This is a genomic window from Pseudomonas sp. Sample_14 (genome assembly GCF_004307515.1).
Lineage (GTDB): Bacteria > Pseudomonadota > Gammaproteobacteria > Pseudomonadales > Pseudomonadaceae > Aquipseudomonas > Aquipseudomonas atacamensis.
In genome coordinates, this window is record NZ_RCOC01000084.1 from 1 (window position 1) to 115343 (window position 115343).

Sequence of the window (115343 nt, forward strand, 5' to 3'; positions counted from 1 at the left end):
CCAAGGAAATCGGCGAAAGCGCCCTGCCGGAAGCCATGCCGTGGGACACCATCCGCGCGGCGATCAAACCAGCGGCCGATCCGTTCAAGCCGTTCCTCGCCCAGCTGAAGTCCGAACATGACGCGCGCACCAACAAGGATGCCGAGTTCGTGTTCATCCGCGACAAGCTGGCCCTGGCGCAGAAACTGATGGAAGAAAAAACCGTCAGCCTCAACGAAGCTGATCGTCGCGCCCAGCACGCCGACATCGACGCCAAGCAACTGGCGATGGAGAACATCCGTCGCAAGGCCAAAGGCGAAGAACCGCTCAAAGAGCTGAAGAAAGAAGACGAAGACGCACTGGCCGCTGCCGAGCCGGACAAGGTCAAACCGGAAGACGATGCCTACCTGAGCGAAACCGGGCGCGTGCTGCTGGATTACCTGAAACTGAGCAATCAGGTGGCCAAGAAGTAAGTGATGGCAATTTAGTGCTGACGATCCCCGGATCGTCATCAAACAGTCATCATTCTGTCGTGCAATAAAGGACCGGGAGCAAGCGCTCCCGGTCCTTTTTTTATCGCCAGAGACTGCCATGACCACGACCGAACAGCTGAGCGCGTTGAGCTCGATCCTGACTCAAAGCGGTTTACACAGCCTGTTCCAGCCGATCATCTGTCTTTCCGAACGCCGCATTCTCGGTTACGAAGCCCTGACCCGTGGCCCGTCCAACAGCCCTCTTCACTCGCCGATTGCACTGTTCGCCGTGGCGCGACAGGCTGGCCGATTGAGCGAACTGGAGATCGCCTGCCGACAAAGCGCCTGTCGCCGCTTCAATGAGCAGCAACTGCCGGGCAAGCTGTTCCTCAACGTCTCGCCGGAATCCTTGCTCGAAGCCGCGCACCAACCCGGACGAACGTTGCAACTGCTGCAGGACTTGGGCATTGCGCCGAGCCAAGTGGTCATCGAGCTCACCGAGCAGACGCCAATCGATGACTTTCAGTTGCTGCAAACCGCTCTGCATCACTATCGGGCGATGGGTTTTTCCATTGCGCTGGACGACTTGGGCGCAGGCTATTCGAGCCTGCGCCTGTGGTCGGAATTGCGTCCGGATTACGTGAAGATCGACCGGCACTTCATCGACGGTATTCATCAGGATGCATTGAAAAGAGAGTTTGTCGGTTCGATTCTGCAAATCGCCAAAGCGTCCCGCGCGCAGGTGATTGCCGAGGGCATCGAGTTGCCGGAAGAACTCGCGGTGCTGACTGAAATGGGCGTCGACCTGGTGCAGGGCTACCTGCTCGGCCGCCCTCAGGAACATCCATCCCGCGACGCTCGCGCGATGATGCCCAAACACGACAGCAGCGCCGTCGCGCTGAATGACGAAGGCAGCGACCTCAGCGCCCTGCTCAACGACCAGCCCGCCGTGCAACGCGATACGCCCACCGCGACGGTACTGGAAGCCTTCCGCCGCCAGGCCAATCTCAATTCACTCGCTGTGCTCGACGAACAAGGCCAGCCCTGCGGCATCGTCCATCGCCACTCGCTGTCGGACGCACTGCTCAAACCGTTTGCCACCGATCTGTTCGCGCGCAAACCGATCAGCCGCCTGATGAACGATGATTTCCTCGCCGTGGAAATCAGCCAGTCGCTGCAGCAAGTCAGCCGCCTGATCACCAGCCGCGCCCGCCAGCGCATCGAAGAAGACTTCATCATCACCCTCAACGGCAGTTACCTCGGCCTCGGCCGGGTGATCGACGTGCTCAAACTGATCACCGAACTGAAAATCCAGCAGGCGCGCTACGCCAATCCCCTCACCCTGCTACCCGGCAACGTACCGATCCAGCAATGCCTCACGCGCCTGCTGCAACAGGCCCGCGAGTCGATCATCTGCTACGTCGACATCGACAGCTTCAAACCCTTCAACGACATCTACGGCTACGGCCGTGGCGACGAAGTCCTGCTCTGCCTGGCCCAATGCCTCAACGAACGCATCGACCCCACCCGCGACTTCGTCGGCCACATCGGCGGCGACGACTTCCTCCTCGTCCTCGGCCCCGAAGACTGGCGCAAACGCCTCAACCTACTGCTCGACGATTTCCAGAACCAATGCCGCCGCTTCTATCGCCCCGAGCATCTCGAAGCCGGTTGTTTTGTAGCGCCAAACCGACAGGGTGTGCGGCAGGAATTTGCCTTGTTGTCGTTATCGATTGGGGTGGTGCATCTGCGGCCTGAGGCTTGTGCAGCGCTTGATGCCAGCCAGCTTGCGGAGATGGCTTCGCAGGCTAAGCATCATGCGAAGGGGGTGGTGGGGTTTAGTGTGTATTTGTTGGACGTTGTAGAGTCCCCGGTCTACATGCACAGCAGCTAATCGGCCGTCGTTTACTTCTTACCAAACCAAAATCTCTATCAGAGCGAGCCTGTTCGCGAAAAATCACAGACGAAAAATTATCGCTTCAGCTTTTTCCTGTATGTCCTTGAGGGTCTTCAAAAAGTGTCAAATCGACTCGTGCTCTACAGTCAAGATAAAACTCACTCACCAGACTAGTTTTGTCATGTCGAAAATCCATGATCTGATTGTATAACGATTTTATGGCAGGATCAGGTGAACTACTCATAGAGTTAATCACTTCGCACTTTTCATACCTTCGCTTCGCCGCACTAATTACTGCCGAAAAATATGTTTCACGACTTTCAATTCCAAGAAACCTCGAAAACCGAAACGGCAAATCTCCCCCCGATCGAAAAATATTACAGAGACTCAGAACCAATAGATCAGCAAAATACCGACGTTCCCTGCAGCTTGGATTGGAGATCAATTCCAGAATGCCAAAATCTCCGCACGCGCTTAAAATGTTTAAATCCACTGCATCGGGATCCTCGTAGTACTGGTCACCAAAAAGTTCAGCATTTGATTCCCCACGTGTCCACCGCTTAAAATCGTTAAATGACCATCTACCTTCAATAACCTCAGTCATCAACTTTTAAATCCTTTGAAACTTCCAGTTGGTATTTCACCAAGCATTCAAGCAAAGCCTGCATGAATTGACGCTGATCCGCTACATCCTCATCGAAGTATGTTGTAATTTTTGTGAACACCGCATCAAAATCATCACCAACCTCCAAATAATATTTCAACGTATCGATACACCACTGACGCTCAGGCTCCGTATAGGAAATGAACTCCGGCCTCATAAGAACTTCAAAAAGCTCAGTAAGCTCTTCTTTATTATTAACGTTTTTCGAGACAATGGTTTTTTCACGTTCATCGTCGCGAGTGTTTTCTATATCAAATATAAACAATAGACCACGTAGAACAAAATATTCGGGTTTACGTTTCATTCCATAAATTCCGTGTAAGACGTTATTGGTTTGCCCGCGCTATTAAGAATTACTATTGCATGAGTCTGCTGCCCATAAACTACTCCGCCTCTCCTGTACCCCTCCCCCACGATTTTTCCCATATTCATTGGTTCAGTCGACGCGATTTGCCCATTTCGCCTAAAAATGAGCTGAGCGCGATGTATGGCGTTAAGTTGGTCTCGATAGCTAAAAAAATGGGTCGCTGCACTCGGTATTTTGGGCTGGCCAGCCCGCCTTCCGTAGGTATAAACCTCAATGACTCCCGTGGTTGGGTTTCGTCCCGTTAATGAACGCTCCTGCTGAGAGGCTAGTGTCGTCTGTTTGCCATGCTTCTCTACAAAGTGCGCGCCTCGTGTGGACTTCTCCATTTCATCCAAACGCCGATAAGCATTTTCCTCCGCCAACTCATCAATCCTCGCCCTACGCTCCTGCGCCGTCATCTTCGGTAACGCAGGCTCGCCCTCCTCAACTTTAACCCCATCACTCGCCCCCGGCACCTCACACCCAGGCTTATTCGGCGGCGGGCAGTTGGACGTCAACCCCAACGGATCCACCCACCCCGTCGGATTCGGCACGTACTGGTACTGATTCAATCCACCCGCGAGCTTCACCGGATCCGGTGTCAGATACCGCCCCAATCTCGGGTCGTAATACCGATGCCGGTTGTAATGCAGCCCACTTTCAACATCGAAGTACTGCCCCTGAAAACGCAGCGGTTGGTCGAGGTAGTCCTCGCCAGCGAGGGTGACGGCGGCGACTTTGCCGTAGGCGTCGTATTGCGCGGACCAGACGATTTCGCCGCTGTAGTCGGTGAGTTCCTGCGGGGTGCCGAGGTGGTCGAGTTGGTAGTAGAACGGGCAGGCTTTTTTCGGGCCTTTGCCATCCAGCATCGCGAGTGGGCGGAAGGTGCCGGGTTCGTAGAGGAAGCTGCGGTATTGCGTGGCGCTGCTTTCGGCGACGAGGTGTTCGCCTTGCCAGAAGAATTCGGTGACGGCGCTGTCGACGGTTTTGCGGATGCGCCGGCCGAAGGCGTCGTAGTGATAAGTGGCGGTCTGGCCGTCAGGGCGGGTCAGGCCGATCAGGCGGTGCTGGCAGTCGTAGCGGTATTCGGTGACCAGGGTCTGGCCGTGGCCACGGCGTTCGCGGATCAGGTTGCCGAAGGCGTCGTAGTCGTAATGGCGGTCGCCCTGCATCAGCAGGCGGTTGCCTTTGATCTGCGCGGGACCGGGGCGGTCCTGCATCAGCAGGTTGCCGGCCGGGTCGTGGGCGAAGGATTCGGGCAGTTCGTCGCGTGAGTGACGTACGCGGATCAACCGGTCGAGGGCGTCGTAGCCGTAGGTGCGCTGGCCGTGGCGGCTGTCAGCAATGTGCTCAAGATTGCCGTTGGCGCTGTAGGCATAATCGCGGCGGTACAGCGAGGCGTGGCGATGACCTACAGCGTGGGCGAGCAAGCGGCCCTGATCGTCGTAGGAATATTCGCTGAGCAGCAGACCTTGCTGGCGTTGCTGTTCGCGACCGCAGTGGTAGACGTGGCGCGTGAGCGGCGTGCCGTTGAGGTCGATGGCCGACAGCGCACCGCCCTTGGCGTAGTGATAGTCGAGCTTGCTGTTGTCCGGTAGGCGCAGGCGTTTGAGCTCGCCGCAGGCGTCATAGGCGTAGCGCAGAGTGCCCCAGCCCTGATGCTCGGTGATCAGCCGATCCTGACGGTCATACTCGAAGGCCAGCGGATGGTTCTGGCCGTCGTCAACGGCAACTAACCGGCCAAGGCGATCATAGTCATAACGTACCTTGATCCCATCGGGCAGGGTCTTGACCAGCAAACGCCCGGCCTTGTCGCGCTCATAGTGGGTGACCAGACTGGGGCCGAAATCACCAAACTCGGTCTTCTCCAGCAGGTGCCCGTTGAGGTCGTAGACGTAAGCCGTACGCCGCCCATCAAACCCGGTTTCCTGTCGGATCAATCCGGTCGGCGTGTAATCCAGTCGGTATTTTTCGCCCGATTCGTTTTCAATCTCGGTCAGCAACAGCCGCGCATGGTCATAGCGATACTGCACGCGGGTGCCGTCAGGATTGATCCGCCGCGAGACCAGGTGCAAATCATCGTCATATTCATAGCGGGTGATGCGCCCGAGTTCATCGCGCTCAGCGGTGATCTGCCCGTAGGCGCCATAGCTGTAGGCGCGCGTGCTGCCCGTAGGAGAAGTCGTCAGGATCAGTCGGCCGGCCGCGTCCCACTGCTGACGACTGACGACACCAAATTCGTCCTGGGTGGTAATCCGCCGGCCCAGCGCATCGTAGGAAAAGCGCCGCACGCCGCCATCGGGCAGGGTTTCTTCGATGAGCTGGCCGAGCTCGTTCCACACCCAGCGGTGGCGGCTGCTGTCCGGATAACGCAGCGACAGCAATTGCCCGCGCAGGTTGTAGTAGTAATGGGTGACCTGGCCGTCGGGATCGACCGCTTCGGTGACGGCGCCTTCAGCGTTGCGCCGGTAGATCCACACCGCCTCACCACGGCAACGCTTGTAGAGAAAACCGTTGCGGTACTCGTAGGACGTTGGTGCATCGTCCGGCGGAATCAGCGCGATCAGCCGTCCAAGTTCGTCGTAGCGGTATTCGGTAACCGCGCCCAACGCATCCTGCTCGGCGATCAAGCGCCCCTGCTGGTCATAGGCCTTGAGCTGCTCGCCGCCATCGGCCGCAACCTGGCGCACCAGCCGCGCCCGCTCGTCGTGGACGTAGACTTCTTCGGTGCCGTCGACGTAATGCACGGTCACGCTGGCGTCGTCATCGTTCCAGACGTAACGGGTGTTCATCTGCGAGAACGACGCCCAGTGGCGCACGCAGCGCGCCGCTTTGCCCTCGCGCTGCCACTCCCAGAAGAAGCTCGCGCCGCCGGTCAACTGGCGCTGGAGGATGACGTGGTGGTCGTCGTAGTCGTAGCGCTCGCTGTCGCCGACCGCGTTGGTCGCGACCAGCAGGCGTTGCCGGGCATCGAAGCTGTAGGTGGCGAGGTTTTGCTCGGTGGTCCACTCGCCTTGGACGAACACCTGATAATCGACCGCCACCAGTTGCGCGCGGTCATAGCGCAACAGCAGCGCGCGCCCGGCGCCGTTGTCCAGACGCTGAATGCGGTCGGAGCGATCGCGTTGCAGGGTCAGACGATTACCGTAGACATCGCTGATTGCGGTCAGCCGGCCGGCGCGAAAGTGATAGAACCGCGCGCTGTCACCGGCCAACGCCAGAATCAGTTCTTCCGGCTCATCGCCAAGAAAGATCGCCGCCCGCGACAGGCTGTTGTGAATCGCCGGGCGCGCGACGTTGGGCAGGGGAAAGCGGGTGCGGCGGTTTTCGTGGTCGATCCAGATCACGCCATCGCCGTCGAAGGACAGGCGATGGGCCAGCGTATGGCTCCAGCCGAACCCCAGGCCGATGTCGATCTCGACCGCGCTGCTGCGGTACAAGCGGGTGAATTCGAACGGCAGCACGCCGTCGAGCACGGCGTCGGTCAGGGTCAGCAGTTCTTCGCCGGTGACCATCGACACCGGGCAGCCATTGGTACAGGTTTTGGGCACGCAATCGGCGGCGTCGCCGTTGGGGTTTTTTGCCTGGTCGGGGACGTCGTCGTGGGGCTCGTCTTTCTTCAACATGGCGTTGCGCTTGGCATCCCAGCGCAATTGCATCCGGCCCTTTTTCACCCCGGCGGCGATGCCCCGCGCGGCAACGGCTTTGTAGCGGTCGACGTATTCAATAAAGGCGTTGACGATGCTGAACAGCGCCTTGACCAGACGCTTGGCGACGTTGAACAGCTGCGTTGCGCGGTCAGCCAGACGCAGCGTCAGATAAGCGATCCCCGCCCCCGCTCCGACAAACGTCAGCACCACGCTGATCAAGACATCGATGATCAGTTGCACGATCATCATCGACGCCACTTCAGCAGACTTGCCGGCAACCTCGCTGGGCGGCAGCATGTCCAGCCACAGACTCGCCGACCGTAGCAGCAAGCACATCGCCGCTTCGTCACTGACCAGCAACTGCAGCTTTTCCATGAGATCCGGAGCGGTCTGTGCCAGCTCGATCAGATCAGCCGCGCCGCTGCCTAGACGCTCGGCAAACTTGCCGGGGTCCTGGAGGATTTCCGAGAGCAGACCGAGGCTGTCCCATACCCCTTCGATGGCCGCCCAACTGCCGGCGAGCATGCCGTTGCTGGCTGCGGTCGCCACCGACTGTGACCACTGCGGCTTGAAACCTTGCCACTCGCTACGCAGCCAGCGCTCAAGTTCGCCGGTCAAACCGTCGTAGGATTTGAACAGCTCGTCGACTTGACTGGAGGTGACAGCGCTGTGGACCAGAACGCGGTAGAACTTGCCCTCGTCGCCTCTGAACTCGCCCTTGCCCTGCTGATCAAGGGTGACCGGCGCGGTTTTGCCGCTATCCACGTCGACCACATCGACGGAAATGTTGCCCAGCGGGATGTCGTAGACCGATTCGAACTTGCTCTCGATTTGCATCAGCCCGCCGTGCGGGCACTGGACGACGCTGGAGGAAAATTCGTCGTCGCTGCTGCTGACCGACGTACTGCTATCGCCGAAGCGGATGATCCGCTCCATACCCACCAGCGATGGCAGGTCTGCTGCCTCGCTGATCTGGTCCGCCCTGCGACTGAGCCAGTGATCAAGCTGTTTGCGGTAGAGGCTGAGCGTTTGCGGAAAGCTGTCGAGTTCCTGCTCGATGCGCGCGATGGCTTCCATCAACACACGCGAGCAAACAAGGTGGACTGAAAAACGGGCTGAAGCATGAGCGGTCCCTCGCGCAAGAAATTAGTCGCGGGAACTGTGCGGGGGATCAAAGAGGAAAGAAGTCAGGCGAGTAGGCAAAGGATGTAGGACTAATCTGCAATCCAGCATCAAGCGAAAAACGTGCAGGCAGAAACGTAAACGCGGCGTGAGGAAAACCTCACGCCGCGTTTACTTAGAAGACATACATGGAATTACTGCGTTGAATCACCAGCCTTCAGCTGTTGCAGCTTCAGCTCGGCCAACGGATGCCCGGCCTTGGCGGCCATGCTCCACCAACGAGCGGCCTCAACGTGATCCGGCGCCTTGCTCGGGGTACCGGCGAGGCTGATCACGCCAACTTGATAAGCGGCTTTACCGTCGCCGGCCAACGCCGCCAGACGCAGCAGACGCACGCCTTCTTCACGCGCGCCCAACCCGACGCCGCGAAAAGTCAGAATGTGCCCATAAAAGCTTTGAGCATCGACATCGCCGAGGTTGGCCATGCGCGCGAACTGGCCTTCAAGCCAGCGCCAGCCACGCGGCTGGCGAACGAACCACGACCAATGAAACAGCCGGCGGGCCAGCCAGTAACCGGCCCGCGCCTTGAGCCGCAGAAACACTCAGGCCTCCGCCGATTCCGGGTATTCGTATTCGAAGACCCGCACCACTTCCGACGCATGCCAGGACGCCGCCGCGACGCCATCCGACGGCCCGGAAAAACGCCCCAGACGCTCGACACATTCAAAGAACCCGGTACGTGGCAAACGACTCGCGCCCTGACTGATGACCAGCGAACTGCGCAACGGCTGCTCGGCTTTGGCGTCCAGTGCGGCCAGATGCTCCAGTGCAGCCGTCAACGTCTGCATCGCCGGAGTCGGCAGCTGCAAACGCTCAAGCAAGGCTCGATAGGTCAGAAGATGGCGCTGACGACGCGCCTGGTCCAGTTCCCCCAGCAATCCGTCCCAATGTTGACGGCTGATGCGTACGCTCACGATTCATCCCTCCAACCTGGCACCGTCAGTTCCCAGGCCAGGCTGCGGCGAATCGCGGCGTCGGGCTGACGCTCACCACTTTCGATCATGGCCAGGTAAGACGGGCTGATGCCTACCGTGCGGGCCAGCGCCTCGATGGCGATGCCCTTCCCTTCGCGCAAACTGCGTAATTGATCCAGACCCGGAAGAATCGGCTCCGGCGAGGTGGCGAGCGGCGCTGCTGGCTGCGGCGCCGGTGTTGCGTTGATCCCTGCTGCTTTCAGTAAAGCCTGATATTGAGCCCACGGCAGAACCGCGTATTCGGGTTCGCCATCGCGTGCAATTATCTGAATATCCATGACTACCCCGTAGGACAACACCACTTAGCGAGTCGGCACTTTTCCCTAGAAGTGTAATCCTAACAGCGGCTAAGGTCGCGAGTGGTATCTATCTGTAGGCAGTCTTGGTCAGTCAGGGCTTTTTCGGGCCTTGCAACTGCAATTGTTCAGGGGTATCAGGGAGGCGTTCAACCACGGCCAGCTTTTCGGGCTGCTGGCGTTTGCGCCACAGGCGGAAGGCGTTGAGTTCGTCATCGAGGGTTTTCATCAACCAGGCGAGGACAGCGATGTCATCGAGCATGCCGAACATGGGAATGAAATCCGGAATGGCATCGACCGGGCTGAGGAAATACATCAGACCCGCCACTACCGAAATCAGCGACTTGGCACTGATCGCGCGATACTCGCCACGCCAGTAGGCCAGGCATAACGACTGCAGCAAGCGCAGATCATCCTTGAGTTTGCCCAAGCGATTGCCTTGCGCGGCGCCTTTGCTGGCCACGGCAAACAATAGGGTCGGCAGGCGTCCACGGGCCAGCAGGCGACCGGCCAACGGCAGGAATCGAGCGAAATTCCACGGAGCTTTCATCTATTCTTCCCGTTGAAATGTTATCCACACAAATTGTGGATAACCTTGTGAACAGAGCTGCATTTCAGCGCTGAGAGCCCCGTTTCATAAGGGCTGCGCTCAGATCGGGCGTTTTTTACTCACATAAAAAAGCCCAATATTTCATTGACTTGGCAGCTCAGGGCGTCTAGCGCGGGCAGCCTCAAAGCTATGACTGTGCTGATCGCCGTCAGTTCGCTCTGTTTACCTTCCCTGACCTGCAGATGCAACAACGCCCCGCATAAGCGAGGCGTTGTTTTCGAGCCGTTGCGTGTTACTTGGCAGCGGCGTCTTCTTTGGCCGGATCCTTGATGGCCAACAGTTCCAGGTCGAAAACCAGAACCGAGTTGGCCGGGATTGCCGGGCTTGGCGACTGAGCGCCGTAAGCCAGATCGCTAGGGATGTACAGTTTGTACTTCTCGCCAACGTGCATCAGTTGCAGACCTTCAACCCAACCCGGGATCACGCCACTGACTGGCAGATCGATCGGGCTGCCGCGCTCGACGGAGCTGTCGAACACGGTGCCGTTGGTCAGCTTGCCGGTGTAGTGAACAGTGACGACGTCGGTCGGCTTAGGCTGTGGGCCATCGGCTTTCTTCACTACTTCGTACTGCAGGCCGGAGGCGGTGGTGGTGACACCGGCTTTCTTGCCGTTTTCTTCGAGGAATTTCTTGCCGGCGGCTGCCGACTCTTCGCTCATCTTGGCCATACGCTCTTCAGCACGCTTTTGCAGCGAGGCGAAGGCTTCGACCAGTTCTTCATCTTTCAGCTTCTGTTCTTTCTTGCCAACGGCATCTTCGATGCCCTGGGCTACCGCTTTGGAGTCCAGATCATCCATGCCTTCCTGGGCAAGGCTTTTGCCCATGTTCAGGCCGATGCCGTAGGAAGCTTTTTGCGCCGGGGTTTTCAGCTCTACGCTGGTCTGCGAGTCACAACCCGCGAGTACCAGGCTAACCAGGGCTACCGCCGCCGCCAACCGATGCTGTTTCATGCTATTTCCTTGTTCATGCGCCGAATGGGCAATCGAGTAAAGCCGCGAGCTTATCAGGCCGCCACGACCAATGGCTACCGGCATGAGAGCAGGAATCTTCCGATAAGTTCAGGGATTAAAACGCATTTGGGCAACGGCTGGATGAAGCTTCTGTCATTCACGGACGACAAGGCTCGTCGGCTCCTGACTCAGTATCTGGCGTAATGGCCACTTGCCCAGCCAGCGGCGCTCAGGCATAACAGCGCAACAATTCGACAAGGATGTTCAACTTGCGCCTCTTATCCCGCATTCTCGCTCTGCTGATCATGCTGGCGGTAATCGCCCTCGCGGTGATCGTCTATTACGTCGCCAATCCGAAATTGCCCTTCTACACCCCGCCGCAACAGGTACGTTACCTGGATCAATGGAGCGAAGAGCAACGGCAGACCTACTACTTCACGCCCCAAGGTACGCAAGTCAAAGGCCTGCGTTACGAGTGGTTCCAGGCATTGGAATTGCCCTTCTCCGAGCAGCGCTTCGCCTCCCCTGAATATCTCGCCCGTTTCGGCTTCCTGGTCGACCCGCAGCAGAAAGCTAGCGCGAACAACCCCGGCAACCTCCCCGTCGGTTTTGCCCGGCACCAGAATCCCGGCAACGCCTCCGAGCATTATCTGGACATCACCTGCGCCGCTTGCCACACCGGCGAGTTGCGCTTCAAAGACCAGGCCGTGCGCATCGATGGAGGCACCGCACAGCACGTGTTGCCTTCCAGCGTTCCTACTTTGCGCGGCGGCAGTTTCGGACAGGCCTTGGTCGCCAGTCTCGCCTCGACTTACTACAACCCATGGAAGTTTGAGCGCTTCGCCCGCCAGGTGCTCGGAGATGATTACGAAGCGCGCCGCGAACAATTGCGCAGCGAGTTCAAGACCTCACTGAACACCTTCGTCAAAGTGGCCTGGAACGACACCCATCGCGGCCTCTATCCGACCGAGGAAGGCCCGGGGCGTACCGACGCGTTTGGACGAATTGCCAACGCGACGTTTGGCGATGCGATTTCCCCTGCCAACTACCGCGTGGCCGATGCCCCGGTGGATTACCCGCAGCTGTGGGACATGTGGACGTTTGACTGGGTGCAGTGGAATGGCTCGGCCCAGCAGCCGATGGCGCGCAATATCGGCGAAGCGCTCGGCGTCGGTGCCACGCTGAATTTCTTCGACGCCAACGGTCAGCCGCTGCAAGGCGCTGAGCGCTATCCCTCCAGCGTGCGCGTGCGCGATCTGCACGCCATCGAAGAAACCTTGCAGCAGCTGAAGCCGCCAACCTGGCCGGAAGATCTGTTCGGTGCGATCGACAAGCCGCTGGCCGCCAGAGGCCGCGCGCTGTTCGCGGAAAACTGCGCCGGCTGCCATGTCCCGCGCCAATCGCAGGAAGGCGAACGCTGGGTGCAGCACTTGCATATGATTCCCGTGGAGGTGATCGGCACCGATCCGAATGCGGCCAACAACATTGCCAGTCACCGTTTCGACCTGAGCGCACTGCAATGGGATGTCAATGAGCTGAAAAAGATGGACGTCAAACTGCACCCCGAACCCAAGGAGCCGCTTGATCTGAGCCAATTGTCGGTGGCCAAGGGCCTGGCTTACGTCACCGCGTTCGTGGAAAACCGTGCCTATCGCGACGCGCAGATCACGCCGGAAGAAAAACCGCGCATGGATGGTTTCGGCCTGCCGATCGGCGTGCGCGAGAAAGTGGCTTACAAGGCCCGACCGCTGGCTGGCGTGTGGGCGACTGCGCCGTTTCTGCACAACGGTTCGGTGCCGAGCATCTATCAGTTGCTGTCACCGCAGGATGAGCGCGCCACTACTTTCTATAAAGGCACGCTCGAATACGATCCGCGCCACCTCGGCTATCGCACCGAGCCTTTCACCAACGGTTTTCTGTTCGACACGCGCATCAGCGGCAACCGCAACAGCGGCCACGAATTCCGCGCCGGCGCTCGCGGCAACGGGGTGATCGGCCGACTCTTGCAACCCGAGGAGCGCTGGGCGCTGCTCGAATACCTGAAAGTATTGGGCGGTCCACTGGAGGCGCAGTTGCCATGATCATGCCGACATTCAAAAAAGAACTGCCGCCACTCGCGCGTTTCTGGCTGTGGTTGGGGCGTTTGCTTGGCAAGACGCTGCTGATCCTGCTGGTCATCGCCCTGCTCGGCTGGGCCATCGCCACCGCGTGGTTTGCCTGGCAGCATCGCGGGCCGGTGTCGGCGCAGGAACAGATTCCAGCAGGCGAAGCGGCGATGACCCAGGACATCATTCAAACCGCAGTGCGCATCGTCGACCAGCACCGCGAACCCACGCGTTATCTGCGCGATGCTCACGCCAAGGCGCATGGCTGCGTGAAGGCGCAAGTGCAGGTGTTACCAAAACTGGAGCAGTCGCTGCGACAGGGGGTGTTCAGCGAGCCGGGCAAGACTTGGCAGGCGCTGATCCGGTTGTCCAACGGCAATGCCTATCCGCAATTCGACAGCATTCGCGACGCGCGCGGGATGGCAATCAAGCTGTTCGAGGTTCCTGGCAAGCAACTGTTCGGCAATCGCCAGGACCAGCATGAACAGGATTTCGTGATGTTCAGCCATCCGAATTTCTTTGTCAGCAATGTCGCCGAGTATCGTCAGAATGTGGCGGCGCAGGCTGACGGCAAGAAGGTCATGGCGTTTTTTCCGACATGGGATCCGCGCACCTGGCAGGTCCGTCATCTATTCATCGCGCTGGCTACGCTGTCAGCGCCGCCGGACAGTCCGACCGAGACCACATATTTCTCGGTATCGCCCTACAAGTTCGGTGAGGCCAATGCGAAATTCCGCGTCGTGCCGGATCCCGAGCGTTGCCCGGCGTATACGCTGCCCAAACAGAATCACGCCCTGCCGAATTTTCTGCGCAGTGCATTGAATCAACAGTTGTCGACGGATCGGGTGCCGGCGTGTTTTGCCCTGCAGATCCAGCGCCAGGACGCGAACAAATACATGCCGATCGAGGACACGAGCATTGAGTGGCGTGAGCAGGATGCACCGTTTGAAACCGTGGCGCGGATCACCCTGCCCGCGCAGGACTTCGACACGCCGGCGCTGAATCTGCAATGCGACAACCTGTCGTTCAACCCGTGGTTCGGCATCGAGGCGCATCGGCCGATTGGCGGGATCAATCGCTTGCGCAAGGCAGTGTACGAGGCGGTGAGCGATTATCGGCATGCCCGCAATGCGGCGCAGTAGCGCGGCGATTTTATAAATCGCAGACAGCAAAAAGCCCGCACAAGGCGGGCTTTTTGTGGTGTCTGGCGTTCAGTTCCAGATACCGAATATGGCGCAGCGGACGGGACTCGAACCCGCGACCCCCGGCGTGACAGGCCGGTATTCTAACCGACTGAACTACCGCTGCGCGAAACGCTTGAAACGAATGGTGGGTGATGACGGGATCGAACCGCCGACATTCTGCTTGTAAGGCAGACGCTCTCCCAGCTGAGCTAATCACCCTTCGCTTCGTTACGGGGCGCATTATGCCACAGGTTTTCGTAAAGTGTTGATTTAATTGAATATTTTTCAAAAAAATCTGAAAACCGGTGAAACGATACATCCCGCGGGTACAACCTTGAGACAGAAAAAAACCCGCTTCAGCGGGTTTTTCCGTGGTGACCTGGCGTTCAGTGGTCCAGGTTACCGAATATGGCGCAGCGGACGGGACTCGAACCCGCGACCCCCGGCGTGACAGGCCGGTATTCTAACCGACTGAACTACCGCTGCGCGAAACGCTTGAAACGAATGGTGGGTGATGACGGGATCGAACCGCCGACATTCTGCTTGTAAGGCAGACGCTCTCCCAGCTGAGCTAATCACCCTTCGCTTCGGTGTGGCGCGCATTCTACGGAGCACCCCAACCTCTGGCAAGCACTTTTTTAAATAATTTTCCGAGGCCTTCCAAAGGCTTAGAGAAGGGTTGGCCTATGCCCCGGCGAAGACAATAATGCCCCCCTTTGTATAAAGGAGTGACTCGCCCCATGTGGTTCAAGAACCTGCTGATCTATCGCCTGACCCAAGACCTGCCTGTCGACGCCGAGGCGCTGGAAACTGCACTGGCGACCAAACTGGCGCGGCCGTGTGCAAGCCAGGAGCTGACCACTTACGGTTTCGTCGCACCATTCGGCAAGGGCGAAGATGCGCCGCTGGTGCATGTCAGCGGCGATTTCCTGCTGATCTCTGCGCGCAAGGAAGAACGCATTCTGCCGGGCAGCGTCGTGCGTGACGCGGTCAAGGAAAAGGTCGAAGAGATCGAGGCCGAGCAGATGCGCAAGGTCTATAAGAAGGAACGCGACCAGATCAAGGATGAAATTATCCAGGCGTTTCTGCCGCGCGCGTTCATTCGTCGTTCGTCGACCTTTGCCGCGATCGCGCCGAAACAGGGCCTGATCCTGGTCAACTCGGCCAGCCCGAAACGCGCCGAAGACCTGCTTTCGACCCTGCGCGAAGTGATCGGCACCCTGCCCGTGCGTCCGCTCACCGTGAAAATGGCACCGACTGCGGTGATGACCGAGTGGGTCACCACGCAGAAAGCCGCCGACGATTTCTATGTGCTGGACGAGTGCGAACTGCGCGACACCCACGAAGACGGCGGCATCGTCCGTTGCAAACGCCAAGACCTGACCAGCGAAGAAATCCAGCTGCACCTGAGCACCGGCAAAGTCGTCACTCAGCTGTCGCTGGCCTGGCAGGACAAACTGTCGTTCATGCTCGACGACAAGATGACCGTCAAACGTCTGAAATTCGAGGATCTGTTGCAGGATCAGGCGGAACAGGACGGTGGCGACGAAGCCCTGGGCCAACTGGATGCCAGCTTCACCCTGATGATGCTGACCTTCGGCGACTTCCTGCCGGCACTGGTTGAAGCGTTGGGTGGGGAAGAGATGCCGCAGGGGATCTGACTCTGACGAGTATCTAACCTGTGGGAGCGAGCCTGCTCGCGAATGCGGTGTGCCAGTCAACATTAATGTGTCTGGCTCACCGCATTCGCGAGCAGGCTCGCTCCCACAATGTTTTGTGGTGTAACCAAAAATAAGGATCAAGCCATGCGCGCACTGGCTGCACTCAGCCGCTTTGTCGGCAATACCTTCGCTTACTGGGTTCTGATATTCGCCGTCGTGGCCTTTCTGCAACCGGCGTGGTTCATCGGCCTGAAAAGCGCGATCGTACCGCTGCTGGGTCTGGTGATGTTCGGCATGGGTCTGACCCTCAAACTCGACGACTTCGCTGCCGTCGCTCGCCACCCATGGCGGGTGGCGCTGGGCGTGGTTGCGCATTTCGTGATCATGCCCGGTGTGGCGTGGTTGCTCTGCCAGGTGTTTCACCTGCCGCCAGAAATCGCCGTCGGGGTGATTCTGGTCGGTTGCTGCCCGAGCGGCACCTCTTCGAACGTGATGACCTGGCTGGCGCGCGGTGATCTGGCGCTTTCAGTGGCGATTGCCGCGGTCACTACCCTGCTCGCCCCACTGTTGACCCCGGCGCTGATCTGGCTGCTGGCCTCGGCGTGGCTGCCGGTATCGTTCATGGAGCTGTTCTGGTCGATCCTGCAAGTGGTGCTGTTGCCGATCGTTCTCGGCGTGGTCGCGCAGCGGCTGCTCGGCGACAAGGTGCGGCATGCGGTGGATGTGTTGCCGCTGGTGTCGGTGGTCAGCATCGTGATTATTGTCACCGCCGTGGTCGCGGCGAGTCAGGCGAAAATCGCCGAGTCCGGCCTGCTGATCATGGCCGTGGTCATGCTGCACAACAGCTTCGGTTATCTGCTCGGCTACTTCACCGGGCGCCTGTTCGGCCTGCCGCTGGCTCAGCGCAAGTCGCTGGCACTGGAAGTCGGCATGCAGAATTCGGGACTGGGCGCGGCATTGGCCAGTGCGCACTTCTCGCCACTGGCGGCGGTGCCGAGCGCGCTGTTCAGCGTTTGGCACAATATTTCCGGAGCACTGCTGTCGACGTACTTCCGGCGCATGAGCGATAAGGAAGACCGCGACAACCTCGCGCAACGGGCTGCCGATTGAGGCTGAAAACTTGATCCCCGGGTTAATGCTCGTCACTATATTGCGCAACGCGGGGACGACCCTGCGGCTCGATCGAGTCATTCATCTGGGGACGACCCCGTCAATCGATGGAGGTCCTGCATGTCCTGGATCATTCTGTTTTTCGCCGGCCTGTTCGAAGTCGGCTGGGCCGTCGGCCTGAAATACACCGACGGCTTCACCCGCCCGCTCCCCACCGCCCTGACCGTTGCCGCCATGGCCATCAGCCTTGGTTTGCTCGGTCTGGCGATGAAGGAATTGCCGCTGGGTACGGCGTATGCGATCTGGACCGGTGTCGGTGCCGTGGGTACGGTGATCGCCGGGATCATTCTGTTTGGTGAATCGATGGCGTTGATTCGGCTGGTCAGTGTGGCGTTGATCGTCACGGGTTTGATTGGCCTTAAAGTCAGCGCTTAAGCCGATACCGTCTTCGCGAGCAGGCTCGCTCCCACGTTCAACCGCGTTCCGTCATTGGAACAGGGTCAACTGTGGGAGCGAGCCTGCTCGCGAAGGGGCCTTTTGATACACCGACTATCTAACAGATCCGCGCAACTCCCCCACCAACACCTGCAACTTCGCCGGCTCCGTCCCTTCGGTAATCGCCGGCCCCGCCACCAGCGTCACCCGCGACCACAAGCGATGGAACAAACCCTTGTTCGGATCGCGACTGAAGAAACTCCCCCACAATCCTTGCAACGCCAGCGGAATCACCGGCACCGGCGTCTCATCCAGAATCCGCGTCACGCCGCCACGAAACTCGTTGATCTCGCCATCGGCGGTCAATTTGCCTTCCGGGAAAATGCACACCAGCTCACCGTCCTTCAGATATTGGGCAATGCGCGTGAAGGCTTTTTCGTAGATCTGGATGTCTTCCTGGCGTCCGGCGATAGGAATCGCGCCCGCCGTGCGAAAGATGAAGTTCAGCACCGGCAGGTTGTAGATCTTGTAGTACATGACAAAGCGAATCGGCCTACGCACGGCACCGCCGATGAGCAAGGCGTCAACGAACGACACGTGGTTGCACACCAACAGCGCCGCGCCCTCGTCCGGGATCGCTTCAAGGTTGCGGTGCTCGACGCGGTACATGGAATGGCTGAGCAGCCAGATCATGAAGCGCATGCTGAATTCCGGAACGATCTTGAAGATGTAGGCATTGACGCCGATGTTCAGCAGCGACACCACCAGGAACAGTTGCGGGATCGACAGCTTGGCGATGCTCAGCAAAATGATCGAAACAATCGCCGACACCACCATGAACAACGCGTTGAGAATGTTGTTGGCGGCAATCACCCGCGCCCGTTCGTTTTCAGCCGTGCGCGACTGGATCAGCGCGTACAGCGGCACAATATAGAAACCACCGAAAATGCCCAGGCCAAGGATGTCGATCAACACCGCCCAGGTGTGCACGAAGCCCAGCACGGCAATCCAGCTATGGCCGGTGACGCTGTCCGGGATCCCACCGGAATGCCACCACAGCAACAGGCCGAACACGGTCAGGCCAAACGAGCCAAAGGGCACCAGTCCGATCTCGACTTTGCGCCCCGAGAGCTTCTCGCAGAGCATCGAACCCAGCGCGATGCCCACCGAGAACACGGTCAGGATCAGCGTGACCACGGTTTCGTCACCGTGCATCCATTCCTTGGCGTAGGCCGGGATCTGCGTCAGGTAAATCGCCCCGACAAACCAGAACCACGAGTTACCGACAATCGAGCGCGACACCGCAGGCGTCTGGCCCAGACCGAGTTTCAGCGTCGCCCAGGACTGGCTGAAGATATTCCAGTTCAGGCGCATTTCCGGCGACGAGGCCGCCGCGCGCGGAATGCTGCGGCTGGCCAGATAACCCAGCACGGCAATGCCGACGATCGCTGCGGAGACTACCGGCGCGTAGTGCTCGGTCGACATCATGATCCCGGCGCCGATGGTGCCGGCGAGAATTGCCAGAAACGTGCCCATTTCCACCAGACCATTGCCGCCGACCAGTTCATCGTCGCGCAAGGCCTGTGGCAGGATCGAATACTTCACCGGGCCGAACAACGCCGAGTGAGTGCCCATGGCGAACAGTGCCACCAGCATCAGCGACAGATGATCGAAGAGGAAGCCGATTGATCCTACGGCCATGATGGCGATTTCCGCGAGCTTGATCAGACGGATCAGCGCGTCCTTGGCGAATTTTTCCCCGAACTGCCCGGCCAGCGCCGAGAACAGGAAAAACGGCAGGATAAACAGCAGCGCGCAGAGGTTGACCCAGATCGAGCGATCGCCCTCGATGGTCAACCGATAGAGGATGGCGAGGATCAACGACTGCTTGAACACGTTGTCGTTGAACGCGCCGAGCGACTGGGTAATAAAGAAGGGCAAAAAGCGCCGGGTGCGCAACAGGTTGAACTGTGAGGGGTGACTCATCTTCCGTGTTTCCTGATGTTAGGTAGTGAGGCCTGGGTGCTTGTTATTGGAATCCCGCACCACGATCCAGGCCACACCTTACCTAAACTTTTCGGATTATTTCTTCAAACCTGCAATACACGGCGAGACAAACAGCTCGCCTCGCCACGCGCCCTGCACGGTGCGCTTGCCGACGATCAGCCACATTGCCGCCAACAAAATCACCAGCGCCGTACCGAACACACTGAAAAATGTCAGGTTGAGGATACTTGCCAGTTTCAGCGTCGCCAGCGAATACACGCCCAATGGAAAGGTGAAGCCCCACCAGCCGAGGTTGAACGGAATGCCGTCACGCAGATAACGCACGGTGATCAGCAGCGCCATCAACATCCACCACAGACCAAAACCCCACAGCGTGATCCCAGCGACCAGACCCAGGCCTGAAGCAATTTCACCGACGCCGGGCAGACCATTCGCGGCAAAAATCGCTGGTGCCTCACCGCCCAACAGCAACATGCCCAGCGCACCGGTGCCGATCGGCCCCAGCGCCAGCCAGCTCGACGCGGCCATGTTTTCGTGGGGCAGTTTGTGCAAGGCCATGCGCAGCAACAAAATGGTGAGAATGCTGAACGCCACTGGCAGCGAGAATGCCCAGAGCACATAGCTGGTGGTCAGTGCGACGAGTTGTCCATGGGCGTCGGGCAGATGCGGCGCGAGCAGGCCACCGCTGGCCGCTGCCACTTCCGCTGCCACCACCGGCAGCAACCAGACCGCGGTCATCTGATCGATGCTGTGTTCCTGGCGGGTAAACATCATGTACGGAATCAGCACACCGCAGGCCAGCGACATCGCCACATCGATCCACCACAACACTTCAACAAGTTGAATAACACCGTCGCCCCAGCGCGGCAGGCCGAACAACAGAAAGCCGTTGATGATCGTCGCCAGGCCCATGGGAATGGTGCCGAAGAACATCGACACGGTGGAATGACCGAAAATCCGCCGCGCCTCGTCAAAGAACAAAATCCAGCGCGCGGCGTAAGCAGCAGTAAACAGGCTGAACAAGAGAATGTTGAACAGCCACAGCCCCTCGGCCACGGCGCGCAATCCGGGAATGGCCAGCGGCGATTGCGCCAGAGCCAATGCCAGCACACCGGTACCCATGGTTGCGGCGAACCAGTTCGGCGTGAACTGGCGGATCACTTCACGCGGATGCTGCAGCTGGCTGAAAGGTTTGTAGCCGGGGGCGACGCTGTTGGGGCAAATCATCATGAACTCCTGTCCTCTGGTGAGGTTGAGTCCATGGTAGATCCGAATCGAATATCGATATAACGGGTAATATCTCTAACTGTTATCTGTTTTGCAGATAGGCGTCTACGCGCGCTAAGGAGCGCTGCAAACTCTGCCCGTCTGCGGACGCAGACTGAACAGCAGCGCAGTCACGGCCAGCACGATCAACACAACGCCGTATCCGTCGGTGGTCGCCAGCAGTCCAAAGTTGCGCGCCAGATACCCGGCCAGCAACGCCGGCAAACAGAACGCCAGATAACTGAGCACGTAGTACGCCGACATCAACCCGGCTCGTTCATGCGGCAAAGCCAGCGGTACCAGGCTGCGCACCGTACCGAGGAAACCGGAACCAAAGCCGCAACCGGCGACCAGTGTGCCGAAGAAAAACAGCCGCAGACTGGCGCCATGCACGCCGAGCAAAATCAGAATCAGCCCGACCGGCAGCAGGCTCGCGCCCAGCCGCAGCGCCTGAGCGGCCGGGCGATAGCGCATCATGAAAATCATCAACGCACCGGTCACGGTGAGCGCCGCGACCGTCGCACCGCCGATCAGATTGGAGGTAGAGCCAGTGGCCGTGCGCACCAACGACGGTGCCAGCGAGGCATAAAAACCTCCGAGCGCCCAGGTCGCGGTGTTTAGTGGCAGCACGCGCCACAACGTTGAACGCGCTTGCACCGGCACGTGCAGGGTCGGTCGCAACGACGCCAGCGCCCCACCTTGCCGCGAGACACTCTCTGGCAGGCGCCAGACATACACGCCTTGCAACACAAACAGTGCCAACAGTAACCAGTAAGTCAGCTGCAACGGCGCCGGCGCAAATTCTGCCAGCAAGCCACAACCCAAACCGCCCAGAGCCATCCCGAGTAACGGCGCGACACTGTTGATCAGCGGCCCCTGCTGCCGGTCGGTATCGAGCAGCGTTGCGCTCAATACGGCAGTGGCCATGCCAGTGGCAAAACCCTGCAACACTCGTGCGCTGATCAGCCAAGCCACGCTGTCGGCATAAATGAACAGCAACATGGCCAGCGCATTGAGCAACACGGCGGTAAAGATCACCGGTTTGCGTCCGAGATGGTCGGAAAGCGAACCCACCGTCAGCAACGCTGCCAACAGACTGAAAGCGTAAACGGCGAAGATCAGCGTCAACATCGCTGCCGAGAAATGCAGTTGATCCTGATACAAGTGATACAACGGCGTCGGCGCGGTGGAAGCGGCGAGAAAACTGAGTAAGGTGATCGCCAGAAACCACAAGCTCGACCGGTGGGAAGCGACACTATTCAAGGGGCTGGTCATGGGCATACTCCGCAAAAGCTAATTTTTTGCTTTTGCGCAGTGTGCTACCGCCCAGCGCTTAAAGCAAATTCTTTGTGTTAAGGTCTGCCGCATGGCTATTAAAGAAGGTTTACGCCCCGGTGGCCGCAGCGCCCGGGTGCAGGAGTCGATTCATTCGGCGGTCAATGCGCTGCTGCAAGAGCAGGAACGTTCCACCGTGACCGTCCCGCAAATCGCCGCCCGCGCGGGGGTAACGCCGTCGACGATTTATCGACGCTGGGGTGATCTGGCGGCGTTGCTGGCGGACGTCGCCCTCGCCCGCATGCGCCCGGACAGCGAGCCGGCGAACTCTGGCAGCCTGCGCGGCGATATCCGTGCGTGGGCCGAGCAGTATCTTGACGAGATGAGTTCAGAGGTCGGGCGCAACATGATGCGCGACGTGCAGGCCAGCGCTACGCCGGGCTATTGCGTGGCGATCATTGGTGCGCAGTTGCAGACCATTGTCGATCGCTATCCCGATGAGAAGGCGCCGAGTGTCGGTCGCTTGATCAATCTGGTGGTGGCGCCGGTGGTGTTCCGGATTCTGTTTTCGGCCACGGCGCTGGAGATTGAAGAGCTCCATCGCCTGATCGATATTGCGCTGCGTCTGGACTGACGCGCTCGCTCCCACAAGGAAATGCATTCCAATTGTGGGAGCGAGCCTGCTCGCGAAGAGGCCCGCCCGGGCACCACAAAAACCACCCGGTACCCCGCCTGCGACACCCCACCACGCCACGACCTTGGTCGACACTGACTAACCGCCGCGCCCGTGCGAGACTGTCCGCCCGGGCAGGAGTGCCGGGGAGTCTTTTGTCGGGAGTGCTGCATGTCGTTGTCCACCGGGCTGATCGCCGTCGTTGCCCTGGCCTACATGGCCATCATGTTCGCCATCGCCTTTTACGGCGACCGTCGCAGCACGCCGTTGCCGCCGCGGGTGCGTGCCTGGGTGTACAGCCTGTCGCTGGCGGTCTACTGCACCAGCTGGACGTTCTTCGGCGCGGTCGGTCAGGCGGCGGAACAACTGTGGTCATTCCTGCCGATCTACCTCGGGCCGATCCTGCTGCTGGTCGGCGCGCCGTGGGTCCTGCAGAAAATGGTGATGATCAGCAAACAGGAGAACATCACCTCCATCGCCGACTTCATCGCCGCGCGCTACGGCAAATCGCAATCGCTGGCGGTGGTGGTGGCGCTGATCTGTCTGGTCGGCGTGTTGCCCTATATTGCCCTGCAACTCAAAGGCATTGTCCTTGGCGTGAACCTGCTGATCGGCGCCGGCGCCGATGCCATGGGCACCCGCGCCCAGGACACGGCGCTGATCGTGTCGCTGGTGCTGGCGTTGTTCACCATCGTTTTCGGTACGCGCAACCTCGACGCCACCGAACACCACCGTGGCATGGTGCTGGCGATCGCGTTCGAGTCGCTGGTCAAGCTGTTCGCCTTTCTCGCCGTCGGCGCCTTCGTCACATACGGTCTGTATGACGGTTTCGACGACCTGTTCAATCAGGCAATGCTCGCCCCGCGCCTTGAGGCGTATTGGAAGGAAACCATCAACTGGCCATCGATGGTGGTGCAGACCGGCGTGGCGATGATGGCGATCATCTGCCTGCCCCGGCAATTTCACGTGACCGTAGTGGAGAACATCGACCCGCAGGATCTGCGTCTGGCGAAATGGGTCTTCCCTGCCTATCTGGCGTTGGCCGCACTGTTTGTAGTCCCGATCGCCCTCGCCGGTCAGATGATGCTGCCCAGCGATGTGCTGCCCGACTCGTTCGTGATCAGCCTGCCACTGGCCCAGGCCCATCCGGCGCTGGCGATGCTGGCGTTTATTGGTGGCGCATCGGCAGCGACCGGCATGGTGATTGTCGCCAGCGTTGCGCTGTCGACCATGGTTTCCAACGACATGCTGTTGCCGTGGCTGTTGCGCCGCAACAACGCCGAGCGCCCGTTCGAAGTTTTCCGCCAGTGGATGCTCTCGGTGCGCCGCGTGAGCATCGTGGTGATTCTGCTACTGGCCTACGTCAGTTATCGCTTGCTCGGCTCGACCGCGAGCCTGGCGACCATCGGCCAGATCGCCTTCGCCGCAGTGACGCAACTGGCGCCAGCCATGCTCGGCGCGCTGTACTGGAAACAGGCCAACCGCCGGGGCGTGTTCGCCGGCCTCGCCACCGGCACTTTCCTGTGGTTTTACACACTGGTGCTGCCGATTGCCGCGCACAGTCTCGGCTGGTCGCTGGCGAGCTTCCCCGGGTTGGCGTGGCTGCACAGCAATCCACTGAACCTGCCGATTACGCCGCTGACCCAAGGCGTGGTGCTGTCGCTGGCGGGTAATTTCACCCTGTTCGCTTGGGTCTCGGTGCTCTCGCGCACGCGGGTTTCCGAGCACTGGCAGGCCGGGCGTTTCATCGGCCAGGAAATCAGCGCACGACCTAATGCTCGTTCGATGCTGGCGGTACAGATCGACGATCTGCTGCAACTGGCGGCGCGTTTTGTCGGCGAAGAACGCGCGCGACAGAGCTTCATTCGCTTCGCCTACCGCCAGGGCAAGGGCTTCAACCCCAACCAGAACGCCGACAGCGAATGGATTGCCCACACCGAACGCTTGCTGGCTGGTGTCCTCGGCGCTTCTTCGACGCGCGCCGTAGTAAAGGCCGCCATCGAAGGTCGGGAAATGCAGTTGGAGGACGTAGTCCGAATCGCTGACGAAGCCTCGGAAGTGCTGCAATTCAACCGCGCGCTGCTGCAAGGCGCGATCGAGAACATCACCCAGGGCATCAGCGTGGTCGACCAGTCGCTGAAACTGGTGGCGTGGAACCGGCGTTATCTGGAGCTGTTCAACTACCCCGACGGCCTGATCAGCGTCGGCCGGCCGATTGCCGACATCATTCGCTACAACGCCGAACGCGGCTTGTGCGGCCCCGGCGAAGCGGAAGTGCACGTCGCGCGACGCTTGCACTGGATGCGTCAGGGTCGCGCGCACACTTCCGAACGACTGTTCCCCAATGGCCGGGTGATCGAGCTGATCGGCAACCCGATGCCCGGCGGCGGATTTGTCATGAGTTTCACCGACATTACCGCGTTCCGCGAAGCCGAACAGGCGCTGACCGAGGCGAACGAAGGACTCGAGCAACGGGTCAGCGAACGCACCCAGGAACTGTCGCAACTCAATGTCGCGCTCACCGAAGCCAAGGGCAATGCTGAGGCGGCCAACCAGTCGAAAACCCGTTTCCTCGCCGCCGTCAGCCATGACTTGATGCAACCGCTGAACGCCGCACGGCTGTTCTCCGCCGCCCTCTCTCACCAGAACGAAGGCTTGAGCGCAGAGGCGCAGCAGCTGGTGCAACACCTCGACAGCTCGCTGCGTTCGGCGGAAGACCTGATCAGCGATCTGCTGGACATCTCGCGCCTGGAAAACGGCAAGATCAACCCGGATCGCAAAGCGTTCGTCGTCAATGAACTGTTCGACACCCTCGGCGCGGAATTCAAGGCGCTCGCCCAAGAGCAAAAACTCACGTTCCGGGTGCGTGGCAGTCAATTGCGCATCGACAGCGACATCAAACTGCTGCGGCGGATTCTGCAGAATTTCCTCACCAACGCGTTCCGCTACGCCAAGGGTCCGGTGCTGCTGGGCGTGCGTCGGCGCGGTGGCGAGCTGTGCCTGGAAGTCTGGGATCGCGGCCCGGGCATTCCGGAAGACAAGCAGCAGGTGATTTTTGAAGAATTCAAACGCCTCGACAGCCACCAGACCCGCGCCGAAAAAGGCCTGGGCCTGGGACTGGCGATCGCCGATGGCTTGTGCCGCGTGCTCGGGCATACCCTGCGCGTTCGCTCCTGGCCGGGGCGCGGCAGTGTGTTCAGCGTGACAGTGCCGATCGCCCGCACGCAAACGCCACCAGTTAGCGCGACGGTGGAACTGAACGGAAAACTGCTCAGCGGCGCGCAGGTACTGTGCATCGATAACGAAGACAGCATCCTGATCGGCATGAACAGCCTGCTGAGCCGCTGGGGCTGCCAAGTGTGGACGGCGCGCAATCGCGAAGAATGCGCAGCGATATTGAATGAAGGTGTGCGGCCACAACTGGCGCTGGTCGACTATCACCTCGACCACGGCGATACCGGCACAGAGCTGATGGCGTGGTTGCGCACGCGCCTGGGCGAGCCCGTGCCCGGCGTGGTCATCAGCGCGGATGGACGCCCGGAGACCGTAGCGCAAGTGCATGCGGCGGGCCTGGATTATCTGGCCAAACCGGTGAAGCCGGCAGCGTTGCGGGCACTGCTGAGTCGGTATTTGCCGTTGTAGAGAGTGATCTTGCAGACGCCTTCGCGAGCAGGCTCGCTCCCACAGAAAAGCAAAGCAGCGAAGCTGCCTGCGGCGCAGCCGCCCCACTCAACAATGAGCGCAAGCTCGAGTGCTTTTGATCTTGATTCACCGGCGACGTCGGAAGGCTGAGCGGAGGGATTGATCCGGGCGTGGGAGCGCAGCGACCGTCTGGCGCAGCCAGACACAGCGGAAGGAGGTGCAGCGAAGCAAACCGGAGCCGCTGCGCCCGGATCAGTCCCGCAGCGAAGGGACCCGAGCCTGCGAGGGCCGAACGCAGGAGCTAGCGTTTTTTGCTTACTTTTTTTGGCGCTTGTAAAAAAGTAAGTCGCCGTCAGGCGAAACCGCCAGCCGCCACGACCGCAGCAACGGATATGCCCCCAATCAGCCAGAAAAAAACGAGCCTTTGAATTTACTCAGGCAACTCAACCAACCCATCAACATCCGTCATCGCCCGCTCCAGCAAATCCGCCGGCAAGCTCTTGCTCGCCCGCGCACCGAGCAACTTCAACTGTTCACTGCGGCTGACCAGATTACCGCGCCCTTCTGTGAGCTTGTTACGCGCCGAGCTGTAAGCCTTGTCCAGCTGCTGCAGACGATTGCCCACTTCGTCCAGATCCTGAATAAACAACACGAACTTGTCGTACAGCCAGCCCGCGCGCTCGGCGATTTCCCGGGCATTCTGGCTCTGCCGTTCCTGCTTCCACAAACTGTCGATCACCCGCAACGTGGCCAGCAGCGTAGTCGGGCTGACGATCACGATATTGCGGTCGAAAGCGTCCTGAAACAGCGACGGCTCAGCCTGCAATGCCGCAGAAAATGCCGCTTCAATCGGTACGAACAGCAAAACGAAATCGAGGCTGTGCAAGCCTTCCAGACGCTTGTAATCCTTGCCGGCCAGACCTTTCACATGATTGCGCAGCGACAATACGTGCTGCTTGATCGCGATCTGCCCCAATGTGTCGTCATCAGCCGCAACATATTGTTGATAGGCCGTGAGACTGACTTTCGAGTCGACCACCACCTGCTTGTCGCCGGGCAGATAAATGATCACATCGGGCTGGAAGCGCTCACCGTCCGGGCCTTTGAGATTGACCTGAGTCTGATACTCGCGGCCCTTCTCCAGACCCGCGTGCTCAAGAACCCGCTCGAGGATCAGTTCGCCCCAATTGCCCTGGGTTTTCTGGCCCTTGAGCGCGCGAGTCAGATTGGTCGCTTCGTCGCTCAGACGCAGGTTCAACGCCTGCAAACGCTCCAGCTCCTTGGCCAGCGAGAAGCGCTCGCGGGCTTCGGCCTGATAGCTTTCTTCAACGCGTTTTTCAAAGGACTGGATGCGCTCTTTCAACGGATCAAGCAACTGCCCAAGCCGCTGCTGGCTGGTTTCGGCAAAGCGCTGCTCACGCTCATCGAAGATCTTGCCGGCCAGCTCGGCGAATTGCGCGCGCAGTTCATCGCGTGAGCCTTGCAGGTCGTTGAGACGTTGTTGATGGCTTTCCTGTTGCTCTCGCAGTTCGGCGCTCAGCGAGGCAGCGTGGGCGTCCAGGCGGCGTAACTCAGCATCCTTGTTGGCGCGTTCGAGGTTCCAGGCGTGGGAGGCATCGCGGGCGTCGTCGCGCTCGATCTGCAGCAATTCGACTTCGCGGCGCAGGGCGGCGAGGTCTGCCTGTTTGGCGGCGTTAGCCTGACCGAGGTCGGCGATCTCATCGCGACTCGCTTCAAGCTGCGCGGTGAGGCCGTCCTGGGCCAGTTGCGCCATGGCCAGGCGCTCTTCGAGCAAGGCCAGATCGGCCTGGGCGTTGCTGGCCCGGCGTTGCAGTTGCCAGGCCAGCGCCAGCAGCGGCACCCCTGCTGCCGCAAGACCAAGCAATATGCTGGTCAAGTCCATAGCCATAGCGACTCCTGCCAATCGGATAAAGCCTGAAGGTTAACCAAGGTGTCTGGGCTTGGACAGCTCAGTCTTCGATCAGACCGAGTTCCTGCTGCGCGCGACGGTCACCGGCACGGGCGGCCTGACGCAGCAGCTCCTGGCCGATACGCCGGTCACGGGCATTGCCGCACTCCCGGCAAATCAATTGGCCGAGGCGGCTCTGTGCAGCGACCACACCTTCACGGGCCGGTTGCTTGAGCAGACGGCCGGCGAGGTGTTTGGCGCTGGGACTGTCGCTCAGGCGCGGCGCATCGAGCAGCCATTCGGCAACACGCACGGAAAAACGCTTGGGAGCGGTAACAGAGGTCGGATTGGAGGTAACAGAGTCTGATACTGAGCGAAACTTCATAAAGCACTGCGGGACAGATCGGAAGGCGCGCCACTTTACTCTCTTTTTCTTACAGGTAAAGTCGAAAAAAACCCGGCACGCCCGTGCTAGAGCAAGCGCTAGGGACAATCCACAGAAGCTGTGGATAAGTCAGTGGACAACCGCTCTACGATCCCCGCAAAGCCTTATGGAATGGGGCTCGCAGTCAAACTGACGATTTTTTCACCAACAAAAAAAGACGATATTTTTCATTGACTTAAACTTTTGATACAGGCAGCGACTGGAGTCAGGATCGATGTGACAGTTGCGTTACGCTCTGCGCAACTAATGTGCACAAGTACCTGTGAGCCGGTTATATGCGTGCGCTTTTTCGGGTCATTTTGCGCAGCTGCGAGCGACCGAGAGGCTCTGCGAAAAGCATGCACGCCGACGGACGGTGCGACACGACCTCTCCCTGTGATCCTTTTTTTGGTCATGGGGTTTGCTTCGCCCGAACGGATCCGTTACTATCCGCGGCGTTAGTACCAAGCTGAAAGTCAATTCCGGTCGACATCTCCCCACGGTCAACTTCCAACAGGAAGACACTGCCGAAAAAAGCGGGAACGACCCCTCGATGGTTTCCAGGTAAATCTTGCGACGACGCTGCCTTTGAACGAAAACAAAGGGCGTTGCGAAGAACACTTACTCTGACCGAACCAACCTGCAAATTGATCAGGATCTTCACCCCGGGCCCAGAACCTTTGCCCTCGCTGTGATGCCTGTCCTCCTAAGTACCTACCTGCCAGCCCAAGCGCGCACATTTATCAGCGCTTCAAACTGGCTGCTTTGTTCCAGTCGGGTTCTTCGTTCGATCAATGGTGATCAACGTTACTGGAACGTTTTAACGTTGCACGGTTCTTATCCGTGTCATTTGTAGGAACACCTAATAACTATGTCTACTCAAATCCAGACTCAGGATGCCATTCGCACCCTAACCAACGCTTTTGCTCCAATGAACTGCCTGATCATGGCCGCCCGCAAAGGCTGCTTCAGCTTCACTGTGGTCAATGAACACGGCATCGCTCGTCACAGCGAGCGTTTGTACCCCGATCAATACTCCAGCGCCGAACCGCTGCAGGCCGTGATCGAGCGTACCCGTCAGGCACTGGTTGCCTGAAAGCCGGACAGGCTGCAAAAGCAAAGCCCTGCTGAAAAGCGGGGCTTTTTATTGCCTGATATTTCACTTTTAGCGCTGCGCTTCTAAGCATGTTCCGATCTAACGCCCGGGATGCGATGGCGGAAATATTTTAAAAACAGACCTTTACACGCTGAATATGACACTACACTTCAACTCAAGCGGCTTGACCCGCTTGCGGCGAGCCTGAGTCGATCCACTGCTGCCAAAGCCCCTTCAGGACTCGCCCTCAACAACAAGAACCGAGGGTGTTATGGGTATCGCTGCCAGCGAACTGTGCCGCTATGTGATCCGTCCCACACTGATTTATCTGGGACGCCACTGCGCAACTGCCGAATCCCTGCTGCTGGGTATCGCCGCCAGCCAGTCCGCCCTCGGGTCTGCCCTGCATGACCGCCGTGGCCACGGCCTATACCGGATTGCCGAGCATCGCCATCAGGCGCTCTGGGATGATTATCTGGCGCTCGATCCGGAGCGCGCCAGCCTGGTGCGCGGCCTGGCCAGTCAGCATGCGTTCCTCAGCGGCCCGCATCTGGAACTGACCGTCAACCTGCGTTACGCCACGGCCATCGCCTGGCTGCTGGTAGAAGAACAAAACCCCACCCTCCCCGCTCCGACCGACCTGCTCGGCATGGCGCGTATCTGGCGCCAGACCTTTCAACCGCAAGGCCGTTTGCGCGACTTCACCTATGCCTGGCAAACCTGTGTTTCACCGCTGAATCAGGTCGCTTGCTGACCGGGCGGTTTCACAAGTTCTACCATCAGGTCGCCATTTTGGTCGGATTGTCCTACAAAACCGCTCTAACTCAAGGCATACAGGCTATAGCGCTGGGACGAAAATGTTGGTAATTTTCGCCCCGGTGATCACCAGGAGTTCTAATAATGAAAAAAGTCATGCTCAAAACCACCCTTAGCCTCGCCGTTACCCTTGCCTCCACACAAATCTTCGCGGCAGGTTTTGCCCTCAACGAACAAAGCATCAGTGGGATGGGGACTGGTTTTGCCGGGCGATCTTCTTCTGCCGACGACGCAAGCACTGTTTATGGCAACCCGGCCGGCATGGCGCGCATCAAGCGCGAACAAGTCACCGGTGGTGTCGCCGTTGTCGATGCACACACCGATATCAGCAACGCCAGCTCCAGCCCTAACGGCGGCAGCAACAAAGGCGACATGGTGCCCTTCACCGCTGTACCTATGGGCTTCTATGTAAAACCGATCGATGACCACTGGGCATTCGGTCTCGGTGTGTACGTACCGTTCGGTCTGATCACGGATTACGAAAACGGCTTCGCCGGTCGTTACTTCGGCAGCAAGTCCGAAGTGCAAGTCATCACTTTCCAGCCAACCGTCAGCTACGCCTTCAACGATAAGGTGTCGATCGGTTTCGGCCCGACCATCAACCGCATCGACGGCTCGCTGGAATCCAACCTGTCGATCACCCAGGCACTGCCGGACGGCAAGGTCAAGATCAAGGGTGACGACACCGCGCTGGGCTACAACGTCGGCTTGCTGGTCCAGGCCACCGACACCACCCGTGTCGGCCTGACCTACCACTCCAAGGTCGACTACAAGCTCGAAGGCGACACCAAGGTCAACTACAACGCTCTGGCGCTGGTGGGCGTTGGCGCCAACCAGAAGTACGACGCTTCGTTGAAGATCACCACGCCGGAATCCGTGGACCTGTCGGTCACCCAGGCGATCAACGATCGCTGGAACGTCTACGCCGGTACCACCTGGACCCGCTGGAGCCAACTGGAAAAGATCACCGTGAAGAACTCCGGCGTGCAGCCTCTGCTGGCCGGTCAGTTCGGTTCGATCAACGAAGACCAGAACTGGCATGACTCCTGGGCGTACGCCGTGGGTACCTCGTACCAGTTGAACAAGGAATGGGTACTGCGTACCGGTCTGACCTTCGACCAGTCGCCAACCAATAACGAAGACCGCTCGCCACGTATCCCGACTGGCGACCGCACCATCTTCAGTATCGGTGCCGGCTGGAGCCCGACCGACGACCTGACCATCGACGTCGCGTACTCGTACCTCAAAGAAGAGTCGGTCAACATCCGCAACGAAAACGCGCGTGGCCAGACTTACGATGCCAAGTATGAAAACTCGGCAAACGGCTTCGGTGTCGGCGCGACTTACCGCTTCTGATGCACCGTGGCGAGGCTAACCCCTCGCCCACCAAAAAGCCCCGCTCTCTTTACAGAGGCGGGGCTTTTTCTTGCCTGCAACTTTTCACTGGAACGACAAAATCACCCTTGTGGGAGCGAGCCTGCTCGCGAAGGCGGTATGTTAGATGTTGATGTGCTAACTGACACATCGCTTCGCGAGCAGGCCCGCTCCCACAGAGAACAGCATTAATCAGGGCTTCAGCGGTTTGGAGGCAATGGCCTTTTCGATCGCCGCAATAAATTCCGGATCATCCGGTTTGGTCAAACTGGAAAAACTCGCCACCACCTTGCCCTGCCGGTCGACCACATACTTGTAGAAATTCCACTTCGGCGCATTGCTCCGCGCGGCCAGCACCTGGAACAGATGCGTGGCGTCGTCGCCGCGAACCTTCTGCGGCTCGGTCATGTTGAAGGTCACGCCATAGTTGGCGTAGCAGACCTTGGCGGTTTCGGCGCTGTCCTTGGACTCCTGCTTGAAGTCATTGGACGGCACGCCGAGCATCTCCAGCCCTTGCGCCTTGTAGCGCTTGTTCAGCGCCTCGAGGCCTTCGAACTGCGGGGCGAAACCGCAGAAGCTGGCGGTATTGACTACCACCAGCGGCTTGTCGGCGTACTGCTTGCACAGATCGATGGATTCCTTGGCGCGCAGCTTGGGCAGCGAGCCTTGCAGCAGCTCAGGACAGTCGGCGGCCTGGGCCAGGCCAGTCAACGCCATCAGCAACGCGGGAACAGCACACCAGCGCATCAACATGTCGAATTTCCTTGGGCAGTCATCAGGCTTCGACGTTACTCGCCACGCTGCCATCTAGCAAATACTCATGCCCAACTGCATCAGCGCCAGACCGCCGCGCTGCCAGCCCCACCACACCAGCGCCAACAGCGCCGCAGCCAGTGCGGCAACAACGACCCGCGCGCAGATCCGGCTCATGCTGCACTCGCCGCAGCTTGCAGGCGCGCCACCGGACGCTCGCGCACCGGCCAGTTCAGGGCCGCTGCCAGCAGGCTCAAGAGAACCGCCACTTGCCAGATCAAGTCATAACTCCCGGTTCGGTCGTACACCACCCCGCCCAGCCAACCGCCAAGGAACGAGCCGAGCTGATGGAACAGAAAGACGATGCCACCGAGCATGGACAAATTGCGCACGCCGAACAAGGTCGCCACCGTACCGTTGGTCAACGGCACCGTCGACAGCCACAGGAAGCCCATGGCCATGCCGAACAGATACGCCGTGGTGGTGGTCACCGGCAACCACAGGAACAGCACGATCACCACTGCGCGCAACAGATACAGCGCAGTCAACAGACGCGGTTTGGACATGCGTCCACCAAGCCAGCCGGCGGTGTAAGTGCCGAAGATATTGAACAGTCCGATCAACGCCAGCACCGTAGTGCCGACACTGGCGGGCAGATGCTGATCGACCAGATACGCTGGCAAGTGCACACCGATGAACACCACCTGAAAACCGCAGACAAAAAAGCCGAACGCCAGCAGCCAGAAACCGGAGTGCGAGCAGGCCTCACGCAGCGCTTCGGAAAGAGTCTGTTCATGGCCAAGCACCGGCAGCGGCTTGTCCTTGAGCATGCTCACCAGCGGCACAATCATCGCCACCAACAGGCCCAGCACCAACAGCGCGGCCGACCAGCCGAGCCAGCCGATCAGGCCCAGCGTGCCCGGTAACATCGCAAACTGGCCGAACGAACCGGCGGCGCTGGCGATACCCATGCCCATGCTGCGTTTCTCTGGCGGCACAGCGCGACCCACAACACCAAGAATGACCGAAAACGAAGTGCCCGAAAGACCGATACCGATCAGCAGGCCGGCACTCAGTGACAGAGTCACTGCCGAATCAGACAGGCCCATGCACACCAGGCCCGCTGCGTAGAGGATCCCACCGACCAGCACCACTTTCGCCGCGCCGAAGCGGTCGGCCAGGGCGCCGGTGAATGGCTGCGCCAGACCCCAGATCAGGTTTTGCAGGGCGATGGCGAAAGCAAATACCTCCCGACCCCAACCAAATTGCGCGCTCATCGGCGACAGGAACAGACCGAACCCGTGGCGCACGCCCAATGACAACGCCAGGATCAGCGCACTCCCCAGCAACACCCAACCGCACGTACGCCACATCGATGTCATTGTTATTCTCCAGTCGCGGGTATATACCCGCTTGAGCGCGAAAAAACCGGCGTCAGGCCAGTTCGTCGAGCAGTTTGAGCAAGGTTTCGCGCTTCTCGGCACCGAGCCGGTCGATCAGCCGCTGTTGCGCCGCTTCCCACGCCGGCAATGCCGCTACCAGGCGCTGCACACCGGTTTCGGTGAGGCGCACGATGCGGTTGCGCATGTCCTCGCCTTCGGCCAGCGCCACCAGACCTTCGCCCTCCAGCACACGCAAATTGCGCCCCAAAGTGCTGCGATCCAGGCCCATGGCCTCTGCCAGTTCGGAAATGCTCGGTTGCTCCAGCCGCTGCAGATTACACAGCAGAGAATACTGGGCAACGTTGATCCCGAAGCCGTCGAGAGCGCCGTCGTAATGCCTGCTGACGCCACGCGCGGCGCGACGCAGGTTGGTGCACAAACACTGAGAAGGAAGCATGATGCGTGTATATACCCGCGAGTGTGTTAAATCAAGTTACAGATGAGTTTACTCTGCACATCATTATTGCCGGTGAGGCCGCCTTCGCGAGCAAGCTCGCTCCCACAGGGGATTGCATTTCGAAGGTGGGAGCGAGCCTGCTCGCGAAGGGGCCGGCATCATCTACGGCAAATCCTTCAGACCAAAGCGAGCCCCACCAACACCCCCATCTCCAGCAATTCCAGCAACGCCCCCGCCGTGTCCCCGGTAGTCCCGCCCAACCGCCGCATCATCAAACGCCGCAGCCAGACAAACCCGACCAGCGAAATCAGCACCGCGCCAATACCCGCGATGAACACGCAGCCCAGCGCACTCATCCCCAGCACCCACCACCCCGCTTTACGCGGCAGATGATCGGCTAGGGCCTGACCCAAGCCACCCGCACGCACATACGGCGTAGTCAGAAACAACCCCAACAGCGCCGCTCGCCCGAGCACCGGCACGATGATCAGCGCCAGGGTATGCCCTTGTTCGATCAGTGCCAGCAGCGCGGCAAATTTGAGCAACAACACCAGCACCAGCGTGACCACCGCAATCGGCCCGCTGCGCGGATCTTTCATGATCGTCAACGTGCGCTCGCGATCACCGAAACCGCCGAGCCAGGCATCGGCGCTGTCGGCCAGGCCATCGAGATGCAGCGCGCCGCTGAGCAATACCCACACGGTCAGCAACAGCGCCGCATGCAGCAACAACGGCGCGCCGGCCAACAACAGATTCAACGCATAAAGGATCAGCCCGAACAGCAATCCCACCAGCGGATAAAACAGCAGCGAACGGCCGAGCTGTTGCGGCTCGGGCATGCCCGGGAGGCGAATCGGCAGGCTGCTGAGAAACTGCAAGGCGATCCACAGCGGCAACATCTCAGTGACCTTCCTTGAGCGCGCCATCAGCCTCGACCGTCAGCGCAAACAGCGCGCCGTGGCCGACCTCGACATTGAGCAACTGTTCACGTGGCAGCTCTCGTGCCTGCGCCAGCAACAAACGCATCACGCCGCCGTGGCTGACCAGCAGAATCCGTTCGCCGGCGTAAGCCGCGTGCAATCGCGCGACCGCCGCCAACACCCGCGCGGAAAACGCGCTGACCGGCTCCCCCTGCGGTGGCGTGAAGCCATAGGGATCAGCCCAGAACAGCCCCAGCGCTTCGGCATCCGTCTCCATCAATGCCGCCGCGCTCTGCCCTTCCCAAGCGCCGAAATGCAGTTCCTGCAGATCCTTGTCCAGATGCACGGACAGATTCAGTTGCTCGCCGAGTTCAGCTGCGAAGCGCGCGCAGCGCTGCAATGGCGAACTGACGATACGATCCCACGGCCCGCCGTCGACCACCGCTGCACGCATCTGCGTCCAGCCGTTTGCGGTCAGCGCATCGTCGAGGCTGCCGCGCAAGCCGCCGCCGAGTTCCGTTTCGCCATGGCGCAGCAGATCCAGGCGCAGGCTCATGCCGGGCGATCCGCCACGGCTGCTTCGGCGAACGTCGCCATTTGCCCGTGCAGGTCACAGGCCAGACGCAACAACGGCACCGCCAACGCCGCGCCACTGCCCTCGCCCAGGCGCAGGCCGAGCTCGAGCAGCGGCTCGGCGCTCAAGGTTTCCAGCACATGGCGATGGCCCGGCTCGGCACCGCGATGGCCAAACAACAGCCACTGGCGACAGGCCGGATTCAAGCGCACCGCGACCAGTGCCGCGACCGTGCAGATGAAGCCGTCGACCAGCACCGCAATGCCTTCCTGCGCGCAGGCCAGATAAGCGCCGACCAACGCGGCAATCTCGAAGCCGCCGAGATTGAACAGCGTCTGCAAGGCATCGCCACGCTGCGCGGCATGCAGCGCCAGCGCGCGTTCGATCACCTGTGCCTTGTGGCTGACGCCAGCGGCATTCAGCCCGGTGCCGGGACCGGTCAGGTGCGCCACCGGGCAATCGAGCAAGGCGCAGGCCAGCGCACTGGCCGCCGTGGTGTTGCCGATGCCCATTTCGCCGCCGATGAACAACTGCGTGCCGGCGGCTTTCGCGCGCAAGACGCTGTCGCGACCGGCCTGCAAGGCCGATTCGCCCTGCGCCTGAGTCATCGCTGCGCCCTGAGCGAAGTTCGCCGTTCCCGCGCCGATGTTCAGATGGCGCACGCCGGGCAGATTCAGCGCCGGATTCACCGTGCCCAGATCGACCACTTCCAGCTGCGCGCCGAGCTGACGCGCCAGCACGCTGATCGCCGCGCCGCCGCTGACAAAGTTGAGCAGCATCTGCCCGGTGACTTCCTGCGGATAAGCCGATACGCCTTCGGCTACCACGCCATGGTCGCCAGCGAAAATCGCGATCCAGACTTGATCCAGCGTTGGCTTGAGCTGACCTTGCAGACCGGCCAGGTGCACGGCCACCGATTCAAGGCGCCCCAGCGAACCGGCCGGTTTGGTCAGTTGCTGCTGGCGCTCGGTCGCTTGCGCAACGATTTCGGCGTTCTCGGTTTTGCACGGGTTCAGCCACCAGGTCGGGCTCATAACGCAGGTCCTTTCAAAGTCAGGGGCAGGCCGGCGACGGTCAGGACAACTCGCTGACAGCGCTCGGCCAGAGCTTGATGCAGCCAACCGGCTTCATCGACATAGCGGCGGGTCAATTCGCCCAGCGGCACGACACCCATTCCGGTCTCGTTGCTGACAAAAATGATTTCACCCGGCAACGACGCCAGGCAGTCGAGCAAGGCTTCACGCTCGGCGGCGAGACGTTCGGCGTCGTCGAGCATCAGCAGATTGGTCAGCCACAGGGTCAGGCAATCGACCAGCAGGCAGCGCTCGGCGCCAGCGGATTCGCGCAGTACGCGGGCCAGTTCCAGTGGTTCTTCGATCAACGCCCATTCGACCGGGCGACGTGCGCGATGATGGGCGACGCGTTGATTCATTTCGCCGTCGAGCGGTTGGCTGGTGGCGATGTAGGTGACCGCCAGATGGCTGTCGCTGGCGAGTTTTTCCGCCAGACGACTTTTGCCGGAGCGGGCGCCGCCGAGGATCAGTTGGAGCATGGGTTCATCCAAAAATGTGTGGTAAGGCAACCGGCCCCTTCGCGAGCAGGCTCGCTCCCACCGTTGATCGCAGTTCCCTGTGGGAGCGAGCCTGCTCGCGAAGAGGCCAGCCAGGACAACTCAAATCCCGCAGAGCTGACGCAACAGCCCGGTATCCAGATGCTTCTCCACCAGATCCGCCAGCCGCTCGATGTCGCGTTCGCGCAAGCCGTGGTAATCGACTTCCTGCACATCACTCAACCCGGCCCAGCGCAACAACGCCGCGCTCGCCTCGGGGGATTCGAACAAGCCATGCAGATAGGTGCCGAACACCTGGCCATCGGCACTTTGCGCACCATCGCAACGACCGTCGTCCAGATGCACCGCCGGGGTTTCCAGCCCCGGCCCGCTGGTTACGCCAGCATGAATTTCGTAACCGCTGACTGCGGCGTTTTCCAGTGCCAGCCGCCCGCGCACGTTGCGCAGTTGCTTTTCGGCTTCGAGCTGGGTTTCGAACGCCAGCAGACCCAGACCGGCGCTCGAGCCGGCAGCACCCTCGAGCCCAAGCGGATCGTGCACCTGCTCGCCGAGCATCTGCAGACCGCCGCAAATCCCCAGCACCTTGCCGCCGTAGCGCAGATGCCGATTGATTGCCGCGTCCCAGCCGTTGGCGCGCAGATAAGCCAGATCACTGCGCACGCTTTTCGAGCCCGGCAGGATGATCAGGTCGGCGGCGGGAATTGCCTGGCCCGGGCCGACGAATTGCAGATCCACCTGCGGGTGCAGACGCAGCGGGTCGAAATCGGTGTGATTGCTGATGCGCGGCAGCACCGGCACCACCACCTTCAACACCTGCTCGGCCTTGTCGGTCTGGCGTTGGTCGATGCCGTCCTCGGCCTCGAGGTGCAGGTCCATCACGTAGGGCAACACGCCGACCACCGATTTGCCGGTGCGTTGTTCCAGCCAGTCGAGGCCCGGTTGCAGCAAGGCGATATCGCCGCGAAAGCGGTTGATGATGAAGCCTTTGACCCGCGCCTGTTCACTCGGCGAAAGCAATTCCAGGGTGCCGACCAAATGCGCAAACACGCCGCCGCGATTGATGTCGGCGATCAGCAAAACCGGGCAATCCACCGCTTCGGCAAAGCCCATGTTGGCAATGTCGCCGGCGCGCAGATTGATCTCCGCCGGCGAACCGGCGCCTTCGACCATTACCAGCGGATACGCAGCGCTGAGTCGCTCGTGCGAGGCGAGCACCGCTTGCATCGCGATGGCCTTGTAATCGTGATAGGCGACGGCGTTCATCGTCGTCACCGCGCGGCCATGAATGATCACCTGCGCGCCGGTGTCGCTGTTGGGCTTGAGCAGCACCGGGTTCATGTCGGTGTGGGGTTCGAGAAAGGCCGCTTGCGCCTGCACTGCCTGCGCGCGGCCGATCTCGCCGCCGTCAGCGGTGACTGCGCTGTTGAGCGCCATGTTCTGCGGCTTGAACGGCACCACCGCCACACCCTGGCGGGTGGCCCAGCGGCACAACGCCGTCACCAAAGTGCTTTTGCCGGCATCGGACGTAGTGCCTTGCACCATCAGAGTGGTCATGGATGGTCCTTGGTGAAAGCTTGCAAAGCCTGTTCGAGACGCAGCGCTTGCGCGGCATCCGCTGGCAGGCCGAAACGTACACTACTGTTGTGGCTGAACAGGCGCAGGAGGATGCCGCGCCGGGCGAGGAATTCGTGCAGCGCTTCGGCGTGCTCGGTGATCAGCCACTGAAACAGCGCGCAGCCACCCTGCGGTGCAAAACCGCAACGGGTCAGCAGCGCCGCCAACCGTTCACTCGCTTCATCGCTGCGAATCCGCTGACGGGTGTGACCCTCGGTGTCTTGCAGGCACGCCGTACCGAGCACCCGCGTCGGCCCGCTCACCGCCCACGGCCCGACCTGTTCGGCGAGCAGTTTGAGCAACTTGCGCTCGGCCAGAACGAAACCGAGGCGCACCCCGGCCAGACCGAAAAACTTGCCGAACGAACGCAACACCACCAGCCCGACCTGATGCGCATAGGGCGCCAGGCTCAGTTGCGGCGTGTTGTCCATGAACGCTTCGTCGACCACCAGCCAGCCGCCACGTTGCGCCAGCCGCGCATGCCAGTCGAGCAGGCGCGCCGGGGTCAGGCTGAGGCCGGTCGGATTGTTCGGATTGACCACCACCAGCACATCAAGACTGTCGAGAAAGAACTCGACTTCCTGCTCGAGCACTTCACGGACAATGTAACCGCTGCGCCTCCAGGCTTCGGCATGCTCGGCATAGCACGGCGACAACACGCCGACCTTGCCGGCCCGGCGCAGACGCGGCAGCAACTGGATGGCCATTTGCGAGCCGGCGACCGGCAGCACCTGCGCGGCGCCGTAATAATCGCAGGCGGCCTGTTCCAGACCGTCATCGGTTTCCGGCAAGCGCGCCCAGGCGCGTAGCGGGATCTCCGGGATCGGGAACGGCCACGGCGCGAGGCCGCTGGACAGGTCGAGCCAGTCGGCTTCGGCAATCCCGTAATCGAGTGCAGCCTTGCGCAACCGGCCACCGTGCTCAAGCATAAAATTCCGCCCCCAGGCAAAGCATCAGCAGCCACAACCATACGCCGCGCTGAACCAATTGCCAGCCACGGTCGATGGAATCGGCATCGGCCGGCGCACCTTCGCCCAGTTGCGGGCGCTCATGCAGTTCGCCGTGATAGATCGCCGGGCCACCCAACTCGACGCCCAGCGCACCGGCACCAGCCGCCATCACCGGGCCGGCGTTGGGGCTGTCCCACTGCGGCGCCTGGGTGCGCCAGCATTTGAGCGCGAGGCGGGTTTTGCCGAGCAGCGCGTAGGTCAATGCCACCAGACGCGCAGGAATGTAGTTCAACACGTCGTCGATTTTCGCCGCCGCCCAGCCGAAACGCTCGAAGCGTTCGTTGCGATAACCCCACATCGCATCGAGGGTATTGCTCAAGCGATACAGGACCACGCCCGGCGCGCCGGCAACGACAAACCAGAACAGCGCAGCGAACACCGCATCGCTGCCGTTCTCCAATACCGACTCGGTGGCGGCGCGGGCCACGGCGTTGCTGTCCAGTTCATTGGTCTGGCGGCTGACCAGATAACCGACGCGCTTGCGTGCCTCGTCCAGATCATCGGCGCGTAACGCAGCCGCGACCGGCGCGACATGCTCGCCGAGGCTGCGCATGCCGAGGGCGCAATACAGCGCCAGAATCTCGACAATCCAGCCGACATAGGGCGCCCAGGAAAATGCCGTGGCGAGCAAGGTCAGCGGCAGTACCGCGATAACCCACGCGGTCACGCCATGGCTGCGCCAGCCTCGACCGCCGGCGTTGAAGCGTTGCTCGATGCGCGCGGCAAAATTGCCGAACGCCACCAGCGGATGCCAGCGTTTCGGTTCACCGAGCAGCGCATCCAGCGCTACCGCGGCGACACTCAGCAACGCCACACTCATTGACTCACTCCCCAGTAATTTTCGTACAGCAACTCGTTCAGCGGCCGCGCCTGCGCCCAGCCTTCAAGTACCAGCATCGGTGCCGGATAGAATTCCTTGACCGGGCCCAGACACAACACCGCCAGCGGCTTGGCACCGGCCGGCAACTTGAGCAAATCCGCCAACGCTTGCGGCTCGAACAGCGAGACCCAGCCCATGCCCAAGCCTTCAGCGCGGGAGGCCAGCCACAGATTCTGGATCGCGCAGGACAACGAGGCCATGTCCATTTCCGGCAACGTGCGCCGACCGAAGATGTGTTTTTCGCGATCGTCCATCAGCGCCGCGACCAGCACCTCAGCGCAGTCGTTGATGCCTTCGACCTTGAGCTGCATGAACTCATCGCTGCGCTCGCCAAGGGCTTCGGCGGTGCGGATGCGCTCTTCTTCCACCAGATCGCGGATCTGCCCGCGCAGAGCGCGATCGCTGATGCGGATGAAGCGCCACGGCTGCATCAGGCCGACGCTCGGCGCTTGATGAGCGGCTTCGAGCAGACGACGCAGCAGCTGCGGTTCGACGCTGCCGCCGGTGAAGTGGCGCATGTCGCGGCGTTCGGCGATGGCCTTGTAGACCGCCGCGCGTTCGGCTTCGGAGAATGTGTTGTCGGTCATGGCCCTTTCGCGAGCAGGCTCGCTCCCGCAGGGTTCAGGTCATCCATTGTGGGAGCGAGCTTGCTCGCGAAGCCGGCCTCACTGTCTGGCGCAAACAATGACGCAATCGCAGTCGGATTCGATGGGAAATAAAAGTGCACGTACGACGCCGTCATCCGTCCCTCGCGATAAACCGCCTCAGCGCCGCGCCCGCCATTGGGACTCAGCCCACGGGCAATAGGCGTCAGCTCGGTGGTGGTCAGCGAATGATGATAGGTATGCCCACGCAACTCCCCTTCCGGCAGCTCAACCGCCTGCAACGCCAGCGCCGCCAGACGCTTCTGCATCACCGCCTCGCCCTTGAGCAAACCGACCAGCTCAGCACGGGTGCCTTCCACGTCGGTCAGCGAATCAAGCAGGTAAAGCATGCCGCCACATTCGGCGAGCAACGGCTTGCCCGCCGCGTGGTGCGCGCGGATTGCTGCAAGCATCGAGGTGTTCTGCGCCAGCGCGACGTGATGCAACTCTGGATAGCCGCCCGGCAGATACAGGCTGTCCGCCTCGGGCAATTGCGTGTCGCGGATCGGCGAGAAAAATTGCAGCTCGGCGCCCATCGCCCGCAGCAGATCGAGGCTGGCGCCATAGGTGAAGGCAAAGGCTTCATCGCGGGCGACGGCGATGCGCACACCATTCAATAAAGGCTCGGCGGCGATGAGGTCAGGCGCGGCGAATTCAACCGCCGGTGGCAGCGCGACTTGGCAACTGCTGGCCAGCGCATCGGCAGCCGCGTCGAGACGCAGATCCAGATCATTCAATTCGCTGGCCTGGACCAGACCGAGGTGGCGGCTCGGCAATTCGATGCCGGTCTCGCGGGACAGCGCACCGTACCAGCGCAAACCTTCGGTGAGGCTGCCTTCGAGCAATTGCGCATGGCGCAGGGTGCCGACGCGGTTGGCCAGCACGCCAGCGAACGGCAAGTCCGGCTGATACTTCGCCAGGCCCAGCGCCAAGGCGCCAAAGGTCTGCGCCATGGCGGTGCCATCGATCACGCCGAGCACCGGCACACCGAAGTGGCGCGCCAGATCAGCGCTGGATGGCGTGCCGTCGAACAGGCCCATCACCCCTTCAATCAGAATCAGGTCGGCTTCGGCGGCGGCTTCCCACAACAGCCGGCGACTTTCCTGCTCGCCGACCATCCACATGTCCAGTTGATACACCGGCGCACCGCTGGCGCGCTCGAGGATCATCGGGTCGAGAAAGTCCGGGCCGCATTTGAACACGCGCACCTTGCGCCCCTGGTTGCGATGCAAACGGGCGAGTGCAGCGGTGACGGTGGTCTTGCCCTGACCGGAGGCCGGCGCGGCAATCAATACCGCCGGGCAGTGACGTGGTTGCTTCAAAGTTCGACGCCTTTCTGCGCTTTGATCCCGGCCTGGAAGGCGTGCTTGAGCATGCCCATCTCGGTGACCGTGTCGCCCATCTCGATCATTTCCGGCTTGGCGCCGCGACCGGTGACCACCACGTGCTGCATCGGCGGACGCGCCTGCAAATCGCTGAGCACCTGATCGAGATCGAGGTAGCCGTGCTTGAGGGCGATGTTCAATTCGTCGAGCACCACCAGACCGATCGAAGGGTCGCGCAACAATTCGCGCGAGACTTCCCAAGCGGCGGTCGCCGCGGCGATGTCGCGCTGACGATCCTGGGTTTCCCAGGTGAAGCCTTCGCCCATGACGTGGAAACGCACCTGCTCGGGGAAGCGGCGGAAAAACAATTCTTCGCCAGTGCTGTTGCGGCCCTTGATGAACTGCACCACGCCGCATTGCATGCCGTGGCCCATGGCGCGGGCGAGCATGCCGAATGCCGAGCTGCTCTTGCCTTTGCCGTTGCCGGTCAGCACCAGCACCAGGCCACATTCGTCGGGCGAGTTGGCGATGCGTTCGTCGATCACGGCTTTCTTGCGCTGCATGCGCGCCAGATGGCGTTCGTCACGCTCGGGGGAATCAGTCATGGGGGGAGCTCTCCGTTGAGGCTGGATAACGGCGGGCAGGCACAAGAATAGAAGGCAAAAAGCCTGGCATCGCCCACCGTGATGCCGCTGAGATGGATCAGGCCGGTCTCCGGGCTCATGAGCGGCGTTTCGCCTGACTGCGCGCCTTCCCGCTTCTTTCGAGGCAGTGGCTCAAGGCGCAGTTTTCACTCATTTACCGTTGCGGGGGCAGCGCCGGGATCGTCGTGGCTTCGCTTGAAGACCACACTCACCGGCTTCCCTGTTTCACTCTGTCGACGCGGGGCCACAGAGCACCTGAAACAAGCGGCGAAGGTTAGAGGGTTGGGGGTGGAGCGTCAATTGAAGAGGCGCTTTGCGCGCGAATAACTGCCGCTGATCAAATGTGCAGCGGCAATCTTGTGCCAGACTGTGACAAGTGATATCAAAGAGCCATGCTTTTTCTGAAAAGCCCACTACAACAATAAGGATGACGACGATGCAAGGCATGATCATCAGCAACCCGCGCCTGGAATTCCTGCGCCCGGTGCTGGAACGCTGGTTTGACTGTATCGATCGCTACAACACCGTTCGCGGCGACAACGACACGCCGTACTGGCACGACGAAAAAGCCAATCTCGGCCTGCTCGCGGCAGCGGCGTGGATGGCTGAAATGGTCACGCTGAACGACACGGCCACGCGCAAACAGAACGAAGAAGGCGAACGCAATGCTCGCGCAGATCTGCTGATTGCCGGCGCCGAAGACCGCGCGTTCATTCAGGCCACGCAACGCTGGCCACGGGTCAACAACCTCAACCTGACCCAGGCCCTGCTCGACATCACCGCTGATGCCAAGCGCATCAGCTACGCCAGCGATCTCAAGCTCGGTTGCCTCTTCGTCGCCCCGCAAAAGCTCCAGCACAGCGCCAGCCCTGAAGAACTGCAGGACATGGTCGACGACCTGCAAAAGGAACACACCTGCGCCGTAGCCTGGTATTTCCCCTACGCCTATCGCAAATTGCACAGCGACGCGGGCAACTATCATCCGGGCATCGCCGTGCTGTTCAAGGAAGCACGCGGTTGAGCAGTTGAACCATCGGGCCTGCGCCCTCCTCTATGTTTAGGAATGCATTCATAGGGAAGATCAGCAATGCGCAAGGCCCAACTCGCTCTTATCATCGCCGTCGCAGGCGGGCTCGCCGCCTGCGGTGAAACCTCCAGCCTGCAAGTCTCCGACGGCACCGGCCCGTCGCCGAAACTGCCCGAACCGAACAAGACGCTGATCCCGACAGTCAACATCGCCCCGGCGGTGGGCTGGCCGGACGGCGCGAAACCGACCGCAGCGGCCGGCACTCAGGTCGCGGCGTTTGCCGAAGGCCTCGATCACCCGCGCTGGCTCTACGTACTGCCCAACGGCGATGTGCTGGTGGCGGAAACCAATGCGCCGCCCAAGCCCGATGACAGCAAAGGCATTCGTGGCTGGGTGATGAAGAAAGTCATGGGCAAGGCCGGTGCCGGCGTACCCAGCCCGAACCGCATCACCCTGCTGCGTGATGCCGACCACGATGGCGTCGCAGAAACCCGCACGGTATTTCTGCAGAACCTCAACTCGCCGTTTGGCATGACGCTCGTCGGCAATGATTTGTACGTTGCCGACACCGACCGCCTGCTGCGCTTCAACTACGAGCCGGGCGCCACCGAGATCAAAACCCAACCGATCAAAGTCGTCGACTTGCCCGGCGGCACGCTGAATCACCACTGGACCAAGAACGTCATCGCCAGCAAGGACGGCAACAAGCTCTACGTCACCGTCGGCTCGAACAGTAACGTCGGCGAAAACGGTCTGGATCAGGAAGAAGGCCGCGCGGCGATCTGGGAAGTGGATCGGGCGACCGGCAATCACCGGATCTTCGCCTCGGGCATCCGCAACCCCAACGGCCTTGCCTGGGAACCCACCAGCGGCGCCTTGTGGACAGCGGTCAACGAGCGTGACGAAATCGGCAGCGATCTGGTGCCGGACTACATCACCTCGGTCAAGGACGGCGGCTTCTATGGCTGGCCGTTCAGCTACTACGGGCAACACGTCGATGTGCGAGTCAAACCGCAGAATCCTGATCTGGTGGCCAAGGCCATCGCTCCGGATTACGCGGTCGGTCCGCACACCGCTTCGCTGGGCCTGACCTTCGCCGAGGGCAACAGCCTGCCGGCGCAATTCAAGGAAGGCGCATTCATTGGCCAGCACGGCTCGTGGAACCGCAAACCGCACAGCGGCTACAAGGTGATTTTCGTGCCGTTTACTGGCGGCAAGCCGACCGGGCAGCCGGTGGATGTGCTGACCGGTTTCCTCGACAAGGACGAGAATGCGCTGGGCCGCCCGGTGGGCGTGGTGATCGATCAGCAAGGTGGCTTGCTCGTGGCGGATGATGTCGGGAACAAAGTGTGGCGTGTGTCGGCCAGCAAATAAGCTAAGCACGACGTAAAAAAATGTGGGAGCGAGCCTGCTCGCGAAAGCGGTGTATCAGTCAAATCATTGTCGAATGACACTCCGCCTTCGCGAGCAGGCTCGCTCCCACAATTAGTTATGCATACGCGCTAGGGGTTATGCGCCAACTGCCCCGGCTGCAACACCCGCTTGGCGCTCAGATACGCCTTCTGCCAATAGGCCTTCGACAGGCTATCAAGCTTGACCGTGCCGCCAGTGGCCGGTGCGTGCACGAAGCGACCCTCGCCGACGTAAATCCCCGCGTGACTGACCTGCGAGCCGCCATTGGTGGCGAAGAAAATCAGGTCGCCGGTCTGCAAGCCTTCCTTGCCAACATTCGGCGCCTGCATGACGATCATTTCGCGGGTCGAGCGTGGCAGCGAAATCCCCGCCGCGTCGCGGTAGACGAAACCGATCAGACCACTGCAATCGAAACCGGAATCTGGCGTGTTGCCGCCCCAGCGATACGGCGTGCCGACCAGGCCGAGGGCGCGGAACAGCACGTCTTCAGCAACGGGAGAAAAAGCCTGGGAAGGACCGAACACGATCGGCGCGCGAACCACGGGGGCTGGCGGCGGTGTACGGCTGGCGCAGGCGCTGAGCAGCGCGGCGCAAAGGATCAAGGTGAGGCGGGCCGACATCGTCATAAGCAGAACATCCTGATCTGGCTGCGGCTTTCTCTGCCGAATGGACAGAAACAAAACCGCCTGCGTCATCACGCAGGCGGTTTGCCATCAATATAGATTCAGGATTCTAGCGGCTACGCGGCAAACTTCAAGTAAGACTTTAACTTCACCTTGTAAAGTTTAGGTCTACTCCGTTGCCGTGCCGTTTTGTCGCCGCGAACGCAGCGACATGCAGGTTACTTGCGAGCGGTGACCACGGTCGGCGCCATGGCGAGTGCACGCTTGGCTTCGATGAAAGTCTTGCTCCAGTAGCTGTCACCCAGGCTGTCGATGCGAACACCGCCGCTGCGACGACTGCTGGAGTGGATGAACTGATTGTCACCCAGGTAGATCCCGGCGTGACTGACACGACCGCGACGACCATTGGTGGCGAAGAACAGCAGATCACCCGGCTCAAGGTTGCTGCGCGAAACCAGCGGCGCATCAACGTTGATCATTTCGCGAGTCGAGCGCGGCAGGTTCATGCCGGCCTCTTCGCGGAACAGGTAACCGATGAAACCGCTGCAATCGAAGCCGGCTTCAGAAGTACCGCCGAAACGGTAACGGGTACCGATCAGGGACATGCCGCGTTCGAGGATGCTGTCAGCCAGTACAGGAAGCTGATAAGGCTTGCTGCCGTTGAACTGGTTGAGTTCTTTTTCGGTGTCCAGCTCTTCCTGGGAAATAACGGAAGACTGGGCGGTAGCAGAATTCTTGACCTGTTGCGGCGGCTCTTGAACCGGAGAATGAGCAGCACAACCGAATAACAGGGTAACGAGTGCGAGAGGCACGAGGGGTGCGAAGCGCTTTAGCATGGGCACGACCGTGGCTGATAGTTGTAAAGAAGCCGAGACTATGCCCGCTATCGTCCTCATTTGCAAATTCAATCGAACTTTATGTGACTTCCCGGTTTCGCGTTTACATCTAAGCGCGTAACTCGTCTGGCCGGTGGATCGCCGCAGATACGCGGGTTTTCTGGCGCCTGAAAGCTGGCAAAAGCCCACTACTACCAGCCAAGAGTTTCCTTGAGGAAGGGAATGGTCAGCTTGCGTTGCGCTTGCAGGGACGCCTGATCAAGCTGCTCGAGGAGATCGAACAGCGCGCTCATGCTCCGCGTGCCGCGAGTGAGAATAAAGTGCCCGACTTCATCGGTCAGGTGCAACCCACGACGTGACGCGCGCAATTGCAGCGCACGCAATTTGTCTTCATCGGAGAGCGGGCGCATCTGGAATATCAGCGCCAGGGTCAGACGGGATTTCAGGTCAGCCAGCTTCACAGGCAGTTCGCGCGGTGAAGTGGACGCGGCGATCAGCAGGCGCCGGCCGCTGTCACGCAGACGGTTGAACAGATGAAACATCGCCTCTTCCCAGTCGGCCTTGCCGGCAATCACCTGCAAGTCATCCAGGCAGACCAGTTCGTACTGTTCAAGGTTGTCGAGGATTTCCACGCCGCGGTCCATCAACTCGGCCAGCGGCAGATACACCGCCGGTTCGCCCATCTGCTCGAAGCGCAGGCACGCGGCCTGCAACAGATGCGTGCGCCCGACGCCGTGCTTGCCCCACAGGTAGATCAGGCTCTCCGTCCACCCGGCGTCGGCTTCGCAAAGACGCTCGACATAGCCGAGTGCAGCGGCATTGGCGCCTGGGTAGTAGTTGATGAAGGTGGCGTCGTCACGCAGACGCACACCTAGGGGCAGCTGAATCGGTTTCATGCTGACTGAACAGTTCTCAAAGGAACCGTTAGTGGCCTCTGTGTAAAGTTGGCGAAGTTTATACCCGTGAGGCTGAGCGCACAATGCGACAGACCCCAAGCAAAATCAAAGGTTTGCGTTGACGCAGCGGTTTTGTGACGGATTCTCTGGCGCCCTCGCCTGCACGACACGGGCCAGCCCGGCCAAGCGCCGGGCTGGCCCTCGCATCACAGCTCGGGTTCGTCGACGCCGCTGTAGATCCCGGAATCCTTATACAAGTCGTGGACATGACGCACCAGCACCATGATCACCGCCGCCACCGGCAACGCCAGCAGAACGCCGGTGAAACCGAACAGCTCGCCGCCAGCAAGGATCGCGAAGATCACCGCCACCGGGTGCAGGCCGATGCGGTCCCCGACCAGTAGAGGCGTCAGCACCATGCCTTCCAGTGCCTGACCGACCATGAACACTGCGACGATCCCGACCATCGGGTACAGATCGCCACCGAACTGGAACAATCCGGCGATCAGCGCCGCGCCAATGCCAATGACAAAACCCATGTACGGCACTATCGCCGCGAGTCCGGCAATCAGGCCGATCAACAGCCCTAGCTCGAGACCGACGATCATCAGGCCTGCCGCGTAGATCACCCCCAGCGCAACCATCACCAGCAACTGCCCGCGCACGAACGCGCCGAGCACTTCGTGGCACTCGCCCGCCAGCGCAACCACGCGCTCTTCGCGATCACGGGGCAGCAGGCTGCGGATCTTGCCCATCATCACGTCCCAGTCGCGCAGCAGGTAGAAGCTCACCACCGGAATCAGCACCAGGTTTGCCAGCCAGCCGATCAGCGCCAGGCTCGAGGCCGTCGCCTGACTCAGCACCACGCCGACGATGTCGGTGGTCTGGCCCATGTGCTCGCTGATCGCAGCTTTGACCTTATCGAATTTCCAGAAGCCGTCCGACAGCCCCAGTTTCGCTTGCGCCCACGGCACAGCGGTGTGCTGCAACCAGTCGAGCATCTGCGGCGCCAGCTCGTACAGACGCAGCAACTGCTTGGCGAGCATTGGTACCAGCACCAGCAGCAACGCGGTGACGATCAAGGTGAACAAGGCAAACACGGCAATCACGCCCCAGGTTCGCGACAGCCCGAGCCGTTCCAGACGATCCACCAGCGGGTCGAACAGATAAGCCAGCAACAACGCGACCAGAAACGGCGTGAGGATCGGGTGCAGCAACCATACAAACGCGCAAAGCAGGACTACCCCACCGAGCCAGAACCAACGCCGCGTATCGGCCATTTACCACTCCTGATGCTTCTATATAAGGAAAGACTTACCAGCGGAACCGCAACGACGGTGCCGCCGCTGCCGGGGTTGGCGCTGCCACCGCAGGCGTACCATCCGCCGCTGGCTGGGCAGGCGCTACCGGGGCCGGCGTTTCGGCCGGCAGTTCCTGCAACTTCGCCAGCGACAATTGCGCGCGCAATTGATCGACGCTGCCATTGACCCGGTAGACGATGCGATCACCCTGCACGCTTTGCAGACGCACGCCGAACGGTTCGAGTAACCGCAGCAGCGCCGCATAATGCTCCAGATTCATGCCCTGCACTTCCAGGGTCTGCTGACCCGACGCGCCGGGCTTGGCGACAAATCGCGGCGCCAGACGCTCGGCTACCGCCAGCATCACCGCATCGGCAACAGCTGCCTGATCGGCGCCCTGTACGCTGCCGGCCTCTTTCTGATCACCGAGCCACAAGCGCCATTTCGCCTGCCACTGCCCGCCCTCTTCGCGCGCGTGCACCGCCAGCAAGGCGTCGGCGTTGTAGCGTTCCGAAGCACTGCGCAGGGGCGCGGGATCAGCGCTTTCCAGCGCCGGTGCGGTGGCAACCAGTTGCTCACTGAGATCAGCCAGTGGCAAACGCAGTGGCAAACCGCGATGTTGTGCGGCTGTGCGCAATGCTGAGGCTGCGGTTTGACCGTCACCGACCAGACTCGCACCTTCGGTCGAGTCGTTCAGCCACCAGCCGAGGATCGACGGTCGACTGGCGCCCCACACCGGCAACCCGGCCCGGCGCAAGGCCTGCTCGGTGGTTGCCGGATCGAAGTCGACTTTCAGCACTTCCGGTGGCCCGGCGTCGAAACCGAACTGGCTGATGATCTGCTGCGGATCCTTGCGAATCGGCGCCAGCCCCGGGTTCTGCGCGGCTTTCGGGTCGCCGGTCAGGCGCAGCACCAAGGTATCGAGCGCCGCCTGCGTGGCGCGATCACGCTCTTGCGGTGCCTGGCCGTTGACTGGCTGACGCACCTGATACAGGCCTTTGAGGTTTTCGGCATGGCTCGCCAGGCTGACCAGCGTCAGGCAGCCTACAAATAACAATTTACAAAAACGCATGGAAAATTCCCGTCGACAGGAGCGGCTGGAACACGCCGCGTGAACCGTTTGAGCAAGGCTGTGACCCCCTCCCCTGGCAAAACATTCACACGGTGGCGGTAAGTTTTTGCACAGTCCTAACGATAGACGGTTAATCGCCACACCTTATACAGGCAGTCATACCCTGCGATTGCAAAAAATTTCCGCCGATATGGCCCTGCCCGTCGGTGCGAGGATGGCCGCTGCCCCTCAAGCCTGATAAAATCGCGCGCCTTCGCAGACCGGCAACAGCCGGGCCCCTCGAAACTCGCGTGAGGCGATCGCCCATCGAGTTCGATGTTCCCGCTGAACTCGGTCGTAACCCCTGAATCCCCTCCCCTAAAGGCCTGGATCATGAGCAAGCAACCCTCCCTGAGCTACAAGGACGCCGGTGTAGACATCGACGCCGGTGAAGCATTGGTCGAACGCATCAAGAGCGTCGCCAAGCGCACTGCGCGCCCGGAAGTCATGGGCGGCCTGGGCGGTTTCGGCGCCCTCTGCGAAATCCCGGCCGGCTACAAGCAGCCAGTGCTGGTCTCCGGCACCGACGGCGTCGGCACCAAGCTGCGCCTGGCGCTGAACCTGAACAAGCACGACAGCATCGGCATCGACCTGGTCGCCATGTGCGTCAACGATCTGGTGGTGTGCGGCGCCGAGCCGCTGTTCTTCCTCGACTACTACGCCACCGGCAAACTGAATGTCGACACCGCTGCCCAAGTGGTTACCGGCATCGGCGCTGGCTGCGAACTGTCGGGTTGCTCGCTGGTTGGCGGCGAAACCGCTGAAATGCCAGGCATGTATGAAGGCGAAGACTATGACCTGGCCGGCTTCTGCGTCGGCGTCGTGGAAAAGGCGGAAATCATCGACGGCTCGAAAGTCGCCACCGGTGACGCCCTGATCGCCCTGCCATCGTCCGGCCCGCACTCCAACGGCTACTCGCTGATCCGCAAAATCATCGAAGTCTCCGGTGCCGACATCGAGAACACCCAGCTCGACGGCAAACCGCTGACCGACCTGCTGATGGCCCCGACCCGCATCTACGTCAAGCCACTGCTCAAGCTGATCAAAGACACCGGCGCTGTGAAGGCCATGGCCCACATCACCGGTGGCGGCCTGCTCGACAACATCCCACGCGTGTTGCCAAAAGGCGCGCAAGCAGTGGTTGACGTGGCCAGCTGGTCTCGCCCGGCGGTGTTCGACTGGCTGCAAGAGAAAGGCAACGTTGATGAAACCGAAATGCACCGCGTGCTCAACTGCGGCGTCGGCATGGTCATTTGTGTAGCTCAGGAGCACGTTGAAGTTGCGCTGAACACCCTGCGTGACGCCGGCGAGCAGCCTTGGGTCATCGGTCAGATCGCCGTGGCCGCCGAGGGCGCTGCGCAGGTCGAGCTGAAGAACCTCAAGGCTCACTGATGCCAAAGTCCTGTGATGTCGTGGTGCTGTTGTCCGGCACCGGCAGTAACTTGCAGGCTCTGATCGACAGCACGCGGACCGGCGACAGCCCGGTCCGCATCGCTGCGGTGATTTCCAACCGCGCCGACGCCTACGGCCTGCAACGCGCCCGCGACGCGGGTATCGCCACCCGCTCGCTGGATCACAAAGCATTCGAGGGCCGCGAGGCCTTCGATGCCGCGTTGATCGAACTGATCGACCAATTCAACCCCAAACTCGTGGTACTGGCCGGCTTCATGCGCATTCTCAGCGCTGATTTCGTGCGCCACTACCAGGGTCGCCTGCTTAACATCCACCCGTCGCTGCTGCCCAAATACAAAGGGTTACACACTCATCAGCGCGCGCTGGAGGCCGGCGACACGGAACATGGCTGCTCCGTGCACTTCGTCACCGAGGAACTCGATGGCGGACCACTGGTCGTACAAGCAGTATTACCGGTAGAGTTGCACGACACGCCGCAGAGTCTGGCGCAACGAGTCCACGCTCAGGAACACCTGATCTACCCGATGGCAGTACACTGGTTTGCCGAAGGCAGGCTGACACTCGGTGACCAGGGTGCTTTACTCGACGGCCAGTTACTCGCCGCCAGCGGCCACTTGATTCGACACTAGGAGATATTATGCGTCGCGCCCTGCTCTTCGCTTGCGCTCTGCTCGCCCTGCCCTTCGCGCAGGCAGCGGACCTTCAACCGTTCTCCGCCAGTTACACCGCCGACTGGAAGCAGCTGCCCATGAGCGGCACCGCCGAACGCAGCCTGACCAAGGAAGCCAACGGCGTCTGGAAGCTCAGCTTCAAGGCATCGATGATGATCGCCAGCCTGACTGAAGAAAGCACCCTGAAGCTGGACAAGGACACGCTGCTGCCGCAGTCCTACCACTTTGAGCGTGGCGGTCTGGGCAAAGCGAAAAAGGCTGATCTGGACTTCGACTGGGCCAACAAACTGGTGACCGGCACCGACCGTGGCGACGCGGTGAAAATCCCGCTGAACCGTGGCATGGTCGACAAGTCGACCTACCAACTGGCGCTGCAGCACGACGTTGCCGCCGGCAAGAAAAGCATGAGCTATCAGGTGGTTGATGATGGCGAAGTCGATACCTATGACTTCCGCGTGCTGGGTTCGGAAAAGGTCGACACCAAGGCCGGCCAGATCGACGCGATCAAGGTCGAACGCGTGCGCGATCCGACACAAAGCAAGCGCATCACCGTGCTGTGGTTCGCCAAGGACTGGGATTACCTGCTGGTGCGTCTGCAACAGGTCGAGACTGACGGCAAGGAGTACAACATCATGCTCCAGGACGGCACGGTTAACGGCAAAACCGTTAAAGGCAGCTGATCCATAGCAGAACAAAGAGCCCCGCGAACGCGGGGCTTTTGTTTATCTGTTCGATGATACTGCGCGGCGGCCTACCCCTCACCCCAGCCCTCTCCCGAGGGAGAGGGAGCCGACCGAGGTGACTGCCGCTAACCATCGAGCTGAGAAACCGAGTCGAATATGGATTCCAAAGCATCGCAGGATTAGTCCCCTCTCCCTCCGGGAGAGGGTTAGGGTGAGGGGCTTTTGAAGGTCAAACTCACACCGAAAACCGCGCCACCATCCCGTTCAGATCCACCGCCAACTTCGACAACTCCTGACTCGCCGCACTGGTCTGATTGGCCCCCGCCGATGTCTGCATTGCCAGATCACGAATATTCATCAGATTGCGATCCACCTCGCGCGCCACCGCTGCCTGCTGTTCCGAGGCGCTGGCGATGACCAGATTGCGCTCGTTAATCAAGGTAAACGCCGAGGCAATTTCGTCCAGGGCCGAGCCTGCGCTCTTCGCCAGCTCGAGGGTCGAGCGTGCCCGAGAATTGCTCTGCTGCATCGAGCTGACCGCCGAATCGGTGCCCTGCTGAATCCCGCCGATCATCTGCTCGATTTCCTGGGTCGACTGCTGGGTGCGATGAGCCAGCGCCCGCACTTCATCCGCCACCACTGCAAAGCCACGCCCGGCATCGCCGGCGCGCGCGGCTTCGATCGCGGCGTTGAGGGCGAGCAGATTGGTCTGTTCGGCGATCGAGCGAATCACGTCCAGCACTTTGCTGATGCCATGAACCTTTTGCGCCAGCGCCTCGACCTGCGCGGCATTATTGGTGACATCGCCAGCGAGAAACTCGATCGACGTCACCGTCTGCTGCACTTGCTCGCGCCCTTGGCGGGCGATGCGGTCGGATTCGCGGGAAGCTTCAGACGTGGCCACGGCGTTGTTCGCCACCTCTTCCACCGCTGCTGTCATCTGGTTGACCGCAGTGGCGGCCTGTTCGATTTCCTGACTTTGCTGATGCAAGCCGCGAGTGGCGTCTTCAGTGACGCTGCTGAGTTCTTCGGCAGCCGAGGCCAATTGCGTGGACGACTCGGAGATTCGGCGGATCGTGTCGCGCAGATTGTGCTGCATGCTTTTCAGCGCTTGCAGCAGACGCGCCGGCTCGTCTTTGCCAACGATGTGAATGTCACCGGTCAAATCCCCACCGGCCACCACTTCGGCCACGCTGAGCGATTGCGACAACGGCACGACAATGCTGCGCGTCAGCAGCAACGCCAGGCCGACGGTAATCAGCGCAGCCATGGCGATCATTACTGCGACCCACACCCGCGATTGTTTGAAGACCAAGCGCGCTGCCTCAGTGGCGAGACCGGCATTTTGCTTGTTCAACTCGACCAGATCGCGCAGAGTCAAAGCAATCTCATCGGCCAGCGGACTCATCTGATCATTGAGAATCGCCGAAGCGTCTGCCACCCGATTCTGCGCTGACAGCTGCAGGACTTGCGCCTGCAGTTCCAGGTATTTGTGCTCGGCAACCTTGAAGCGATCAAACAGCGCGCGCTCTTCCGGCAAAACGATCAACGCGTCATAACGCTGCTGCGCTTCGCTCAAGCCACTGCGCAGCTCGTCGAGCTTGGCGACATTCTGCTCCAGTGCCTTGGGGTCACGGTTGAGCAACAGGCGCATGGTCAGTGCGCGCAGGCGCAGCATGTCCTGACTCATCTCACCGACCGCCATCACGCTTGGCAGCCAGTTGTTGTCGACTTCATCGGACTGCGCACGCATGTTCGACATTTGCAGCAAGGCGAACGCGCCAAGGGCAAACACCATCAGGGCCAGCAGGCCAAAACCGAGACCGGCACGCGGGGCAATATTGAGACTACGGATATTCATCACTCTGGCTCCTTCCAAAAGCGCTGCATCAGCCTGCAGCGGGTTGCTTTAGAAGGTATCGGCATTGCCGTGAAATTGCGTAAGACGAAAAGGCGATAGGCAGACGAGCGGCTAGTCCGAACCCCTGGCTTTGACGTTTCAGCGCGGAGCAGCGGGTTTTTCCGTGTTGCGCGGCAATATCGCCAGGAAGTTATCCCGCGCGACTTTGCGCGCCACCGCTTCCGGCAGCGCATCGAGAAACGGCTTGTAGCTGTGCATTTCCTGACCGAGTTTGTTGAACCGTCCTACTACGTCAGAGCCGAGCATGAAGCGCTCGGGATACTTTTCCACCAGCGCCAGCCATTCGGCGCGGGGCTTGCCCTGCTCGTCCAGCAAGTACGGCGTGAGCATGCTCCACGACAGGTCGATAAACAGATTCGGATAAACCTCAAGCATGCGCGTCAGGGTTGGCAGGAGAAACGGCAACTGGGTCTGATGCCGATGGATCTCGGCGCTGGTGCCGGCGTGCGCCCAGATGAATCGCGTGTGCGGATGATTGCGCAGCGGCTCTTCGACCTCCTTCAGGTACAGCGGATTTTTCTCACGCTTGGAAGTGATGTTGGAATGCAGCATCACCGGCAGATCATTTTCCGCGGCGAGGTGATAGATCTTGGTCATCGCCTCGTTGTTGGCCCGGGGTGTATCGCCGGAGGTCAGCGCGGTCAGGTCATCGTGCCGGGTGAACACCTCGCCGATGCCCTGCCACAAACCCGGATACAGGTCGAGCATGCGCTGGATGTGCGCGGCGGAATTCTTGTCATTGGGATTGAAGCCGGACAGGAACGGATGAAAGTACTGGCGCTGCTCCGGCGCGAGTTTCTGCACCGCATCGGCAATGATCACATCGGTGGCGCTGTACCAATAGGCATCGGCGTCATCGCCGGCGTAATAACGCGGGCGCTTGGGTTCGTCTTCATGCCATTTCTTCGCCACGGGAATACCGGAAATCATGACGTGCTCGATGGAATTTTCTTTCATGGCCGTGAGCAATTTCTGCATGCCGGCGCTTTCCTGGAAAAAATCCACGTAATGCAGGTGCGCATCGCTGTAGGTGTATTCGCGGGCACTGGCGCTGCCAGCGAACAGCAGCAGACAGGCAAGACTCAGACGAGACAAGGACACAAGTAATCTCCGGCAGATGGGCATAGCCTAGACCGCGCCCGAACGACAAGGGTTCATCCCTGCCGAAAAGCGGAACGCCCACTGCCGCGAATGCTCTATAACTGCAAGGTCTGCTTTGATCGAACGATTTCTCCTGCCGCCTGTGAGGTTTCCATGACTGTTACCGTCAATACCGTCTCTGCCGAAGGTTTTCGTCACACCGTCCAGATCGACGACCACGAATTGTTTGCCGATGTACCGAAAACCGCCGGAGGTGGAGGCACCGCACCAGAGCCACACGATTACTTCGACGCTGCGCTGGGCGCCTGCAAAGCGCTGACTGTGAAGATGTATGCGAAGAAAAAAAACATCCCGCTGACAGGCGTGGGAGTCGAGGTAAAGCGCGACAACAGCCAGGAACAGAAAGGCAAATACGCCCTGCATGTCACCCTTACCCTTAAAGGCGTACTCACCGACGCCCAGCGCGAGGAACTGCTGCGTGTGGCCGATCGCTGCCCGATTCACAAATTGATGACCACCAGCGAAGTCAGCATCGAAACTCACGCACCACAAGGCTTCGACAGCCAATAATCCTCCCGATGCCAGCGGCGGGTTATGCTTCTGGCATCACCCGCTCAGCCTGGAATGCACCATGGACACGCCACTCCTGATCATCCGCCCGCGCGCCGAAGACGTCGAAGGCCAGCCGATTCTGCGCCCGCTGCCGTCAGCCAAATGCCGCAACGTCGGGCCTTTCGTGTTTTTCGACCACATGCTCGAGACGATTTATCCGACGGGTAAAGGCATGGATATCCGCCAGCATCCGCACATTGGCCTGTCGACACTTACCTATCTGTTCGAAGGGCAATTGCAGCACAAGGACAGTCTGGGCTCCGATCAAGTGGTCGGTGCCGGCGATGTCAGCTGGATGACCGCCGGCAGCGCCATCGCCCACGTCGAGCGTACGCCAGCGCCACTGCTCGCCGAGACCTTCACCTTGCATGGCCTGCAAGTCTGGCTGGCCTCGCCCAAGGCACACGAACAGGGCCCGGGGCATTACAGCCATCACCCGGCAGCGATGCTGCCGGTCAGCGATAACCTTGGCGTGCAGATTCGCATGATTGCCGGGTCAGGCTTTTGCCTGGAATCGCCGGTGCCAGTGCTTTCTCCTACGCTGTATGCGGAAGTGAAGATGCAGACCGCGACCACCCTGCTGATTCCCACCGAGCATGAAGAACGCGCGGTGTACGTGTTGAGCGGTGATGCGCAATTGAATGGCGAGGCGATCGAGCCGCAAGCGCTGGTGGTGTTGCCAGCCGGCGAAGAGATGAGCCTGTTTGCCGAAAGCGATGTGCACGCGGTGGTGTTCGGCGGCGCCGCGCTGGACGGTCCGAGGCGGATCAACTGGAATTTTGTTGCAAGCGATTCGGCGGCGATTGATGAGGCACGGCGCAAGTGGGCGGCCAAGGATTGGCCGACGGTGCCGGGGGAAGTCGAGCGGATCGAATTACCGCGCTAGGCCGCTTACCCTCACCCCAGCCCTCTCCCAGAGGGAGAGGGCTGGGGTGAAGTGTCTTGCGTTATACATCGACCTGAAAAATCTCGGCGATTATGGATTCGCCTATTCACGTTCAGGTCGACGCCACTCCCGAGCCCCCCCAATCAGTCCCCTCTCCCTCCGGGAGAGGGCTAGGGTGAGGGGTTTTTCGCTTTTCGCTTTTAACCGTTGAACACTTCATCCAGCAGATCATGCATCGACTTGAACGCGCGCTTGGCGGTCTTTTCGTCGTACATCATCTTGCCCGGTACGTTGGCGTGCGGATCGGTAAACGAGTGCACCGCGCCGCCGTAGCTGAACAGTTGCCAGTCGACCTTCGCTGCGTTCATTTCCTCTTCGAACGCTGGCAGTTGCTCCTTCGGCACCAACGGATCGGATGCGCCATGCAGCACCAGCACCGAGCCCTTGATGTTCTTCGCATCCGCCGGGTTCGGCGAATCCAGCGTGCCGTGGAACGACACCGCCGCTTTCACCGGCGCACCCGTGCGGGCCAGGTCCAGCGCACAGCAACCACCGAAGCAGAAACCGAACACCGCCAGTTTCGAAGTATCCACCGCGGCTTCGCCCTGGCTCTGCAATTGCTCGAAAGCCACTTGCAGACGTTTGCGCAACAGCGCGCGGTCGTCCTTGAGCGGCATCATCGCTGCCAGCGCCTCATCAGCGTTCTGCGGACGCACGCTCTGGCCGTAGACATCCGCGATCAGCACCACGTAACCCTTGGCCGCGACCGACTTGGCGATGTCTTCGGCACCGGCGCTGACGCCCATCCAGTTCGGCGCCATCAGCAAACCCGGGCGCGCAGCCTTGTGCTCGGCGTCGAACGCCAGGCGACCTTCATAGGCCTGGCCGTCAATCTGATAGACCACGGAACGTACAGTGACTTGGCTCATTTCTGACTCCTGATTGAGTAAACACCAGAACGAAAAAACCCGCCGAAGCGGGTTTTTCCTACAACGTGATCAAACCGACAGTTCAACCAGCAGCTTGTTCAGCCGGCGCACGTAAGCGGCCGGATCCTTCAAGCTGTCGCCAGCCGCCAGGGCAGCCTGATCGAAGAGGATGTGCGACAGGTCGCCAAAACGCTCTTCGCTCTGCTCGCCATCGAGTTTCTCGATCAGCGGGTGGCTCGGGTTGAATTCGAAGATCGGCTTCGAATCCGGGACTTTCTGCCCGCTGGCTTCGAGGATCTGGCGCATTTGCAGGCCCAGGTCCTGTTCGCCGATGGCCAGAATGGCCGGCGAATCGGTCAGACGATGGGATACGCGGACTTCAGCCACGGAATCACCCAGCGCAGTTTTCAGACGCTCGACCAGCCCTTCTTTGGACTTGGCGACTTCTTCTGCGGCTTTCTTGTCCTCTTCCGAGTCCAGGTTGCCCAGATCGAGGTCACCGCGCGCCACGTCGACAAACGTCTTGCCGTCGAATTCGCTGAGGTAGCTCATCAGCCACTCGTCGATGCGATCGGTCAGCAGCAGCACTTCGATGCCTTTCTTGCGGAAGACTTCCAGGTGCGGGCTGTTCTTGACCTGCGCGTAGGTTTCACCTGTGAGGTAGTAGATCTTGTCCTGACCTTCCTTGGCGCGGGCCAGGTAGTCAGCCAGACCGACAACCTGCTCGCCGTCGTCGCCCTGGGTCGATGCGAAACGCAGCAGACCGGCAATTTTCTCTTTGTTGGCGAAGTCTTCTGCCGGGCCTTCTTTCATGACCTGACCGAAGTTTTTCCAGAAGCCTTTGTATTGCTCAGGCTCGTTCTTCGCCAGTTTTTCCAGCATGTCGAGCACACGCTTGGTCAGCGCGGTTTTCATCGAATCGATGATCGGGTCTTTCTGCAGGATCTCACGCGACACGTTCAGCGACAGGTCGTTGGAATCGACCACGCCTTTGATGAAGCGCAGGTACAGCGGCAGGAACGACTCGGCCTGATCCATTACAAACACACGCTGCACGTACAGCTTCAGGCCTTTCGGCGCTTCACGCTGATACAGGTCAAACGGCGCGCGGGCCGGCACGTACAGCAGCGAGCTGTACTCGAGCTTGCCTTCAACCTTGTTGTGGCTCCACGACAGCGGATTTTCGAAGTCGTGAGCGATGTGTTTGTAGAACTCCTGGTATTCCTCGTCTTTGACTTCAGTGCGCGGACGGGTCCACAGCGCGCTGGCACGGTTGACGGTTTCCCATTCAACGGCTGGAGCCTCTTCGCCTTCGGCCGGAGTGACTTCCTTCGGCAGTTCGATCGGCAAAGCGATGTGGTCGGAGTACTTCTTGATAATGTTGCGCAGACGCCAGCCATCCGCGAACTCGTCTTCGCCGGATTTCAGGTGCAGGACGATGCGGGTGCCGCGCTCTGGCTTGTCGATGGTGGCGACTTCGAACTCGCCCTCGCCTTTCGACGACCAGTGCACGCCTTCGCTGGCGGCAGTGCCGGCGCGACGGCTGTAAACATCAACCTTGTCGGCAACGATGAAGGCCGAGTAGAAGCCGACACCGAACTGGCCGATGAGGTGCGAATCTTTCTTCTGATCGCCGGACAGGTTTTTCATGAAGTCGGCGGTGCCGGATTTGGCGATGGTCCCCAGGTGGGTGATCACATCGTCACGGTTCATGCCGATACCGTTGTCTTCGAGGGTGACGGTCTTGGCGTCCTTGTCGAAGCTCACACGGATTTTCAGGTCAGCGCCACCTTCGAGCAACTCAGGCTTGGCCAGGGCTTCGAAGCGCAGCTTGTCGACAGCGTCAGAGGCGTTCGAGATCAATTCGCGAAGGAAAATTTCCTTATTCGAATACAGCGAATGGATCATGAGGTGCAGCAGCTGCTTTACCTCGGTCTGGAAGCCCAGGGTTTCCTTTTGAGTTTCCACACTCATGGTCATCAAACTCCAATCAGATGGCAGTGGCCGCGACCCGAAATGGTCTGCGGCGGGTTGTCATCTGAGTTGGGGGCGCTGTTCAGGATTTCAAGGGCTCATCAATTTTGAAGTGCGCGCGGGCGGTGGCGATCGGTTCGGCCTCGGTACTCTGCCAGGCAGTTACCGCTACGTTAGCGACGCGACGGCCCTGACGGCAGACCTGACACCTGGCCCAAGTGTCGCGAAACTGCCCGGCGCGCAGGTAATCGAGGGAAAAATCGATGATCTTCGGCACACCCGGCGTGCCGGTGAAAATCAGCAAATGCAGGGCTGCGGCCAGCTCCATGAAGCCGGCAATCACGCCACCATGGATCGCCGGCAATAAAGGGTTACCAATGTTGTCCTTGTTCGCCGGCAGCTTGAACAAGAGCTCATCGCCAACCCGCGAACATTCGATACCGATCAGCCCGGCATAAGGAATCAACGCCAGCAGCGGCGCGTAATCGCCCTGCGCGTGAGCCTGTTGCAGCTGCTCCCTGAGATCGTTGCTCATTGGCTCGCTCCCTTGATCGCGCCCGCGAAACCCTTGCTGCCCTTCAGACCGATGCCCATGCGCATGAATGTGCCGACGACGTGGGCAATCGGTTGCTCGGGATCGTCCTGGTAAGCAAAACCACGGGCAAAGATCACGTCGGTGGTGACGCGATAGCACTGGGCAAAACCGTACACCGCTTTGTTCGGTTCAGCGGCGTGCATGTAGTCGATGCGCAGATCGAGGGTCGGACAGACTTCGAACTCCGGCAGCACGCACAGGGTCGACATGCCGCATGCAGTGTCCATCAATGAAGTGATGGCACCGCCGTGGATGACTCCGGTTTCGGGATTGCCGACGATTTTTTCGCTGTACGGCAGGATCACCGTCAGCCCTTCGCTGGAGGCACTGTGCACTTGCAGACCCAAGACCTGACAGTGGCGCAATGCCGATAAAAAGCGCGTCGCGCGCTCAAAAACGGGGTTTTCGGCCATGTGATAATTACTCGCGTTTGGGCCTTATGCCAGTAGTGAGAAAAGCGGCAAAAGTTCCGTGATAAAACAAACTTATATATCTGAAACAATTGAGGAACTTAACCCGTAGCGCCGAGTTCTTAAGGCCAGTAGTTATTTTCCATAAGGAGATACACCCCATGCGTAAGACTTTAGCTATTGCCTTGATGTTGACCGCTTCCCTCGGTCTCGCTGCCTGCGATAAAAAATCCGAGGACAAAGCTCAAGATGCCAACCAACATGCTGAGCAAGCTCAGCAAGACATGAACAAAGCTCAGGATAAAGTGAACGACGCAGCAAAAGAAAACGCCGAAGCTGCCAAAGCTCAGGCTGAATCGAACGCCGCTGCTCAAGAAGAAGCCGCCAAAAAGCAATAAGCTTTGTGGTGTGAAAGAAAACCCGCCAAGTGCGGGTTTTCTTTTGCCTGCGATTTACCGGTTAGAGCAACACGGTTCTAAAAGTCGGACTAATCATCAGCAACAACGAACAGATGAAGCCAACTAGCCACATCAGGCTGCGCAACTTCGCCAGATCCGCCAGATAGAACCACAGATAGAACACTCGCGAGATCACGAAGATGATCGCCAGCGCATCGATCAGCCAACCCGCGGTTTGCGTGGTGTGCGCCATCAGCACACCGACCGCGAACAGAATGAAGGCCTCGATGCTGTTCTGATGGGCCGCCAGCGCCCTCGCACCGAAGCCGGTCAACTGCGCCTGCTGCTGCCGAGGCAAGTGATTGTCATACCCGCCCTGCTCTTTCATGGCCTTGGCCACCGGCATGCGCGCCACGTAGATCAATAAAGCACTGATAAACACACACCAGAACGGAATACTCATCAAACAGCCTCTTTGTTCGCCTCAGGGACGGGCGCCTCTGTAGGGGTATAGACCATGACATCGAGAACGTCGGAATGAAACTCGCGGCGATACAACACCACCACCACGCCCGCGCTCATGATCATGAACAGCCACGGGCTGACGAACCACGCCAGCATGCTCATGCCGAAGTAATAAGAGCGCAGGCCGAAGTTGAACTGGTTGGCCGCCATCGAAATCACCCGCGCCGCCCGTGAAGCGAAGGCCTTGCGTTCCTGCTCGGTCACTTGGCGCTCGCCGATCATCGGCGCTGAACCGACCAGAATCGCCGCGAAGTTGTATTGGCGCATGCACCAGCTGAAAGTAAAGAACGCATAGACGAACACCAGTGCCAGGCACAGCAACTTGATCTCCGACATGCCCTGCGACGCCTGCTGCACCATCGGAATATCCGCCAACAACGACACGGCTCGGTCGGACGCACCGAGCACGGTGAGAATACCGGCGAGGATGATCAGCGTGCTGGATGCGAAGAACGAGGCGTTGCGCTCCAGATTGCCGATCACGCTGGCATCGGCGATGCGGTTGTCACGCAGCAGCATGCGGCGCATCCAGTCTTCGCGGTAAAGGTGCAACACGCTGGCCAGACACGCCGTATCACGGGCCTTCCAGGTGGCATAACGGGTGTAACCGCCCCAGCAGACGACAAACCAGACGGCGGCGAGCAGGTGGATCAGATTGGCTTGGATGAACGACATTCGTTGTCCTGAGCAAGAGGAATGATGGAGGGAACACTTCGTTTCGACGTGTTGGCTCGTAAAAAGACACGCTCATTGAAGAGTCAAATACATTCAAAATAGACCGCAGCTATCAGCTTTCAAAGGCTTATACCTGTCAACTCTGACAGTAGCGCCGAGGGTATGGCGAGGCATAAGGTCGTTTTCTCAAACGAGAACACTGACCGCTTCCCTATCAGACAAGGATTTGAGCATGACACCTTTGAACGCTGCGCTGCCCATTGACACAACGTTTGGCAACCGGGGGTACGCCGAGTCATTTGCTGCGGGAAGCCAGGCTTTGAACATCGCAGGCTTGCGCCCGGATGGAAAGATTCTTCTCGTGGGACAAACTTTTGTAGAGGGCAAGGCCAGTTTTCATTTGGCGCAATTACTGGCAGACGGTACTAACGATACTGGCTTCAACGAAAACGGTTTGATCGTAGGTACGTTTACAGGTTCGGGACAAGCCAGCGGCACTGGCGCCTGTCTTTATAAAGACGGTAAGGCGCTGCTTTTTGGGTATCAATATGATGAGGACCAAGGAACCCGATTTGCGCTTGCCAGATTCTTCGCTGATGGTGAAAGAGATCGCGATTTCGGTCCCGATGGGACGGTTTACGTCCCTTTCCTGCCACAGTCCGAATCGCAATTGCCAAAACCGGAAGCTTCCATCAAGTCGCAATCCAGAACCAGGTTAGTACTGACTGCTGATGAAAAAATCCTCGTCGGTCAAAGCGACCGACTGTTCAGACTTGATCAGAAAGGAGATTTCGATACCGCTTTCAACAACCAAGGCTGGCTGGATCTTGCAATGGGCATTGCTTCGATTTCAGTGGCAGAGGATGGAGTAATCACAGTCGCAGGTTCGAGGGCTGGAGAAGGAAAGATTGTGCGCCTGAACGTCGATGGAACACCCCATAAAGACTTCGGCGATGATGGCACCGGGACCGTCTACATTCCATCGGATTACCCGGCCAGCGTACGAAGCCTGATGTTACGTGCTGACGGCAGCTTCTTTGTTGCCGGCCAAGTCGACACATCGCCTGACGACGTTTGGGGTAAAGGACGCAAAGCAATGATGGCCGCGTACAACCCGAACGGTAGACCAAATCTCGCATTCAATCAGGGTAAGCCTGTTGTCACTGATCTTGGATTAACCGACGGTTGCACTTTGTTCGATCTAAGTGGAGAGCCTGAGGATGGTTTGGTTGTGGTGGGGAGTACAGGGCAAATAACCAGGGAGCAAATGCTTGCCTGCCGCTATCTGGCAACGGGTGAACTGGACACAACCTTTGGGGATGGCAAGGGATACGTTACTCACTCTATGGGGCCCGGTATGCAATGGATCTCGGTGGCAGTGCAGCCCGACAAGCGAATACTCCTGAGCCGTGACAGCGACAACGTCAATGTGGGAGCTCTGGTCGTACGTTATCTGGGCTGAGGATTATCAGCTCTGATAAAAAATGCCCCGTATCGATTGATACGGGGCATTTCTGTTTAACCGGGGCTGACCCACTTGTGGCGGGTCCGAACCCCGTCAGGCAGTGACTTCGCTGCGCTTGCCCAGCAGGCGATCACAGACCACGGCGACCACCAGGGTCATCACGCACGGCACCAGCCACGCCAGACCCTGCTCGCTCAGCGGCAGATGGGTCAGCTGAGTTGGCATCCAGTCGGCCAGACCAGCGCCTTTCAAGGCGTCGATGGTGCCGAACAGGAACGACACCAGCATCACCGGGCCAAGAATGCGCCCGTGCTCATGCCAGAAATCCTTGCAGAAGCTCAGTGCGACCAGAACGATGCACGGCGGGTAGATCGCGGTGAGTACCGGAATCGAGAAGGCGATCAGTTTGGTCAGACCGAGGTTGGAGACCAGCAGCGAGAACGCTGCGAGGATAATCACCAGCGTCTTGTAGGACAGTGGCAGCACACGGCTGAAGTACTCAGCACAGGCACAGGTCAGACCGACCGCCGTGACCAGACACGCCAGCGAGATCAGCACCGCAAGGAAACCGCTGCCCAGCGAACCGAAGGTGTGCTGCACGTAAGCATGCAACACCGCCGCGCCGTTGGTGGCGCCGACCGCGACTTCATGGCTGCCGGACCCGAGGCGGAACAGGCTGACGTAGACCAGTGCCAGACCCACGCCGGCAATCAGCCCGGCAATGATCGCGTAACGGGTGATCAGCGCTGGCGACTCGACGCCACGGGAGCGGATCGCGTTGACGATAACGATGCCGAATACCAGTGCGCCAAGGGTATCCATGGTCAGGTAACCATTGATGAAGCCTTGGGAAAACGGTGCCGCCACATACTCTGGAGTGCCGTGACCGATGTCACCCGCCGGCAAGGCGAACGCGGCGATGCCCAGTACTGCCAGCGCAATGATTTTCAGCGGCGCGAGGAAGCGGCCCACGGTATCCAGCAAACGCCCAGGGTAGAGCGAAATGAAGAACACCAGCAGGAAGTACACCGAGCTGTAGAGGAACAGCGCCAGCGGGCTCTCGCCGGTCAACGGCGCCAGACCCACTTCGAAGGAAACGGTCGCGGTACGCGGAGTGGCGAACAGCGGACCAACGGCCAGATAGCATGCCGCCGCGAGGATACCGCCGGCGATCTTGCCGATCGGGCTGCTCAGCGCATCCATCGCGCCGCCGACCTTGGCCAGCGCCACCACGGTGACCACCGGCAAACCTACGGCGGTGATCAGAAAGCCCAGCGCGGCCATCCAGACGTGAGGTCCAGCCTGCAAGCCGACGATCGGCGGGAAAATGATGTTACCGGCCCCGACAAACAGGGCAAACGTCATAAAACCAAGTGCCAGGATGTCCTGACCTTTCAAAACTTTCATTAAGGAAATACCACACTACTGAAATCGGAATTTAGAGGGGGATTGCCCTGTTGGATTAGGGAAATGCTGTCGATCCGTATGGGACTGACCCTTAAAGCGCGTGGCTGCCTTGTGGGCGGCGGACGCAAAAATGGCGGCCAGCCTAACGAATTTGGCTGACAAACGCACTGTTGGAGGGCGAACTATCCGATACGCGACGTTTCCGTGTCGCGTTTACATATCTATTTTTCATACAGAGAACACGTATTCATCACAGCAAACCTGTGGCGAGGGGATTTATCCCCGCTGGACTGCGCAGCAGTCCCAAAGAATCCGAGCTGGAACTGCCTGACTGATCATGGACGCTAGCATAGGGGCCGCTTCGCAGCCCAGCGGGGATAAATCCCCTCGCCACAACAGCGCTCAAAATTCTCATACGCCAGAAACGACAAAGGCCACCCGAAGGTGGCCTTTGCTGCTGGAGCTAAAAAGTCAGCCGAAGCTTACTTCTTCACTTCCCAGCCAGTCAGCTCGGCCAAGGCCTTGCCGATGTCTGCCAGCGAACGCACGGTTTTAACGCCTGCATCTTGCAGCGCAGCGAATTTCTCGTCTGCAGTGCCTTTGCCGCCAGAGATGATTGCGCCAGCATGGCCCATGCGCTTGCCCGGAGGAGCAGTCACACCAGCGATGTAGGAAACAACCGGCTTGGTCACGTTAGCCTTGATGTAGGCAGCCGCTTCTTCTTCAGCCGAACCGCCGATCTCGCCGATCATCACGATCGCCTCGGTCTTCGGGTCTTCCTGGAACAGCTTCAGGATGTCGATGAAGTTAGAACCCGGGATCGGGTCACCGCCGATGCCGACGCAAGTCGACTGACCGAAACCGGCGTCAGTGGTCTGCTTCACAGCTTCGTAGGTCAGGGTGCCGGAACGCGAAACGATACCGACCTTGCCTGGCAAGTGAATGTGACCTGGCATGATGCCGATCTTGCATTCGCCTGGGGTGATCACGCCTGGGCAGTTAGGGCCGATCAGGACTACGCCCAGCTCGTCGCACTTAACTTTGGCGTCCAGCATGTCCAGGGTAGGAATGCCTTCGGTGATGCAGACGATCAGCTTGATGCCGCCGAATGCCGCTTCCAGGATCGAGTCCTTGCAGAACGGAGCCGGAACGTAGATCACGCTGGCGGTAGCGCCAGTGGCAGCTACTGCGTCTTTGACGGTGTTGAACACTGGCAGACCCAGGTGCTCGGTGCCGCCCTTGCCTGGAGTTACGCCACCAACCATCTTGGTGCCGTATTCGATGGCTTGCTGGGTGTGGAAACTACCTTGCGAACCGGTAATACCCTGGCAGATAACTTTGGTGTCTTTATTGATCAGGACGCTCATTATTTGCCCTCCGCAGCTTTGACAACTTGTTGAGCAGCGTCGGTCAGGCTGGTTGCAGCGATGATGTTCAAACCGCTTTCTGCCAGTACTTTAGCGCCCAGCTCAGCGTTGTTGCCTTCAAGGCGAACAACAACCGGGATTTTCACGCCGACTTCTTTCACAGCGCCGATGATGCCTTCGGCAATCATGTCGCAGCGAACGATGCCGCCGAAGATGTTGACCAGTACTGCCGCGACGTTCTGGTCGGACAGGATGATCTTGAACGCTTCAGTAACGCGTTCCTTGGTAGCGCCACCACCTACGTCGAGGAAGTTGGCTGGCTTGCCGCCATGCAGGTTGACGATGTCCATGGTACCCATGGCCAGACCGGCACCGTTGACCATGCAGCCGATGTTGCCTTCCAGGGCTACGTAGTTCAGTTCGAACTTGGCAGCGTGCGCTTCGCGCGGATCGTCCTGCGACGGATCGTGGAAAGCCTTCAGCTTAGGCTGACGGTACATGGCGTTGGCGTCGATGTTGATCTTCGCGTCGAGGCAGTGCAGATCGCCGTCAGCCTTGATCACCAGCGGGTTCACTTCCAGCAGAGCCAGGTCGTGGTCTTTGAACAGCTTGGCCAGACCTACGAAGATCTTGGCGAACTGAGTGACCTGCTTGCCTTCCAGACCCAGCTGGAATGCCAGCTCGCGACCCTGGGATGGCTGAGCGCCAACCAGTGGATCGATAGTGGCCTTGAGAATTTTTTCTGGAGTGTCGTGAGCGATTTTCTCGATGTCCACGCCACCTTCGGTGGAAGCCATGAACACGATGCGACGGCTCGAACGGTCAACGACAGCGCCCAGGTACAGCTCTTTAGCGATATCAGTGCACGATTCAACCAGGATCTTGGTGACTGGCTGGCCATTGGCGTCAGTCTGGTAAGTCACCAGACGCTTGCCCAGCCACTGCTGTGCGAAGGCTTTGGCGTCTTCTTTGCTGCGAACCAGCTTTACGCCGCCCGCTTTACCGCGACCACCGGCGTGAACCTGGGCTTTGACGACCCACTCGTTGCCGCCGATCTTGTCGCAAGCTTCTGCTGCTGCTTCCGGGGTGTCTACTGCATAACCAGTGGAAACTGGCAGGCCGTATTCAGCGAACAGCTGCTTACCCTGATACTCGTGAAGATTCATGCTTTTTACCGTCTTCGTTAGGTACTGCGCATTCGGCGCTGCGCTCGTTTGAGTGCCGCGCCACCTGTGACTGCTGCTTGCGTAGCTGGGCTACGCAAGACTGCGTCCGGCGGACATTCCGCGGTGAGTCTTGCTCGCAAGGCTCACGACGGGCCGTTGCCGCCGTGGTTTCTTATTATGTCTTAACGCTTCTTGCGGTTGGCAATGTGAATGGCGCCGCCATTCACTGCCAGAGCAGCTTCGTGCAAGGCTTCGGACAGGGTCGGATGGGAGAAGACCATCATGCCCAGGTCTTCAGCGCTGGTGCCGAATTCCATACCGATCGCGCCCTGCTGAACCAGTTCTGCAGCGCTCGGGCCAATCACGTGCACGCCCAATACGCGGTCGGTCTTGGCATCGGCGATGACCTTGACGAAACCACCGGTATCGTTGGCAGCCATGGCACGGCCGGAAGCGGCGAACGGGAAGGTGCCGACGTTGACTTCAACGCCTTCGGCCTTCAGCGCCTGCTCGGTTTTGCCAACCCACGCGATTTCCGGGTGAGTATAAATAACCGAAGGGATCAAATCATAGTTCATCTGAGCCTTGTGGCCCTTGATGCGCTCGACAACCATGATGCCTTCTTCGGACGCCTTGTGGGCCAGCATCATGCCGCGAACCACGTCACCGATGGCGAAGACGCCCGGTACAGCTGTGACACAATGGTCATCGACCGCGATGAAACCGCGCTCGTCGATTTCCACGCCGCAGTCGGCAGACAGCAGATCAGTGGTCACCGGACGGCGACCAACGGCTACGATCAGCTTGTCGAAAGTGATGGTCTGTTCGCCGTTGGCATCGGTGTAGTTGACGACGACTTCTTCGCCGTTGACTTTCGAACCGGTAACGCGAGCGCCCAGCTTGATGTCCAGACCCTGTTTGGTCAGGGTTTTCAGCGCTTCCTTGGAAACAGCGGTGTCCGCTGCCATCAGGAAAGTGTCCAGTGCTTCGAGAACAGTCACTTCTGCACCCAGACGCGACCATACCGAACCCAGCTCCAGACCGATCACGCCAGCGCCGATCACGCCCAGACGTTTAGGTACGGACTGGAATTCCAGAGCGCCAGTCGAATCGACGATGACTTTCTGGTCAACCGGAGCCGGTGGAATGTCGATCGGACGCGAACCTGGCGCGAGGATGACGTTTTCCGCTTCGATGACTTCAACCGAACCGTCCGGCTTGGTGACTTCGACTTTCTTGCCGGCCAGCAGCTTGCCGTGGCCCTGGATCGAAGTAACGCCGTTGGCCTTGAACAGGGTGGCAACGCCGCCGGTCAGGTTCTTGACGATGCCAGCCTTGCGGCCAACCATCGCAGCGACGTCCATTTTGACTTCGCCGGTCGAGATACCGTGAACGTTGAAGCTCTCTTTGGCTTCCTTGTATTTCCACGAGCTGTCGAGCAGCGCCTTGGAAGGAATGCAACCCACGTTCAGGCAGGTACCGCCCAGGGCTTGCTTGCCCTCTGCGTCGGTGTACTTCTCGATGCAGGCAGTGGTCAGGCCCAACTGAGCAGCCTTGATGGCCGCTACATAGCCACCAGGGCCGGCACCGATCACTACTACGTCAAATTTCTGCGACATTCAAAAAATCCTCTTTAGCAATAAAGCTACAAGCCGCAAGCTTCAAGCTGCAAGCCCACCCGCTCGCCTTGAGCTTGAGGCTTGTAGCTGAAAGCTTGCAGCTGCTTTTTAGATATCCAGCAACAGACGAGCCGGATCTTCCAGCAGGTTCTTGATGGTCACCAGGAAGGTCACAGCTTCTTTGCCATCGATCAGGCGGTGATCGTAGGACAGAGCCAGGTACATCATCGGACGGATCACGACCTGACCGTTGATGGCCATCGGACGCTGGATGATGTTGTGCATGCCCAGAATCGCTGCCTGCGGCGGGTTGACGATCGGTGTCGACATCATCGAACCGAAGGTACCACCGTTGGTGATGGTGAAGGTACCACCGGTCATCTCGTCCATCGACAGTTTGCCGTCACGGGCTTTCTTGCCAAATGTTGCGATGCCGCCTTCGATTTCAGCGAGGCTCATCAGCTCGGCGTTACGCAGAACCGGTACCACCAGGCCACGGTCGCTGGAAACGGCGACGCCGATGTCCGCATAGCCGTGGTAAACGATGTCGCCGCCGTCGATCGACGCGTTGACAGCCGGGAAGCGTTTCAGCGCTTCGGTGGCCGCTTTCACGAAGAACGACATGAAGCCCAGGCGTACGCCGTTGTGGGACTTCTCGAACAGGTCCTTGTACTTCGAACGCAGGGCCATGACTTCGGTCATGTCGACTTCGTTGAACGTGGTCAGCATCGCCATGTTCGACTGGGCTTCAACCAGACGCTTGGCCACGGTGGCACGTACGCGAGTCATCGGTACGCGCTTCTCGATGCGGTCGCCGGCAGCGAACACAGGCGCAGCAGCCGAAGGAGCAGCAGCCTTGGCAGGCGCGGCAGCCGGAGCGGCTTTCTTCGCAGCAACTGCTGCTACCACGTCTTCCTTGGTCACACGACCGCCCTTGCCGGTGCCGGCAACGGAAGCGATGTTGATGCCGTTCTCTTCAGCCAGCTTGCGCGCGGCAGGAGCTGCGATCGGGTCATCTTCGCCGTCGGCAGCAGCCGGTGCGGCAGCGGCAGTAGCAGCCGGAGCAGCAGCGGCGGCAGGAGCGGCAGGAGCGGCAGCAGCAGCGCCGCCCTCTTCGATCGAGCCCAGAACCTGGTTCGACAGAACGGTAGCGCCCTCTTCGGCAACGATTGCGCCCAGCACGCCGTCTGCTTCAGCCAACACTTCGAGCACGACTTTGTCGGTTTCGATGTCGACGATCAGGTCGTCACGCTTGACGGCCTCACCTGGTTTCTTGTGCCAGGTGGCAACGGTGCCATCGGCAACCGATTCCGGGAATGACGGGGCTTTGATTTCGATAGCCATTATCTGTGGGTCCTTAAAATTCGGTTTCAGTCAGCGCGAAGGCGTTAAACAGTGAAAGCATCTTGCAGCAGTTTTTCCTGCTGCTCGGCGTGCATCGATGCGTAACCACAAGCTGGCGCAGCCGAAGCCTCACGGCCCGCGTACTCAAGCACGAGAGTCTTGTCGAGGTTGGCGATGCTGCGACGCAAGTGATGCTGGCTGCAGTACCAGGCACCCTGGTTCATCGGCTCTTCCTGACACCAAACGGCGTGTTTGACGTTGGTGTATGGAGCCAGGACTTCTTTCAAGTCGTCCTCAGGGAACGGATACAGCTGCTCGATACGCACGATGGCGATATCTTCGCGGCCTTCGGCACGGCGTTTTTCCAGCAGGTCGTAGTAGACCTTGCCGCTGCACAGAACCACGCGCTCGACCTTTTTCGGGTCCAGTGCATCGATTTCCGGGATCACGGTCTGGAACGAACCTTCGGCCAGATCTTCCAGCGTCGAGATGGCCAGCTTGTGGCGCAGCAGCGACTTCGGCGTCAGCACGACCAGCGGCTTGCGCAGCGGACGGATCACCTGACGACGCAGCAAGTGGTAGATCTGCGCTGGCGTGGTCGGCATGCACACCTGAATGTTGTGCTCGGCGCACAGTTGCAGGTAACGCTCAAGACGTGCCGAGCTGTGCTCAGGGCCCTGGCCTTCGTAACCGTGTGGCAACAGCATGGTCAGACCGCAGAGACGGCCCCACTTGTGCTCGCCGCTGGTGATGAACTGGTCGATCACGACCTGAGCACCGTTGGCGAAGTCGCCGAACTGGGCTTCCCAGATCACCAGCGCGTTTGGCGTGGTGGTCGAGTAACCGTATTCGAATGCCAGTACCGCTTCTTCCGAGAGGAACGAGTCGTACAGGTCGAAACGTGGCTGACCGTCGTACAGGTTCTGCAGCGGAATGTAGGTGCCCGCGTCTTTCTGGTTGTGCAACACAGCGTGACGGTGCGAGAACGTACCGCGGCCGATGTCCTGACCAGTCATGCGAATCGGGTGACCTTCGAACGCCAGGGTCGCGTACGCCATGGTTTCGGCGTAACCCCAGTTGATCGGCAGGCCGCCGGCTTGCATCTTCTGACGGTCTTCGTAGATCTTCGCGACCTGACGCTGAACGACGAAGCCTTCCGGAATTTCCAGCAGCTTGGCGGACAGTTCTTGCAGGGTCTTGAGATCGAAACGCGTGTCGTGACGCGCGGTCCAGGCGTGGCCCAGGTACGGACGCCAGTCGACGAACAGCTCTTTGTTCGGCTCTTTGACCAGCGATTTCACCACGTGCAGACCGTTGTCCAGCGCGTTGCGGTATTCGTCGACCTTGGCCTGAACGCGTTCAGCGTCAAGCACACCGGCCTGAGTCAGGCGATCAGCGTACAGCTCACGGGTGGTGCGCTGCTTGGTGATCTGCTGATACATCAGGGGCTGGGTGCCGCTTGGCTCGTCGGCCTCGTTGTGGCCGCGACGACGGTAGCAGACCAGATCGATCACCACGTCACGCTTGAACTGCATGCGGTAGTCGATGGCCAGTTGGGTCACGAACAGCACGGCTTCCGGATCATCACCATTCACATGGAGGATCGGCGCCTGGATCATCTTGGCAACGTCGGTGGCGTACTCGGTGGAGCGCGAGTCCAGCGGGTTGCTGATGGTGAAACCAACCTGGTTGTTGATCACGATGTGCACGGTACCGCCGGTCTTGAAACCGCGGGTCTGCGACATCTGGAAGGTTTCCATGACCACGCCCTGACCGGCGAATGCCGCGTCACCGTGGATGGAGATCGGCAGAACTTTCTCACCGGTCAGGTCGTTGCGACGGTCCTGACGGGCGCGCACCGAACCTTCGACCACCGGGGAAACGATTTCCAGGTGGGACGGGTTGAATGCCATGGCGAGGTGAACTTCACCGCCGGTGGTCATCACGTTGGACGAGAAGCCCTGGTGGTATTTAACGTCACCGGAACCCAGCTCGACCTTCTTCTTGCCTTCGAACTCGTCGAACAGCTCGCGCGGGTTCTTGCCGAAGGTGTTGACCAGAACGTTCAGACGGCCACGGTGGGCCATGCCGATGACGACTTCCTTGGTGCCGTACGAGCCGGAACGCTGGATCAGTTCGTCGAGCATCGGAATCAGGCTTTCGCCGCCTTCCAGACCGAAACGCTTGGTGCCCGGGTATTTGGTGCCCAGGTATTTTTCCAGGCCTTCACCGGCAGTCACGCGCTCAAGCAGGTGGCTCTTGATGTCGGCGGAGTACGTCGGACGACCACGCACGCTTTCCAGACGCTGCTGGAACCACTGGCGCTGCTCGGAATCGGTGATGTGCGTGAATTCAGCGCCGATGGTGCGGCAATATGTCTGCTGCAACGCTTCGTGAATTTCGCGTAGGCTCGCTTCCTCTTTGCCGATGAACAGGTCGCCGGCACGGAAGGTCGTATCAAGATCGGCATTGGTCAAGCCGTAATGATTGATCGACAGGTCTGCAGGTGCAGGACGCTGCCACAGTCCCAGCGGGTCAAGCTGGGCTGCCTGGTGGCCACGCATACGGTAGGCCTGGATCAATCGCAGCACTTCAACTTGCTTCTTCTCGTGCTCACTGCTCACGCTGCCGGCGGAAACCGGTTGGGCGCGGCGCTGGTTCTTTGCCAGCAGCACGAAATGATCGCGAATCGTCGAGTGCGAAACATCAGTGGCAGAGTTGCCGTCGGCTGGCAACTTCTGAAAGTAGGTGCGCCACTCTTCTGGCACAGCGTTAGGGTCGTGCAGGTAGAGCTCATAAAGCTCTTCCACATAGGCAGCGTTTCCACCTGAAAGGTAGGCGCTGTTCCACATGCGCTGCATCACGCTTTCTTGCATGCTTGGTCACCCTCGGTTAGGGGAACACCATCGGTGTCGACACCGAGCAAACTTGCAGAAGTCCGAATGCAGCGACTAAAACAAGCCACCTAGGATCACACTGATAGTCCGGGTACCAGCCCGGATGCCCCTGCTTGTCTCATTTCTTCAAAAGAAGAGCTGCAGCTTATGGCTACTGCTCTGGTTATAGCCATGACGCGGGTTGAAGCCCGCGCCACAGCCTCTACGGTGCAACGGTTACAGCAGCTGAATCACACGCCGCTCGAAAGCAGCATGTTACGGATGTGACCGATGGCCTTAGTCGGGTTCAGGCCTTTCGGACATACGTTGACGCAGTTCATGATGCCCCGGCAGCGGAAAACGCTGAACGGGTCGTCAAGTGAAGCCAGACGCTCGCTGGTCTTGGTGTCGCGGCTGTCTGCCAGGAAGCGGTAGGCTTGCAGCAGCGCAGCAGGACCCAGGAACTTGTCCGGGTTCCACCAGAAGGACGGGCAAGAGGTCGAGCAGCAGGCGCACAGGATGCACTCGTACAGACCGTCGAGCTTTTCGCGCTCTTCTGGCGACTGCAGACGCTCGATGGCCGGAGCCGGCGTGTCGTTCTGCAGGTAAGGCTTCACCTTCTCGTATTGCTTGTAGAAGATGCTCATATCGACGACCAGGTCACGGATAACCGGCAAACCTGGCAGCGGACGAACGATCAGTTTGTTGCCTTTTACAACGGCAGACAGCGGCGTGATGCAGGCCAGACCGTTCTTGCCGTTGATGTTCATGCCGTCGGAGCCGCAGACGCCTTCACGGCAGGAGCGACGATAGGAGAAACCTTCGTCCTGCTCTTTGATCAGGGCCAGCACGTCCAGCACCATCAGGTCTTTACCACCGGTATCGACCTGGAAATCCTGCATGAACGGCGCAGCGTCCTGATCAGGGTTGTAGCGATAAACACTGACTTGCAACATGGCGGTCACCCTTAATAAGTCCGGACTTTAGGTTCGAAAGTCGGAACAGTCTTCGGCGAGAAGTTCACGGCACGCTTGGTGACGCGCTTGTCACCCGGGAAGTACAGGGTGTGGCACAGCCAGTTTTCGTCATCACGGTCTTCGAAGTCTTCACGGGCGTGAGCGCCGCGAGACTCTTTACGTACTTCGGCCGCGATGGCGGTAGCTTCAGCCACTTCCAGCAGGTTCTGCAGTTCCAGCGCTTCGATACGTGCAGTGTTGAACGCTTGCGACTTGTCGTTGATCTTCACGTTGGCGATACGCTTGCGCAGATCGGCCAGCTGAGCGATGCCCTTCTGCATGTATTCGCCGGTACGGAATACACCGAAGTAGTTCTGCATGCAGCTTTGCAGCTCGCGACGCAGGGTGGCAACGTCTTCACCGTCGGTACGGTTGTTCAGCGCGTTCAGACGCGAAAGTGCAGCTTCGATGTCGGACTCGGTAGCGTCGTCGTACTCGATGCCATCGGTCAACGCCTTTTCCAGGTGCAGACCGGCAGCGCGACCGAAGACCACCAGGTCGAGCAGCGAGTTGCCGCCCAGACGGTTCGCACCGTGTACCGATACGCAAGCCACTTCGCCTACCGCGAACAGGCCAGGGATGATCTGGTCCTGACCTTCGGCGTTCTGGGTGATCGCCTGGCCATGAATGTTGGTGGCAACGCCGCCCATCATGTAGTGGCAGGTCGGCACAACCGGAACCGGAGCAACTACCGGGTCAACGTGGGCGAAGGTCTTCGACAGTTCGCAGATGCCTGGCAGACGGCTGTGCAGCACTTCCTCGCCCAGGTGGTCGAGTTTGAGCATTACGTGGTCGCCATTCGGACCGCAACCGTTGCCGGCGATGATTTCCTTGACCATCGAACGGGCAACCACGTCACGACCTGCAAGGTCTTTCGCGTTCGGAGCATAACGCTCCATGAAACGCTCGCCGTGCTTGTTGATCAGGTAACCACCTTCACCACGGCAACCTTCGGTAACCAGTACACCGGCGCCGGCGATGCCGGTCGGGTGGAACTGCCACATTTCGATGTCTTGTACCGGCACGCCAGCACGCAGAGCCATGCCGACGCCGTCACCGGTGTTGATCAGGGCGTTGGTGGTGGACGCGTAGATACGACCTGCACCGCCAGTCGCCAGAACGGTGGCCTTGGCACGGATGTAGGAGGTTTCGCCGGTTTCGATGCAGATCGCGATCACACCAACGAATTCGCCTTCCTGGTTTTTCACCAGATCAACAGCGTAGTACTCGTTGAGGAACGTGGTACCGGCTTTCAGGTTGCCCTGATAAAGCGTGTGCAGCAGCGCGTGACCGGTACGGTCGGACGCAGCGCAAGTACGTGCAGCCTGACCGCCCTTGCCGTAGTCCTTGGACTGGCCACCGAATGGACGCTGGTAGATGCGGCCTTGCTCGGTACGCGAGAACGGCAGACCCATGTGGTCCAGCTCGAACACGGCAGCCGGGCCTTCCTGACACATGTATTCGATAGCGTCCTGGTCACCGATGTAGTCGGAACCCTTGACGGTATCGTACATGTGCCAGCGCCAGTCATCGTTCGGGTCGGCGGAAGCGATGGCGCACGTAATGCCACCCTGCGCGGATACAGTGTGCGAACGGGTCGGGAAAACCTTGGTGATCACCGCAGTCTTGTGGCCGCCCTGTGCCAGCTGCAGCGCAGCGCGCATGCCGGCACCGCCACCACCAATAATGATGGCGTCGAAAGAAATCGTTGGAATGTTAGCCATGAATCAGATACCCCAGAGAATCTGCACACCCCAGACGAAGTAAGCGAACATCGCAACGCCGCATACTGCCTGGAAAAGGAAACGTATCGCCGTTGCGGACTTGCCGAACGCCATTGGCGTCAGGTAGTCGGTCGCGATGGTCCACATGCCGACCCAGGCGTGAGCACCCAGAGCAACAAGGGCCAGCAGGCTGAAAATACGCATTCCGTTGTGAGCGAACAGTTCATGCCACTGGGCATACTCGAGGCCAGGGTTGGCGACGATGTATCCGATCAGAAAGATGAAGTAAGCCGCGAGAACGACCGCAGACACACGCTGTGCCATCCAGTCATAGAGGCCCGAACGCGACAGGTTAGTGACGTTAGTTACCATATCCAGACTCCTGCCAGAACGATTACCACCACGGAAACGGCGATAACGATTTTCGAGCCCAGTTTGCCGCCTTCCAGCGTCTCACCGATGCCCATGTCCATGATCAAGTGGCGCACACCGGCTACCAGGTGATACAGCAGAGCGGACAGGATGCCCCAAATCACTAGCTTGGCTAGCGGACTGGTCAGACACGCTTTCACCTGACCGAAGCCTTCCTCGGAGCTCAGCGACTTGTCCAATGCGTAAAGCATGATGGCAAGGCACACGAAGAGGATGACACCGGAGATACGGTGAAGAATGGACGTGTAAGCAGTGACTGGGAGTTTGATGGTCCTTAGGTCTAGGTTTACAGGTCGTTGGCTTTTCACGGCTTTTTTTTCACACTGAAGAGCCCCTAACAATCAGGGCAAAGTTGTTGGGGAGTGCACTGGTCAGGTAACCACCACCCAGGGATGCGACCCCCAATGAAAGCAAGCCCAAAAGCCCTTGGCGGTCGGTGGCCGAGTATAGACAGTTAGGCTACTAATGACAACGCGTTCACCTACCCCCAATAGCGGATTGCACAAGTTGCATAAAAGGCGTAAATGGCAGGCAATTTCGAGGAAAAAGTCGGCTTAAAGCCTTCTGGAGCAAGACTTTAGGCAAATTGACATTCGAATTTATCTCACTATAGTGGTGCGGGCCCTGCGTGGGGGGTCTGTCTGATGGTTCAAGCATAAATAGGAGGCCACATGGCTGACAAAAAAGCGCAGTTGATCATCGAGGGCGCAGCCCCCGTCGAGCTGCCCATTTTAACCGGCACCGTTGGTCCCGATGTAATCGATGTTCGGGGCCTGACGGCCACGGGCCGCTTCACTTTCGACCCGGGTTTCATGTCGACCGCTTCGTGCGAATCGAAAATTACCTATATCGACGGCGACAACGGCATTTTGTTGCACCGCGGCTACCCGATCGAACAGCTGGCTGAAAAGTCGGACTACCTGGAAACCTGCTACCTGCTGCTCAACGGCGAATTGCCGACCGCAGAACAGAAGGCCCAGTTCGTCAGCACCGTGAAAAACCACACCATGGTTCACGAGCAGCTGAAAACCTTCTTCAACGGTTTCCGTCGCGACGCCCACCCGATGGCCGTCATGTGCGGTGTAGTCGGCGCCCTCTCGGCCTTCTACCACGACTCCCTGGACATCAATAACCCACAGCATCGCGAAATCTCCGCGATCCGCCTGGTTGCGAAGATGCCGACCCTGGCAGCGATGGTCTACAAGTACTCCATGGGCCAACCCATGATGTACCCGCGCAACGACCTGACGTACGCGGAAAACTTCCTGCACATGATGTTCAACACCCCGTGCGAGATCAAACCGATCAGCCCGGTACTCGCCAAGGCCATGGACCGGATCTTCATCCTCCATGCCGACCACGAGCAGAACGCTTCGACCTCCACCGTGCGTCTGGCCGGTTCTTCGGGTGCCAACCCGTTCGCCTGTATCGCCGCCGGTATCGCCGCACTGTGGGGCCCTGCCCACGGCGGTGCGAACGAAGCCGTGCTGACCATGCTCGACGAGATTGGCGATGTGTCGAACATCGACAAGTTCATCGCCAAGGCCAAGGACAAGAACGATCCGTTCAAGTTGATGGGCTTCGGTCACCGCGTCTACAAGAACCGCGACCCTCGCGCGACTGTCATGAAGCAGACCTGCGACGAAGTGCTGAAGGAACTGGGCATCAACAACGATCCGCAACTCGAACTGGCCATGCGCCTGGAAGAGATCGCCCTGACCGACCCGTACTTCATCGAACGCTCGCTGTACCCGAACGTCGACTTCTACTCGGGGATCATCCTCAAGGCGATCGGCATTCCAACCAGCATGTTCACGGTGATTTTCGCCTTGGCACGTACCGTGGGCTGGATTTCGCACTGGAAAGAAATGCTCTCGAGCCCGTACAAGATTGGCCGCCCGCGCCAGCTGTACACCGGTTACGAGTCGCGTGACATCACCAAGCTGGAAGATCGCAAATAAGGGTTTTTCTTTTTTTGTGATGGTTTAGTGGTGTGTCAGGAACGGCCTCTTATATAGAGGCCGTTTTTGTTTGTGGTCTCAGCGGCCTTCGGGCCGACTGGTTCTTGGATTCTGGGGGCATATCCGTTGCTGCGGGTGCTGCCGCTGGCGGTTTCGCTCTTACAGCGAGTCACCTTTTCCAAACGCCGGAGCGCCGGCCCAGCGAAAACGTAACCCAAAAGGCTTTTCCCCGGCGTACGGCCCGCTCGCTGGGGCTCGGGGTTCCTTCGTTACGGGACCGATCCGGGCGCAGCTGCCGAAGGGCCAAAAGATCAAAAGCGAAAGCCAAAGCCAGATCAAGAGCCCCTCACCCTAGCCCTCTCCCAGAGGGAGAGGGGACTGACCGAGGTGTTTGGGCGAAACACGCCGACTTGCGATACCGAGTCGAATGCAGGTTTTGAACACCACACAAATCGGCTCCCTCTCCCTCGGGAGAGGGCTGGGGTGAGGGGCGAATCCACCGAAAATCTCAAGCCATGCGACGCTTCTAACCACTCAACAATGAGCGCAAGCTCGAGTGCTCTTGATCTTGAGCCACCGGCGACGTCGGAAGGCTGAGTGGAGGGATTGATTCGGGGGTGGGAGCGTAGCGACCGTCTGGCGCAGCCAGACACAGCGGAAGGAGGTGCAGCGAAGCAAACCGTAGCCGCTGCGCCCGGATCGATCCCGCAGCGAAGGAACCCGAGCCTGCGAGGGCCGAACGTAGGAGCAAGCGTTTTTTTGCTTACTTTTTTTAGGCGTTTGTAAAAAAAGTAAGTCGCCGTAAGGGCGAAACCGCCAGCCGCATCACCTCAAAAAACGGATATACACCCAAAACCAACCGATAACCGCCCACAAAAAAACGCCCCAATCTCTCAATCAGGGCGTTTTCTTGCAGCTTGTAGCTTACATCTGATCTCTTAGTGCGAAACCGCCCCACTCGCCCCCAACCCGGTCTGCGAACGCACAAACTGCGGGAAGAACAGCGCCCGCTCATTGTCCGCAGCCGCCGACTTGTCGGTAATCGAGAAGAACCAGATCCCGATGAACGCAATCATCATCGAGAACAGCGCCGGATATTCGTAAGGGAAGATCGCCTTCTCGTGATGCAGAATCTGCACCCAGATGGTCGGGCCAAGGATCATCAGACCAACAGCACTTACCAGACCCAGCCAGCCGCCGATCATCGCGCCGCGAGTAGTCAGCTTCTTCCAGTACATCGAAAGCAGCAGCACCGGGAAGTTGCAGCTCGCCGCGATGGAGAACGCCAGGCCGACCATGAACGCAATGTTCTGGCTTTCGAACAGAATGCCCAGACCAATCGCCAGCACCGCCAGGGCGATGGTGGTGATCTTCGACACGCGAATCTCATCCTTCTCGTTGGCTTTGCCCTTCTTGATCACACTGGCGTACAGGTCGTGAGAAACCGCCGAAGCACCCGCCAGCGTCAGACCGGCTACCACCGCCAGAATGGTTGCGAACGCCACTGCCGAGATGAAGCCTAGGAAGATGCTGCCGCCCACCGCGTTGGCCAGGTGCACCGCCGCCATGTTGTTGCCGCCGAGCAAGGCGCCCGCTGCATCTTTGAAGGCCGGGTTGGTGCTGACCAGCAGGATCGCGCCGAAGCCGATGATGAAGGTCAGGATGTAGAAGTAGCCAATGAAGCCGGTAGCGTACAGCACGCTCTTGCGCGCTTCTTTTGCGTCACTCACGGTGAAGAAGCGCATCAGAATGTGCGGCAGGCCAGCGGTACCGAACATCAGTGCCAGACCCAGCGAGAACGCTGAGATCGGATCCTTGACCAGACCGCCAGGGCTCATGATCGCTTCGCCTTTGGCGTGAACCTTGATCGCTTCGGAGAACAGCGTGTTGAAGTCGAAGCCGACGTGCTTCATCACCATCAGCGCCATGAACGAGGCACCGGACAGCAGCAACACTGCCTTGATGATCTGCACCCAAGTGGTCGCGAGCATGCCGCCGAACAGCACGTACATGCACATCAGCACGCCGACCAGAATCACCGCAACGTGGTAATCGAGGCCGAACAGCAGCTGGATCAGCTTGCCGGCACCGACCATTTGCGCGATCAGGTAGAACGCCACCACCACCAGCGAGCCGCAGGCGGACAGGGTGCGAATCTGGGTTTGCCCTAGGCGGTAGGACGCCACGTCGGCAAAGGTGTATTTACCCAGGTTGCGCAGGCGTTCGGCGATCAGGAACAGAATGATCGGCCAGCCCACGAGGAAGCCGATCGAGTAGATCAGGCCGTCGTAGCCGGAGGTGAACACCAGCGCGGAAATACCCAGGAAGGACGCCGCCGACATGTAGTCGCCAGCGATCGCCAGGCCGTTCTGGAAACCGGTGATCTTGCCGCCCGCCGCGTAGTAGTCGGCGGCCGAGTTGTTTTTCTTCGAAGCCCAGTAGGTGATGTACAACGTCGCGCCGACGAAGGCCACGAACATCAGGATCGCCGGGATGTTCAGCGGCTGTTTGGCCACCTCCCCCGTCAACGCGTCAGCCGCCCAGACACTCGGCGCGAAAGCCGCAACACTCAATAGAGCCAGTAGACGCCGGATCATTGCTGAGCCTCCTTGAGAATCGCATTGTTCAGGTCGTCGAACTCGCCATTGGCGCGGCGCACGTAGATGCCGGTCAGGACGAAGGCTGAAATGATCAGGCCGACACCGATCGGGATGCCCCAAGTGATCGAGGATTCAGGACTGAGTTTCGCCCCGAGCACGTGCGGCCCGTATGCGATCAGCAGGATGAATGCGGAGTACAGCCCAAGCATGATTGCCGAGAGAATCCAGGCGAATCGTTCCCTTTTCTGAACCAGCTCCTTGAATCGGGGACTGTTTTGAATCGAGAGGTAAATGCTGTCGTTCATTGTTTTTATCCTCGCAGCACAAATTATTGTTGGAACGTAGCTAATGTATGCGGCTGCGAGAGAGGTTCCAGACGACCTTAGTAGTAGATGGCCATGATGTTTTGGCCATTTTCCGGACACCCAAAAACAACTGTGGGAGCGAGCCTGCTCGCGAAGGCGCCGTATCAGTCGATATCGCATCAACTGACAGATTGCATTCGCGAGCAGGCTCGCTCCCACAGGGGTGTGGCGGTGTTTAAATTATTTGGTCCAGTCAGCTACACGATCCGGGTGTTTGGCCACCCAGTCCTTGGCCGCTGCATCAGGCTTGGCGCCGTCCTGAATTGCCAGCATGACCTCGCCGATTTCGTCTTTCGACGCCCACTGGAAGTTTTTCAGGAACTTGGCCACTTCCGGCGCCTTGGCGTCCAGGCCTTTGCTGCCGATGCTGTTCACGGTTTCAGCCTGGCCATACACGCCTTTCGGGTCGTCGAGGAAGCGCAGTTTCCACTTAGCGAACATCCAGTGCGGCACCCAACCGGTGACAGCGATGGATTCATTCTTCTTCTCGGCGCGGGTCAGTTCGGCAATCATTCCGGCGCCGGAACTGGCCTTGAGGCTGTACTTGTCCAGACCGTAATCCTTGATCGCCTGATCGGTCTTGAGCATTACGCCTGAACCGGCGTCGATGCCGACGATACGGTTTTTGAAGGTATCGTCGGTTTTCAGGTCTTCGATCGATTTGGCTTTGACGTACTCCGGCACGATCAGGCCGATCTTCGCGTCCTTGAAGTTCGGGCCGTAATCGACGACCTGATCCTTGTTTTTCGTCCAGTAGTCACCGTGGGTCACGGGCAGCCAGGCCGAGAGCATCGCGTCGAGTTTGCCGGTGGCCACGCCCTGCCACATGATCCCGGTGGCGACGGCCTGCAGCTTCACGTCATAACCGAGTTTCTGTTTGATCACTTCGGCCGCCACGTGAGTGGTCGCGACGCTGTCGGACCAGCCGTCAACGTAACCGATGTTCAGGGTCTGTTTTTCAGCGTTGGCGAAAGTGGAACTCATCGCAAGCGCCAGAGCGGCACCTGCGCCTAAAAGTCGTCGCATCTTCATCGTTTACTTCCCCGAAATGCTGCGCCCGACGGATGCCGGGCATCGTCAACGTATTGTTATGGTGCACAGCGCCCCCATCACGCCGGACCTCACACACCGAACATCAGCCGATTTTTCAAAAAGGGTACTGATGGTTTGATCATCAACCTCAAGCGGCCGGCGACCTGCTCTGTCAGCGACCTCAAGGCAGCGAGAAACGACATCAGAAAGCCATTAATCAAGCGCGATTAATTGACGCCAGACAATCCGCCCGAACTTTGCATGTACAACGCCTGCGAGCCACCTGCCCTTGTATAAATGCAGGTAACATGCGTCGCTTTGCAGCCACTCGGCCTGACCATGTCCGCAACGTCCCGATTTCCTTTTCTGCCATATCTGTTCGCCTGCCTGCTCGGGCTCCTGGCCCTTGGCGGTTTCTGGTATGGCCTCGGCCAACCGGTGATCCTGCCGGACGCTGCAACGCCGACACACAAGTTGCAATGCGCCTCCTACACACCGTTCGACAAGGACCAATCGCCGTTCGACGTGCCGTTCAAATTGCGCCCCGAGCGCATGGACGCCGACCTCGCGCTGCTGGCGACGCGCTTCGAATGCATCCGCACCTACTCGATGACCGGCCTCGACGCCCTGCCCGATCTGGCGCGCAAGCACGGTCTGAAGTTGATGATCGGCGCCTGGGTCAACAGCAACCCGGTCGACACCGAGCAGGAAGTCGAGCTGCTGATCAAATCGGCCAATGCCAACCCCGACGTGGTCACAGCCGTAATCGTCGGCAACGAGGCACTGCTGCGCAAAGAGGTCACCGGCGCGCAACTGGCCCGGCTGATCAGCAAGGTCAAAAGCCAGGTCAAGCAACCGGTGACCTACGCCGACGTCTGGGAATTCTGGCTCAAGCATCCGGAAATCGCCCCGGCCGTGGACTTTCTGACCATTCACCTGCTGCCGTACTGGGAAGACGATCCGTCGAACATCGACGTGGCGCTGCAGCATGTGGCGGATGTGCGCCAGGTGTTCGGCAACAAGTTCGCGCCCAAAGACGTGATGATTGGCGAAACCGGCTGGCCGAGCGAAGGCCGTCAGCGTGAAACAGCCGTACCGAGCCGGGTCAACGAGGCAAAATTCATTCGTGGCTTTGTGGCGATGGCCGAGCAGGAAGGCTGGCGTTACAACCTCATCGAAGCATTCGACCAACCGTGGAAGCGCGGCAGTGAAGGCGCGGTCGGCGGCTATTGGGGGATGTTCGATGCCGATCGGCAGGACAAAGGCGTACTCGCTGGGCCGGTGAGCAACGTGCCGTACTGGAAAGAATGGCTGGCGGTAGGCGGATTGATTTTCCTTGGCACGCTGATGCTTGGCGGTGCCGTCCGCACTACACGTTCGGCGCTGCTGCTGCCACTGCTAGGCGCCGTCGCTGCTTGCTCGATTGGCGCCTGGGGCGATCTGGCTCGATTGACCACGCGGTTTGCCGGTGAATGGCTGTGGGTCGGCTTGCTGACCGGGTTGAATCTATTGGTCCTTGCGCATGCCGCGCTGACGCTAAGCGCGCGTAGCGGTTGGCGCGCGCGAGCCTTCGATTTCCTCGAACGGCGCGCCGGCTGGCTGGTCGTGGCGGCCGGTTTTGCCGCGGCGGTGATGATGCTGGAGATGGTCTTCGATCCGCGCTATCGCAGTTTCGCCAGCATGGCGTTCGTGCTGCCGGCGCTGGTCTACCTGTGCCGCCCGGTGAGCGTGCCGCGTCGGGAAATTGCTCTGCTGACCTTTATCATCGGCGCCGGGATTGCACCGCAGTTATATCAGGAAGGGATGCTGAATCAGCAGGCGTGGGGCTGGGCGCTGGTGAGTGGTTTGATGGTGGTGGCGTTGTGGCGATGCCTGCGGGTTCGCAAGGCCTGATTTCAGCGCCTTCGAAATCGCCATCGCTGGCAAGCCAGCTCCCACAGGATTTCTGCTGCACACAAATGCTGTGTTCACCTCAATTCCTGTGGGAGCGGGCTTGCCCGCGATGACTGACTGTCAGGCGCTGCGGGACTCGCGGACCAGGCGCAACCCGGCAATCACCACCGCAAACACCGCTAATGTAGTGTTGTACAACGCCAGCGCCGGCAGGCCGAACACCAGCGCCAGCACCGCCAGCCACCACCCTGCCCGTCCCGGCACGACAAACGCCAATACCGCAGCACCCACCGCCGCCCAGCCCAATACCTTGAAATGGATCATCAGCCCCAGATTCGCACGCGCCAGGCATTCCCAACGACTGGCCTCGTCGACGCAGATGCCAACCCACTGCCCGTCTTCCATGAAGCCATAGCGCGCGGCATAACTGGCGGCCAGCCACAGCGGCAACAAAACAAGCAGCACAATCACGGGCAAGCGGCGGGACATGGGGCACTCCAATCTGCGGAAATCGGCGGCCAGCTTAATCTGCCGACCGGCATTCGCAAGCACTAACAACTGTTAACTGTTCAGCAAGCCCTCGCAACGTGTATCGTCCAGCTACTATTACCCCGAATTCCGCCTGTTTGGTGCCGCAGCATGGCACTTTGGCGCACGGCCGGTGGTCATAGCCTGCGAACTTCAATCGGCACCTTCCTCTAAGGGATCTAGTCATGCTCCGTTCCTTGCGCTTCGCCGCGCTGTTCAGCGGCCTTATCTTGAGTGCGTCCGCGCTGGCGGTGGATATCGACGCCGCCAGCTATGGCTACCCGCTGACCAACCCGTTCGAGGCGACGATCGCCACGACACCGCCGGATCTGCGTCCGGAGTTGCCGCTGGACGACGACATCAATCAAACGGACCGCAGCCTCACCCTGCGCCCGGAGCGTGAATTCCAGCTGCCGGACAATTTCTGGGCAGTGAAGAAGCTCACTTACCGCATCGCCACGCAGGACAAACCGGCGCCGCTGATCTTCCTGATCGCCGGCACCGGTGCGCGCTTTGACAGCACGCTCAACGAATACCTGAAAAAGCTGTATTACAAGGCCGGCTACCATGTCGTGCAGTTGTCGTCGCCGACCAGCTTCGACTTCATCAGCGCCGCCTCGCGTTTCGCCACCCCGGGCGTGACCAAGGAAGATGCCGAAGACATGTATCGGGTGATGCAGGCCGTGCGGGCGCAGAACCCGAAACTGCCGGTCACCGAGTACTATCTGACCGGTTACAGCCTCGGCGCCCTTGATGCTGCATTCGTCGCACATCTGGACGAGACCCGCCGCAGTTTCAATTTCAAGAAAGTCCTGTTGCTGAACCCGCCGGTCAACCTCTATACCTCGGTGACCAACCTCGACAAGCTGGTACAGACCGAGGTGAAAGGCATCAACAACAGCACCACCTTCTATGAATTGGTACTGAGCAAGCTGACCCGCTACTTCCAGCAGAAAGGCTACATCGACCTCAACGATGCGCTGCTGTATGACTTCCAGCAGTCCAAGCAGCACCTGACCAACGAACAGATGGCCATGCTGATTGGCACGTCGTTCCGCTTCTCGGCAGCCGACATTGCCTACACCTCGGACCTGGTCAACCGTCGCGGTCTGATTACCCCGCCGAAATTCCCGATCACCGAAGGCACCAGCCTCACGCCGTTCCTCAAGCGTGCGCTGCAATGCGACTTCGACTGCTACATCACCGAGCAGGTCATTCCGATGTGGCGCGCGCGCACTGACGGCGGCAGCCTGCTGCAACTGATCGATCAGGTCAGCCTGTATGCGCTTAAGGATTACCTGCACGACAGCCCGAAAATCGCCGTCATGCACAACGCCGACGACGTCATCCTCGGCCCTGGCGACCTGGGCTTCCTGCGTAAAACCTTCGGTGATCGCCTGACCGTTTATCCACTGGGCGGCCACTGCGGCAACCTTAACTATCGCGTCAACAGCGACGCCATGCTGGAGTTCTTCCGTGGCTAAATATCTCCTGCTGATTGCAGCGTTCCTCTGTGCAGGCGTGGCCCAGGCCGACAACAGTAAAGCCGATGCCCCGGTAGTGGTCGACAGCGACGGCTTCAAGGAACCGCTGACCAAACTCAAGTTCAACCCGGGCCTGGACCAGCGCGAGTTCGAACGTTCGACGCTCAACGCGCTGAACGTCTATGACCCGCTGGAATCGTGGAACCGCCGGGTCTACCACTTCAACTATCGCTTTGACCAGTGGGTGTTCCTGCCGGTAGTCGATGGCTATCGCTACATCACGCCAAGCTTTGTGCGTACCGGGGTGAGCAACTTCTTCAACAACATTGGTGACGTGCCGAACCTGGTCAACAGCCTGTTGCAGTTCAAGGGCCAGCGCTCGATGGAAACCACCGCGCGCCTGCTGCTCAACACCACGATCGGCATCGCCGGCCTGTGGGACCCGGCAACCGCCATGGGCCTGCCACGGCAGAACGAAGACTTCGGTCAGACCCTGGGTTTCTACGGCGTACCGGGCGGCGCCTACTTCGTACTGCCGATCTTCGGTCCGTCGAACATCCGCGACACCGCAGGTCTGGCCGTGGATTACACCGCCGACACTGCGATCAACTTCCTCAACGTCGCCGAAGTCAGCTCCAACCACCCGGAAGTCTGGGCTTTGCGTGCGATCGACAAGCGCTACCAGACCAGCTTCCGCTATGGTCAGATGAACTCGCCGTTCGAGTACGAGAAAGTGCGGTACGTGTATACCGAAGCGCGCAAGTTGCAGATCGCCGAGTAAATCGGCTGCCGGAAAACACTGTGGGAGCGAGCCTGCTCGCGAACGCAGAGTACCAGTCTCTATCAATATTGACTGGGCTACCGCATTCGCGAGCAGGCTCGCTCCCACATTTGTTATGTGTTGCTGATTAACCCTTCAGCGCTTTCCAGAGCTTGCCTACGACCGAAACCACCGCCAACACCACCGCGCCAGCAATAATCCCCGCCACACCATTGAGCAGCATCGGCACGACGAACCCGGCGCTCCCTGCCGCTGCGCCAACACCTTCGATCCAGTGATGCAGCACCGGCACGCCATGGGTGAGGATGCCGCCGCCGACCAGGAACATCGCCGCCGTGCCGACCACCGACAGGGTTTTCATCATGTACGGCGCGGCGCTGAGAATGCCGCCACCGATCTTTTTCGCCATCTGCCCGGGCTTCTGTGTCAGCCACAGCCCCAGATCGTCGAGCTTGACGATGCCCGCCACCAAACCGTAGACGCCCACGGTCATGACAATGGCGATGCCGGACATGACCACCACTTGCTGCGTCAGCGAGGCATCTGCCACGGTGCCGAGGGTGATGGCGATGATTTCTGCCGACAGAATGAAGTCAGTGCGGATTGCGCCTTTGATCTTGTCCTTTTCGTAAGCCACCAGATCGGTGGCCGGATCGGCCACTGCTTCGGTCAACTGCGTGTGCCCTGCCTCGTCCTCCTCTTTGCTGTGCAGAAACTTGTGCGCGAGCTTCTCGAAGCCCTCGAAGCACAGGTACGCACCGCCGACCATCAACAGCGGCGTCACCAGCCACGGTACGAAAGCGCTGATCGCCAATGCCGACGGCACGAGGATCAGTTTGTTGACGAACGAGCCCTTGGCCACCGCCCAGACCACGGGAATTTCCCGCTCGGCGCGCACGCCCGAAACCTGCTGGGCATTGAGCGCCAGATCATCACCGAGCACCCCGGCGGTCTTCTTCGCGGCCATCTTGGTCATCAATGCAACGTCATCCAGAACGGTGGCGATGTCATCGATCAGCACCAGCAAACTGCTTCCTGCCATGAATCCTGTTTCCTTCTGTGTATGAATGTTGCCAAGCATAACGCGACCGCCGGCCACAGGCTGCATTGTTGAGCGCCGCTCAAGGCCGGTGCTACCATGCGCCACCGCCAGAACAGGCAAGGAACCACCGGGTTTATGAGCACAATCCGCGAGCGTAACAAAGAACTGATCCTGCGCGCCGCCAGCGAAGAGTTTGCCGACAAGGGCTTCGCGGCGACCAAAACCAGCGACATCGCCGCCAAGGCGGGATTGCCCAAGCCCAACGTCTACTACTACTTCAAATCCAAGGAAAACCTCTACCGCGAGGTGCTGGAAAGCATCATCGAGCCGATTCTGCAGGCCTCGACCCCGTTCAACCCGGACGGCGTGCCGAGCGAGGTGCTGAGCGGCTACATCCGCTCGAAGATCCGCATCTCCCGCGACCTGCCCTACGCCTCCAAGGTGTTCGCCAGCGAAATCATGCACGGCGCCCCGCACCTGAGCGCCGACCTGGTCGAGCAGCTCAACGCCCAGGCCAAGCACAACATCGCCTGCATCCAGAGCTGGATCGACCGCGGCCAGATCGCCCCGATCGACCCCAACCACCTGATGTTCAGCATTTGGGCCGCGACCCAGACCTACGCCGACTTCGACTGGCAGATTTCCGCAGTGACCGGGAAGGACAAGCTTGATGAGGCCGATTATGAAGCGGCGGCGCAGACGATTATCCGGTTGGTGTTGAAGGGGTGTGAGCCGGATCAGTGAGATCGGGGGAACCGCTTCGCGAGCAGGCTCGCTCCCACATTTGGAATGCATTCTCCTGTGGGAGCGAGCCTGCTCGCGAATAGCCGCACCGCATACCTCAACTCATAACCAGATCGAATCCCACAACGGATAGTCGAAGGCTTTTGACCAGCCCTGCCCGCAATGGGTTGGCAATGACATACCGCGCCATCTTCACCAGATTCTCCTCTTTACGCAGTGCACGGTCATGGAAGCCAGGTTGCCAAAGGCTGGTCTTTCGACCGGTCGAAAGCTTTACCGCTTTGGTGCTGAGGGATTTGGTTCGCTGCATCAATTCGCCGAGCGAGCCACTCTTCAATTCAATCAGCCAGTGAAAATGATCTGGCATTACGACCCAAGCCAGAGAATTGGCCAATCCCGTTCCCTCAGCTGCTCGGAATTGGCTTACAAGCCTTCTGCCAAGGAAGAAATGGCTGAATACGGGTTCTCTCCCGGCGGTATTGGCGGTCAGAAGGTAAATGCGGTTGTGTTCTGAATAGCGTCCGATGCGCAAGCGATGTGAAGTAGATAAACCCGGCATTCCGTTGCCTTCTCATAGGTTGATCATGAGAAGGCTAGCCGTGGAGATGGCAAAGGGAGCGTCAGACTTTTAGCAAGATGTGTAGCGCAGATCCTATTCGCGAGCAGGCTCGCTCCCACAGGGGCTTTCGAACACTCGAACATTTTGTGTCCAACCCAAACTCAATGCGGGAGCGAGCCTGCTCGCGAAAGCGGTTATTCAGACACTGACATTCAAACAGCCACCCCGCCATCCGCCCGCAAATCCAGCGCCTCCACCGCTCTGATTGCCACCTGCTCATCCACGTCCGACAAATCCCCACTGATCCCGATCGCGCCCAGCACTTCACCGGCCTGGTTGCGAATCAGCACGCCACCCGGTGCCGGCACTACGCTGCCCTGCCCCATGCTGTTCAACGAAGAAAAAAACGCCGGGCGTTGTTGGGCGTCCTGGGCGAGCAGGCGCGAACCCTTACCCAGGGCGATGGCGCCCCAGGCTTTGCCGATGGCGATGTCGGGGCGCAGCAGGCTGGCGCCGTCTTCGCGTTGCAGGGCGATCAGGTGGCCACCGGTATCGAGTACCGCAATGGTCAGCGGTGCGGCGTTGATGCCGCGTCCTGCGTTGATGGCTTCGCTGACCAGGTTGACTGCGACTTTTAAGGTTAAAGCGCTCATGGTGCCGTCCTCATTTTGTTATAGGGAAAGTCGTGGGACTGCGCGTTTGTGCCGCAGTCCGATGACACAAATAGAACACAATGGGTTATTTTTTTGTATACAATAATTCTCGAAAAGCGCCACATGCGACGAAAAGCCACAGCACAGCGGGCTTCCGACGAATGAAACAGGCGCTTGAGAAAATGGATTGACCTGCGCCGTCCGCCGTGAATACACTCTGCGCAAAGCCACTTGTATACAATTACAAAACGTAAAGAGGCACAAAACCATGAGCAAAATGAGAGCAATCGAAGCCGCCGTTCTGGTGATGCGCCGTGAAGGGGTTGATACCGCTTTTGGCATCCCGGGCGCAGCGATCAACCCGCTGTACTCCGCCTTGCAGAAGGTCGGTGGCATCGATCACGTCCTTGCTCGCCACGTTGAAGGCGCCTCGCACATGGCCGAGGGCTACACCCGCACCAAGGCCGGCAACATCGGCGTGTGCATCGGCACGTCCGGCCCGGCCGGTACCGACATGGTCACCGGGCTCTACAGCGCCTCAGCCGACTCGATTCCAATCCTCTGCATCACCGGGCAAGCACCCCGCGCCCGTATGCATAAAGAAGACTTCCAGGCAGTCGACATCACCAGCATCGTCAAGCCAGTCACCAAGTGGGCAACCACGGTTCTGGAGCCGGGCCAAGTGCCTTACGCATTCCAGAAAGCCTTCTATGAAATGCGCTCCGGCCGTCCAGGCCCTGTACTGATCGACCTGCCGTTCGACGTGCAGATGGCCGAAATCGAATTCGACATCGACGCTTACCAACCGCTGCCATTGGCCAAGCCGACTGCGACCCGCGTTCAGGTTGAAAAAGCTTTGGCTTTGCTGGATCAAGCTGAGCGCCCACTGCTGGTGGCCGGCGGCGGCATCATCAACGCCGACGCCAGCGACCTGCTGGTCGAGTTCGCCGAGCTGACAGGTATTCCGGTCATCCCGACCCTGATGGGCTGGGGCACCATCCCTGACGACCACCCGCTGATGGTCGGCATGGTCGGTCTGCAGACTTCGCACCGTTACGGCAACGCGACGATGCTCAAATCCGACGTGGTGCTGGGCATTGGTAACCGTTGGGCCAACCGCCACACCGGTTCGGTTGACGTCTACACCGAAGGTCGTAAGTTCATTCACGTCGACATCGAAGGCACGCAGATCGGTCGTGTGTTCACGCCGGATCTGGGCATCGTTTCCGACGCCGCGGCAGCGCTGACCGTGTTCATCGAAGTCGCCCGTGAATGGCAAGCCGCCGGCAAGCTGAAAAACCGCAGCGCCTGGCTGCAGGATTGCCAGCAGCGCAAGGCCAGCCTGCATCGCAAGACCCACTTCGACAACGTGCCGGTCAAGCCGCAGCGCGTTTACGAAGAAATGAACCAGGTGTTCGGCAAGGACACCTGCTACGTCAGCACCATTGGTCTGTCGCAGATTGCCGGCGCGCAGTTCCTGCACGTCTACAAGCCGCGTCACTGGATCAACTGCGGCCAGGCCGGCCCGTTGGGCTGGACCATTCCGGCGGCGCTGGGCGTGGTGAAGGCCGATCCGAACCGCAAAGTCGTGGCCCTGTCGGGGGACTATGATTTCCAGTTCATGATCGAAGAACTGGCGGTCGGCGCTCAGTTCAAACTGCCGTACATCCACGTAGTGGTGAACAACTCGTACCTGGGCCTGATCCGTCAGGCCCAGCGCGGGTTCGAAATGGACTACTGCGTGCAGCTGTCCTTCGATAACCTGAATGCGCCGGAACTCAACGGTTACGGGGTTGACCACATCGCAGTCGCCGAGGGCCTCGGCTGCAAGGCGCTGCGCGTGTTCGAACCGTCGGAAATCGCCCCTGCCCTGCGCAAGGCCGAACAGATGATCGAAGAATTCAAAGTGCCGGTGATCGTCGAGATCATTCTGGAGCGTGTGACCAACATCTCCATGGGTACCGAGATCAACGCGGTCAACGAGTTCGAAGACCTGGCACTGGTCGGCAACGATGCGCCGACGGCGATTTCGATGTTGGATTAACTGCTGACTGCTCTCCCTGTGGGAGCGAGCCTGTGTGGTGAGGGGATTTATCCCCGTTAGGGCGCGAAGCGGCCTCAAAACCTGAAACCGCGTCGTATCAGGTACACCGCATACAATGGTTTACGACTGCTTCGCAGCCGAACGGGGATAAATCCCCTCGCCACAGCTCGCTCCCACAGGGGACCTCACAAGATTTACGGGAGACCACCATGCCGCGTTTCGCAGCCAACCTGTCCATGCTGTTCACCGAACAGGATTTCCTTGCCCGTTTCGACGCCGCCGCCAAGGCCGGTTTCAGTGGCGTGGAATACCTGTTCCCGTACGACTTCAGCTCGGCTGAAATCAAGGCAAAACTTGAGGCCAACGGGCTGACCCAAGTGCTGTTCAACCTGCCGGCCGGTGACTGGGCCAAGGGCGAGCGCGGTATTGCCTGCCTGCCGGATCGGGTCGAAGAGTTCCGCGCCGGGGTCGATCTGGCGATCGCTTACGCACAAGTGCTGGGCAACACCCAGGTCAACTGCCTGGCCGGTATCCGCCCGCAAGGCGTTGACGATGCCACCGTGGAAAAGACCTTCGTTGCCAACCTCAAATATGCCGCCGACAAGCTGCAAGCGGTGGGCATCAAACTGGTGATGGAAGCGATCAACACCCGCGACATTCCCGGTTTCTACCTGAACAACACGGCGCAAGCCCTGTCGATTCGCGAGCAGGTCGGCAGCGCCAATCTGTTCCTGCAATACGACATCTATCACATGCAAATCATGGAAGGTGATCTGGCCCGCACCCTGCAATCGCACCTGGGCGAGATCAACCATGTGCAGCTCGCGGACAACCCGGGGCGCAACGAGCCGGGCACTGGCGAGATCAACTACCGCTTCCTGTTCGAACACCTTGATCGCATCGGTTATCAGGGTTGGGTCGGTTGCGAATACAAACCGCTGACCACCACCGAAGCGGGCCTGGGTTGGTTGAAAACCCATAACGCAATCTAAGAAACACAGCAAATCCCCTGTGGGAGCGAGCCTGCTCGCGAATGCGGTGGTTCAGTCAACACGGATATTGAATGTTCCACCGCATTCGCGAGCAGGCTCGCTCCCACATGAAAAGTAGCTCCCCTATTTGCTTGAGCACGACAAAAACAAGAGGATTTTCTCATGGCTAAAATCGGATTCATCGGCACCGGCATCATGGGCCACCCAATGGCGGCGAACCTGCAGAAAGCCGGTCACAGCCTGTTCCTGTCGCAACACCACGACGCGGCCCCGGCCGATCTGGTCGCTGCCGGCGCCGTCGCCCTGGCCAATCCGCGTGAAGTAGCGCAGGAAGCCGAATTCATCATCGTCATGGTTCCGGATACCCCACAGGTCGATGACGTGCTGTTCCGCGCCGACGGTGTTGCCGCCGGTATCGGCAAAGGCAAAGTGGTCATCGACATGAGCTCGATTTCGCCGACCGCGACCAAAGCCTTCGCCGCCAAGATCAACGAAAAAGGCGCGCAGTACCTCGACGCGCCAGTGTCCGGCGGTGAAGTCGGTGCCAAAGCCGCCACCCTGAGCATCATGGTCGGTGGCGACGCCGATGCCTTCGAACGCGCCCTGCCGCTGTTCCAGGCCATGGGCAAGAACATCACCCTGGTTGGTGGCAATGGCGATGGTCAGACCGCCAAAGTCGCGAACCAGATCATCGTTGCGCTGAACATTCAGGCTGTCGCTGAAGCCCTGCTGTTCGCCTCGAAAAACGGTGCCGATCCGGCCAAGGTGCGTGAAGCGCTGATGGGCGGTTTCGCTTCTTCGAAGATTCTCGAAGTGCACGGCGAGCGCATGATCAAGGGCACCTTTGACCCGGGCTTCCGCATCAGCCTGCACCAGAAGGACCTGAACCTGGCCCTGCAAGGCGCCAAGGAGCTGAACATCAACCTGCCGAACACCGCCAATGCCCAGCAAGTGTTCAGCACCTGCGCGGCCATCGGCGGCAGCAACTGGGACCACTCGGCGCTGATCAAGGGCCTGGAACACATGGCCAATTTCTCGATTCGCGACAAAAAATAAAGCCTGCACAAAACCCTGTGGGAGCGAGCCTGCTCGCGAAAGCGGCTTCACATTCAACATCCATGTTGGCTGACATACCGCGTTCGCGAGCAGGCTCGCTCCCACAAGGGTTCCGAGTTGCCCTTTCGAATAACAAGAATTCCGGGAGCCCGCCATGTCGGTCGATCCGCAACAACTGCTGCGCGAGCTGTTTGCCACAGCCATCGACGCGGCTCATCCGAACCAAGTCCTCGAAGCCCATTTGCCTGCCGATCGCAGCGGTCGGGTGATCGTCATCGGCGCCGGCAAAGCCGCTGCTGCCATGGCGCAAGTGGTCGAGCGCTGCTGGGAGGGTGAAGTCACCGGCCTGGTGGTGACCCGCTACGGCCACGGCGCTCCGTGCGAAAAAATCGAAGTGGTCGAAGCCGCACACCCGGTGCCGGATGCGGCGGGTCTGGCCGTGGCCAAACGTGTGCTGGAGCTGGTCAGCAACCTGACTGAAGACGACCGCGTGATCTTCCTGCTCTCCGGCGGCGGCTCTGCCCTGCTCGCCCTGCCAGCCGAAGGCATCACCCTTGCCGATAAGCAGTCGATCAACAAAGCCCTGCTCAAATCCGGCGCAACCATCGGCGAGATGAACTGCGTGCGCAAGCACCTCTCGGCGATCAAGGGTGGCCGCCTCGGCAAGGCCTGCTGGCCGGCGACGGTTTACACCTACGCGATTTCCGATGTGCCGGGCGACCTCGCCACCGTCATTGCCTCCGGCCCGACTGTGGCCGACCCGAGCACCTCAGCCGAAGCACTGGCGATTATCAAGCGCTACGGCATCGACATTCCTGCCTCCGTGCGCACCTGGCTGCAAAGTCCGGAATCGGAGACGGTCAAACCCGGCGACCCAAGCCTGGCGCGCAGTCATTTCCAGTTGATCGCCCGCCCGCAGCAATCGCTGGACGCGGCGGCGGTGAAATGCCGTCAGGCCGGTTTCAGCACCTTGATTCTCGGCGACCTCGAAGGCGAGTCCCGTGAAGTGGCGAAAGTCCACGCCGGCATCGCCCGACAGATCATCCACCACGGCCAGCCACTGGCGGCGCCCTGCGTGATTCTCTCCGGCGGTGAAACCACGGTAACCGTGCGCGGCAATGGCCGTGGCGGACGCAACGCCGAATTCCTCCTCAGCCTGACCGACAGCCTCAAGGGCCAGCCCGGCGTCTACGCGCTGGCGGGCGACACCGATGGCATCGACGGCTCGGAAGACAACGCCGGCGCAATCATGACCCCGGACAGCTACGCCCGCGCCGCCGCACTGGGTCTGAGCGCCAGCGACGAGCTGGACAACAACAACGGCTACGGCTACTTCCAGGCGCTCGATGCGCTGATCGTCACCGAGCCGACCCGCACCAATGTCAACGACTTCCGCGCCATTCTGATCCTTGAGAACTGCAAATCATGACGCCTGATAAAAAGGTCAAAATCCTCGCCACCCTCGGCCCTGCCGTCGACGGTATCGACGACATCCGCGAGCTGGTCGAGGCCGGGGTCAACATCTTCCGCCTGAACTTCAGCCACGGCGATCACGCCGACCACGCCAAGCGCTATCAGTGGATCCGCGAAGTCGAGCGTCAGCTCAACTACCCGCTGGGCATTCTGATGGATCTGCAGGGGCCGAAACTGCGCGTCGGCAAGTTCGCTGACGGCAAGGTGCAGCTGCATCGCGGTCAGGCGTTCCGTCTCGATCTCGATGCGACACCGGGCGATGAGCGCCGGGTCAACCTGCCGCATCCGGAGATCATTGCCGCGCTGGAAGCCGGCATGGATCTGCTGCTCGACGACGGCAAGCTGCGTCTGCGCGTTGTCACCAAGTACAACGATGCGATCGACACCACCGTGCTCAACGGCGGCGAACTGTCTGATCGCAAAGGTGTGAACGTGCCGCAAGCGGTGCTCGACCTGAGCCCGCTGACCGCCAAGGATCGCCGCGATCTGAGCTTCGGCCTGGAATTGGGTGTGGACTGGGTCGCGCTGTCGTTCGTGCAGCGCCCGCAGGACATTGTCGAAGCCCGCGCATTGATCGGCGACAAGGCATTTCTGATGGCGAAAATCGAGAAGCCTTCGGCGGTCGAGCAACTGCGTGAGATTGCTGAGTTGAGCGATGCGATCATGGTCGCTCGCGGTGATCTTGGTGTGGAAGTGCCGGCGGAAAGCGTGCCGCAGATTCAGAAAAACATCATCACCACCTGCCGTGCGCTGGGCAAACCGGTGGTGGTGGCGACGCAGATGCTCGAGTCGATGCGTTTCTCCCCTGCCCCGACCCGCGCCGAAGTCACCGACGTCGCCAACGCCGTGGCCGAGGGCGCCGATGCCGTGATGCTCTCGGCGGAGACCGCGTCCGGTGAGTACCCGCTGGAAGCCGTGCAGATGATGAGCAAGATCATCCGTCAGGTTGAGAACGGCCCGGACTATCAGACCCAGCTCGACGTCAGTCGACCGAAAGCCGAGGCGACGGTTTCCGATGCGATCAGCTGTGCGATCCGCCGGATCAGCAACGTGCTGCCGGTCGCGGTGCTGGTCAATTACAGCGAGTCCGGCGCCTCGACGTTGCGCGCATCGCGGGAACGGCCGAAAGCACCGATCCTCAATCTGACGCCGAACCTGCAAACGGCGCGGCGCTTGAGCGTGGCGTGGGGCATTCATTCGGTGGTCAACGATCGCCTGCGTCAGGTCGACGAAGTCTGCTCGACCGCACTGGAGATTGCTCAGGCGCAAGGCATGGCCGAGCGTGGCGACACGCTGCTGATCACCGCTGGCGTGCCGTTCGGGCAGCCGGGGTCGACCAATTCGCTGCGGATCGAAACGTTGATTTAGCGCCTGTACCGGCCTCTTCGCGAGCAGGCTCGCTCCCACAGTTGATTTGTGTGCACCACAAACTCAATGACTGGACGCAGATCCATGTGGGAGCGAGCTTGCTCGCGAAGCAGGCGCCTCGGTTTCCCTGACTTTCAGAACTGCCATGCCTGCCAATCACTTCAACACCCACTGCCCCGACTGGGCCGAGGCTTTGCTCAACGGTTTCAGTCAGATTTTCTTTCAGCGTCATCCGCTGTGCGGCCTGCTGTGTCTGTTGGCGATTCTGCTGACCGCGCCGGTGCTGTTCGCCGGGGCGCTGCTCGGTGGCGTTGCCGGTCTGCTCACCGCGCAGCGGCGCAACTACGCCAAGGCCGATCGCCAAGCTGGTCTGTTCAGCTACAACGGCGTGCTGCTCGGTCTGCTGCTGAGCCTGTATTTCCCTTGGTCGCCACTGCTGCCGCCGTTGATTCTTGCAGCGGGCGGCTTGAGCGCGATGCTCACTCAGCAATGGCTCAAACACGTGTACCGCAGTCGCGCCATACCGGCGTATACCTCGCCGTTCGTGGCGCTCAGCTGGGTGCTGCTGGTGTTCGCCGAACCGTCCACGCCGATGGCATCGGCCGACCTGAACACGACAAATCTGCTGGCCGCTGAACTGCGCGGATTTGGCCAGGTGATGTTTCTCGACCATCCTCTGGCCGGGGCGTTGATTGCCAGCGGTTTGCTGCTTGCCGATCGTCGCGCGTTCTGCTGGGCACTGCTGGCTTCGGCGATCGGCCTGGGCTCGAGTCTGCTGCACCACGAGACGTCCGCCGCACTGCTCGGGCTCGGTGGCTACAACGCCGTACTCGCCGCCCTCGCCTTCAGCTCGCAACGGCAACATCCGTGGCTGCCGCTGCTCGCCATTGTCCTGGCGTTGCTGGTGACGCCACTGTTTGCCGCCCTTGGATTGGCGACGCTAACCGCACCGTTCATCCTCGCCTGCTGGTTGATCCGGGCTGGCATTCAAATGCTTGGCAAAGCGTCGCTTGCGCATGAGTCTTGCGCTCACGAGGAGAATCACCCTAGGCTGCGCTGATCTTCGATTCAGGCGTTATCCATGGACAGCAGCAACAATTGGCGCGAACGGCTTTACGTCATGATTTTCCAGAGCGACACCCCGGCCGGGCGTCGCTTCGACGGCATCCTGCTGGTGATCATCCTCGCCAGCCTGGTGATCGTGATGCTCGACAGTATCGACAGCATTCACCGTAATTACGCCGACGTTCTAGCCTATATCGAGTGGGGCTTCACGGCGATTTTCCTCGGCGAGTACATCCTGCGTCTGTACTGCTCGCCCAAGCCGCTGCGCTATGCCTTCAGCTTTTATGGCCTGGTGGATCTGCTGGCGATCGTGCCGGGCATTCTCGCGCTTTATTACAGCGATGCGCAGTATCTGCTGATCATCCGCATCATTCGGATGCTGCGGATTTTCCGCGTGCTCAAGCTCAGCCCGTATCTCAAGCAAGCCAACTATCTGATGTCGGCGCTGCGCGGCAGCAAGCAGAAAATCGTCGTGTTTCTGGTCAGCGTATGCACGCTGGTAACGGTGTTTGGCACGCTGATGTACGTGATCGAAGGCCCGGAACATGGCTTCACCAGCATTCCCAAAGGCATCTATTGGGCAATCGTGACCTTGACCACTGTGGGCTTCGGCGACATCGTGCCGAAGACGCCGCTGGGCCAGGTGATTTCCTCGCTGGTGATGATCACCGGTTATTCGATCATCGCCGTGCCCACAGGGATTTTCACCGCTGAGCTGGCCAACGCCATGCGCGGCGAACAGCTGCAACATGACTGCCCAGGCTGCCAGAAAAAGAGCCATGAACAGAGTGCAGCGTTCTGTTCGCGCTGCGGCAGTCAGCTGTTCAAGAAAGTGGAATAAGCACAGAGCTTTTTAATCTTTAAGCGACTATGCGTGGCCCGCTATAGTCGCTGGCAAATCGCCTCATTTTTGACACGACACCCCACAGAACAAGGAATGCGCAGTGAAAAAACTCTTTGGCGCCTCACTTCTCGCCGCCGGCCTGGCCTTGGCCAACATCGCTCAGGCTGCACCGACGCTGCTCAACGTTTCCTACGACGTGATGCGCGATTTCTACAAGGACTACAACACTGCGTTCCAGAAGCACTGGCAAGCCGAGCACAACGAAAACATCACCGTGCAGATGTCCTTCGGCGGCTCGAGCAAGCAGGCGCGTTCGGTGATCGACGGCCTGCCGGCTGACGTCATCACCATGAACATGGCCACCGACATCAATGCCCTCGCCGACAACGGCAAACTGGTCCCGGACAACTGGGTAACGCGCCTGCCGAACAACAGCGCGCCGTTTACCTCGGCGACGGTGTTTATCGTCCGCAAGGGCAACCCGAAAGCTTTGAAAGACTGGCCTGATCTGCTCAAGGACGGCGTACAGGTGATCGTGCCGAACCCGAAAACTTCGGGTAACGGCCGCTACACCTACCTGTCGGCCTGGGGCTATGTACTGAAAAACGGTGGTGACGAGAACAAGGCCAAGGATTTCGTCGGCAAGCTGTTCAAGCAGGCGCCGGTGCTCGACACCGGTGGCCGCGCGGCCACCACCACGTTCATGACCAACCAGATCGGCGACGTACTGGTGACCTTCGAAAACGAAGCGGAAATGATCGCCCGCGAGTTCGGTCGCGATCAGTTCGAAGTTATCTACCCAAGCGTCTCCGCAGAAGCCGAGCCACCGGTTTCGGTGGTCGACAAAGTGGTCGACAAGAAGGGCTCGCGCGCTGCGGCTGATGAGTACCTGAAGTACCTGTGGTCGCCGGAAGGTCAGGAAATTGCTGCGGCCAACTACCTGCGCCCACGGGATCCGGCGGTGCTGGCGAAGTACACCGATCGCTTCCCGAGAGTGGATTTCCTTTCGGTGGAGAAAACGTTTGGTGACTGGCGCACGGTGCAGAAGACGCACTTCAATGATGGTGGGGTATTTGATCAGATTTACACGGGCCAATAAGGCTTGCTCTGAAAAACAAGAGGCGACCCACTGAGGTCGCCTTTTTGTTGAGCCCGGTTACCCTCACCCCAGCCCTCTCCCAGAGGGAGAGGGGGCCGACCGAGGTGCCTTGCGTCAGACATCGACCTGCGAGACCGAGTCGATTATGGATTCACCGAGTAACGTTCAGATCGGCAGGATCCCAAGCATCCCCCAATCAGTCCCCTCTCCCCCCGGGAGAGGGCTAGGGTGAGGGGCTTTTGGGCGAGAACAGTAATCTTATGACCACCTCCCTCGCGACTATCCTCGATCAACCGATCAGTCATTACACAACGTAATAAGAGTTATCATCCGAAACTGTCTTCTGCCAACCCGCGTTGTCCATTAGCCTTCACCGCTTTCCTGTGCCCGACCCGAGTATTCCTATGCCCACCACTCACGCAATGACCCGAGGCATGGTGCTGCTGTTCGCCTTCTGCTGCGGCGCCATCGTTGCCAACATCTACTATGCACAACCGATCATCGGCCTGATCGCGCCGGACATCGGCCTCTCCGACACCATGGCCAGTTTCATCGTCTCGCTGACGCAGATCGGCTATGCGTTGGGTCTGTTCTTTCTGGTGCCGTTGGGGGATCTGCTGGAAAACCGGCGGCTGATGATCATCACCACGGTCGTGGCGATCGCCAGTCTGCTTGGCGCCGCGTTCACTGAACAGCCGAACGTGTTCCTGCTGATCTCGCTGCTGGTCGGCTTCAGCTCGGTGTCGGTGCAGATCCTGATTCCGCTGGCCGCGCATCTGGCGCCGGAAGAGTCCCGAGGCCGTGTGGTCGGCGGGATCATGGGCGGTTTGCTGCTGGGCATTCTGTTGGCGCGACCGGTGTCGAGCGTGGTCGCCGACCATCTCGGCTGGCGCGCCATGTTCATGATTGCCGCCGGGTTGATGGCCGCGATCAGCGTGGTGCTGGCACTGACCGTGCCCAAGCGCCAGCCAGATCACAGCGCAACTTATGGCCAATTGATCGGCTCGCTGTGGACGCTGCTGCGCCAGCAACCGGTGCTGCGTCAGCGGGCGTTTTATCAGGGCTGCATGTTTGCCACGTTCAGCCTGTTCTGGACCGCCGTGCCGCTGGAACTGGCACGCAACCATGGCCTGTCGCAAAGCGAAATTGCGATCTTCGCTCTGGTGGGCGCGATAGGTGCCATCGCCGCGCCAATCAGCGGCCGCCTCGCTGATGCCGGTCACACACGCATCGCCTCGCTGCTGGCCATGCTCTTCGCCAGCCTGAGCTTCCTGCCCGCCTTCATCCACCCGGCCTATAGCGTCATCGGCCTGGCCGTGACCGGCGTGGTGCTGGACTTCTGCGTGCAGATGAACATGGTCCTCGGCCAACGCGCGGTGTACTCGCTGGACGCGAAAAGTCGTGGCCGTTTGAACGCGCTGTACATGACCAGCATCTTTATCGGCGGCGCCTTCGGCTCCTCGGTGGCCAGCGCGGTGTACGAGCATGGCGGCTGGTTGTGGATCGTGATTGTCGGCAGCGTCTTTCCGCTGTTGGCGTTGGTGCGGTTTCTGAGTGTTTCACGACGCGCTTCATTGGCCACGGCTTAAGGCTTCAAAAGCTTCGCGAGCAAGCTCGCTCCCACAGGTTTTGGGTGACCTTCGAATCACTGCAATACACAAAACCAGTGTGGGAGCGAGCCTGCTCGCGAAGGCGTCAGTTCAGATCATGTTTGCACCGACTGACACAGCGCTTTCGCGAGCAGGCTCGCTCCCACAATTGCGCAGCCCCTCAATACCGAACCAGTTTCTCCATCGCCGCATCCGCTAGAAACGAGGAGCGGCTTTTGACGTTGTGCTCGCGTACATAGCGATCAATACGCTGAATCACATAGCCGGGCAGCGTAACGTTGACCTTTTCGGTCTTGCCCAGGTACGGCGAGATATCCAGTTCCAGCATGCCCCAGCCCATCTCGGCAAAATCCGGATGATTGCGATGCGCCGCTGCCGAGGTCGGCATCGGAATCGCCTGACCGGCCGCCGCGATCTCCTGCAGCATGAGGTGAGCCACTTCCACGGCCGCGTTGTAGGCCTCTTCAAAGCTGTCCCCGGCCGTGACTGCGCCGGGAATATCGGGGATCTGAATACCGATGGCAGTGTTCTCGTCACCCCACTCGATGCAGATGGGATATTGCATTACGGATCTCCTTCATGACGGGTTGGCGGGCTGAATAACCCCGCGCGCCGCCGAATGCTTTTGACTGTCCCCAGCGGTAAATCCTTTTTCGGATGCGGGACGGCAATCGTGTTCGGGTTGTAACGATGAGTGAAGATGTGATGACTGCCCGCAACCCGATCCAGCGTCCAGCCCGCCTCCTCCAGCTCCTTCATCAATAGCCTGCTCTGCACCAACCGCCTCCTTGGCCTGGCCCATTAAAAGTAACTCTAGAGTTATCTTTACTCAAGCACAGAATGGGGCGGAGTGATGGTTGGTTGTTTTACAAAGTATTCCTGCAACAGTTTCGTTTATTGCGAATTTCGCTTGATTCGAATAACGTCCGCGGATCTTCCTTACAATGCTGGAACAGTCTTATGACCACCGCTACTCCATCTGCCATCAATCTGCCCCTCGAACGTGAGGTCAAAGCCGCGATTGAAGGCCAGCGCGCCCTGACCGCATTTCTCGCAAGCGGTTTTGAAACTCAGCGAATCCAGATTTTTGATGAACAGAACGAAGCCCACAGCGTCGAGCTGCCAACATCGGCGTTGCGCTTGCTGAGCGATATCCTCGCGGCGCTGGCGCAGGGCAACGCTCTGAAGGTGGTACCGATCCACGCGGAGCTGACCACGCAGGAAGCTGCCGATCTGCTCAACGTCTCACGTCCGCACATGATCAAACTGCTGGAGAGCGGTGAGATTTCCTACCACAAAACAGGCAAGCACCGACGTGTGCGTTTTGCCGATCTAATGGAATATAAAACCCGGCGAGACACCGCCAGCGAGCGGGCAATGATGCTTCTCGCGGAGCAGGCACAGGCGCTAAGGACAGGATACGAGTGAGGCATTCCTCTTTCACTGCTGTATACGATGCATGCGTTTTATATCCGGCCCCTTTAAGAGATTTCCTGATGTGGCTCGCGTTGTCAGGGCTGTATCGGGCTCGCTGGACTCAGGAAATACACCACGAATGGAAGCGTAATTTATTGAAAAACAGGTCCGACCTGACCCTCGAACAACTCGATCGCACATCGCAATTGATGGCTCTTGGCTTTCTCCAACGGCAAGGACTAGTCGAGTCGGTAAAGGTGTTAGCCAACTATCGTGCGATTCTCTGAAAATCAGACGCAAAAAAAACGACGATCCCAAGATCGCCGTTTCTCATCACTGCCCGAACTTCTTGCCCAACCCCGGCGGGACGCCGTGGATGTTGGTGTCTTCCCACGGGCCGTTGGGGCTGACCGAGCGGCTCCAGCCGTTGTTCCAGCGGTAGTAGGTGCGCTGGCGGTAGAAGGTGTTGGTCTGGTCGTCGAGCACGTAGACGCCGAGCTTCTGGTCCCAGTGGCTGTTACCGCCCGGTGGCGGGGCGAAGCTGGCCGAGGTGCGGGGCACGGGCTTGGCGGGTTTGGCCGGGATGCTCTTGCCGGGGCTTGGCGAGGTCGACGGGGTTGGGCTTGGCTGCGACGGCGGGATCGGCGGCAGGCTGGTGGTCGGTTCCGGGCGTTGTACCGCACATGCACTCAAGCCCAGGGCCAGTGTGAGGACTGTGATGCGGGCGATGGTGTGCATGGCGGTGCTTTCCTGTTGGGTCCGGTTACTTGTCCGGGCTGTCGATGGTCAGTTTTTGGAGCGCTGTGGTGCTGCTGGCCAATGGGCCGCTGCGACCGATCCACTCACCGACAGTCGGTTGACCGGCCCGTGAGATGCGCGCAACCAGTTGGACTTCAGGGAAGTTGGACAGTTTCAACTGCGGCATCATTGCGTCGGCATCGCCCAGTTCGACGGTCACCGGCAGGTCAGCCACGGTCAGGCGTTTGGCCGCCAGCGGCGCCGGTGGGCCAGAAGTGGCGCGGGCGAAGATGAACACGCTGTCGCCCGGTTGCACCTTGCCTTTGAGTTCGCTGGCCAGATCCACGCTGACTGTCAGCAACGCGCTTTTCGGCGCCGCTGCCTGGGCAACCTGGCCACCGCTGGCTTTCAGGCGTTCGGCGGCACGCTCGATGCCGCCTTGCAGCGCAGCGCGAGAGTTGTCATCCGGCGGCAGTTGCGCGAGCAGGCGATTCCAGTAGTCGATGGCCTCCTGATAACGCTCACCTTCGAACGCGGCGATGCCGAGCAGGCCGAGGCTGGTGACTTCTTTCGGATCAGCCTTCAGCGCTTCATCGGTCAGTTTCTGAATCTGCTCCGACCACTTTTTACCGTCAGCAAAATACTGCGCCTGCGCCCATTGGCCGAGCAGCTCCGGCTGGCGACCGGAGAGGTTGGCGGCGCGTTCGAACATCTTCGCCGCGTCTGCCGGGCGGTCCTGAGCCATGTAGGTACGGCCGAGGAAATACAGACCTTCAGCGGAATCCGGTTGTGCGGCAACCGCACGTTCCAGACGCTGGGTCATCTCTTCCATCGACTGCGGTGCCTGAGCGAATTCGCGGGTCAGTTCGACCTTGTCGGCGGCGCCGAAATGCAGGTACAGACCGAGGCCCAGCACCGGTACCAGCACAGCGGCCAGCAGCGGCAACGGTTTACCCAGGCGCGAGACACGCGGCGTGGCGGCGCCTTCGGTGTCGGCGAGCAGTTCACGCGCAGCTTCCGCGCGGCCGCTGTCCAGTTGCGCGGCGTCGAGCACGCCCTCGGCCTGCTGCGCTTGCAGCTCGGCCACCCGTTCCTGGTACAGCGCGACGTTCAACGCGGTGCGATCTTCTTCCCGCTGGGCGCGGCGTTCGCGCAGCACCGGGATCAGCAGAAAACTCAGGGCGACCAGAAGCAACAGCCCTGCGGCGAGCCAGAAATCAATCATTCTTGGTTTTTATCCAACAGTTGGTCGAGGCGCTGACGTTCTTCGGCAGACAGCGATGACGGCGTTTCGGCGCGTTGCCCGCGACGCCTGCGCACGATCAGCGCGATCACCACGAAACCACCGAGCAGCAGCCCGGCCGGGCCGAACCACAGCAGCGCGGTCTTGGCATTGAGCGCCGGTTTGTAGCGGACGAAATCACCGTAGCGATCGACCATGAAGTCGATGATCTGCTGATTGTCCTTGCCCTCGCCGAGCATGCGGAAAATCTCCTTGCGCAGGTCGGCGGCGATCGGCGCGTTGGAGTCGGCAATGTCCTGGTTCTGGCATTTGGGGCAGCGCAGTTCCTTGGTCAGTTCGCGGAAACGCTCGCGGTCGCCCTCTTTGGCAAATTCGTAGGTGTCGATGGCCGCATGGGCGACACCGGCCAGGCTCAAACCCAGCACCACCGCTGCGAGAAAACCCTTCATGGCTTGGCCTCATCGACCAGCGCCTGATACTTGGCTGCGAGTTTTTCGCGCCAGACCTGCTCGTCGATCACCCCGACGAACTTGTCGCGGATGATGCCTTTGGCGTCGATGAAGAAGGTTTCCGGCGCGCCGTAGACACCAAGATTCAAGCCCAGCGAACCCTCGTCGTCACGGATATCCAGCGCATATGGATTGTGGAATTCCGCCAGCCACTTCAAGGCATCAGCGTTGGTGTCCTTGTAGTTGATGCCGTAGATCACCACGCCGCGCTCGGCGAGTTTGTTCAGCACCGGATGCTCTACGCGGCAAGAAATGCACCAGGTGCCCCAGACATTGACCAGCGCCGGTTTGCCGAGGATGTCGGCCTTGGTCAGCGTCTTGTCACCCTGCACACTCGGCAGGGAAAACTCCGGGAACGGCTTGTTGATCATCGCCGACGGAAGCTCCGCCGGATCCAGATACAGCCCACGATAAAGAAACACCGCCACCAGCAGAAAAATCGCCAGCGGCAACAACATCAACCAACGCCTCATGCCGCCGCTCCCGTCATGCCCAGCGCTTCGCGCACTTTGCTTTTCACCTTGACCCGATAACGCCGATCCAGCGCCGCCAGCAAACCACCCAATCCGGTGAGCAAGCCGCCGAACCAGATCCAGCGCACGAACGGTTTGACGTGTACGCGCACGGCCCAGGCGCCGTTATCCAGCGGCTCGCCGAGGGCGACGTAGAGATCGCGGGTGAAACCGGCATCGATGCCGGCTTCGGTCATCACCGAGTTCTGCACGGTATACAGACGTTTTTCCGGGTGCAGCACGCTGATTTCCTCGCCGTCACGAATGACGCGGATGGTGCCTTTGTCCGAGGTGAAATTCGGCCCTTCGAAATGCTTGGCGCCTTCGAAGACGAACTGATAACCGGCCAGATCCATCGACTCGCCCGGTGCCAGACGCAGGTCGCGCTCGGCACTGTTCTGGCTCGACAACACCACGCCCAGCGCGCACACGGCGATGCCGAGGTGGGCGATCTGCATGCCCCAATAGCTGCGGGTCAGCGTCGGCAGACCTTTGATCAGGCCTTTGTGCCGAGTCTTGTCGAACAGATCGCGCACGCCGGCGAGCAACACCCACGCCGCCAGCAGGAACGTCGCGATCACTGCCCAGTTGAAATCGCCGTACGCCACGCCGGCCACCACGGCCAATGCGACGCTGCCGAGCAGCACCGGAGTGAGCATGCTCGCCAGCCATTTCACTGGCGTGTCCTTCCAGCGCACGATCACGCCGATCGCCATGACCAGCATCAGCAACGCCATCAACGGAATGAACAACGCGTTGAAGTATGGCGGGCCGACCGAGAGCTTGGCGCCGCTGATGGCATCAAGAATCAGCGGATACAACGTGCCAAGCAGGATCATCGATGCAGCGACGACCAGCACCAGGTTGTTGCCCAGTAGCAAAGTCTCGCGCGACCACAGGTTGAAGCCAACCTGACTTTTCACCACCGGCGCACGCAGCGCAAACAGCGTCAGCGAACCGCCGACCACGAACAGCAGGAAAATCAGGATGAACACGCCGCGCTCGGGATCCGAAGCGAAGGCATGCACCGAAGTCAGCACGCCCGAGCGTACGAGGAAGGTGCCGAGCAGGCTCAACGAGAACGCGGCGATCGCCAGCAACACCGTCCAGCTCTTGAACACGCCACGCTTTTCGGTAACCGCCAGCGAGTGAATCAACGCGGTGCCGACCAGCCACGGCATGAACGAGGCGTTTTCCACCGGGTCCCAGAACCACCAGCCGCCCCAGCCGAGCTCGTAGTACGCCCACCACGAACCGAGGGTGATGCCGATGCCGAGGAAGGCCCAGGCGACGATGGTCCATGGCCGCGACCAGCGCGCCCACGCCGCATCGAGACGCCCGCCGAGCAGCGCGGCGATAGCGAACGCGAACGCTACGGAGAAACCGACGTAACCCATGTACAGCATTGGCGGATGCACGATCAGGCCGATGTCTTGCAGCAACGGGTTGAGGTCGCGACCGTCGGCGGGAATCTGCGGCAGGATCCGCGCGAACGGGTTTGAGGTAAGAATCAGAAACAGCAGGAACCCGGTGCTGATCATGCCCATCACCGCCAGGACGCGGGCGAGCATGACTTGCGGCAACTGCCGGGAGAACACCGACACGGCGAAGGTCCAGCCGCCGAGGATCAACGCCCACAGCAGCAGCGAACCTTCGTGGGCGCCCCACACCGCGCTGAATTTGTAGTACCACGGCAGCGCGCTGTTGGAGTTCATCGCCACGTAGCCGACCGAGAAATCGTCGGTCATGAACGCGTAGGTCAGGCAGCCGAAGGCAAACAGCAGAAAGGCAAACTGGCCCCACGCTGCCGGTTGCGCCAGGCTCATCCACAAGCGGTCACCGCGCCACGCGCCGAGCATCGGCACCAGCGCTTGGACCAGTGCAAAACACAGCGCGAGGATCATGGCCAGGTGGCCCAGCTCCGGAATAAACAGTGCGGCGGCCATCGATCAACCCTCCTTCACAGGCGTCGGTGCGGATTGACCGCTGTCCTTCAGCGCTTTGGTCACTTCCGGCGGCATGTACTTCTCGTCGTGCTTGGCCAGCACTTCATCGGCGACCACCACGCCATCAGCGTTGAGCTTGCCGAGGGCGACAATGCCCTGCCCTTCACGGAACAGATCCGGGAGGATGCCGCGATAGGCGATGGTCACGGATTTGTTGAAGTCGGTGACGACGAATTTGACGTCCAGCGAATCCTTGGAGCGTTGCAGCGAACCGGCCTCGACCATGCCGCCGGCGCGGATGCGCGTGTCTTGCGGCGCTTCGCCGTTGGCGATCTGCGTCGGCGTGTAAAACAGATTGATGTTTTCCTGCAGCGCGCTCAGGGCCAGGCCGACAGCAGCGCCCACTCCGACCAGAATCGCCAGAATGATGATCAGACGTTTTTTGCGCAGCGCATTCACTTGCCGTTCTCCCGGCGCAGACGACGCGCCTCTTGTTGCAGATAACGCTTGCGCGCCGCAATAGGCGCCACCACGTTGAGGGCCAGCACCGCCAGACAGATGCCGTAGGCCGACCAGACATACAGGCCGTGATGGCCCATGGCGAGAAAATCGCCGAATGAAGCAAAACTCATCGCACCGCCTCCAGACTCTGCTGCACTTCGGTCTTCACCCAACTGGCGCGGGCCTCGCGCTTGAGCACTTCAAGACGCATGCGCAGCAACAGCACGGCGCCGAAGAAGCAGTAGAAACCCAGCACCGTCAGCAGCAGCGGCAGCCACATTTCCGCCGGCATCGCCGGCTTTTCCGTGAGGGTGAACGTCGCGCCCTGGTGCAGGGTGTTCCACCACTCCACCGAGTATTTGATGATCGGAATGTTGATCACGCCAACAATCGCCAGCACCGCGCAGGCCTTGGCGGCGCTGTCGCGGTTGCTGATGGCATTGCCCAGCGCGATCACGCCGAAATACAGGAACAGCAGAATCAGCATCGAGGTCAGGCGCGCATCCCACACCCACCACGAGCCCCAGGTCGGCTTGCCCCAGATGGCCCCGGTGACCAGCGCCACGGCAGTCATCCACGCACCGATCGGTGCGGCGCATTGCAGGGCGACATCGGCCAGTTTCATCTTCCACACCAGCCCGACCACGCCGCAGACCGCGAGCATCACGTAGATCGACTGGGCGAGCATCGCTGCAGGTACGTGGATATAGATGATGCGAAAGCTGTTGCCTTGCTGGTAATCCGGCGGCGCGAAGGCCAGGCCCCAGACCACGCCAACGCCGATCAGCAGCAACGCTGCAATGCTCAACCACGGCAGGAACTTGCCGCTGATGCCGTAGAACCACTTGGGCGAGCCGAGCTTGTGAAACCAGGTCCAGTTCATACTGTTTCCATCACGGTTGCCGCTCATCATCGCGAGCTGGCAGAGGGTCATGCCTTTCTTCTGATAGAAGTGGTCAATTTTTGACCAGGCCTCATTATTATTCGCCGACGCTGATCTTCAGGCCAGCGGCTATTGCAAAGGGTGTCAGGGTGATCGCCAGCGCTGTGAGGCTGGCCATCCACAACAGGTATCCGGTCGCCGGCATGCCTTGCAGCGCCGCTTGCAACGCGCCGCTGCCAAGGATCAACACCGGGATGTACAACGGCAGAATCAGCAGCGCCAGCAACAGGCCGCCGCGCTTCAGACCGACCGTCAGCGCCGCGCCGACTGCACCGAGCAGGCTCAACACCGGCGTGCCCAACAGCAACGACAGCAGCAGCACCGGCAGGCACGCGGCCGGCAAACCGAGCATCAACGCCAGCAACGGCGACAGCAGCACCAGTGCCAGACCAGAGAACAGCCAGTGTGCCAGCACCTTGGCCAGGACCAGAAGCGGCAGCGGGTGCGACGAAAGGACCCACTGTTCCAGCGAGCCGTCTTCGAAGTCACTGCGAAACAATCCGTCCAGCGACAGCAGGACCGACAACAACGCCGCCACCCAGACTAACCCCGGGGACAGGTTTTGCAAGACTTGAGTTTCCGGGCCGACGGCCAGCGGGAAAAGGGCAATGACGATGGCAAAGAAAATCAGCGGATTGGCCAGCTCCGCCGGGCGGCGGAACAGCAGTCGCGATTCGCGGGCAAGCAGCAGGCCGAAGACACTCATACCGCCCATTTCCCCAGATCGATGTCGCGATAACCGGCTGGCATGCGGCTCAGGGTGTGGTGGGTGGTCAGCACCACCAGGCCGCCGCGTTCGCAGTGGCCGGCCAGATGCTCTTCCAGTTGCGCAACCCCCTGCTTGTCCAGCGCGGTGAACGGTTCGTCGAGAATCCACAACGGCGGGCTGTCCAGATACAACCGCGCCAGCGCCACACGGCGCTGTTGGCCGGCGGAAAGACTGTGGCAGGGAACGTCTTCGAAACCGCGCAATCCTACCGCTGCCAGCGCCTGCCAGATCGCCTCGCGCTCGGCGGGATGATGCAAGGCGCACAGCCACGAGAGGTTTTCTTCGGGAGTGAGCAGATCCTTGATCCCGGCGGCGTGGCCGATCCACAACAGGTTTCGCGCCAGTTCGCTGCGTTGCTCCGCCAGCGGCTGACCGTTGAGCAGCACCTGGCCGTCGGTGGGTTGCATCAAACCGGCGAGCAGACGTAAAAGACTGGTCTTGCCGCTGCCGTTGGGGCCGCTGATCTGCACCATGTCGCCACTGGCCAGGCGCAATTCGAGGTTTTCGAAAAGCAGCCTGAGATCGCGTTCACACGCCAGGGCAACGGTTTGCAGGACAGGACTGGTCAAGGGATCACGGGCCTTATACGGTTCAAGTCGGCTCTGGAGCGGCCGTTAAAGAGATGCAGCATAGATGCTTTGATCGCTCGATCTGGCGAGCTGGATCAAACAATTGCCAGGTTTTTTGAACGAAGCGCACGACGCGCGGCATTATACATGCCGTGCCTTACTCTCAAGAGCGCAATTTCCTCAGGTTGTGTCCGCGTATGACAGGCGAAATGAACATCCTCCCGCTGCCACCCACCGTGCCGGCGAGCGCTCGCCCGCAGACGGGTGAACTGCTCAAGCTGCTGACGCCGGTCGAGGGCTTGATCGGCGCGGGGCAAAGCGCCAAGGCCGAGGTGTTGTCGCTCAAGCAGGCCGATCAGACCTTTGAATTGCTGCTCAAGGTGACCCTCGACAGCGGCCGTCAGACCACCGTGCAGGCCAGCAGCAACCTGCCGTTGCCACAGGGCACCAACCTGGCGATCACTCAGCCGTCGGCCGGCAATCTGGCGATCACCGTACAACAGGCGATTGCCAGCAGCGTCGCCACCCTGACCCGCATCGATACCGCGCAATTGCCCGCCGGCACCTTGCTGCAAGGCAAAGTCGTGACCTCGCAAGCCCTGCCGCAGACGCCGGGGCAAGCGGCGGTATTTCGCTCGATGGTCACCCTGCTCAACACCGCATTGAGCGGCAGCACCTTGACCGTCGACAGCCCGCAACCGCTGCGCATCGGCACCTTGTTGTCGGCGCAGGTGCAGGATGCGCAAACCCTCAAATTCGTGCCGCTGAGCAGCCGTCAGGAGCAACTGGCGGTCAGTCAGCAATTGCTCGGTCAGCAAAGTCGTCAGGGCTCGCTCGATGGCCTGCTGAAGATGTTGCAAAATCTGCCGCCTACCACTGACCAGACCTCGGCCGATCTGCGCGCGGTGGTCGACAAGCTGCTCGCCAGCCTGCCGGACGTGCAACAAATGAGCACCGCCAAAGGCGTGGCGCTGGCCTTGGCCAACAGCGGCGCGTTCCTCGAAGCGAAATTGCTCGGCGGACAAAATCCCACGCTCGCCCCGGACATGAAGGCCGACCTGCTCAAACTGATCGCGCAACTGACCCCGGGCCTGCCAAGCAACACCAATTTCAATGCAATCATCGCCGCCAACACCCTGGCGCAAGCGCTGCCGAGTTTCGTCCGGAACGCCCTCGGCACCCTCGGCCAGGTCAGCGCCAAACCGGTACCGAGCAGTTTCCCATTGCCCGAACGCCTGCTGGCAAAACTCGAAGGCGAAGGTGATCTCGAACAACTGCTGCGCCTCGCCGCCGCTGCGGTGTCGCGTCTGCAAAGCCATCAGCTGTCGAGCCTGGAACAGACCGGCGTCACCGACGATGGCCGCCTGCTCAGCACCTGGCAGCTGGAAATCCCCATGCGCAATTTGCAAGACATCGTGCCGTTGCAGGTCAAGTTCCAGCGTGAAGAAGCGCCGGAGCGCGAGCCGCAGCCACACGAACGCCGCGATGAGCGCGAAGCCAAACAGCAGTTGTGGCGCGTCGATCTGGCCTTCGATCTGGAACCGCTCGGGCCGATGCAGATTCAGGCGCAACTGATCGCCGGCAGCCTGTCCAGTCAGCTGTGGGCCGAGCGGCCGTACACCGCCGATCTGATCGAGAACAATCTGTTTGCCTTGCGCCAGCGCCTGCTCGATTCCGGGCTCAACGTCGGCGACCTCGACTGCCACCACGGCACGCCGCCGCAAGGCAACCAAACCCGCCTCGAACACCGCTGGGTCGACGAAACCGCATGAACGATTCCACTGCTCCACGCCAGGCCATCGCCCTCAAATACGACGGCAACCACGCCCCGACCCTCACCGCCAAGGGCGACGAAGAACTGGCCGAAGAGATCCTGCGCATTGCCCGCGATTACGAAGTGCCGATCTACGAGAACCCTGAACTGGTGCGCCTGCTGGCGCGGATGGAACTGGGCGACAGCATCCCCGAAGAGCTCTATCGCACCATCGCCGAGATCATCGCGTTTGCCTGGAACCTGAAAGGCAAATTCCCCGAGGGACAGGACCCGAACGCGCCGATGGTCGAGAAGGACATCACCGCACGCGGGGATGATTATTGAGGTTTCAAAGACGCTTTCGCGAGCAGGCTCGCTCCCACATTCGACCGTGATCAAATGTGGGAGCGAGCCTGCTCGCGAATAGCGCTTTTGATTTGATCGTTCCCACGCTCCGCGTGGGAATGCCGCCCGTGACGCTCCGCGTCACATTTCACAGGCGGAACGCGGAGCGTCCCAGGATGCGTTCCCACGCAGAGCGTGGGAACGATCTCAATCACCGCACGCGGGGATGATTATTGAGGTTTCAAAGACGCCTTCGCGAGCAGGCTCGCTCCCACATTCGACCGTGATCAAATGTGGGAGCGAGCCTGCTCGCGAATAGCGCTTTTGATCTTGCTTGCCGCTCGAAGCCTGAAGCTCCTAGCTGCCCTTGTGCAACTTGCGCATCAACTCCGCTTCAGCCTGGGTCAAGCCGCACGACTGAGTCAGTTCATCGACGCTGGCGCCCATGCCCACCAGTTTCGCCGCCTGGGCGAATGACAGGCTCGACGGGTCGCGTTGTTCCAGTGCAACGATCTTGTCCGGCAACGGGCTCACCACCGCGCGCAACTCGTGCAGGGCTTCGCCCATGCGCACGTTGCCGTTCTGGTAGTCGTCGACGCGTTTGGCCAGTTCCTTGATGCGCTGATCACGCAGCGCATCACCCTGTGCCTGCTGCGCAGCGATCACTCGCTGCGCCTTGATGTACGAGACGAACATCGCCAGCGTGCCGGCCCAGAACAG

Annotated in this window: 107 protein-coding genes, 4 tRNA genes, 2 pseudogenes and 1 riboswitch (1 of these 114 running past the window's edge); of the genes and pseudogenes, 39 read left to right on the forward strand and 74 right to left on the reverse strand. The window is 60.0% G+C overall.

The annotated features are described in order from the left end of the window. Together D8U61_RS19380 and D8U61_RS19385 are read left to right on the forward strand one after the other, a co-directional pair. Positions 1-452: carboxy terminal-processing peptidase (locus tag D8U61_RS19380; protein ID WP_177433351.1), on the forward strand; the 452-nt coding region annotated here is incomplete at its 5' end. Positions 453-570: 118 nt separating this feature from the next. Next, positions 571-2346 carry a bifunctional diguanylate cyclase/phosphodiesterase gene (locus D8U61_RS19385; RefSeq protein WP_130927480.1) on the forward strand — a complete coding sequence of 592 codons (1776 nt, stop codon included), beginning with the start codon at positions 571-573 and terminating at the stop codon, positions 2344-2346. Positions 2347-2431: 85 nt separating this feature from the next. Here D8U61_RS19385 and D8U61_RS19390 read toward each other — a convergent pair whose 3' ends face one another. The 8 genes from D8U61_RS19390 to D8U61_RS19425 all read right to left on the reverse strand — a co-directional run bounded on the left by D8U61_RS19390 (position 2432) and on the right by D8U61_RS19425 (position 11020). After that, on the reverse strand, positions 2432-2953 hold the full coding sequence (locus tag D8U61_RS19390) for a hypothetical protein (protein ID WP_130927481.1): 522 nt from the start codon (positions 2951-2953) through the stop codon (positions 2432-2434). After that, positions 2946-3317, reverse strand: coding sequence for a hypothetical protein (locus D8U61_RS19395; RefSeq protein ID WP_130927482.1), 372 nt, complete (start codon positions 3315-3317; stop codon positions 2946-2948). Before D8U61_RS19395 ends, D8U61_RS19390 begins: the two co-directional genes overlap by 8 nt. Then, positions 3314-8086, reverse strand: a complete 4773-nt coding sequence (locus tag D8U61_RS19400) for an RHS repeat-associated core domain-containing protein (protein ID WP_130927483.1) — start codon at positions 8084-8086, stop codon at positions 3314-3316. Before D8U61_RS19400 ends, D8U61_RS19395 begins: the two co-directional genes overlap by 4 nt. Before the next feature lie 239 nt (positions 8087-8325). Further along, positions 8326-8733: a sel1 repeat family protein gene (locus tag D8U61_RS19405; RefSeq protein ID WP_125926977.1), complete on the reverse strand. Its 408-nt coding sequence runs from the start codon at positions 8731-8733 to the stop codon at positions 8326-8328. Beyond that, positions 8734-9105, reverse strand: coding sequence for a hypothetical protein (locus D8U61_RS19410; protein WP_003223109.1), 372 nt, complete (start codon positions 9103-9105; stop codon positions 8734-8736). Beyond that, entirely contained in the window at positions 9102-9443 is a 342-nt protein-coding gene (locus tag D8U61_RS19415) for a helix-turn-helix transcriptional regulator (protein ID WP_016773735.1), read from the reverse strand. Before D8U61_RS19415 ends, D8U61_RS19410 begins: the two co-directional genes overlap by 4 nt. 112 nt (positions 9444-9555) lie before the next feature. Next, entirely contained in the window at positions 9556-10011 is a 456-nt protein-coding gene (locus D8U61_RS19420) for a YkvA family protein (RefSeq protein ID WP_016773733.1), read from the reverse strand. A 292-nt stretch (positions 10012-10303) separates the two neighbouring features. Further along, positions 10304-11020 (reverse strand): FKBP-type peptidyl-prolyl cis-trans isomerase, encoded by a 717-nt coding sequence (locus D8U61_RS19425; protein ID WP_016773732.1) that lies wholly within the window; start codon positions 11018-11020, stop codon positions 10304-10306. A 269-nt stretch (positions 11021-11289) separates the two neighbouring features. Here D8U61_RS19425 and D8U61_RS19430 point away from each other — a divergent pair, with 269 nt between their 5' ends. Next, positions 11290-13101 (forward strand): di-heme-cytochrome C peroxidase, encoded by a 1812-nt coding sequence (locus D8U61_RS19430; protein WP_130927484.1) that lies wholly within the window; start codon positions 11290-11292, stop codon positions 13099-13101. Then, positions 13098-14267: a catalase family protein gene (locus tag D8U61_RS19435; RefSeq protein WP_130927485.1), complete on the forward strand. Its 1170-nt coding sequence runs from the start codon at positions 13098-13100 to the stop codon at positions 14265-14267. Before D8U61_RS19430 ends, D8U61_RS19435 begins: the two co-directional genes overlap by 4 nt. An 89-nt stretch (positions 14268-14356) precedes the next feature. On the opposite strand, the gene D8U61_RS19440 is transcribed toward D8U61_RS19435, so the two are convergent. The 4 genes from D8U61_RS19440 to D8U61_RS19455 form a co-directional block, all read right to left on the reverse strand. Continuing rightward, a tRNA-Asp gene (locus tag D8U61_RS19440) sits at positions 14357-14433 on the reverse strand. A 19-nt stretch (positions 14434-14452) separates the two neighbouring features. Then, a tRNA-Val gene (locus D8U61_RS19445) sits at positions 14453-14528 on the reverse strand. A 190-nt stretch (positions 14529-14718) separates the two neighbouring features. Then, positions 14719-14795: transfer RNA gene (locus D8U61_RS19450), tRNA-Asp, on the reverse strand. Positions 14796-14814: 19 nt separating this feature from the next. Then, positions 14815-14890: transfer RNA gene (locus D8U61_RS19455), tRNA-Val, on the reverse strand. Positions 14891-15049: 159 nt separating this feature from the next. Here D8U61_RS19455 and rdgC point away from each other — a divergent pair. The 3 genes from rdgC to sugE all read left to right on the forward strand — a co-directional run bounded on the left by rdgC (position 15050) and on the right by sugE (position 17515). Continuing rightward, complete coding sequence (rdgC, locus tag D8U61_RS19460) at positions 15050-15970, forward strand: recombination-associated protein RdgC (protein ID WP_024012190.1); 921 nt, start codon at positions 15050-15052, stop codon at positions 15968-15970. Between the two features lie 144 nt (positions 15971-16114). Next, positions 16115-17080, forward strand: a complete 966-nt coding sequence (locus tag D8U61_RS19465) for a bile acid:sodium symporter family protein (RefSeq protein WP_130927486.1) — start codon at positions 16115-16117, stop codon at positions 17078-17080. A gap of 120 nt (positions 17081-17200) precedes the next feature. After that, on the forward strand, positions 17201-17515 hold the full coding sequence (sugE, locus tag D8U61_RS19470; protein ID WP_130927487.1) for a quaternary ammonium compound efflux SMR transporter SugE: 315 nt from the start codon (positions 17201-17203) through the stop codon (positions 17513-17515). A 114-nt stretch (positions 17516-17629) separates the two neighbouring features. Here the strand turns inward: sugE and D8U61_RS19475 are convergent, their stop codons facing one another. The 3 genes from D8U61_RS19475 to D8U61_RS19485 all read right to left on the reverse strand — a co-directional run bounded on the left by D8U61_RS19475 (position 17630) and on the right by D8U61_RS19485 (position 22051). After that, positions 17630-19501, reverse strand: coding sequence for an MFS transporter (locus D8U61_RS19475; RefSeq protein WP_130927488.1), 1872 nt, complete (start codon positions 19499-19501; stop codon positions 17630-17632). Between the two features lie 96 nt (positions 19502-19597). Beyond that, positions 19598-20749 (reverse strand): TDT family transporter, encoded by a 1152-nt coding sequence (locus tag D8U61_RS19480; RefSeq protein WP_130927489.1) that lies wholly within the window; start codon positions 20747-20749, stop codon positions 19598-19600. A gap of 114 nt (positions 20750-20863) precedes the next feature. Further along, positions 20864-22051, reverse strand: coding sequence for an MFS transporter (locus tag D8U61_RS19485; RefSeq protein ID WP_130927514.1), 1188 nt, complete (start codon positions 22049-22051; stop codon positions 20864-20866). Positions 22052-22154: 103 nt separating this feature from the next. Here D8U61_RS19485 and D8U61_RS19490 point away from each other — a divergent pair, with 103 nt between their 5' ends. Together D8U61_RS19490 and D8U61_RS19495 are read left to right on the forward strand one after the other, a co-directional pair. Continuing rightward, complete coding sequence (locus D8U61_RS19490) at positions 22155-22697, forward strand: TetR/AcrR family transcriptional regulator (RefSeq protein ID WP_130927490.1); 543 nt, start codon at positions 22155-22157, stop codon at positions 22695-22697. 210 nt (positions 22698-22907) lie between these two features. Continuing rightward, positions 22908-26378, forward strand: coding sequence for a PAS domain-containing hybrid sensor histidine kinase/response regulator (locus D8U61_RS19495; RefSeq protein WP_130927491.1), 3471 nt, complete (start codon positions 22908-22910; stop codon positions 26376-26378). Between the two features lie 430 nt (positions 26379-26808). On the opposite strand, the gene rmuC is transcribed toward D8U61_RS19495, so the two are convergent. Both rmuC and D8U61_RS19505 read right to left on the reverse strand, forming a co-directional pair. Next, positions 26809-28173 carry a DNA recombination protein RmuC gene (gene rmuC / locus D8U61_RS19500; RefSeq protein WP_163012219.1) on the reverse strand — a complete coding sequence of 455 codons (1365 nt, stop codon included), beginning with the start codon at positions 28171-28173 and terminating at the stop codon, positions 26809-26811. 175 nt (positions 28174-28348) lie between these two features. Further along, entirely contained in the window at positions 28349-28672 is a 324-nt protein-coding gene (locus tag D8U61_RS19505; protein ID WP_024012181.1) for a hypothetical protein, read from the reverse strand. A gap of 910 nt (positions 28673-29582) precedes the next feature. On the opposite strand from D8U61_RS19505, the gene D8U61_RS19515 reads away from it, so the two are divergent. The 3 genes from D8U61_RS19515 to D8U61_RS19525 all read left to right on the forward strand — a co-directional run bounded on the left by D8U61_RS19515 (position 29583) and on the right by D8U61_RS19525 (position 31979). Next, the gene (locus tag D8U61_RS19515) at positions 29583-29807 is read left to right on the forward strand and encodes a hypothetical protein (RefSeq protein ID WP_016773719.1); all 225 of its coding nucleotides are present in this window, start codon (positions 29583-29585) and stop codon (positions 29805-29807) included. Positions 29808-30078: 271 nt separating this feature from the next. After that, the gene (locus D8U61_RS19520; protein ID WP_024012180.1) at positions 30079-30561 is read left to right on the forward strand and encodes a hypothetical protein; all 483 of its coding nucleotides are present in this window, start codon (positions 30079-30081) and stop codon (positions 30559-30561) included. A 146-nt stretch (positions 30562-30707) separates the two neighbouring features. Beyond that, positions 30708-31979 carry an outer membrane protein transport protein gene (locus D8U61_RS19525; protein WP_130902173.1) on the forward strand — a complete coding sequence of 424 codons (1272 nt, stop codon included), beginning with the start codon at positions 30708-30710 and terminating at the stop codon, positions 31977-31979. Between the two features lie 210 nt (positions 31980-32189). On the opposite strand, the gene D8U61_RS19530 is transcribed toward D8U61_RS19525, so the two are convergent. The 14 genes from D8U61_RS19530 to cobO all read right to left on the reverse strand — a co-directional run bounded on the left by D8U61_RS19530 (position 32190) and on the right by cobO (position 43731). After that, positions 32190-32750, reverse strand: a complete 561-nt coding sequence (locus tag D8U61_RS19530; protein ID WP_130927492.1) for a glutathione peroxidase — start codon at positions 32748-32750, stop codon at positions 32190-32192. A gap of 54 nt (positions 32751-32804) precedes the next feature. After that, complete coding sequence (locus tag D8U61_RS28240) at positions 32805-32927, reverse strand: hypothetical protein (protein WP_016773715.1); 123 nt, start codon at positions 32925-32927, stop codon at positions 32805-32807. Continuing rightward, positions 32924-34132, reverse strand: coding sequence for an MFS transporter (locus D8U61_RS19535; RefSeq protein ID WP_056783951.1), 1209 nt, complete (start codon positions 34130-34132; stop codon positions 32924-32926). Before D8U61_RS19535 ends, D8U61_RS28240 begins: the two co-directional genes overlap by 4 nt. A gap of 52 nt (positions 34133-34184) precedes the next feature. Beyond that, complete coding sequence (locus D8U61_RS19540; RefSeq protein ID WP_130888575.1) at positions 34185-34589, reverse strand: MarR family winged helix-turn-helix transcriptional regulator; 405 nt, start codon at positions 34587-34589, stop codon at positions 34185-34187. A gap of 176 nt (positions 34590-34765) precedes the next feature. Then, entirely contained in the window at positions 34766-35488 is a 723-nt protein-coding gene (locus tag D8U61_RS19545; protein WP_130888576.1) for an adenosylcobinamide-GDP ribazoletransferase, read from the reverse strand. A 1-nt stretch (position 35489) separates the two neighbouring features. After that, positions 35490-36065, reverse strand: coding sequence for an alpha-ribazole phosphatase family protein (cobC, locus tag D8U61_RS19550; protein WP_125918404.1), 576 nt, complete (start codon positions 36063-36065; stop codon positions 35490-35492). Beyond that, positions 36062-37117: a nicotinate-nucleotide--dimethylbenzimidazole phosphoribosyltransferase gene (gene cobT, locus D8U61_RS19555; RefSeq protein WP_130888578.1), complete on the reverse strand. Its 1056-nt coding sequence runs from the start codon at positions 37115-37117 to the stop codon at positions 36062-36064. The genes cobC and cobT overlap by 4 nt, the downstream gene beginning before the upstream one ends. Further along, positions 37114-37635: a bifunctional adenosylcobinamide kinase/adenosylcobinamide-phosphate guanylyltransferase gene (gene cobU / locus D8U61_RS19560; protein ID WP_041479540.1), complete on the reverse strand. Its 522-nt coding sequence runs from the start codon at positions 37633-37635 to the stop codon at positions 37114-37116. Before cobU ends, cobT begins: the two co-directional genes overlap by 4 nt. Positions 37636-37755: 120 nt before the next feature. Then, positions 37756-39207 (reverse strand): cobyric acid synthase, encoded by a 1452-nt coding sequence (locus D8U61_RS19565; RefSeq protein ID WP_130887140.1) that lies wholly within the window; start codon positions 39205-39207, stop codon positions 37756-37758. Further along, complete coding sequence (gene cobD, locus D8U61_RS19570) at positions 39204-40196, reverse strand: threonine-phosphate decarboxylase CobD (protein WP_073472676.1); 993 nt, start codon at positions 40194-40196, stop codon at positions 39204-39206. Before cobD ends, D8U61_RS19565 begins: the two co-directional genes overlap by 4 nt. Then, positions 40189-41097 (reverse strand): adenosylcobinamide-phosphate synthase CbiB, encoded by a 909-nt coding sequence (cbiB, locus tag D8U61_RS19575; protein WP_024012170.1) that lies wholly within the window; start codon positions 41095-41097, stop codon positions 40189-40191. Before cbiB ends, cobD begins: the two co-directional genes overlap by 8 nt. Then, complete coding sequence (bluB, locus tag D8U61_RS19580) at positions 41094-41744, reverse strand: 5,6-dimethylbenzimidazole synthase (protein ID WP_024012169.1); 651 nt, start codon at positions 41742-41744, stop codon at positions 41094-41096. The genes cbiB and bluB overlap by 4 nt, the downstream gene beginning before the upstream one ends. Further along, entirely contained in the window at positions 41741-43123 is a 1383-nt protein-coding gene (locus D8U61_RS19585) for a cobyrinate a,c-diamide synthase (RefSeq protein ID WP_130887141.1), read from the reverse strand. The genes bluB and D8U61_RS19585 overlap by 4 nt, the downstream gene beginning before the upstream one ends. Further along, on the reverse strand, positions 43120-43731 hold the full coding sequence (gene cobO, locus D8U61_RS19590; protein WP_016773703.1) for a cob(I)yrinic acid a,c-diamide adenosyltransferase: 612 nt from the start codon (positions 43729-43731) through the stop codon (positions 43120-43122). Before cobO ends, D8U61_RS19585 begins: the two co-directional genes overlap by 4 nt. An 82-nt stretch (positions 43732-43813) precedes the next feature. Continuing rightward, a riboswitch (cobalamin riboswitch) is annotated at positions 43814-44044 on the reverse strand. A 162-nt stretch (positions 44045-44206) separates the two neighbouring features. Between cobO and D8U61_RS19595 the strand changes: the two genes are divergently transcribed. Together D8U61_RS19595 and D8U61_RS19600 are read left to right on the forward strand one after the other, a co-directional pair. Further along, positions 44207-44791 (forward strand): hypothetical protein, encoded by a 585-nt coding sequence (locus D8U61_RS19595; protein ID WP_130927493.1) that lies wholly within the window; start codon positions 44207-44209, stop codon positions 44789-44791. 66 nt (positions 44792-44857) lie between these two features. Then, complete coding sequence (locus tag D8U61_RS19600) at positions 44858-46171, forward strand: sorbosone dehydrogenase family protein (protein ID WP_016773701.1); 1314 nt, start codon at positions 44858-44860, stop codon at positions 46169-46171. Positions 46172-46299: 128 nt separating this feature from the next. Here D8U61_RS19600 and D8U61_RS19605 read toward each other — a convergent pair whose 3' ends face one another. The 5 genes from D8U61_RS19605 to D8U61_RS19625 form a co-directional block, all read right to left on the reverse strand. Beyond that, positions 46300-46836 (reverse strand): C40 family peptidase, encoded by a 537-nt coding sequence (locus D8U61_RS19605; protein ID WP_016773700.1) that lies wholly within the window; start codon positions 46834-46836, stop codon positions 46300-46302. 215 nt (positions 46837-47051) lie between these two features. Next, positions 47052-47669 (reverse strand): NlpC/P60 family protein, encoded by a 618-nt coding sequence (locus D8U61_RS19610; RefSeq protein ID WP_130927494.1) that lies wholly within the window; start codon positions 47667-47669, stop codon positions 47052-47054. Positions 47670-47860: 191 nt separating this feature from the next. After that, the gene (gene hda / locus D8U61_RS19615) at positions 47861-48565 is read right to left on the reverse strand and encodes a DnaA regulatory inactivator Hda (protein ID WP_007919828.1); all 705 of its coding nucleotides are present in this window, start codon (positions 48563-48565) and stop codon (positions 47861-47863) included. Positions 48566-48771: 206 nt separating this feature from the next. Continuing rightward, entirely contained in the window at positions 48772-49845 is a 1074-nt protein-coding gene (locus D8U61_RS19620; RefSeq protein WP_016773697.1) for an AI-2E family transporter, read from the reverse strand. A 34-nt stretch (positions 49846-49879) separates the two neighbouring features. Next, positions 49880-50938 carry a DUF2066 domain-containing protein gene (locus D8U61_RS19625; RefSeq protein ID WP_130927495.1) on the reverse strand — a complete coding sequence of 353 codons (1059 nt, stop codon included), beginning with the start codon at positions 50936-50938 and terminating at the stop codon, positions 49880-49882. A 372-nt stretch (positions 50939-51310) separates the two neighbouring features. Here D8U61_RS19625 and purM point away from each other — a divergent pair, with 372 nt between their 5' ends. The 3 genes from purM to D8U61_RS19640 are packed head-to-tail and all read left to right on the forward strand — an operon-like array spanning position 51311 to position 53741. Further along, a complete protein-coding gene (gene purM, locus D8U61_RS19630; RefSeq protein ID WP_123442816.1) occupies positions 51311-52369 on the forward strand; it encodes a phosphoribosylformylglycinamidine cyclo-ligase in 1059 nt (352 codons plus the stop codon). Then, positions 52369-53019, forward strand: a complete 651-nt coding sequence (gene purN / locus D8U61_RS19635; RefSeq protein WP_130927496.1) for a phosphoribosylglycinamide formyltransferase — start codon at positions 52369-52371, stop codon at positions 53017-53019. Before purM ends, purN begins: the two co-directional genes overlap by 1 nt. Before the next feature lie 8 nt (positions 53020-53027). Continuing rightward, a complete protein-coding gene (locus D8U61_RS19640) occupies positions 53028-53741 on the forward strand; it encodes a DUF3108 domain-containing protein (RefSeq protein ID WP_016773693.1) in 714 nt (237 codons plus the stop codon). 238 nt (positions 53742-53979) lie between these two features. On the opposite strand, the gene D8U61_RS19645 is transcribed toward D8U61_RS19640, so the two are convergent. Together D8U61_RS19645 and D8U61_RS19650 are read right to left on the reverse strand one after the other, a co-directional pair. Next, positions 53980-55605: a methyl-accepting chemotaxis protein gene (locus D8U61_RS19645; protein WP_130927497.1), complete on the reverse strand. Its 1626-nt coding sequence runs from the start codon at positions 55603-55605 to the stop codon at positions 53980-53982. 138 nt (positions 55606-55743) lie between these two features. Continuing rightward, a complete protein-coding gene (locus D8U61_RS19650) occupies positions 55744-56790 on the reverse strand; it encodes an amidohydrolase family protein (protein ID WP_130927498.1) in 1047 nt (348 codons plus the stop codon). Positions 56791-56919: 129 nt separating this feature from the next. On the opposite strand from D8U61_RS19650, the gene D8U61_RS19655 reads away from it, so the two are divergent. Both D8U61_RS19655 and D8U61_RS19660 read left to right on the forward strand, forming a co-directional pair. Then, complete coding sequence (locus D8U61_RS19655) at positions 56920-57336, forward strand: OsmC family protein (protein ID WP_130902185.1); 417 nt, start codon at positions 56920-56922, stop codon at positions 57334-57336. A gap of 61 nt (positions 57337-57397) precedes the next feature. Next, entirely contained in the window at positions 57398-58264 is an 867-nt protein-coding gene (locus D8U61_RS19660; protein ID WP_130927499.1) for a pirin family protein, read from the forward strand. A gap of 200 nt (positions 58265-58464) precedes the next feature. Here D8U61_RS19660 and D8U61_RS19665 read toward each other — a convergent pair whose 3' ends face one another. The 4 genes from D8U61_RS19665 to D8U61_RS19680 form a co-directional block, all read right to left on the reverse strand. Continuing rightward, positions 58465-59193: a dienelactone hydrolase family protein gene (locus D8U61_RS19665; protein WP_130927500.1), complete on the reverse strand. Its 729-nt coding sequence runs from the start codon at positions 59191-59193 to the stop codon at positions 58465-58467. Between the two features lie 69 nt (positions 59194-59262). Continuing rightward, positions 59263-61167 (reverse strand): molecular chaperone HtpG, encoded by a 1905-nt coding sequence (htpG, locus tag D8U61_RS19670; protein WP_071171478.1) that lies wholly within the window; start codon positions 61165-61167, stop codon positions 59263-59265. An 82-nt stretch (positions 61168-61249) separates the two neighbouring features. Next, entirely contained in the window at positions 61250-61702 is a 453-nt protein-coding gene (locus tag D8U61_RS19675; protein ID WP_016773686.1) for a PaaI family thioesterase, read from the reverse strand. Next, positions 61699-62175, reverse strand: a complete 477-nt coding sequence (locus D8U61_RS19680; protein ID WP_024012154.1) for a PaaI family thioesterase — start codon at positions 62173-62175, stop codon at positions 61699-61701. The genes D8U61_RS19675 and D8U61_RS19680 overlap by 4 nt, the downstream gene beginning before the upstream one ends. A gap of 158 nt (positions 62176-62333) precedes the next feature. Here D8U61_RS19680 and D8U61_RS19685 point away from each other — a divergent pair, with 158 nt between their 5' ends. After that, positions 62334-62570 carry a hypothetical protein gene (locus tag D8U61_RS19685; RefSeq protein WP_007959016.1) on the forward strand — a complete coding sequence of 79 codons (237 nt, stop codon included), beginning with the start codon at positions 62334-62336 and terminating at the stop codon, positions 62568-62570. 61 nt (positions 62571-62631) lie between these two features. On the opposite strand, the gene D8U61_RS19690 is transcribed toward D8U61_RS19685, so the two are convergent. Both D8U61_RS19690 and D8U61_RS19695 read right to left on the reverse strand, forming a co-directional pair. Continuing rightward, positions 62632-63033 (reverse strand): MAPEG family protein, encoded by a 402-nt coding sequence (locus tag D8U61_RS19690; RefSeq protein WP_016773683.1) that lies wholly within the window; start codon positions 63031-63033, stop codon positions 62632-62634. Further along, entirely contained in the window at positions 63033-63770 is a 738-nt protein-coding gene (locus tag D8U61_RS19695) for a DUF599 family protein (RefSeq protein WP_016773682.1), read from the reverse strand. The genes D8U61_RS19690 and D8U61_RS19695 overlap by 1 nt, the downstream gene beginning before the upstream one ends. 232 nt (positions 63771-64002) lie before the next feature. On the opposite strand from D8U61_RS19695, the gene D8U61_RS19700 reads away from it, so the two are divergent. Next, positions 64003-65232: a hypothetical protein gene (locus D8U61_RS19700; RefSeq protein ID WP_130927501.1), complete on the forward strand. Its 1230-nt coding sequence runs from the start codon at positions 64003-64005 to the stop codon at positions 65230-65232. Between the two features lie 96 nt (positions 65233-65328). Here the strand turns inward: D8U61_RS19700 and brnQ are convergent, their stop codons facing one another. The 10 genes from brnQ to sdhC form a co-directional block, all read right to left on the reverse strand. Further along, the gene (gene brnQ, locus D8U61_RS19705) at positions 65329-66642 is read right to left on the reverse strand and encodes a branched-chain amino acid transport system II carrier protein (protein ID WP_041479558.1); all 1314 of its coding nucleotides are present in this window, start codon (positions 66640-66642) and stop codon (positions 65329-65331) included. 482 nt (positions 66643-67124) lie between these two features. After that, a complete protein-coding gene (gene sucD, locus D8U61_RS19710) occupies positions 67125-68009 on the reverse strand; it encodes a succinate--CoA ligase subunit alpha (RefSeq protein ID WP_016773680.1) in 885 nt (294 codons plus the stop codon). Next, entirely contained in the window at positions 68009-69175 is a 1167-nt protein-coding gene (gene sucC / locus D8U61_RS19715) for an ADP-forming succinate--CoA ligase subunit beta (protein ID WP_016773679.1), read from the reverse strand. Before sucC ends, sucD begins: the two co-directional genes overlap by 1 nt. Positions 69176-69357: 182 nt before the next feature. After that, positions 69358-70794, reverse strand: coding sequence for a dihydrolipoyl dehydrogenase (gene lpdA, locus D8U61_RS19720; RefSeq protein WP_016773678.1), 1437 nt, complete (start codon positions 70792-70794; stop codon positions 69358-69360). Between the two features lie 108 nt (positions 70795-70902). Continuing rightward, positions 70903-72138, reverse strand: a complete 1236-nt coding sequence (odhB, locus tag D8U61_RS19725) for a 2-oxoglutarate dehydrogenase complex dihydrolipoyllysine-residue succinyltransferase (RefSeq protein ID WP_130927502.1) — start codon at positions 72136-72138, stop codon at positions 70903-70905. A 44-nt stretch (positions 72139-72182) separates the two neighbouring features. Further along, positions 72183-75014: a 2-oxoglutarate dehydrogenase E1 component gene (locus tag D8U61_RS19730; RefSeq protein ID WP_041479560.1), complete on the reverse strand. Its 2832-nt coding sequence runs from the start codon at positions 75012-75014 to the stop codon at positions 72183-72185. Between the two features lie 251 nt (positions 75015-75265). Beyond that, on the reverse strand, positions 75266-75970 hold the full coding sequence (locus tag D8U61_RS19735; RefSeq protein WP_016773675.1) for a succinate dehydrogenase iron-sulfur subunit: 705 nt from the start codon (positions 75968-75970) through the stop codon (positions 75266-75268). Between the two features lie 11 nt (positions 75971-75981). Next, complete coding sequence (sdhA, locus tag D8U61_RS19740; protein WP_024012149.1) at positions 75982-77754, reverse strand: succinate dehydrogenase flavoprotein subunit; 1773 nt, start codon at positions 77752-77754, stop codon at positions 75982-75984. Positions 77755-77757: 3 nt separating this feature from the next. Beyond that, on the reverse strand, positions 77758-78126 hold the full coding sequence (gene sdhD, locus D8U61_RS19745) for a succinate dehydrogenase, hydrophobic membrane anchor protein (RefSeq protein WP_008049683.1): 369 nt from the start codon (positions 78124-78126) through the stop codon (positions 77758-77760). Beyond that, entirely contained in the window at positions 78120-78494 is a 375-nt protein-coding gene (gene sdhC / locus D8U61_RS19750; protein WP_016773673.1) for a succinate dehydrogenase, cytochrome b556 subunit, read from the reverse strand. Before sdhC ends, sdhD begins: the two co-directional genes overlap by 7 nt. A gap of 363 nt (positions 78495-78857) precedes the next feature. Here sdhC and gltA point away from each other — a divergent pair, with 363 nt between their 5' ends. Further along, complete coding sequence (gene gltA / locus D8U61_RS19755) at positions 78858-80147, forward strand: citrate synthase (RefSeq protein ID WP_003222994.1); 1290 nt, start codon at positions 78858-78860, stop codon at positions 80145-80147. Between the two features lie 938 nt (positions 80148-81085). Here gltA and D8U61_RS19760 read toward each other — a convergent pair. The 3 genes from D8U61_RS19760 to D8U61_RS19775 all read right to left on the reverse strand — a co-directional run bounded on the left by D8U61_RS19760 (position 81086) and on the right by D8U61_RS19775 (position 84144). Then, complete coding sequence (locus D8U61_RS19760; protein WP_016771015.1) at positions 81086-82744, reverse strand: cation acetate symporter; 1659 nt, start codon at positions 82742-82744, stop codon at positions 81086-81088. Then, positions 82741-83052 (reverse strand): DUF485 domain-containing protein, encoded by a 312-nt coding sequence (locus D8U61_RS19765; protein WP_016771016.1) that lies wholly within the window; start codon positions 83050-83052, stop codon positions 82741-82743. Before D8U61_RS19765 ends, D8U61_RS19760 begins: the two co-directional genes overlap by 4 nt. A gap of 240 nt (positions 83053-83292) precedes the next feature. Next, the gene (locus D8U61_RS19775; RefSeq protein ID WP_041479599.1) at positions 83293-84144 is read right to left on the reverse strand and encodes a glycine betaine ABC transporter substrate-binding protein; all 852 of its coding nucleotides are present in this window, start codon (positions 84142-84144) and stop codon (positions 83293-83295) included. 297 nt (positions 84145-84441) lie between these two features. Here D8U61_RS19775 and D8U61_RS19785 point away from each other — a divergent pair, with 297 nt between their 5' ends. After that, entirely contained in the window at positions 84442-86037 is a 1596-nt protein-coding gene (locus tag D8U61_RS19785) for a glycosyl hydrolase family 17 protein (RefSeq protein ID WP_130927503.1), read from the forward strand. Between the two features lie 120 nt (positions 86038-86157). Here D8U61_RS19785 and D8U61_RS19790 read toward each other — a convergent pair whose 3' ends face one another. After that, positions 86158-86526: a hypothetical protein gene (locus D8U61_RS19790; protein ID WP_130927504.1), complete on the reverse strand. Its 369-nt coding sequence runs from the start codon at positions 86524-86526 to the stop codon at positions 86158-86160. 224 nt (positions 86527-86750) lie between these two features. Here D8U61_RS19790 and D8U61_RS19795 point away from each other — a divergent pair, with 224 nt between their 5' ends. Together D8U61_RS19795 and D8U61_RS19800 are read left to right on the forward strand one after the other, a co-directional pair. Next, positions 86751-88049, forward strand: coding sequence for a serine protein kinase PrkA (locus D8U61_RS19795; protein WP_016771020.1), 1299 nt, complete (start codon positions 86751-86753; stop codon positions 88047-88049). After that, entirely contained in the window at positions 88042-88830 is a 789-nt protein-coding gene (locus D8U61_RS19800) for a VacJ family lipoprotein (RefSeq protein ID WP_024012144.1), read from the forward strand. The genes D8U61_RS19795 and D8U61_RS19800 overlap by 8 nt, the downstream gene beginning before the upstream one ends. A 127-nt stretch (positions 88831-88957) precedes the next feature. Here D8U61_RS19800 and D8U61_RS19805 read toward each other — a convergent pair whose 3' ends face one another. Then, positions 88958-89872: a DUF808 domain-containing protein gene (locus tag D8U61_RS19805; RefSeq protein ID WP_130902392.1), complete on the reverse strand. Its 915-nt coding sequence runs from the start codon at positions 89870-89872 to the stop codon at positions 88958-88960. A 135-nt stretch (positions 89873-90007) separates the two neighbouring features. Here D8U61_RS19805 and D8U61_RS19810 point away from each other — a divergent pair, with 135 nt between their 5' ends. Continuing rightward, positions 90008-90616, forward strand: a complete 609-nt coding sequence (locus tag D8U61_RS19810; RefSeq protein ID WP_051600396.1) for a TetR/AcrR family transcriptional regulator — start codon at positions 90008-90010, stop codon at positions 90614-90616. Between the two features lie 102 nt (positions 90617-90718). Here D8U61_RS19810 and D8U61_RS19815 read toward each other — a convergent pair. Next, positions 90719-91175: pseudogene (locus D8U61_RS19815) on the reverse strand (transposase). 212 nt (positions 91176-91387) lie between these two features. Beyond that, entirely contained in the window at positions 91388-91828 is a 441-nt protein-coding gene (locus D8U61_RS19820; RefSeq protein ID WP_130927505.1) for a heme-binding protein, read from the reverse strand. A gap of 268 nt (positions 91829-92096) precedes the next feature. On the opposite strand from D8U61_RS19820, the gene gcl reads away from it, so the two are divergent. From gcl to D8U61_RS19870, 9 genes are all read left to right on the forward strand, one after another. Beyond that, the gene (gene gcl / locus D8U61_RS19825) at positions 92097-93872 is read left to right on the forward strand and encodes a glyoxylate carboligase (protein WP_016771026.1); all 1776 of its coding nucleotides are present in this window, start codon (positions 92097-92099) and stop codon (positions 93870-93872) included. Positions 93873-94081: 209 nt separating this feature from the next. Further along, positions 94082-94864 carry a hydroxypyruvate isomerase gene (hyi, locus tag D8U61_RS19830; protein WP_122691603.1) on the forward strand — a complete coding sequence of 261 codons (783 nt, stop codon included), beginning with the start codon at positions 94082-94084 and terminating at the stop codon, positions 94862-94864. A gap of 162 nt (positions 94865-95026) precedes the next feature. Then, the gene (locus D8U61_RS19835) at positions 95027-95920 is read left to right on the forward strand and encodes a 2-hydroxy-3-oxopropionate reductase (protein WP_056783869.1); all 894 of its coding nucleotides are present in this window, start codon (positions 95027-95029) and stop codon (positions 95918-95920) included. 154 nt (positions 95921-96074) lie between these two features. Further along, positions 96075-97349: a glycerate kinase gene (locus D8U61_RS19845; protein ID WP_130927506.1), complete on the forward strand. Its 1275-nt coding sequence runs from the start codon at positions 96075-96077 to the stop codon at positions 97347-97349. Further along, positions 97346-98761 (forward strand): pyruvate kinase, encoded by a 1416-nt coding sequence (pyk, locus tag D8U61_RS19850; protein ID WP_130927507.1) that lies wholly within the window; start codon positions 97346-97348, stop codon positions 98759-98761. Before D8U61_RS19845 ends, pyk begins: the two co-directional genes overlap by 4 nt. A gap of 145 nt (positions 98762-98906) precedes the next feature. Next, positions 98907-99821, forward strand: a complete 915-nt coding sequence (locus D8U61_RS19855) for an urea transporter (protein WP_130927508.1) — start codon at positions 98907-98909, stop codon at positions 99819-99821. Positions 99822-99842: 21 nt separating this feature from the next. Continuing rightward, positions 99843-100667, forward strand: coding sequence for an ion transporter (locus D8U61_RS19860; RefSeq protein WP_024012136.1), 825 nt, complete (start codon positions 99843-99845; stop codon positions 100665-100667). Positions 100668-100770: 103 nt separating this feature from the next. Then, a complete protein-coding gene (locus tag D8U61_RS19865; protein WP_130887159.1) occupies positions 100771-101769 on the forward strand; it encodes a sulfate ABC transporter substrate-binding protein in 999 nt (332 codons plus the stop codon). Between the two features lie 404 nt (positions 101770-102173). Further along, positions 102174-103358 carry an MFS transporter gene (locus D8U61_RS19870; protein ID WP_130927509.1) on the forward strand — a complete coding sequence of 395 codons (1185 nt, stop codon included), beginning with the start codon at positions 102174-102176 and terminating at the stop codon, positions 103356-103358. Between the two features lie 181 nt (positions 103359-103539). Here the strand turns inward: D8U61_RS19870 and D8U61_RS19880 are convergent, their stop codons facing one another. Both D8U61_RS19880 and D8U61_RS19885 read right to left on the reverse strand, forming a co-directional pair. Beyond that, positions 103540-103944 (reverse strand): type II toxin-antitoxin system HicB family antitoxin, encoded by a 405-nt coding sequence (locus tag D8U61_RS19880; protein ID WP_016771035.1) that lies wholly within the window; start codon positions 103942-103944, stop codon positions 103540-103542. After that, a complete protein-coding gene (locus D8U61_RS19885) occupies positions 103944-104156 on the reverse strand; it encodes a type II toxin-antitoxin system HicA family toxin (RefSeq protein ID WP_076566640.1) in 213 nt (70 codons plus the stop codon). The genes D8U61_RS19880 and D8U61_RS19885 overlap by 1 nt, the downstream gene beginning before the upstream one ends. Positions 104157-104339: 183 nt before the next feature. Between D8U61_RS19885 and D8U61_RS19890 the strand changes: the two genes are divergently transcribed. Together D8U61_RS19890 and D8U61_RS27925 are read left to right on the forward strand one after the other, a co-directional pair. After that, positions 104340-104807: a helix-turn-helix domain-containing protein gene (locus D8U61_RS19890; RefSeq protein WP_130927510.1), complete on the forward strand. Its 468-nt coding sequence runs from the start codon at positions 104340-104342 to the stop codon at positions 104805-104807. Then, positions 104804-105007 (forward strand): annotated as a pseudogene (locus D8U61_RS27925) (PIN domain-containing protein); the annotation flags it as partial. The gene D8U61_RS19890 and the pseudogene D8U61_RS27925, both read left to right, overlap by 4 nt. Positions 105008-105128: 121 nt before the next feature. Here D8U61_RS27925 and D8U61_RS19900 read toward each other — a convergent pair. The 10 genes from D8U61_RS19900 to ccmA all read right to left on the reverse strand — a co-directional run bounded on the left by D8U61_RS19900 (position 105129) and on the right by ccmA (position 112525). Continuing rightward, entirely contained in the window at positions 105129-105533 is a 405-nt protein-coding gene (locus D8U61_RS19900) for a hypothetical protein (RefSeq protein ID WP_016771039.1), read from the reverse strand. Between the two features lie 25 nt (positions 105534-105558). Further along, a complete protein-coding gene (gene ccmI, locus D8U61_RS19905) occupies positions 105559-106758 on the reverse strand; it encodes a c-type cytochrome biogenesis protein CcmI (protein WP_130927511.1) in 1200 nt (399 codons plus the stop codon). Continuing rightward, entirely contained in the window at positions 106755-107225 is a 471-nt protein-coding gene (locus tag D8U61_RS19910) for a cytochrome c-type biogenesis protein (RefSeq protein ID WP_073472741.1), read from the reverse strand. Before D8U61_RS19910 ends, ccmI begins: the two co-directional genes overlap by 4 nt. After that, positions 107222-107758, reverse strand: a complete 537-nt coding sequence (locus tag D8U61_RS19915; protein WP_016771042.1) for a DsbE family thiol:disulfide interchange protein — start codon at positions 107756-107758, stop codon at positions 107222-107224. Before D8U61_RS19915 ends, D8U61_RS19910 begins: the two co-directional genes overlap by 4 nt. Next, positions 107755-109743, reverse strand: a complete 1989-nt coding sequence (locus D8U61_RS19920) for a heme lyase CcmF/NrfE family subunit (protein WP_130887164.1) — start codon at positions 109741-109743, stop codon at positions 107755-107757. The genes D8U61_RS19915 and D8U61_RS19920 overlap by 4 nt, the downstream gene beginning before the upstream one ends. 3 nt (positions 109744-109746) lie before the next feature. After that, positions 109747-110202 (reverse strand): cytochrome c maturation protein CcmE, encoded by a 456-nt coding sequence (ccmE, locus tag D8U61_RS19925; protein ID WP_016771044.1) that lies wholly within the window; start codon positions 110200-110202, stop codon positions 109747-109749. Continuing rightward, positions 110199-110375, reverse strand: coding sequence for a heme exporter protein CcmD (ccmD, locus tag D8U61_RS19930; RefSeq protein ID WP_016771045.1), 177 nt, complete (start codon positions 110373-110375; stop codon positions 110199-110201). Before ccmD ends, ccmE begins: the two co-directional genes overlap by 4 nt. Beyond that, positions 110372-111127 (reverse strand): heme ABC transporter permease, encoded by a 756-nt coding sequence (locus tag D8U61_RS19935; RefSeq protein ID WP_122611635.1) that lies wholly within the window; start codon positions 111125-111127, stop codon positions 110372-110374. The genes ccmD and D8U61_RS19935 overlap by 4 nt, the downstream gene beginning before the upstream one ends. Positions 111128-111224: 97 nt before the next feature. Next, entirely contained in the window at positions 111225-111893 is a 669-nt protein-coding gene (ccmB, locus tag D8U61_RS19940; protein ID WP_039763615.1) for a heme exporter protein CcmB, read from the reverse strand. Then, positions 111890-112525: a cytochrome c biogenesis heme-transporting ATPase CcmA gene (ccmA, locus tag D8U61_RS19945; protein WP_041479623.1), complete on the reverse strand. Its 636-nt coding sequence runs from the start codon at positions 112523-112525 to the stop codon at positions 111890-111892. The genes ccmB and ccmA overlap by 4 nt, the downstream gene beginning before the upstream one ends. A gap of 197 nt (positions 112526-112722) precedes the next feature. Here ccmA and D8U61_RS19950 point away from each other — a divergent pair, with 197 nt between their 5' ends. Next, positions 112723-114297 carry a flagellar hook-length control protein FliK gene (locus D8U61_RS19950; protein ID WP_125927018.1) on the forward strand — a complete coding sequence of 525 codons (1575 nt, stop codon included), beginning with the start codon at positions 112723-112725 and terminating at the stop codon, positions 114295-114297. Beyond that, positions 114294-114623 carry an EscU/YscU/HrcU family type III secretion system export apparatus switch protein gene (locus D8U61_RS19955; protein ID WP_016770586.1) on the forward strand — a complete coding sequence of 110 codons (330 nt, stop codon included), beginning with the start codon at positions 114294-114296 and terminating at the stop codon, positions 114621-114623. The genes D8U61_RS19950 and D8U61_RS19955 overlap by 4 nt, the downstream gene beginning before the upstream one ends. Before the next feature lie 357 nt (positions 114624-114980). Here the strand turns inward: D8U61_RS19955 and D8U61_RS19960 are convergent, their stop codons facing one another. Next, on the reverse strand, positions 114981-115343 hold the 3' portion of the coding sequence (locus D8U61_RS19960; protein ID WP_016771049.1) for a DUF2802 domain-containing protein. It continues 33 nt past the right edge of the window; the window shows 363 of its 396 coding nt (coding positions 34-396); its start codon lies off the right edge, out of view; its stop codon occupies positions 114981-114983.

Bases quoted from the DNA above. Each gene is read 5' to 3' on its own strand.
- D8U61_RS19400 (WP_130927483.1), bottom strand. From the start codon at position 8,086: ATGGAAGCCATCGCGCGCATCGAGCAGGAACTCGACAGCTTTCCGCAA.
- D8U61_RS19820 (WP_130927505.1), bottom strand. From the start codon at position 91,828: ATGAGCGCTTTAACCTTAAAAGTCGCAGTCAACCTGGTCAGCGAAGCC.
- D8U61_RS19640 (WP_016773693.1), top strand. From the start codon at position 53,028: ATGCGTCGCGCCCTGCTCTTCGCTTGCGCTCTGCTCGCCCTGCCCTTC.
- D8U61_RS19785 (WP_130927503.1), top strand. From the start codon at position 84,442: ATGCAGGTAACATGCGTCGCTTTGCAGCCACTCGGCCTGACCATGTCC.
- sdhD (WP_008049683.1), bottom strand. From the start codon at position 78,126: ATGGTAACTAACGTCACTAACCTGTCGCGTTCGGGCCTCTATGACTGG.
- odhB (WP_130927502.1), bottom strand. From the start codon at position 72,138: ATGGCTATCGAAATCAAAGCCCCGTCATTCCCGGAATCGGTTGCCGAT.
- D8U61_RS19660 (WP_130927499.1), top strand. From the start codon at position 57,398: ATGGACACGCCACTCCTGATCATCCGCCCGCGCGCCGAAGACGTCGAA.
- D8U61_RS19545 (WP_130888576.1), bottom strand. From the start codon at position 35,488: ATGTTGCCGCTGTGGATCGCCTTGCAGTTTCTCAGCAGCCTGCCGATT.
- D8U61_RS19565 (WP_130887140.1), bottom strand. From the start codon at position 39,207: ATGACCACTCTGATGGTGCAAGGCACTACGTCCGATGCCGGCAAAAGC.
- D8U61_RS19735 (WP_016773675.1), bottom strand. From the start codon at position 75,970: ATGTTGCAAGTCAGTGTTTATCGCTACAACCCTGATCAGGACGCTGCG.
- D8U61_RS19435 (WP_130927485.1), top strand. From the start codon at position 13,098: ATGATCATGCCGACATTCAAAAAAGAACTGCCGCCACTCGCGCGTTTC.
- D8U61_RS19900 (WP_016771039.1), bottom strand. From the start codon at position 105,533: ATGCACACCATCGCCCGCATCACAGTCCTCACACTGGCCCTGGGCTTG.
- cbiB (WP_024012170.1), bottom strand. From the start codon at position 41,097: ATGAGTGTGGCGTTGCTGAGTGTCGCCGCGGTAGCGCTGGATGCGCTG.
- D8U61_RS19390 (WP_130927481.1), bottom strand. From the start codon at position 2,953: ATGACTGAGGTTATTGAAGGTAGATGGTCATTTAACGATTTTAAGCGG.
- D8U61_RS19420 (WP_016773733.1), bottom strand. From the start codon at position 10,011: ATGAAAGCTCCGTGGAATTTCGCTCGATTCCTGCCGTTGGCCGGTCGC.
- htpG (WP_071171478.1), bottom strand. From the start codon at position 61,167: ATGAGTGTGGAAACTCAAAAGGAAACCCTGGGCTTCCAGACCGAGGTA.
- D8U61_RS19620 (WP_016773697.1), bottom strand. From the start codon at position 49,845: ATGGCCGATACGCGGCGTTGGTTCTGGCTCGGTGGGGTAGTCCTGCTT.
- D8U61_RS19845 (WP_130927506.1), top strand. From the start codon at position 96,075: ATGTCGGTCGATCCGCAACAACTGCTGCGCGAGCTGTTTGCCACAGCC.
- D8U61_RS19655 (WP_130902185.1), top strand. From the start codon at position 56,920: ATGACTGTTACCGTCAATACCGTCTCTGCCGAAGGTTTTCGTCACACC.
- D8U61_RS19530 (WP_130927492.1), bottom strand. From the start codon at position 32,750: ATGTTGATGCGCTGGTGTGCTGTTCCCGCGTTGCTGATGGCGTTGACT.
- D8U61_RS19690 (WP_016773683.1), bottom strand. From the start codon at position 63,033: ATGAGTATTCCGTTCTGGTGTGTGTTTATCAGTGCTTTATTGATCTAC.
- sucD (WP_016773680.1), bottom strand. From the start codon at position 68,009: ATGAGCGTCCTGATCAATAAAGACACCAAAGTTATCTGCCAGGGTATT.
- D8U61_RS19950 (WP_125927018.1), top strand. From the start codon at position 112,723: ATGACAGGCGAAATGAACATCCTCCCGCTGCCACCCACCGTGCCGGCG.
- sucC (WP_016773679.1), bottom strand. From the start codon at position 69,175: ATGAATCTTCACGAGTATCAGGGTAAGCAGCTGTTCGCTGAATACGGC.
- D8U61_RS19775 (WP_041479599.1), bottom strand. From the start codon at position 84,144: ATGAAGATGCGACGACTTTTAGGCGCAGGTGCCGCTCTGGCGCTTGCG.
- cobC (WP_125918404.1), bottom strand. From the start codon at position 36,065: ATGAGCCTGCGCCTGGATCTGCTGCGCCATGGCGAAACGGAACTCGGC.
- D8U61_RS19685 (WP_007959016.1), top strand. From the start codon at position 62,334: ATGCGTAAGACTTTAGCTATTGCCTTGATGTTGACCGCTTCCCTCGGT.
- sdhA (WP_024012149.1), bottom strand. From the start codon at position 77,754: ATGGCTAACATTCCAACGATTTCTTTCGACGCCATCATTATTGGTGGT.
- D8U61_RS19540 (WP_130888575.1), bottom strand. From the start codon at position 34,589: ATGCTTCCTTCTCAGTGTTTGTGCACCAACCTGCGTCGCGCCGCGCGT.
- D8U61_RS19855 (WP_130927508.1), top strand. From the start codon at position 98,907: ATGCCTGCCAATCACTTCAACACCCACTGCCCCGACTGGGCCGAGGCT.
- D8U61_RS19730 (WP_041479560.1), bottom strand. From the start codon at position 75,014: ATGCAAGAAAGCGTGATGCAGCGCATGTGGAACAGCGCCTACCTTTCA.
- cobD (WP_073472676.1), bottom strand. From the start codon at position 40,196: ATGCTTGAGCACGGTGGCCGGTTGCGCAAGGCTGCACTCGATTACGGG.
- D8U61_RS19795 (WP_016771020.1), top strand. From the start codon at position 86,751: ATGCTCCGTTCCTTGCGCTTCGCCGCGCTGTTCAGCGGCCTTATCTTG.
- D8U61_RS19810 (WP_051600396.1), top strand. From the start codon at position 90,008: ATGAGCACAATCCGCGAGCGTAACAAAGAACTGATCCTGCGCGCCGCC.
- D8U61_RS19860 (WP_024012136.1), top strand. From the start codon at position 99,843: ATGGACAGCAGCAACAATTGGCGCGAACGGCTTTACGTCATGATTTTC.
- D8U61_RS19880 (WP_016771035.1), bottom strand. From the start codon at position 103,944: ATGCAATATCCCATCTGCATCGAGTGGGGTGACGAGAACACTGCCATC.
- D8U61_RS19610 (WP_130927494.1), bottom strand. From the start codon at position 47,669: ATGCTAAAGCGCTTCGCACCCCTCGTGCCTCTCGCACTCGTTACCCTG.
- D8U61_RS19425 (WP_016773732.1), bottom strand. From the start codon at position 11,020: ATGAAACAGCATCGGTTGGCGGCGGCGGTAGCCCTGGTTAGCCTGGTA.
- D8U61_RS19505 (WP_024012181.1), bottom strand. From the start codon at position 28,672: ATGAAGTTTCGCTCAGTATCAGACTCTGTTACCTCCAATCCGACCTCT.
- D8U61_RS19605 (WP_016773700.1), bottom strand. From the start codon at position 46,836: ATGACGATGTCGGCCCGCCTCACCTTGATCCTTTGCGCCGCGCTGCTC.
- D8U61_RS19650 (WP_130927498.1), bottom strand. From the start codon at position 56,790: ATGCCCATCTGCCGGAGATTACTTGTGTCCTTGTCTCGTCTGAGTCTT.
- D8U61_RS19490 (WP_130927490.1), top strand. From the start codon at position 22,155: ATGGCTATTAAAGAAGGTTTACGCCCCGGTGGCCGCAGCGCCCGGGTG.
- cobT (WP_130888578.1), bottom strand. From the start codon at position 37,117: ATGAGCCCGACCTGGTGGCTGAACCCGTGCAAAACCGAGAACGCCGAA.
- gcl (WP_016771026.1), top strand. From the start codon at position 92,097: ATGAGCAAAATGAGAGCAATCGAAGCCGCCGTTCTGGTGATGCGCCGT.
- D8U61_RS28240 (WP_016773715.1), bottom strand. From the start codon at position 32,927: ATGAGCCGGATCTGCGCGCGGGTCGTTGTTGCCGCACTGGCTGCGGCG.
- D8U61_RS19700 (WP_130927501.1), top strand. From the start codon at position 64,003: ATGACACCTTTGAACGCTGCGCTGCCCATTGACACAACGTTTGGCAAC.
- D8U61_RS19465 (WP_130927486.1), top strand. From the start codon at position 16,115: ATGCGCGCACTGGCTGCACTCAGCCGCTTTGTCGGCAATACCTTCGCT.
- D8U61_RS19760 (WP_016771015.1), bottom strand. From the start codon at position 82,744: ATGATCCGGCGTCTACTGGCTCTATTGAGTGTTGCGGCTTTCGCGCCG.
- purM (WP_123442816.1), top strand. From the start codon at position 51,311: ATGAGCAAGCAACCCTCCCTGAGCTACAAGGACGCCGGTGTAGACATC.
- D8U61_RS19835 (WP_056783869.1), top strand. From the start codon at position 95,027: ATGGCTAAAATCGGATTCATCGGCACCGGCATCATGGGCCACCCAATG.
- D8U61_RS19395 (WP_130927482.1), bottom strand. From the start codon at position 3,317: ATGAAACGTAAACCCGAATATTTTGTTCTACGTGGTCTATTGTTTATA.
- D8U61_RS19890 (WP_130927510.1), top strand. From the start codon at position 104,340: ATGACCACCGCTACTCCATCTGCCATCAATCTGCCCCTCGAACGTGAG.
- D8U61_RS19595 (WP_130927493.1), top strand. From the start codon at position 44,207: ATGCAAGGCATGATCATCAGCAACCCGCGCCTGGAATTCCTGCGCCCG.
- D8U61_RS19475 (WP_130927488.1), bottom strand. From the start codon at position 19,501: ATGAGTCACCCCTCACAGTTCAACCTGTTGCGCACCCGGCGCTTTTTG.
- D8U61_RS19535 (WP_056783951.1), bottom strand. From the start codon at position 34,132: ATGACATCGATGTGGCGTACGTGCGGTTGGGTGTTGCTGGGGAGTGCG.
- ccmD (WP_016771045.1), bottom strand. From the start codon at position 110,375: ATGAGTTTTGCTTCATTCGGCGATTTTCTCGCCATGGGCCATCACGGC.
- D8U61_RS19680 (WP_024012154.1), bottom strand. From the start codon at position 62,175: ATGGCCGAAAACCCCGTTTTTGAGCGCGCGACGCGCTTTTTATCGGCA.
- D8U61_RS19790 (WP_130927504.1), bottom strand. From the start codon at position 86,526: ATGTCCCGCCGCTTGCCCGTGATTGTGCTGCTTGTTTTGTTGCCGCTG.
- D8U61_RS19385 (WP_130927480.1), top strand. From the start codon at position 571: ATGACCACGACCGAACAGCTGAGCGCGTTGAGCTCGATCCTGACTCAA.
- D8U61_RS19415 (WP_016773735.1), bottom strand. From the start codon at position 9,443: ATGGATATTCAGATAATTGCACGCGATGGCGAACCCGAATACGCGGTT.
- D8U61_RS19520 (WP_024012180.1), top strand. From the start codon at position 30,079: ATGGGTATCGCTGCCAGCGAACTGTGCCGCTATGTGATCCGTCCCACA.
- lpdA (WP_016773678.1), bottom strand. From the start codon at position 70,794: ATGTCGCAGAAATTTGACGTAGTAGTGATCGGTGCCGGCCCTGGTGGC.
- D8U61_RS19480 (WP_130927489.1), bottom strand. From the start codon at position 20,749: ATGATTTGCCCCAACAGCGTCGCCCCCGGCTACAAACCTTTCAGCCAG.
- D8U61_RS19955 (WP_016770586.1), top strand. From the start codon at position 114,294: ATGAACGATTCCACTGCTCCACGCCAGGCCATCGCCCTCAAATACGAC.
- D8U61_RS19870 (WP_130927509.1), top strand. From the start codon at position 102,174: ATGCCCACCACTCACGCAATGACCCGAGGCATGGTGCTGCTGTTCGCC.
- D8U61_RS19915 (WP_016771042.1), bottom strand. From the start codon at position 107,758: ATGAGGCGTTGGTTGATGTTGTTGCCGCTGGCGATTTTTCTGCTGGTG.
- sugE (WP_130927487.1), top strand. From the start codon at position 17,201: ATGTCCTGGATCATTCTGTTTTTCGCCGGCCTGTTCGAAGTCGGCTGG.
- cobU (WP_041479540.1), bottom strand. From the start codon at position 37,635: ATGCTCCAACTGATCCTCGGCGGCGCCCGCTCCGGCAAAAGTCGTCTG.
- D8U61_RS19695 (WP_016773682.1), bottom strand. From the start codon at position 63,770: ATGTCGTTCATCCAAGCCAATCTGATCCACCTGCTCGCCGCCGTCTGG.
- D8U61_RS19625 (WP_130927495.1), bottom strand. From the start codon at position 50,938: ATGCGTTTTTGTAAATTGTTATTTGTAGGCTGCCTGACGCTGGTCAGC.
- D8U61_RS19805 (WP_130902392.1), bottom strand. From the start codon at position 89,872: ATGGCAGGAAGCAGTTTGCTGGTGCTGATCGATGACATCGCCACCGTT.
- brnQ (WP_041479558.1), bottom strand. From the start codon at position 66,642: ATGAAAGTTTTGAAAGGTCAGGACATCCTGGCACTTGGTTTTATGACG.
- rdgC (WP_024012190.1), top strand. From the start codon at position 15,050: ATGTGGTTCAAGAACCTGCTGATCTATCGCCTGACCCAAGACCTGCCT.
- D8U61_RS19645 (WP_130927497.1), bottom strand. From the start codon at position 55,605: ATGAATATCCGTAGTCTCAATATTGCCCCGCGTGCCGGTCTCGGTTTT.
- hyi (WP_122691603.1), top strand. From the start codon at position 94,082: ATGCCGCGTTTCGCAGCCAACCTGTCCATGCTGTTCACCGAACAGGAT.
- D8U61_RS19910 (WP_073472741.1), bottom strand. From the start codon at position 107,225: ATGAAGGGTTTTCTCGCAGCGGTGGTGCTGGGTTTGAGCCTGGCCGGT.
- bluB (WP_024012169.1), bottom strand. From the start codon at position 41,744: ATGACCGACAACACATTCTCCGAAGCCGAACGCGCGGCGGTCTACAAG.
- D8U61_RS19665 (WP_130927500.1), bottom strand. From the start codon at position 59,193: ATGAGCCAAGTCACTGTACGTTCCGTGGTCTATCAGATTGACGGCCAG.
- D8U61_RS19600 (WP_016773701.1), top strand. From the start codon at position 44,858: ATGCGCAAGGCCCAACTCGCTCTTATCATCGCCGTCGCAGGCGGGCTC.
- D8U61_RS19525 (WP_130902173.1), top strand. From the start codon at position 30,708: ATGAAAAAAGTCATGCTCAAAACCACCCTTAGCCTCGCCGTTACCCTT.
- gltA (WP_003222994.1), top strand. From the start codon at position 78,858: ATGGCTGACAAAAAAGCGCAGTTGATCATCGAGGGCGCAGCCCCCGTC.
- purN (WP_130927496.1), top strand. From the start codon at position 52,369: ATGCCAAAGTCCTGTGATGTCGTGGTGCTGTTGTCCGGCACCGGCAGT.
- D8U61_RS19935 (WP_122611635.1), bottom strand. From the start codon at position 111,127: ATGAACTGGACCTGGTTTCACAAGCTCGGCTCGCCCAAGTGGTTCTAC.
- hda (WP_007919828.1), bottom strand. From the start codon at position 48,565: ATGAAACCGATTCAGCTGCCCCTAGGTGTGCGTCTGCGTGACGACGCC.
- D8U61_RS19920 (WP_130887164.1), bottom strand. From the start codon at position 109,743: ATGGCCGCCGCACTGTTTATTCCGGAGCTGGGCCACCTGGCCATGATC.
- D8U61_RS19515 (WP_016773719.1), top strand. From the start codon at position 29,583: ATGTCTACTCAAATCCAGACTCAGGATGCCATTCGCACCCTAACCAAC.
- pyk (WP_130927507.1), top strand. From the start codon at position 97,346: ATGACGCCTGATAAAAAGGTCAAAATCCTCGCCACCCTCGGCCCTGCC.
- cobO (WP_016773703.1), bottom strand. From the start codon at position 43,731: ATGACTGATTCCCCCGAGCGTGACGAACGCCATCTGGCGCGCATGCAG.
- D8U61_RS19495 (WP_130927491.1), top strand. From the start codon at position 22,908: ATGTCGTTGTCCACCGGGCTGATCGCCGTCGTTGCCCTGGCCTACATG.
- ccmB (WP_039763615.1), bottom strand. From the start codon at position 111,893: ATGAGTGTCTTCGGCCTGCTGCTTGCCCGCGAATCGCGACTGCTGTTC.
- D8U61_RS19765 (WP_016771016.1), bottom strand. From the start codon at position 83,052: ATGAACGACAGCATTTACCTCTCGATTCAAAACAGTCCCCGATTCAAG.
- ccmI (WP_130927511.1), bottom strand. From the start codon at position 106,758: ATGATTGATTTCTGGCTCGCCGCAGGGCTGTTGCTTCTGGTCGCCCTG.
- D8U61_RS19675 (WP_016773686.1), bottom strand. From the start codon at position 61,702: ATGAGCAACGATCTCAGGGAGCAGCTGCAACAGGCTCACGCGCAGGGC.